Annotated in this window: 117 protein-coding genes (2 of these 117 cut by a window edge); 67 read left to right on the top strand and 50 right to left on the bottom strand. The window is 59.9% G+C overall.

Annotated features, from left to right (window positions below):
* A protein-coding gene (locus tag ACR0DO_RS06785; protein WP_170672041.1) for a peroxidase-related enzyme crosses the window boundary here: on the top strand, nt 1-50 show its end. 559 nt of this gene lie to the left of the window's left edge; only the last 50 of its 609 coding nucleotides appear in the window; its start codon lies beyond the left edge, outside the window; its stop codon occupies nt 48-50.
* Nucleotides 51-54: 4 nt separating this feature from the next.
* Here the strand turns inward: ACR0DO_RS06785 and ACR0DO_RS06780 are convergent, their stop codons facing one another.
* Nucleotides 55-930 carry an alpha/beta fold hydrolase gene (locus ACR0DO_RS06780; protein ID WP_480557326.1) on the bottom strand — a complete coding sequence of 292 codons (876 nt, stop codon included), beginning with the start codon at nt 928-930 and terminating at the stop codon, nt 55-57.
* 123 nt (nt 931-1,053) lie between these two features.
* Between ACR0DO_RS06780 and ppk2 the strand changes: the two genes are divergently transcribed.
* Nucleotides 1,054-1,974 (top strand): polyphosphate kinase 2, encoded by a 921-nt coding sequence (gene ppk2, locus ACR0DO_RS06775; RefSeq protein ID WP_170443159.1) that lies wholly within the window; start codon nt 1,054-1,056, stop codon nt 1,972-1,974.
* A gap of 99 nt (nt 1,975-2,073) precedes the next feature.
* Nucleotides 2,074-3,438: an MATE family efflux transporter gene (locus tag ACR0DO_RS06770; protein ID WP_480557487.1), complete on the top strand. Its 1,365-nt coding sequence runs from the start codon at nt 2,074-2,076 to the stop codon at nt 3,436-3,438.
* Nucleotides 3,439-3,446: 8 nt separating this feature from the next.
* Here ACR0DO_RS06770 and ACR0DO_RS06765 read toward each other — a convergent pair whose 3' ends face one another.
* Entirely contained in the window at nt 3,447-3,848 is a 402-nt protein-coding gene (locus ACR0DO_RS06765; protein ID WP_480557324.1) for a hypothetical protein, read from the bottom strand.
* Nucleotides 3,849-3,861: 13 nt separating this feature from the next.
* Nucleotides 3,862-5,064 carry a pyridoxal phosphate-dependent aminotransferase gene (locus ACR0DO_RS06760; RefSeq protein ID WP_480557322.1) on the bottom strand — a complete coding sequence of 401 codons (1,203 nt, stop codon included), beginning with the start codon at nt 5,062-5,064 and terminating at the stop codon, nt 3,862-3,864.
* A 91-nt stretch (nt 5,065-5,155) separates the two neighbouring features.
* Here ACR0DO_RS06760 and ACR0DO_RS06755 point away from each other — a divergent pair, with 91 nt between their 5' ends.
* The 3 genes from ACR0DO_RS06755 (at nt 5,156) to ACR0DO_RS06745 (ending at nt 6,377) form a co-directional block, all read left to right on the top strand.
* Entirely contained in the window at nt 5,156-5,548 is a 393-nt protein-coding gene (locus ACR0DO_RS06755; RefSeq protein WP_480557320.1) for a helix-turn-helix domain-containing protein, read from the top strand.
* Nucleotides 5,545-5,802, top strand: coding sequence for a succinate dehydrogenase assembly factor 2 (locus ACR0DO_RS06750; protein WP_480557318.1), 258 nt, complete (start codon nt 5,545-5,547; stop codon nt 5,800-5,802). Before ACR0DO_RS06755 ends, ACR0DO_RS06750 begins: the two co-directional genes overlap by 4 nt.
* Nucleotides 5,803-5,879: 77 nt before the next feature.
* The gene (locus ACR0DO_RS06745; protein WP_480557316.1) at nt 5,880-6,377 is read left to right on the top strand and encodes a MarR family winged helix-turn-helix transcriptional regulator; all 498 of its coding nucleotides are present in this window, start codon (nt 5,880-5,882) and stop codon (nt 6,375-6,377) included.
* Here ACR0DO_RS06745 and ACR0DO_RS06740 read toward each other — a convergent pair whose 3' ends face one another.
* Together ACR0DO_RS06740 and ACR0DO_RS06735 are read right to left on the bottom strand one after the other, a co-directional pair.
* Entirely contained in the window at nt 6,378-7,112 is a 735-nt protein-coding gene (locus ACR0DO_RS06740; RefSeq protein ID WP_480557314.1) for a DUF1194 domain-containing protein, read from the bottom strand.
* Nucleotides 7,109-7,537 carry a VOC family protein gene (locus ACR0DO_RS06735; RefSeq protein WP_170443172.1) on the bottom strand — a complete coding sequence of 143 codons (429 nt, stop codon included), beginning with the start codon at nt 7,535-7,537 and terminating at the stop codon, nt 7,109-7,111. Before ACR0DO_RS06735 ends, ACR0DO_RS06740 begins: the two co-directional genes overlap by 4 nt.
* A gap of 176 nt (nt 7,538-7,713) precedes the next feature.
* Between ACR0DO_RS06735 and thyX the strand changes: the two genes are divergently transcribed.
* Both thyX and ACR0DO_RS06725 read left to right on the top strand, forming a co-directional pair.
* Nucleotides 7,714-8,625, top strand: a complete 912-nt coding sequence (gene thyX, locus ACR0DO_RS06730; protein ID WP_480557312.1) for an FAD-dependent thymidylate synthase — start codon at nt 7,714-7,716, stop codon at nt 8,623-8,625.
* 95 nt (nt 8,626-8,720) lie between these two features.
* Complete coding sequence (locus ACR0DO_RS06725; RefSeq protein WP_480557310.1) at nt 8,721-8,987, top strand: hypothetical protein; 267 nt, start codon at nt 8,721-8,723, stop codon at nt 8,985-8,987.
* Between the two features lie 81 nt (nt 8,988-9,068).
* Here ACR0DO_RS06725 and ACR0DO_RS06720 read toward each other — a convergent pair whose 3' ends face one another.
* Nucleotides 9,069-9,275: a cold-shock protein gene (locus ACR0DO_RS06720; RefSeq protein ID WP_008758035.1), complete on the bottom strand. Its 207-nt coding sequence runs from the start codon at nt 9,273-9,275 to the stop codon at nt 9,069-9,071.
* A 216-nt stretch (nt 9,276-9,491) separates the two neighbouring features.
* Here ACR0DO_RS06720 and ACR0DO_RS06715 point away from each other — a divergent pair, with 216 nt between their 5' ends.
* Nucleotides 9,492-9,809: an ArsC/Spx/MgsR family protein gene (locus ACR0DO_RS06715; RefSeq protein ID WP_480557308.1), complete on the top strand. Its 318-nt coding sequence runs from the start codon at nt 9,492-9,494 to the stop codon at nt 9,807-9,809.
* A gap of 41 nt (nt 9,810-9,850) precedes the next feature.
* Nucleotides 9,851-10,219 (top strand): hypothetical protein, encoded by a 369-nt coding sequence (locus ACR0DO_RS06710; protein ID WP_480557306.1) that lies wholly within the window; start codon nt 9,851-9,853, stop codon nt 10,217-10,219.
* 1 nt (nt 10,220) lies between these two features.
* Here the strand turns inward: ACR0DO_RS06710 and ACR0DO_RS06705 are convergent, their stop codons facing one another.
* The 5 genes from ACR0DO_RS06705 to thrS all read right to left on the bottom strand — a co-directional run bounded on the left by ACR0DO_RS06705 (nt 10,221) and on the right by thrS (nt 14,901).
* The gene (locus ACR0DO_RS06705; protein WP_480557304.1) at nt 10,221-10,748 is read right to left on the bottom strand and encodes a DoxX family protein; all 528 of its coding nucleotides are present in this window, start codon (nt 10,746-10,748) and stop codon (nt 10,221-10,223) included.
* Nucleotides 10,745-11,506, bottom strand: a complete 762-nt coding sequence (locus tag ACR0DO_RS06700; protein ID WP_480557302.1) for an HvfC/BufC N-terminal domain-containing protein — start codon at nt 11,504-11,506, stop codon at nt 10,745-10,747. Before ACR0DO_RS06700 ends, ACR0DO_RS06705 begins: the two co-directional genes overlap by 4 nt.
* Complete coding sequence (bufB, locus tag ACR0DO_RS06695) at nt 11,503-12,360, bottom strand: MNIO family bufferin maturase (protein WP_480557300.1); 858 nt, start codon at nt 12,358-12,360, stop codon at nt 11,503-11,505. Before bufB ends, ACR0DO_RS06700 begins: the two co-directional genes overlap by 4 nt.
* A 72-nt stretch (nt 12,361-12,432) precedes the next feature.
* Complete coding sequence (locus ACR0DO_RS06690) at nt 12,433-12,720, bottom strand: BufA1 family periplasmic bufferin-type metallophore (RefSeq protein ID WP_170325388.1); 288 nt, start codon at nt 12,718-12,720, stop codon at nt 12,433-12,435.
* A 222-nt stretch (nt 12,721-12,942) separates the two neighbouring features.
* A complete protein-coding gene (gene thrS / locus ACR0DO_RS06685; protein WP_480557298.1) occupies nt 12,943-14,901 on the bottom strand; it encodes a threonine--tRNA ligase in 1,959 nt (652 codons plus the stop codon).
* 212 nt (nt 14,902-15,113) lie between these two features.
* On the opposite strand from thrS, the gene ACR0DO_RS06680 reads away from it, so the two are divergent.
* The 4 genes from ACR0DO_RS06680 (at nt 15,114) to ACR0DO_RS06665 (ending at nt 18,292) form a co-directional block, all read left to right on the top strand.
* Nucleotides 15,114-15,863 carry an alpha/beta hydrolase gene (locus ACR0DO_RS06680; protein ID WP_480557296.1) on the top strand — a complete coding sequence of 250 codons (750 nt, stop codon included), beginning with the start codon at nt 15,114-15,116 and terminating at the stop codon, nt 15,861-15,863.
* Nucleotides 15,863-16,855, top strand: a complete 993-nt coding sequence (locus ACR0DO_RS06675; RefSeq protein WP_480557294.1) for an alpha/beta hydrolase — start codon at nt 15,863-15,865, stop codon at nt 16,853-16,855. Before ACR0DO_RS06680 ends, ACR0DO_RS06675 begins: the two co-directional genes overlap by 1 nt.
* Nucleotides 16,856-16,875: 20 nt before the next feature.
* The gene (locus tag ACR0DO_RS06670) at nt 16,876-17,490 is read left to right on the top strand and encodes a hypothetical protein (protein WP_480557485.1); all 615 of its coding nucleotides are present in this window, start codon (nt 16,876-16,878) and stop codon (nt 17,488-17,490) included.
* An 85-nt stretch (nt 17,491-17,575) separates the two neighbouring features.
* On the top strand, nt 17,576-18,292 hold the full coding sequence (locus ACR0DO_RS06665) for an alpha/beta fold hydrolase (protein ID WP_170672011.1): 717 nt from the start codon (nt 17,576-17,578) through the stop codon (nt 18,290-18,292).
* Here ACR0DO_RS06665 and ACR0DO_RS06660 read toward each other — a convergent pair.
* Together ACR0DO_RS06660 and phaZ are read right to left on the bottom strand one after the other, a co-directional pair.
* The gene (locus ACR0DO_RS06660) at nt 18,283-18,843 is read right to left on the bottom strand and encodes a DUF6151 family protein (RefSeq protein ID WP_480557292.1); all 561 of its coding nucleotides are present in this window, start codon (nt 18,841-18,843) and stop codon (nt 18,283-18,285) included. The genes ACR0DO_RS06665 and ACR0DO_RS06660 overlap by 10 nt on opposite strands.
* A gap of 29 nt (nt 18,844-18,872) precedes the next feature.
* The gene (phaZ, locus tag ACR0DO_RS06655; RefSeq protein WP_480557290.1) at nt 18,873-20,144 is read right to left on the bottom strand and encodes a polyhydroxyalkanoate depolymerase; all 1,272 of its coding nucleotides are present in this window, start codon (nt 20,142-20,144) and stop codon (nt 18,873-18,875) included.
* 113 nt (nt 20,145-20,257) lie between these two features.
* On the opposite strand from phaZ, the gene ACR0DO_RS06650 reads away from it, so the two are divergent.
* The 4 genes from ACR0DO_RS06650 (at nt 20,258) to ACR0DO_RS06635 (ending at nt 24,099) form a co-directional block, all read left to right on the top strand.
* The gene (locus ACR0DO_RS06650) at nt 20,258-22,060 is read left to right on the top strand and encodes a PHA/PHB synthase family protein (RefSeq protein ID WP_480557288.1); all 1,803 of its coding nucleotides are present in this window, start codon (nt 20,258-20,260) and stop codon (nt 22,058-22,060) included.
* 130 nt (nt 22,061-22,190) lie between these two features.
* The gene (locus tag ACR0DO_RS06645; RefSeq protein ID WP_480557286.1) at nt 22,191-22,637 is read left to right on the top strand and encodes a phasin family protein; all 447 of its coding nucleotides are present in this window, start codon (nt 22,191-22,193) and stop codon (nt 22,635-22,637) included.
* Nucleotides 22,638-22,771: 134 nt separating this feature from the next.
* On the top strand, nt 22,772-23,326 hold the full coding sequence (gene phaR / locus ACR0DO_RS06640) for a polyhydroxyalkanoate synthesis repressor PhaR (RefSeq protein WP_170443206.1): 555 nt from the start codon (nt 22,772-22,774) through the stop codon (nt 23,324-23,326).
* A gap of 11 nt (nt 23,327-23,337) precedes the next feature.
* Nucleotides 23,338-24,099 carry a trypsin-like serine peptidase gene (locus ACR0DO_RS06635; protein WP_480557284.1) on the top strand — a complete coding sequence of 254 codons (762 nt, stop codon included), beginning with the start codon at nt 23,338-23,340 and terminating at the stop codon, nt 24,097-24,099.
* A 3-nt stretch (nt 24,100-24,102) separates the two neighbouring features.
* On the opposite strand, the gene ACR0DO_RS06630 is transcribed toward ACR0DO_RS06635, so the two are convergent.
* The 7 genes from ACR0DO_RS06630 to ACR0DO_RS06600 all read right to left on the bottom strand — a co-directional run bounded on the left by ACR0DO_RS06630 (nt 24,103) and on the right by ACR0DO_RS06600 (nt 32,953).
* A complete protein-coding gene (locus ACR0DO_RS06630) occupies nt 24,103-25,317 on the bottom strand; it encodes a DegT/DnrJ/EryC1/StrS family aminotransferase (RefSeq protein WP_480557282.1) in 1,215 nt (404 codons plus the stop codon).
* 113 nt (nt 25,318-25,430) lie between these two features.
* Nucleotides 25,431-26,735: an NAD(P)/FAD-dependent oxidoreductase gene (locus ACR0DO_RS06625; RefSeq protein WP_480557280.1), complete on the bottom strand. Its 1,305-nt coding sequence runs from the start codon at nt 26,733-26,735 to the stop codon at nt 25,431-25,433.
* Between the two features lie 8 nt (nt 26,736-26,743).
* Nucleotides 26,744-28,102, bottom strand: coding sequence for a glutamine synthetase family protein (locus ACR0DO_RS06620; RefSeq protein ID WP_480557278.1), 1,359 nt, complete (start codon nt 28,100-28,102; stop codon nt 26,744-26,746).
* Entirely contained in the window at nt 28,102-28,782 is a 681-nt protein-coding gene (locus ACR0DO_RS06615; RefSeq protein WP_480557276.1) for a type 1 glutamine amidotransferase, read from the bottom strand. The genes ACR0DO_RS06620 and ACR0DO_RS06615 overlap by 1 nt, the downstream gene beginning before the upstream one ends.
* A 58-nt stretch (nt 28,783-28,840) precedes the next feature.
* On the bottom strand, nt 28,841-30,160 hold the full coding sequence (locus tag ACR0DO_RS06610; RefSeq protein WP_480557274.1) for a glutamine synthetase family protein: 1,320 nt from the start codon (nt 30,158-30,160) through the stop codon (nt 28,841-28,843).
* 138 nt (nt 30,161-30,298) lie between these two features.
* A complete protein-coding gene (locus ACR0DO_RS06605; RefSeq protein ID WP_480557272.1) occupies nt 30,299-32,485 on the bottom strand; it encodes a xanthine dehydrogenase family protein molybdopterin-binding subunit in 2,187 nt (728 codons plus the stop codon).
* 3 nt (nt 32,486-32,488) lie between these two features.
* Entirely contained in the window at nt 32,489-32,953 is a 465-nt protein-coding gene (locus ACR0DO_RS06600; protein WP_480557270.1) for a (2Fe-2S)-binding protein, read from the bottom strand.
* A 140-nt stretch (nt 32,954-33,093) separates the two neighbouring features.
* Between ACR0DO_RS06600 and ACR0DO_RS06595 the strand changes: the two genes are divergently transcribed.
* The 9 genes from ACR0DO_RS06595 to ACR0DO_RS06555 all read left to right on the top strand — a co-directional run bounded on the left by ACR0DO_RS06595 (nt 33,094) and on the right by ACR0DO_RS06555 (nt 40,476).
* Nucleotides 33,094-33,708, top strand: coding sequence for a TetR/AcrR family transcriptional regulator (locus ACR0DO_RS06595; protein ID WP_480557268.1), 615 nt, complete (start codon nt 33,094-33,096; stop codon nt 33,706-33,708).
* 71 nt (nt 33,709-33,779) lie between these two features.
* Complete coding sequence (locus ACR0DO_RS06590; RefSeq protein ID WP_480557266.1) at nt 33,780-34,676, top strand: helix-turn-helix domain-containing protein; 897 nt, start codon at nt 33,780-33,782, stop codon at nt 34,674-34,676.
* An 88-nt stretch (nt 34,677-34,764) separates the two neighbouring features.
* Complete coding sequence (locus tag ACR0DO_RS06585; protein WP_480557264.1) at nt 34,765-35,745, top strand: alpha/beta hydrolase; 981 nt, start codon at nt 34,765-34,767, stop codon at nt 35,743-35,745.
* Nucleotides 35,746-35,818: 73 nt separating this feature from the next.
* A complete protein-coding gene (locus tag ACR0DO_RS06580) occupies nt 35,819-36,325 on the top strand; it encodes a nuclear transport factor 2 family protein (protein ID WP_480442781.1) in 507 nt (168 codons plus the stop codon).
* Between the two features lie 80 nt (nt 36,326-36,405).
* Nucleotides 36,406-36,843: a nuclear transport factor 2 family protein gene (locus ACR0DO_RS06575; RefSeq protein ID WP_480557262.1), complete on the top strand. Its 438-nt coding sequence runs from the start codon at nt 36,406-36,408 to the stop codon at nt 36,841-36,843.
* Between the two features lie 241 nt (nt 36,844-37,084).
* Nucleotides 37,085-38,080 (top strand): tRNA dihydrouridine(20/20a) synthase DusA, encoded by a 996-nt coding sequence (dusA, locus tag ACR0DO_RS06570; protein WP_480557260.1) that lies wholly within the window; start codon nt 37,085-37,087, stop codon nt 38,078-38,080.
* Nucleotides 38,081-38,107: 27 nt separating this feature from the next.
* Nucleotides 38,108-38,932, top strand: a complete 825-nt coding sequence (locus ACR0DO_RS06565) for a sulfite exporter TauE/SafE family protein (protein ID WP_480557258.1) — start codon at nt 38,108-38,110, stop codon at nt 38,930-38,932.
* On the top strand, nt 38,929-39,711 hold the full coding sequence (locus tag ACR0DO_RS06560; protein ID WP_480557256.1) for a hypothetical protein: 783 nt from the start codon (nt 38,929-38,931) through the stop codon (nt 39,709-39,711). The genes ACR0DO_RS06565 and ACR0DO_RS06560 overlap by 4 nt, the downstream gene beginning before the upstream one ends.
* A gap of 36 nt (nt 39,712-39,747) precedes the next feature.
* The gene (locus ACR0DO_RS06555; protein WP_170443236.1) at nt 39,748-40,476 is read left to right on the top strand and encodes a SpoIIAA family protein; all 729 of its coding nucleotides are present in this window, start codon (nt 39,748-39,750) and stop codon (nt 40,474-40,476) included.
* 241 nt (nt 40,477-40,717) lie between these two features.
* Here the strand turns inward: ACR0DO_RS06555 and ACR0DO_RS06550 are convergent, their stop codons facing one another.
* From ACR0DO_RS06550 to ccmI, 3 genes are read right to left on the bottom strand one after another with little or no spacing between them, the layout of a single operon-like run.
* The gene (locus tag ACR0DO_RS06550) at nt 40,718-40,951 is read right to left on the bottom strand and encodes a DUF1289 domain-containing protein (RefSeq protein ID WP_480557254.1); all 234 of its coding nucleotides are present in this window, start codon (nt 40,949-40,951) and stop codon (nt 40,718-40,720) included.
* Nucleotides 40,952-40,967: 16 nt separating this feature from the next.
* Entirely contained in the window at nt 40,968-41,432 is a 465-nt protein-coding gene (gene ruvX, locus ACR0DO_RS06545) for a Holliday junction resolvase RuvX (protein ID WP_480557252.1), read from the bottom strand.
* Nucleotides 41,429-42,655 carry a c-type cytochrome biogenesis protein CcmI gene (gene ccmI / locus ACR0DO_RS06540; protein ID WP_480557250.1) on the bottom strand — a complete coding sequence of 409 codons (1,227 nt, stop codon included), beginning with the start codon at nt 42,653-42,655 and terminating at the stop codon, nt 41,429-41,431. Before ccmI ends, ruvX begins: the two co-directional genes overlap by 4 nt.
* Before the next feature lie 195 nt (nt 42,656-42,850).
* On the opposite strand from ccmI, the gene ACR0DO_RS06535 reads away from it, so the two are divergent.
* From ACR0DO_RS06535 to ACR0DO_RS06520, 4 genes are all read left to right on the top strand, one after another.
* Entirely contained in the window at nt 42,851-44,095 is a 1,245-nt protein-coding gene (locus ACR0DO_RS06535) for a sarcosine oxidase subunit beta family protein (RefSeq protein WP_480557248.1), read from the top strand.
* Nucleotides 44,096-44,172: 77 nt separating this feature from the next.
* Nucleotides 44,173-44,502, top strand: a complete 330-nt coding sequence (locus ACR0DO_RS06530; protein WP_170671979.1) for a sarcosine oxidase subunit delta — start codon at nt 44,173-44,175, stop codon at nt 44,500-44,502.
* Between the two features lie 67 nt (nt 44,503-44,569).
* Nucleotides 44,570-47,599, top strand: coding sequence for a sarcosine oxidase subunit alpha family protein (locus ACR0DO_RS06525; protein ID WP_480557246.1), 3,030 nt, complete (start codon nt 44,570-44,572; stop codon nt 47,597-47,599).
* Nucleotides 47,592-48,158, top strand: a complete 567-nt coding sequence (locus ACR0DO_RS06520; protein WP_480557244.1) for a sarcosine oxidase subunit gamma — start codon at nt 47,592-47,594, stop codon at nt 48,156-48,158. Before ACR0DO_RS06525 ends, ACR0DO_RS06520 begins: the two co-directional genes overlap by 8 nt.
* 47 nt (nt 48,159-48,205) lie before the next feature.
* On the opposite strand, the gene ACR0DO_RS06515 is transcribed toward ACR0DO_RS06520, so the two are convergent.
* Complete coding sequence (locus tag ACR0DO_RS06515) at nt 48,206-48,520, bottom strand: hypothetical protein (protein ID WP_480557242.1); 315 nt, start codon at nt 48,518-48,520, stop codon at nt 48,206-48,208.
* A 184-nt stretch (nt 48,521-48,704) separates the two neighbouring features.
* Nucleotides 48,705-49,463: an FkbM family methyltransferase gene (locus ACR0DO_RS06510; protein ID WP_480557240.1), complete on the bottom strand. Its 759-nt coding sequence runs from the start codon at nt 49,461-49,463 to the stop codon at nt 48,705-48,707.
* A 102-nt stretch (nt 49,464-49,565) separates the two neighbouring features.
* On the opposite strand from ACR0DO_RS06510, the gene ACR0DO_RS06505 reads away from it, so the two are divergent.
* Complete coding sequence (locus ACR0DO_RS06505; RefSeq protein WP_170399967.1) at nt 49,566-50,165, top strand: superoxide dismutase; 600 nt, start codon at nt 49,566-49,568, stop codon at nt 50,163-50,165.
* Nucleotides 50,166-50,493: 328 nt separating this feature from the next.
* The gene (locus ACR0DO_RS06500; protein WP_170443256.1) at nt 50,494-50,943 is read left to right on the top strand and encodes a host attachment family protein; all 450 of its coding nucleotides are present in this window, start codon (nt 50,494-50,496) and stop codon (nt 50,941-50,943) included.
* Between the two features lie 44 nt (nt 50,944-50,987).
* Here ACR0DO_RS06500 and ACR0DO_RS06495 read toward each other — a convergent pair whose 3' ends face one another.
* Nucleotides 50,988-51,539 carry an LOG family protein gene (locus ACR0DO_RS06495; RefSeq protein ID WP_480557238.1) on the bottom strand — a complete coding sequence of 184 codons (552 nt, stop codon included), beginning with the start codon at nt 51,537-51,539 and terminating at the stop codon, nt 50,988-50,990.
* A 126-nt stretch (nt 51,540-51,665) separates the two neighbouring features.
* Between ACR0DO_RS06495 and ACR0DO_RS06490 the strand changes: the two genes are divergently transcribed.
* The 3 genes from ACR0DO_RS06490 to ACR0DO_RS06480 all read left to right on the top strand — a co-directional run bounded on the left by ACR0DO_RS06490 (nt 51,666) and on the right by ACR0DO_RS06480 (nt 55,272).
* The gene (locus ACR0DO_RS06490) at nt 51,666-52,928 is read left to right on the top strand and encodes a LysM peptidoglycan-binding domain-containing protein (RefSeq protein ID WP_480557236.1); all 1,263 of its coding nucleotides are present in this window, start codon (nt 51,666-51,668) and stop codon (nt 52,926-52,928) included.
* Between the two features lie 79 nt (nt 52,929-53,007).
* A complete protein-coding gene (locus ACR0DO_RS06485; RefSeq protein ID WP_480557483.1) occupies nt 53,008-54,813 on the top strand; it encodes an ABCB family ABC transporter ATP-binding protein/permease in 1,806 nt (601 codons plus the stop codon).
* Between the two features lie 54 nt (nt 54,814-54,867).
* Complete coding sequence (locus ACR0DO_RS06480) at nt 54,868-55,272, top strand: DUF2147 domain-containing protein (protein ID WP_480557234.1); 405 nt, start codon at nt 54,868-54,870, stop codon at nt 55,270-55,272.
* Nucleotides 55,273-55,320: 48 nt separating this feature from the next.
* Here ACR0DO_RS06480 and ACR0DO_RS06475 read toward each other — a convergent pair whose 3' ends face one another.
* Complete coding sequence (locus tag ACR0DO_RS06475; protein ID WP_480557233.1) at nt 55,321-59,103, bottom strand: efflux RND transporter permease subunit; 3,783 nt, start codon at nt 59,101-59,103, stop codon at nt 55,321-55,323.
* The gene (locus tag ACR0DO_RS06470) at nt 59,100-60,332 is read right to left on the bottom strand and encodes an efflux RND transporter periplasmic adaptor subunit (protein WP_480557232.1); all 1,233 of its coding nucleotides are present in this window, start codon (nt 60,330-60,332) and stop codon (nt 59,100-59,102) included. The genes ACR0DO_RS06475 and ACR0DO_RS06470 overlap by 4 nt, the downstream gene beginning before the upstream one ends.
* Nucleotides 60,333-60,557: 225 nt before the next feature.
* Between ACR0DO_RS06470 and ACR0DO_RS06465 the strand changes: the two genes are divergently transcribed.
* The 5 genes from ACR0DO_RS06465 (at nt 60,558) to ACR0DO_RS06445 (ending at nt 65,958) form a co-directional block, all read left to right on the top strand.
* Entirely contained in the window at nt 60,558-61,229 is a 672-nt protein-coding gene (locus tag ACR0DO_RS06465; protein ID WP_480557231.1) for a hypothetical protein, read from the top strand.
* A gap of 39 nt (nt 61,230-61,268) precedes the next feature.
* A complete protein-coding gene (locus ACR0DO_RS06460) occupies nt 61,269-62,591 on the top strand; it encodes a PQQ-like beta-propeller repeat protein (RefSeq protein ID WP_170443272.1) in 1,323 nt (440 codons plus the stop codon).
* 48 nt (nt 62,592-62,639) lie between these two features.
* Entirely contained in the window at nt 62,640-64,103 is a 1,464-nt protein-coding gene (gene der, locus ACR0DO_RS06455; RefSeq protein ID WP_480557230.1) for a ribosome biogenesis GTPase Der, read from the top strand.
* A gap of 164 nt (nt 64,104-64,267) precedes the next feature.
* On the top strand, nt 64,268-65,254 hold the full coding sequence (locus tag ACR0DO_RS06450) for a fatty acid desaturase (RefSeq protein WP_170443275.1): 987 nt from the start codon (nt 64,268-64,270) through the stop codon (nt 65,252-65,254).
* A gap of 92 nt (nt 65,255-65,346) precedes the next feature.
* On the top strand, nt 65,347-65,958 hold the full coding sequence (locus ACR0DO_RS06445) for a helix-hairpin-helix domain-containing protein (RefSeq protein WP_480557229.1): 612 nt from the start codon (nt 65,347-65,349) through the stop codon (nt 65,956-65,958).
* Between the two features lie 55 nt (nt 65,959-66,013).
* Here the strand turns inward: ACR0DO_RS06445 and serS are convergent, their stop codons facing one another.
* Both serS and ACR0DO_RS06435 read right to left on the bottom strand, forming a co-directional pair.
* Nucleotides 66,014-67,306, bottom strand: a complete 1,293-nt coding sequence (gene serS / locus ACR0DO_RS06440; protein ID WP_480557228.1) for a serine--tRNA ligase — start codon at nt 67,304-67,306, stop codon at nt 66,014-66,016.
* A gap of 72 nt (nt 67,307-67,378) precedes the next feature.
* Nucleotides 67,379-69,043 carry a mechanosensitive ion channel family protein gene (locus tag ACR0DO_RS06435; protein WP_480557227.1) on the bottom strand — a complete coding sequence of 555 codons (1,665 nt, stop codon included), beginning with the start codon at nt 69,041-69,043 and terminating at the stop codon, nt 67,379-67,381.
* A 202-nt stretch (nt 69,044-69,245) separates the two neighbouring features.
* On the opposite strand from ACR0DO_RS06435, the gene yajC reads away from it, so the two are divergent.
* From yajC to ACR0DO_RS06385, 10 genes are all read left to right on the top strand, one after another.
* Nucleotides 69,246-69,533 (top strand): preprotein translocase subunit YajC, encoded by a 288-nt coding sequence (gene yajC / locus ACR0DO_RS06430; RefSeq protein ID WP_480557226.1) that lies wholly within the window; start codon nt 69,246-69,248, stop codon nt 69,531-69,533.
* A gap of 33 nt (nt 69,534-69,566) precedes the next feature.
* Nucleotides 69,567-71,228, top strand: a complete 1,662-nt coding sequence (gene secD, locus ACR0DO_RS06425) for a protein translocase subunit SecD (protein ID WP_170671957.1) — start codon at nt 69,567-69,569, stop codon at nt 71,226-71,228.
* Between the two features lies 1 nt (nt 71,229).
* On the top strand, nt 71,230-72,198 hold the full coding sequence (gene secF / locus ACR0DO_RS06420; protein WP_170443285.1) for a protein translocase subunit SecF: 969 nt from the start codon (nt 71,230-71,232) through the stop codon (nt 72,196-72,198).
* The gene (locus ACR0DO_RS06415) at nt 72,179-72,937 is read left to right on the top strand and encodes a TSUP family transporter (protein ID WP_480557225.1); all 759 of its coding nucleotides are present in this window, start codon (nt 72,179-72,181) and stop codon (nt 72,935-72,937) included. The genes secF and ACR0DO_RS06415 overlap by 20 nt, the downstream gene beginning before the upstream one ends.
* 9 nt (nt 72,938-72,946) lie before the next feature.
* A complete protein-coding gene (locus ACR0DO_RS06410; protein ID WP_480557224.1) occupies nt 72,947-73,300 on the top strand; it encodes an Mth938-like domain-containing protein in 354 nt (117 codons plus the stop codon).
* Nucleotides 73,301-73,366: 66 nt separating this feature from the next.
* Entirely contained in the window at nt 73,367-73,981 is a 615-nt protein-coding gene (ccmA, locus tag ACR0DO_RS06405) for a heme ABC exporter ATP-binding protein CcmA (protein WP_480557223.1), read from the top strand.
* Entirely contained in the window at nt 73,978-74,634 is a 657-nt protein-coding gene (ccmB, locus tag ACR0DO_RS06400; protein ID WP_480557222.1) for a heme exporter protein CcmB, read from the top strand. Before ccmA ends, ccmB begins: the two co-directional genes overlap by 4 nt.
* 61 nt (nt 74,635-74,695) lie before the next feature.
* Nucleotides 74,696-75,469: a heme ABC transporter permease gene (locus ACR0DO_RS06395; RefSeq protein WP_170443295.1), complete on the top strand. Its 774-nt coding sequence runs from the start codon at nt 74,696-74,698 to the stop codon at nt 75,467-75,469.
* Nucleotides 75,466-75,624 carry a heme exporter protein CcmD gene (gene ccmD / locus ACR0DO_RS06390; protein ID WP_170443297.1) on the top strand — a complete coding sequence of 53 codons (159 nt, stop codon included), beginning with the start codon at nt 75,466-75,468 and terminating at the stop codon, nt 75,622-75,624. The genes ACR0DO_RS06395 and ccmD overlap by 4 nt, the downstream gene beginning before the upstream one ends.
* A complete protein-coding gene (locus ACR0DO_RS06385) occupies nt 75,617-76,153 on the top strand; it encodes a DsbE family thiol:disulfide interchange protein (protein WP_480557221.1) in 537 nt (178 codons plus the stop codon). Before ccmD ends, ACR0DO_RS06385 begins: the two co-directional genes overlap by 8 nt.
* Before the next feature lie 116 nt (nt 76,154-76,269).
* Here ACR0DO_RS06385 and acnA read toward each other — a convergent pair whose 3' ends face one another.
* A complete protein-coding gene (gene acnA, locus ACR0DO_RS06380) occupies nt 76,270-78,960 on the bottom strand; it encodes an aconitate hydratase AcnA (RefSeq protein ID WP_480557220.1) in 2,691 nt (896 codons plus the stop codon).
* Nucleotides 78,961-79,198: 238 nt separating this feature from the next.
* On the opposite strand from acnA, the gene ACR0DO_RS06375 reads away from it, so the two are divergent.
* Nucleotides 79,199-79,900, top strand: a complete 702-nt coding sequence (locus tag ACR0DO_RS06375) for a DUF1223 domain-containing protein (RefSeq protein ID WP_480557219.1) — start codon at nt 79,199-79,201, stop codon at nt 79,898-79,900.
* On the opposite strand, the gene ACR0DO_RS06370 is transcribed toward ACR0DO_RS06375, so the two are convergent.
* From ACR0DO_RS06370 to purB, 5 genes are all read right to left on the bottom strand, one after another.
* The gene (locus tag ACR0DO_RS06370) at nt 79,901-80,824 is read right to left on the bottom strand and encodes a lysophospholipid acyltransferase family protein (RefSeq protein ID WP_480557218.1); all 924 of its coding nucleotides are present in this window, start codon (nt 80,822-80,824) and stop codon (nt 79,901-79,903) included.
* A gap of 91 nt (nt 80,825-80,915) precedes the next feature.
* Nucleotides 80,916-82,004, bottom strand: coding sequence for a flagellar motor switch protein FliG (locus ACR0DO_RS06365; RefSeq protein WP_480557217.1), 1,089 nt, complete (start codon nt 82,002-82,004; stop codon nt 80,916-80,918).
* 68 nt (nt 82,005-82,072) lie between these two features.
* A complete protein-coding gene (locus ACR0DO_RS06360) occupies nt 82,073-82,618 on the bottom strand; it encodes a tetratricopeptide repeat protein (protein ID WP_480557216.1) in 546 nt (181 codons plus the stop codon).
* Between the two features lie 104 nt (nt 82,619-82,722).
* Complete coding sequence (locus tag ACR0DO_RS06355) at nt 82,723-82,875, bottom strand: chitin-binding domain-containing protein (protein ID WP_421598259.1); 153 nt, start codon at nt 82,873-82,875, stop codon at nt 82,723-82,725.
* A 123-nt stretch (nt 82,876-82,998) separates the two neighbouring features.
* The gene (gene purB / locus ACR0DO_RS06350) at nt 82,999-84,303 is read right to left on the bottom strand and encodes an adenylosuccinate lyase (protein ID WP_170443310.1); all 1,305 of its coding nucleotides are present in this window, start codon (nt 84,301-84,303) and stop codon (nt 82,999-83,001) included.
* Between the two features lie 317 nt (nt 84,304-84,620).
* Here purB and ACR0DO_RS06345 point away from each other — a divergent pair, with 317 nt between their 5' ends.
* Entirely contained in the window at nt 84,621-85,181 is a 561-nt protein-coding gene (locus ACR0DO_RS06345) for a hypothetical protein (protein ID WP_480557215.1), read from the top strand.
* Nucleotides 85,182-85,193: 12 nt separating this feature from the next.
* On the top strand, nt 85,194-85,523 hold the full coding sequence (locus tag ACR0DO_RS06340; protein WP_170443315.1) for a hypothetical protein: 330 nt from the start codon (nt 85,194-85,196) through the stop codon (nt 85,521-85,523).
* Nucleotides 85,524-85,533: 10 nt separating this feature from the next.
* Here ACR0DO_RS06340 and ACR0DO_RS06335 read toward each other — a convergent pair whose 3' ends face one another.
* Nucleotides 85,534-86,748, bottom strand: a complete 1,215-nt coding sequence (locus ACR0DO_RS06335; protein WP_480557214.1) for a bifunctional alpha/beta hydrolase/OsmC family protein — start codon at nt 86,746-86,748, stop codon at nt 85,534-85,536.
* Nucleotides 86,749-86,982: 234 nt separating this feature from the next.
* On the opposite strand from ACR0DO_RS06335, the gene ACR0DO_RS06330 reads away from it, so the two are divergent.
* Nucleotides 86,983-87,171: a hypothetical protein gene (locus tag ACR0DO_RS06330; protein ID WP_480557213.1), complete on the top strand. Its 189-nt coding sequence runs from the start codon at nt 86,983-86,985 to the stop codon at nt 87,169-87,171.
* A gap of 4 nt (nt 87,172-87,175) precedes the next feature.
* Here the strand turns inward: ACR0DO_RS06330 and dddP are convergent, their stop codons facing one another.
* Complete coding sequence (dddP, locus tag ACR0DO_RS06325; RefSeq protein ID WP_480557212.1) at nt 87,176-88,519, bottom strand: dimethylsulfonioproprionate lyase DddP; 1,344 nt, start codon at nt 88,517-88,519, stop codon at nt 87,176-87,178.
* A 121-nt stretch (nt 88,520-88,640) separates the two neighbouring features.
* On the opposite strand from dddP, the gene ACR0DO_RS06320 reads away from it, so the two are divergent.
* Nucleotides 88,641-89,381 (top strand): heme-dependent oxidative N-demethylase family protein, encoded by a 741-nt coding sequence (locus ACR0DO_RS06320; RefSeq protein ID WP_480557211.1) that lies wholly within the window; start codon nt 88,641-88,643, stop codon nt 89,379-89,381.
* A gap of 36 nt (nt 89,382-89,417) precedes the next feature.
* Here the strand turns inward: ACR0DO_RS06320 and ACR0DO_RS06315 are convergent, their stop codons facing one another.
* The 5 genes from ACR0DO_RS06315 to ACR0DO_RS06295 form a co-directional block, all read right to left on the bottom strand.
* Complete coding sequence (locus ACR0DO_RS06315; protein ID WP_480557210.1) at nt 89,418-90,332, bottom strand: hypothetical protein; 915 nt, start codon at nt 90,330-90,332, stop codon at nt 89,418-89,420.
* A gap of 199 nt (nt 90,333-90,531) precedes the next feature.
* Nucleotides 90,532-91,320: a lytic murein transglycosylase gene (locus ACR0DO_RS06310; RefSeq protein ID WP_480557209.1), complete on the bottom strand. Its 789-nt coding sequence runs from the start codon at nt 91,318-91,320 to the stop codon at nt 90,532-90,534.
* Between the two features lie 66 nt (nt 91,321-91,386).
* Nucleotides 91,387-92,031: an MSMEG_1061 family FMN-dependent PPOX-type flavoprotein gene (locus ACR0DO_RS06305; RefSeq protein WP_480557208.1), complete on the bottom strand. Its 645-nt coding sequence runs from the start codon at nt 92,029-92,031 to the stop codon at nt 91,387-91,389.
* A gap of 102 nt (nt 92,032-92,133) precedes the next feature.
* Nucleotides 92,134-93,540, bottom strand: a complete 1,407-nt coding sequence (glnA, locus tag ACR0DO_RS06300; protein WP_170443331.1) for a type I glutamate--ammonia ligase — start codon at nt 93,538-93,540, stop codon at nt 92,134-92,136.
* A gap of 30 nt (nt 93,541-93,570) precedes the next feature.
* Nucleotides 93,571-93,909, bottom strand: a complete 339-nt coding sequence (locus ACR0DO_RS06295) for a P-II family nitrogen regulator (RefSeq protein ID WP_170443334.1) — start codon at nt 93,907-93,909, stop codon at nt 93,571-93,573.
* Nucleotides 93,910-94,078: 169 nt separating this feature from the next.
* Between ACR0DO_RS06295 and ACR0DO_RS06290 the strand changes: the two genes are divergently transcribed.
* From ACR0DO_RS06290 to tig, 3 genes are all read left to right on the top strand, one after another.
* Nucleotides 94,079-95,767: an NAD(P)H-hydrate dehydratase gene (locus ACR0DO_RS06290; RefSeq protein WP_480557207.1), complete on the top strand. Its 1,689-nt coding sequence runs from the start codon at nt 94,079-94,081 to the stop codon at nt 95,765-95,767.
* A gap of 304 nt (nt 95,768-96,071) precedes the next feature.
* A complete protein-coding gene (locus ACR0DO_RS06285; RefSeq protein WP_480557206.1) occupies nt 96,072-97,196 on the top strand; it encodes a porin in 1,125 nt (374 codons plus the stop codon).
* 184 nt (nt 97,197-97,380) lie between these two features.
* Nucleotides 97,381-98,712, top strand: coding sequence for a trigger factor (gene tig / locus ACR0DO_RS06280; protein WP_480557481.1), 1,332 nt, complete (start codon nt 97,381-97,383; stop codon nt 98,710-98,712).
* 99 nt (nt 98,713-98,811) lie between these two features.
* Here tig and ACR0DO_RS06275 read toward each other — a convergent pair whose 3' ends face one another.
* From ACR0DO_RS06275 to rpsF, 6 genes are all read right to left on the bottom strand, one after another.
* Complete coding sequence (locus tag ACR0DO_RS06275) at nt 98,812-99,666, bottom strand: acyl-homoserine-lactone synthase (protein WP_480557205.1); 855 nt, start codon at nt 99,664-99,666, stop codon at nt 98,812-98,814.
* Between the two features lie 107 nt (nt 99,667-99,773).
* Nucleotides 99,774-100,475: a LuxR family transcriptional regulator gene (locus ACR0DO_RS06270; RefSeq protein ID WP_170443343.1), complete on the bottom strand. Its 702-nt coding sequence runs from the start codon at nt 100,473-100,475 to the stop codon at nt 99,774-99,776.
* A 235-nt stretch (nt 100,476-100,710) separates the two neighbouring features.
* Nucleotides 100,711-101,190: a lytic transglycosylase domain-containing protein gene (locus ACR0DO_RS06265; protein ID WP_170443345.1), complete on the bottom strand. Its 480-nt coding sequence runs from the start codon at nt 101,188-101,190 to the stop codon at nt 100,711-100,713.
* A 152-nt stretch (nt 101,191-101,342) separates the two neighbouring features.
* On the bottom strand, nt 101,343-101,963 hold the full coding sequence (gene rplI, locus ACR0DO_RS06260; protein ID WP_170443347.1) for a 50S ribosomal protein L9: 621 nt from the start codon (nt 101,961-101,963) through the stop codon (nt 101,343-101,345).
* Between the two features lie 12 nt (nt 101,964-101,975).
* Entirely contained in the window at nt 101,976-102,203 is a 228-nt protein-coding gene (gene rpsR, locus ACR0DO_RS06255; protein ID WP_005608650.1) for a 30S ribosomal protein S18, read from the bottom strand.
* A gap of 27 nt (nt 102,204-102,230) precedes the next feature.
* Nucleotides 102,231-102,584: a 30S ribosomal protein S6 gene (rpsF, locus tag ACR0DO_RS06250; RefSeq protein WP_170354526.1), complete on the bottom strand. Its 354-nt coding sequence runs from the start codon at nt 102,582-102,584 to the stop codon at nt 102,231-102,233.
* A 283-nt stretch (nt 102,585-102,867) separates the two neighbouring features.
* Here rpsF and ACR0DO_RS06245 point away from each other — a divergent pair, with 283 nt between their 5' ends.
* Nucleotides 102,868-103,386, top strand: a complete 519-nt coding sequence (locus ACR0DO_RS06245) for a hypothetical protein (RefSeq protein ID WP_480557204.1) — start codon at nt 102,868-102,870, stop codon at nt 103,384-103,386.
* Nucleotides 103,387-103,512: 126 nt separating this feature from the next.
* A complete protein-coding gene (locus tag ACR0DO_RS06240; RefSeq protein ID WP_170325292.1) occupies nt 103,513-104,085 on the top strand; it encodes a YceI family protein in 573 nt (190 codons plus the stop codon).
* Nucleotides 104,086-104,141: 56 nt separating this feature from the next.
* Here ACR0DO_RS06240 and ACR0DO_RS06235 read toward each other — a convergent pair whose 3' ends face one another.
* Entirely contained in the window at nt 104,142-105,368 is a 1,227-nt protein-coding gene (locus ACR0DO_RS06235) for a cytochrome b/b6 domain-containing protein (protein ID WP_480557203.1), read from the bottom strand.
* Between the two features lie 171 nt (nt 105,369-105,539).
* Between ACR0DO_RS06235 and fabD the strand changes: the two genes are divergently transcribed.
* The 6 genes from fabD to fabF form a co-directional block, all read left to right on the top strand.
* Complete coding sequence (fabD, locus tag ACR0DO_RS06230) at nt 105,540-106,478, top strand: ACP S-malonyltransferase (protein WP_480557202.1); 939 nt, start codon at nt 105,540-105,542, stop codon at nt 106,476-106,478.
* Nucleotides 106,479-106,519: 41 nt separating this feature from the next.
* A complete protein-coding gene (gene fabG, locus ACR0DO_RS06225; RefSeq protein ID WP_480557201.1) occupies nt 106,520-107,257 on the top strand; it encodes a 3-oxoacyl-[acyl-carrier-protein] reductase in 738 nt (245 codons plus the stop codon).
* Nucleotides 107,258-107,468: 211 nt separating this feature from the next.
* A complete protein-coding gene (locus tag ACR0DO_RS06220; RefSeq protein WP_008756330.1) occupies nt 107,469-107,702 on the top strand; it encodes an acyl carrier protein in 234 nt (77 codons plus the stop codon).
* A 142-nt stretch (nt 107,703-107,844) separates the two neighbouring features.
* Nucleotides 107,845-108,384, top strand: a complete 540-nt coding sequence (locus ACR0DO_RS06215; RefSeq protein WP_170443356.1) for a GNAT family N-acetyltransferase — start codon at nt 107,845-107,847, stop codon at nt 108,382-108,384.
* Nucleotides 108,385-108,504: 120 nt separating this feature from the next.
* Nucleotides 108,505-109,248 (top strand): 1-(5-phosphoribosyl)-5-[(5-phosphoribosylamino)methylideneamino] imidazole-4-carboxamide isomerase, encoded by a 744-nt coding sequence (locus ACR0DO_RS06210; RefSeq protein ID WP_170443358.1) that lies wholly within the window; start codon nt 108,505-108,507, stop codon nt 109,246-109,248.
* Nucleotides 109,249-109,452: 204 nt separating this feature from the next.
* On the top strand, nt 109,453-109,520 hold the start of the coding sequence (gene fabF, locus ACR0DO_RS06205; protein WP_480557200.1) for a beta-ketoacyl-ACP synthase II. It continues 1,198 nt past the right edge of the window; only the first 68 of its 1,266 coding nucleotides appear in the window; it begins with the start codon at nt 109,453-109,455; its stop codon lies off the right edge, out of view.

Genomic DNA, 109,520 nt, shown 5'->3' with positions numbered 1-109,520 from the left:
GCCTGTCGCCCAACAACTCGGACGACCCCGAGGATTGGGGACATACCTGAACGGTCAGTCTGCGATCCAATCCAGAATGGCCTGCGCGACCGCTTCCGGTTTCTGGTGATGCAGCCAGTGGTCAGTGCCGGGGATCACGACGCGGGTCAGGTCGGGTGCGAACTCTTCCAGCCCCGCAGTGGCCTCGGGCAGCAGGGCTTTGTCATCCGGCCCCCACAACAGCAGGTGCGGACAGCGGACCATCAGACGATCCACAGGTAATTCCGGCAGATCGGTTCGCTGCTCTCCGGGCTCGGCGACGACCAGAGGCGAGGCGCGGTACCAGTTCAACATCGCCTCAAGCCGGCCGGGGCGGGCCCATTCGGTGCGATAGTCCTGCATACGCCGTTCTGACAGCCAGTCGACGCCCATGCCGAACCGAAAGAACTGTTCGAGCTTAGCAAAATTGTCTGCTGAAAACTGCGCGAACGCATGCGGAGCGCGAAGGGCGTTGATGTATTGTGACGCCTCGGACTGCGCGCCGCCAGAGGCCATGGCGCGTTGAAACGGCACCGGGTGAACGCCGTTCGCGATGATCAGGCGGTTGACCAGATCGGGGCGGAACATGGCCAACCCATACGCCACCGACGCACCCCAGTCGTGACCAAGAACGCAGATCGGACCTCCAACCTGTTCGATCAGCGCCGCCATGTCCGACACCAACTGAGACAACTTGTAATTCCCCGCACCCTCTGGGCACCAGCTTTGCCCATAGCCACGCTGGTCCGGCGCGATGCATTGAAAATGATCTGCCAGATGCGAGGCCAATTCGCTCCAGGCTCCGCCATATTCAGGAAAACCGTGCAGCATCAGAAAGGGCGGCAGGTCAGGATTGCCCCAGCGCCGCAGAAAGAAAGACTGGCCGTTCAGGTCGATGATGTCCGTTTTCATTGTGACCTTCCTTCTGATCCTCGAAATGATGGGTTTTTCAGGCATCAATTTGACACCAATCAAAGCGAAAAATTGCGTCTTCTGCTAGCCGTGTCCGCGGATAGTGAGAAAAGGAAAAACTGAATGGACGCTGTGGCAAAAATTGAAGAAAAACAATCCCCCGTAAAACCCTCTCCGACGCAAAATCTCGAACCCGCTCAGCCCAGCCCCGAGAAAATCCGGCAGGCGTTTGAAAGCGGCAGATACCCCTATGGCCGCAAGATGGCGCGCAAAACCTATGAGGCGCAAAAGGCCGAGTTGCAGGCCGAATTGCTGAAGGTTCAATTGTGGGCGCAGGAAACCGGTCAGCGTTTTGTACTGCTGTTCGAAGGCCGTGACGCGGCGGGCAAGGGTGGCACGATCAAACGGTTCATGGAGCACCTGAACCCCCGTCAGGCGCGCGTCGTGGCGCTGAACAAACCGACCTGGGAGGAAAAGGGTCAGTGGTATTACCAGCGCTATGTTCAGGAGCTTCCGACGGTTGGCGAAATGGTATTTTACGACCGGTCCTGGTACAACCGCGCGGGCGTTGAGCGGGTCATGGGCTTCTGTTCGCCCAATGAATACCTCGAATTCATGCGTCAGACACCGGATCTTGAGCGGATGCTGGTTCGGTCGGGCATACAGCTTTACAAATACTGGTTCTCGGTAACGCAGTCTGAACAGCAGCGCCGGTTCAAAAGCCGTGAGACCGACCCGCTGAAACAGTGGAAACTGTCGCCGATCGACAAGGCCAGCCTCAACAAATGGGACGATTATACCGAGGCCAAGGAGGCGATGTTCTTCTACACCGACACCGCCGATGCGCCCTGGACCATCGTCAAGTCGAATGACAAGAAACGCGCCCGTCTGAACTGTATGCGCCACTTCTTGTCGACGCTGGATTACCCGGACAAGGATCACGGTATCGTGGGGCAACCCGATCCTCTGATCGTGGGGCAGGCGCATCACGTGATCCACAGATCCGAGCATATTCTGGGCAATACCCTGCACCCGGAAACGTAATGACGGGCTAAGCCACCTGGCCGCGCTCGGATAGTCTCAACCTGAAATTTCCTTTATCACCTCTTGTCCCGGCCTCTGGCCGGGCATAAGGCTGATGGGATGAACAAGGTGATGACATATCGCGGCCATTTTCAGGCCATCGCTGTGCTGGGCCTGCCGCTGATCGGCGGGCATCTGGCACAGTTTGCGATTGGCCTGACTGACACGATCATGCTGGGCTGGTACGGGGTTGAGGCGCTGGCCGCCGTGACGCTGGCCAGCAGCTATTATTTCGTGCTGTTTCTGTTCGGGGCCGGGTTTGGCTGGGCGGTGATGCCCATGGTGGCCACGGCCGCCGCCGAAGAGGATGAGACCAGCATTCGCCGCTCGACCCGGATGGGGCTGTGGTTGTCGCTGATCTATGCGACGTTGATGATGCCGCTGTTGTGGTGGTCCCAACCCATCCTGATCGCCTTGAAGCAAGACCCGCAAGTTGCTGAAACCGCGTCAGAATACCTGCGTGTCGCAGGGTGGGGGCTGTTCCCGGCGCTGTTGGTGATGGTGTTGAAATCCTATCTGGCCGCGTTGGAGCGAACGCAGATCGTTTTGTGGATCACCGTCACCGCCGCAGTGGTGAATGCGGTGACGAACTATGCCTTGATCTTCGGCAACTGGGGGGCGCCCGAGTTGGGGGTTATGGGCGCGGCCATCGCCTCGGTGGTGACGCAGATCGTATCGCTGGTCTTTGTCGTCATATACGCGGTGCGGGCGCTGCCGGAACACAGCCTGTTCCAACGCTTTTGGCGCCCGGATTGGGAGTTCTTTTTCAGCGTCCTGCGCCTTGGCGTGCCCATCGGATTGACCACGCTGGCCGAGGTCAGCTTGTTTGCCATGTCGGCCATCATGATGGGTTGGCTGGGGCAGGTGCCGCTGGCGGCGCACGGGATCGCGCTGAACCTAGCCTCGGCCACGTTCATGGTGCATCTGGGCCTGTCAAATGCAGCGACGATCCGGGCGGGGAATGCTTTGGGGCGCAAAGACCGCGCGCATCTTGAAAAGGGTGCTATCGCAGTGACAGGCATGTCGCTGGTCATGTCGGTGCTGACGGTTATCCTGTTCCTGACATACGCCGAGCCGCTGATTTCACTGTTCATGGAAGCCGACGATCCGCAACGCCCGCAGATTCTGGCCATCGGTACCGGGCTGCTGGCCATGGCTGCGCTGTTCCAGTTGGTGGACGGTGCGCAGGTGATTGCACTGGGCCTGCTGCGCGGGTTGCAGGACGCCAAGGTACCGATGGTTATGGCCGGGCTCAGCTATTGGGTCGTGGGGATACCGGCCTCGTACTACTTTGGCTTCGTGCAGGGCATGGACGGGATCGGCATCTGGCTGGGCCTCGTGCTGGGCCTTGCCTGCGCCGCCGTTCTGCTGATGGCGCGGTTCTGGATGCGTTCGATCCGTGCCGTTGGGGTTCCAGCCGAATAACTGCTCGGTCACCCTTTGTTGAGCCGGTCCGCCTTTTTGCGCACCAGAACGGTGCGCAGATCGTGCATCGCCAGCAGCAATCGGTCGGTGACATCCTCTAGCTGCTCATCCGACGCCTTGGACTGCGCCCATTGCGTCGTCAGGTTCATGTAATCGACCGCGCGATGAATGTCGTCGATATCGCGTTGCGCCAGCAGGGCTTTGCGGTCTTCCATCCAGCGCGCGATTTCGGCCTGATCAGCCTCGGTCAGAATACGTTGGCCCTGTGGCTTGACTTCGCCGTTGCGGATGTTGATGACCGCAATCTGGTTCATCTCGATCCGCTGCTGGCGGTTTTCAGTGTCGATCCTGAAAACGGCCGCGCCGTTCTCGCGGATACGGAAATAGTATTCAGGCAGCTCTGCGGTCATCGGGGCCTCCGGCTCAGGTCAGGGACGCGCAAAAGCGCTGGATGCGGGTGCAGGCCTTGGTCAGGGCCTCGTCCGAGGTCGCGTAACTGACCCGGAAGTTCGGAGACAGGCCAAAGGCCGCGCCGAAGACGACCGCTACGTCTGCCTCTTCCAGCAGGGCTGTGGCAAAGGCCTCATCCGAGTCGATCATTGTGCCCGCCGGGGTGGTCTTGCCGATCAGCCCTGCGATCGAGGGGTAGACGTAGAACGCGCCTTCGGGCGTGGGGCAGGTGATGCCATCAATCTCGTTCAGCATGCTCACCACCAGATCGCGGCGGCGTTTGAAGGTCTCGTTATTCGGGGCCAGAAACGCTTGTGTGCCGTTCAGCGCCTCAACCGCGGCCCATTGGCTGACCGAGCACGGGTTCGAGGTCGACTGCGATTGGATCTTGCGCATCGCGGCGATGATCTTGACCGGACCGGCCGCGTATCCGATGCGCCAGCCGGTCATGGCATAGGCCTTGGAAACACCATTGCAGGTCAGCGTGCGGTCATAGAGGCCGGGTTCGACCTCGGCGGGGGTGCAGAACTCAAACCCGTCATAGGCCAGGTGTTCATACATGTCGTCGGACATGATCCAGACATGCGGGTGACGCATCAGCACATCCGTCAGCGCCAGCAACTCGTCGCGGCTATAGCCCGCGCCGGTCGGGTTCGACGGAGAGTTGAAGATGAACCATTTCGTCTGGGGAGTGATCGCGGCCTCAAGCTGATCTGCGGTCAGCTTGAAGTTGTTCTCCAGAGTTGTCTCGACAACAACTGGCGTGCCGCCTGCCAGCAGTACCATGTCCGGGTAGCTGACCCAGTAGGGCGCAGGGATGATCACCTCATCACCGTCGTTCATCGTCGCCATCAACGCGTTATAAAGCGTCTGCTTGCCACCAGTCCCCACCGAGATCTGCGCGGGTGTGTAATCCAGCCCGTGATCGCGTTTCATCTTGGCGCAGGCGGCTTGCTTCAACTCGGGGATGCCGTCAGGCGCGGTGTATTTGGTCTTACCCGCAGCGATGGCCGCAACGGCGGCGTCCTTGATGTTTTGCGGGGTATCGAAGTCGGGTTCACCCGCGCTCAAGCCGATCACGTCGCGACCGGCGGCTTTCAGCTCAGCCGCTTTTGCTGTCATCGCAATGGTCGGAGAGGGTTTTACGCGTGACAGTGTCGCAGACAGGAAACTCATGGTCGACCTCGGTTTGTATGTTCAACCTGACTGTCATAGGGTGCGCCCGAATGACGTTCAAGCTGTATGAATTTTGAATTAGGAGACCCCGATGAGCGACGAAACTGACTGGTATGGAGCAGATGCAGCGACTTTCGGGGACAGGCTGGCGGGCGCGCGCGAGGCGGCAGGGATGACACAGTCCCAGCTGGCCCGGCGTCTGGGAGTCAAAAAGGCGACAATTGCGGCTTGGGAAAATGATCTGTCCGAGCCGCGCGCCAACCGGTTGTCGATGATGGCGGGTATGATCAACGTCTCGATCATGTGGCTGCTGACGGGCGAAGGCGAAGGTATGGAAGCCCCTGCCGAAGAAGGCAAGGGCGATCTGGAACTTGCGGACGCAGTTGCGGAACTGCGCGCCATCCGGGGTGAGATGCGCGCAAGCGCCGAACGGGCCGCGCGTCTTGAAAAGCGGTTGCGGTTGATGTTGGAGCAAACCCAGTGACGGAAACAAGAGAGGTTCGCATCAAGCGTATGCAGATGCGGTCAATGCGGCGTGGGATCAAAGAGATGGACCTGATCCTGTCGGCCTATGCCGCGCGAAATCTGGAAAAGATGGATACGGCCGGTCTGGATCTGTACGACGCCATGCTGCGGGAAAATGATCAGGACCTCTATCAGTGGGTCACTGGTCAGGTTCAGCCGCCCGGAGTTTTCGCCGACCTCATAGCGGATATCGCGCAAACTTTTCAAAAATAAAGAAAATCCGGCTTAACCGATTTTTCGGGATTTCGATTCATGCTGCCTGAAACAGCGCGACTGAATCGGAGGATCGGATGAGTATGGAAATGCAGGTCTCCGCGCCGGAAACCAAGGGGTTTATGACCAGCTATCTTGAGGCGCTCGCTTTGGTCGAGCGGCTGCACCGTCTGCTGCTGGACGTCATCAAGGATGAGTTCGAGCGTGTCGGGGTGTTGGAGATCAACGCCGTTCAAGCCCTGCTGTTGTTCAACATCGGCGATCATGAGGTGACCGCGGGCGAATTGAAAAGCCGCGGTTACTATCAGGGCAGCAATGTCAGCTACAACCTCAAAAAGTTGGTGGAAATGGGCTATATGCATCACCAGCGATGCGAGATCGACAGACGCTCGGTCCGGGTGCGGTTGACCCCGCGCGGGCGGGAAATCCGCGATATCGTCTCCACGCTGTTCTCGCGCCACGCCGAAGGATTGCAGACCCGCGGCGTGCTGGGGCTGGAAGGGATCGACGATATCACCACCTCTCTGCGCCGGGTCGAGCGGTATTGGACGGACCAGATCCGGTATATCTACTGATCAGGGATGTTTGGGGGACTTGCGCGGGGCTTGTCCCCGCGTCCCTTCCTGCAGCGCGCCGATTTGCAACCCCGTCAGTTCCCGCTCCAGCTTGCGCCGCATCGCGCGTTCGAAATCCTCGAACCCTTGTGCGATTTCCAGAAAGGCTCCGGGCCCGTGCAGCACGTTGTTTTCGAAAAAGGGGATCAGGTAAAGTTCGCCCTCGAAATCGGCGGCATTGATGACCAGCCCGTTGACCACAGTGTTCTGAAAGGGAAAGTGCCGATAGGCCGAATCCGGGCCGTAGCCGTCATTGTTTGACCCGTCCCCCGACAGATCGATGGTCTGGAACAGACAAGGTGGGGCCTGCTGCATCAGGGTCGCCCCGAAGGCCAGCGCATACCCCATCGCCGTAGCCGAGCTGCTGTCGGACCGAACCGATTGCTGCACGGTGGCTGCCGCCGCCAGCAGGTCGGCCTGCGTGTTGATCATCTTCCAGTTCAGAATGACGCGCTGCGTGGATCGACCGCTCCATTCATACACGGCCAACGCCACCGGCATGGGCGAGGAAAAGAAGGCCTCGGTCACCTCGGGCGCAACCAGGGCGGCGGCGAGCCCCTGCCGCTGCAGGGCGTCTTCGTCTGCATCCACCGAGGTTGAGATATCCATGGCCAAAGCCAGGGCCAGACGGCAGGTTTCGGCCCGAAGCGGGCTGGCCAAGGCGGCCAGCCCCAGTGCTGTCAACCAGCGGATCACCAGTGGCCGGTGCTGTCCATGCTGGCCCAGGGCTCAGCAGGTTCCAGCGCGTCGCCATTCTGCAGCAGCTCGACCGAGATATTGTCGGGGGACCGCACAAACGCCATGCGGCCATCGCGCGGCGGGCGGTTGATCACGATGCCATTGTCTTGCAGGTGCTGGCAGACCTCGTAGATGTTATCGACACCGTAGGCCAGGTGCCCGAAATGGCGGCTGTCGCTGGGCAGAGTGTCGTCGCCGTCCCAGTTATGGGTCAGCTCGATCGGCCGATCCTCTTGCCCCGGGGGTGCCATGAAGATCAGTGAGAACCGTCCGGATTCGCTGTCGTAGCGGCGTGTTTCCTTCAGTCCCAGCAGCTCATAAAACGCAATCGACTTCTCCAGATCCTTCACGCGGACCATGGTGTGAAGATATCTCAGCCCCATGTGTGGCTTCCTTTCTGTTCAGGTGATGCGCAGCAGCTTAGCGCGCAGGTTATGCAAGTCGAGGGGCAGCACGGACACATTTTGAAAATTGCGGAAATGAGCGCACATATCGCGGTTCCGGTCCGGGAATTGCCGAGATATAGTGGTGCACGACTCATTGCTGGAAAGGAAATTTCATGCCGCTGTCCTCTGACCAACTGGCCGAGATCGAAGCGCAACGGGCGCAATCGCATCAAACACGCCGCGTTGTGGCTGCGGGTATGGAAGAGCATCTGTATACTGCGCATCAGGTGCTGGACCACGGCTTTGTGCGCGTGATCGACTATATGGGCGATGACGCGGCGATCTGCCAGGCGGCGCGGGTGTCCTATGGCAAAGGTACCAAGTCGGTGCAGAACGATGAGGGGCTGATCCGCTATCTGATGCGCCACTGGCACTCGACCCCGTTCGAGATGTGCGAAATCAAGCTGCACGTCAAACTGCCCGTCTTTGTAGCCCGGCAATGGATTCGCCACCGCACGGCAAATGTGAACGAATACTCCGCCCGCTATTCGATCCTGGACCGGGAATTCTATATCCCCGCGCCCGACCACGTCGCCGCGCAGTCCGAGGTGAACAATCAGGGCCGCGGCGACGCGCTGCAAGGGGAAGAGGCCGCGCGCGTTCTTGAAATGCTCAAGGCCGACAGCGCGCGATGCTACGACAACTATGAGGCGATGATCAGCCAGGATGGCCAGCAGGGGCTGGCGCGTGAACTGGCGCGAATGAACCTGCCCGCGAATATCTATACGCAATGGTACTGGAAGGTCGATCTGCACAACCTGTTCCACTTCCTGCGCCTGCGCGCCGACCCGCATGCTCAATACGAAATCCGGGTCTATGCCGACACCATGTGCAAGATCGTCGCCGATTGGGTGCCCTTTGCCTACAAAGCTTTCGAGGATTATCGCCTGGGTGCGGTCAACCTCTCGGCGCAGATGGTCGACAGCCTGCGTCGGATGCTGGCGGGTGAGACGGTCACGCAAGAGAACTCGGGCATGACCGCGCGGGAATGGCGCGAGTTCGAGGCCGTCATCCGCGAGGGCTGATCGCGCATAGCGCTTGTCTATACAGTGCGTCATGAAGTTGTTACATTCAGCTCATGACGCTTTCTGCAATAATCCGAACCACTTTCTTGTGCATTGTGCTGGCACCAGCCGCGCAGGCCAAATCTCCGATCGCCGAGGTGATTTGCGAGCCGACAGACCGGATGCACGAAAAGCTTGAACGTCAGTTCGGCGCGGAACGTGCGGCGACCGGTATTCGCGGGCCAGAGCAACTGATGGAGGTCTGGACCAGCAAGTCCGGTGACTGGACCATGGTGGTCACCTATGCGACCGGGATGTCCTGCATCGTTGCGATGGGCGAAAACTGGTACACTCATGCCAAGGTTGACCCGGCACGAGGGTAAGGTTCGCTAACCTTTGAAAGTCGGCCAACGGCCGGTAATTGGCCGTTGGCCTGTTTTGATAACCCGCAGAATGCGGTTGTTTTACAGTGGCTTCAAATCAGCTGCCATTTGGCGGCCGTCACGTCCGTCTTGCAGCTCGTACGAGACTTTCTGATTGTCAGCGAGCCCGGTCAGACCGGACCGTTCAACGGCCGAGATATGAACAAATACGTCCTTGCCGCCTTCATCGGGGGCAATAAACCCGTAGCCTTTCGTGGTATTAAACCATTTCACGGTGCCAGTTGGCATTTCCCGTGTCTCCTTCTACTTTCACGTTGTCCCACAAAATTGGTGGGGGTAGTGGTTGACGCCACCGCAACACATCACTGTATCGCCCACACGATACAGCCCGGATTGCGTGTTTCGTCTTTTTCAACATTGCACGGTGAAGTAAAAAATCAAGAATTACCGAAACAATCAGGCAAAATCGCCAAAAATTGAACCAGATACAGGAGACCCCCGCAGATGCGCCTTTTTGGCCTGAAGACCTGTGATACTTGCCGCAAGGCCTTGAAATCACTTCCAGATGCAGAATTTGTCGACGTCCGGGCCGATGGCGTGCCGGATTCCGTGCTTGCGCGGGCTTTTGACACCTTCGGCGAGGCTTTGCTCAACACCCGTTCCACAACCTGGCGTGGATTGGACGATGCGGAACGTGCGCGGCCGCCGTTGAACTTGATCGCCGAGAATCCAACCCTGATGAAGCGCCCTCTGATCGAGCATAACGGCACGCTGTATCTGGGCTGGCGCGCGGAAACGAAAGAGGGGCTTGGCGTTGCGTGACCGGGTAACTATGTGAATTGACGCAAGTTAGAGGGTTTTGAATGCGCAACGCAGCTATGATTCTGGGCGTCATCGCCGGTCTGATCGGGATGATCGTGGGCTTTGTCGGCTATGGCTATGTCGAACTGATCGACACCTATGGTGAGATTGACGGCTTGGCCGAGCAAGTGGACAACGCGCAGGTCATACAAATGGCCTCGATCATCGCGCCTCTGCTGGCCATTGCCGGTGGTGCGATGGCCCATGCACGGGCCTTGGTCGGAGGCGCGTTGCTGCTGATCTCAGCCGCGGGAATGTACTACGCCTTTGGCTTCAACGTGTTCACCATGTTCCCGGTGGCGTTTGCGGCCGTGGCGGGCCTGCTTGGGCTGGCCGCGGGTAAACCGGACGAGCCCAAAGCACATTTCTAGATCACTTGATGCGCAGGATACGGTCCAGCGACAGCGGTCCTGCACCGTTGATCACGATCACCAACAGCAGGAAAGTCCACAACGTCCGGTCGTCCAGCAGACTCACGGCGTTGGTAAAGTAGCTGCCCAGTTCAGTGCCATGCCCGTTGACGTCCACGATGGTTTGAACCCAGACAAATGCGACCATGCCCAAAGCGGCAAACCGCGACAGCAGGCCGATCACGATCAGCGCGGGCAGCAAAAACTCGGCCCAGGTACCCGCAACGGCAATCGCCCAGTGAATGACACTCAGTTGCGAGCTGTCATAGCTGACCGCTTCCATCGCTTTGGGGAAGATCTGGACGTAGGCGCCGTCTGACGGGGAAAGAAAGCCAAAGAACCCGCTGCCCAATTTGGTTTTCGCCGAGTTCCAGTAGTACACCAGCAACGTGGCTGCAAAGACCAGCCGGGCCAGAGTTGGCGTCAACCAACCGGCGGTCAATTCCAACCGTCCCAGGGTGTTGTTGTGCAATGAGATCAGAGCAGTCATGTCTCCAGCCTTTCGATAGTCACAGAGGTTATTGCGCCGCCTTCCAAAAGCAGCGCCAGAGTGGCCCCAAGGTCAAAATCGGGGAAATTGGTCGCGGTTTCTTCAAACGCGTCACCAATGGTTTGTCCGGCCTGAAGGCCTGCAATCCAATGCGCGCCGCCAGTGGACAGCAGATGCGGGATCGGGTCATAGTCGGGCCGGGTAACCAGAACGGCCTCGGGGCCGGGCGCGGGTTTCGGCGCGTCCTCTTCGGTGTTGAAGCGCCAGATCGAGTAGATCGGCCAGTCCGAACCCAGAACCTGCATTGAGGGGGCAAACCCCAGCCGGGCCCGCATGATATCTTCTGGCGGCAGGGCCAGCGCATCCGCCGGGGCGGGTGTGCTGTCGGCCGCGTGGTACGAACGGCGCAGCGACAGCTCCAGCCGCGCGACGTCGGGCAGGTAGCCCAGATGGGCAAGTTGCTCCATTCCAGTCAGGAAATCCGGAAACGCCTCGCCATAGAACATCATCAGGGGCGAAGCGGGGGGATGTTTGCGCAGGAAAATCCCCGACAGGCCATCCATGTTCTGCGGTCCCAAAAGCTTGGTGATAACCGGAAAGGCCTGATGCATCGCCTCGGTCAGGGACACGGCCACGTTGTTGCGGTACACGCTGAACCGGCGTCCTGCGGGTTGCGCGGCGGCATCCAGCAACCCCTTGGGGATAGCTGCCGCTGGGTCCAGCAACGCCGCATGGAAGGTTGTTTGCGAGACGCTCATGCCGGAATGCGGTCCAGGGCCGCCTGTGCGCGCTCTGCCTCGGCCCGCAGAATGGGCCAGTCGGGGACGTCCGTGTCCCACTCGATCAGCACCGGTTTCGGGCCCGAGCGTTCAAGAACATAATCCAGCAAAGCCCAGACCGGATCGACCACTTCGCGCCCGTGGCTGTCGATCAGCAGCGGGTGACCGTGATCATCTTCATCCTCATCATGGCCGCCAAGGTGAACCTCACCCACCTTGTCCAGCGGATAGGCGTCGATATAGCCCTGCGGTGAGAAATCCAGATTGGTGGCCGAGACAAAGACGTTGTTCACGTCCAGCAGTAGGCCGCAGCCAGTACGACGCGCAATCTCGCGCAGAAAGTCCGGCTCGGACCATGTGCTTTCCTCGAATGCCAGATAGCTGGAGGGGTTTTCCAGCAGCATCTGCCGTCCGACGGTGTCCTGTACCTGATCGATATGATCACAGACGCGCACCAAGGTCGCATCTGTATAGGGCAGGGGCAGCAGGTCGTTCAGGAAATGGCTGTCATGGGTAGACCAGGCCAGATGTTCCGAGAAACTGGCGGGGTTCAGCCAGCCGACCAGATGTTTCAGACGGGCCAGATGATCCGCATCCAGCGGGCCTTCGCCGCCGATCGACAGGCCGACACCGTGGACGGAAATCGGGAATTGCTCGGACAGGTGGCGCAGCTGTGCAATGGGACGGCCACCGTCGCCCATGTAGTTTTCGGCGTGAATCTCAAGCCATGCGACGGGGTTGGCGTGGTCCAGAATCTGCGCAAAGTGCTGGGGTTTGTAGCCGACGCCCGGCGCGGCCGGCAGATTGTTCGGTCTGGTCGTATGGTCCAACATGTGCGAGCTCTCCGATCACGAAAAAGAGGCGGGCGATATGGCCCGCCCCTCCGGTTTTTTGAAAGCCTGGGCTTATGCCGGCAGGTCGCGGTCCAGCGGTTCCAGCGAGCCCTTGCGGTTGTCCGGCAATTCGATATCGGCGCAGGTGCCCGCGTCGACCAGGGTCCATGCGTTGCCCTGATAGTCCACGGTCGAGGTGCCCGCGCAGGTGGTGCCGGGGCCGGCGGCACAGTCATTCTGACCGGCCAGCGATACGCCATAGCATTTCTCTTTGGCTTGTGCGGTGGCAGTAGTTGCGGCGCCCGAAACGGCGGCTGCGACTGCGCTTGCGATAACCAGGGTTTTTGCGGTGTTCGACATCTCGGTAATCCCTTTTGATGACTGCGTATGTCTGCTTGTGACAATGACAAAGGTAGTGCTTGCAGGGCTGCAGTTGAATTCACGAGCCCGTGTCTCACAACCCCGTCAGGACATGACATGCCCCCTTGAAGGTTAACAAATTGTTTTTGAAATGAAAAATGGTAATTGTTTCAATCCGGCCCCAATATCGGGGCCGGATTGTCGGCAATATGGTGCCGAATGTTACAGCAGGTCGGGCGGGGTGGCCGCCCGCGACAACTCATTTGTTACAACGTCAAGCGGTTGAACCTGCGTCTGTTTTTCGCCCAGACGCCGGACGCTGACGGTGCGCTCCTCAACTTCGCGGTGGCCGACGGCCAGAATGACGGGCACTTTACCGACTGAGTGTTCGCGGACCTTGTAGTTGATCTTCTCGTTGCGGATATCCGCCTCGGCGCGGACACCAGCGGCCTTGAGAGTTTCGACCACTTCCATGACATAGTCATCCGCCTCGGACGTGATCGAGGCGACAACGACCTGACGCGGGGCCAGCCAGAACGGCAGCTTGCCCGCGTGTTCTTCGATCAGGATCCCGATGAAGCGTTCGAACGAACCCAGCGTTGCGCGGTGCAGCATGACGGGACGGTGTTTGCCGCCGTCGGCGCCGATATAGGTGGCGTCCAGACGTTCAGGCAGAACGAAGTCCACCTGGAAGGTGCCGCACTGCCAGTCGCGACCGATGGCGTCTGTCAGGACGAACTCCAGCTTTGGACCGTAGAAGGCGCCTTCGCCCGGGTTCAGTTCCGGCTCGATCCCGGCTGCTCGGGTTGCAGAGAGCAGGGCGGATTCGGCCTTGTCCCAGACCTCATCCGAACCAGCCCGCGTTTCGGGGCGATCCGAGAATTTTACCGCAAATTTTTCGAACCCCAGATCCTTGTAGATCACGCTGAGGAAGCGGATGAATTCAGCGGTTTCGGCCTCGATCTGTTCTTCAGTAGAAAAGATGTGAGCGTCGTCCTGCGTAAAGCCGCGCACGCGCATGATGCCGTGCAATGCGCCCGAGGGTTCGTACCGGTTGCACGACCCGAATTCGGCCATGCGCAACGGCAGATCGCGATAGGATTTTAGGCCCTGTTTGAAGATTTCAACATGGCAGGGGCAGTTCATCGGCTTGAGTGCGTTAACGGCTTTCTCGCGGGCATGTTCTTCGTCCACTTCGACGATGAACATGTTTTCCTGATACTTGTCCCAGTGGCCGGACCGTTCCCACAGCTTGCGGTCAACGACCTGCGGTGTGTTCACCTCGACATACCCGCCCTTGCGCTGCTGTCGGCGCATGTAGTCCTGCAGCAGGGTGTAGATGGTCCAGCCGTTGGGATGCCAGAAGATTTGGCCCGGAGCCTCTTCCTGCATGTGGAACAGGTCCATCTCGCGGCCTAGCTTGCGGTGGTCGCGTTTGGCGGCCTCTTCCAGCATATGCAGGTAAGCTTTCAGCTTTTCCTTTCCGGTAAAGGCCACGCCATAGATGCGCTGCAGCATCGCGCGGTCGCTGTCGCCACGCCAATAGGCGCCCGCGATGGACATCAGTTTGAACGCGTCGCCGGGCAGTTGGCCGGTGTGCTGCAGGTGCGGGCCACGGCACAGATCCTGCCAGTGGCCGTGCCAGTACATGCGCAGTGGCTCATCGCCCGGAATGGCTTCGATCAACTCAACCTTGTAGGGCTCGTTATTGGCCTTGTAGAACTCGATCGCGCGGTCACGGTCCCAGACCTCGGTGGTGACGGGGTCGCGCTTGTTGATGATCTCTTTCATCTTTTTCTCGATGAGGCCGAGATCTTCGGGCGTGAATGGTTCCTCGCGATCAAAGTCGTAATACCAGCCGTTTTCGATGACGGGGCCGATGGTGACCTTGGTGGCGGGCCAGATTTCCTGAACTGCGCGTGCCATTACATGGGCCAGATCGTGGCGGATCAGCTCATTGGCCTGCTCTTCATCCTTCATGGTGTGGATGGCGATGTCGGCATCGGCCTCGATGGGCCATTGCAGGTCCCAGTGCTTGCCGTTTACCGTGGCCGAGATTGCCTTTTTCACAAGCGAGGTTGAGATATCGGCAGCCACCTGCGCGGGCGTTACGCCTGCGTCATAAGAACGTGCATTGCCATCGGGAAAAGTGAGAGAGACGGATTTTGAATCCAGGGCCATATCGGCTCTCCTCGTCGGTTTGGCGCCCACTGAACGCCCGGTTGCGGGTTATATGTGTCGCGCTGCTTTGGCAGGTGGTGGTGCGCGTGTCAAGGGTCGGAGCGAGGGGCGCTGCCCCTCGCGCTCCCCGGAGTATTTCGGAAAAGATGAAGGTCGCGGAATTGCACTTGGGGGTGCGGCGTGCATGATGCTGGAAAAGGAAAGAGGATTTCATGGCAGCGACGGACTTTCTGGAAACACCGCAGGGGCGGCGGTTGGCCTATCACAAGAGCCAAGGCACTGGCCCAACCATTGTTTTCCTGGGTGGCCTCAAATCGGATATGGAGGGCACCAAGGCGGTGCATCTTGAGGCCTGGGCGCAGGCGCGGGGGCAGGCGTTTTTGCGGTTCGATTATTCCGGCCATGGCGAAAGCTCGGGGGCGTTCAAAGAAGGCTGCATCGGCGACTGGCATCAGGACACGGTGGCCGCCGTTTCAGAACTGACCGAGGGACCGTTGATTGTCGTCGGGTCGTCGATGGGCGGGTGGCAGGCGCTGTTGCTGGCTAAGGCGATGCCCGAGCGGATTGCGGGGATGGTCACCATCGCGGCTGCGCCGGATTTTACCGAAGACGGCTATTGGGCCTCGTTTAGCGATGAACAAAAGGCGGCACTGGACACCGTCGGTCATGTCGAATTGCCCTCGGATTACATGGAGCCCTACATCATCTCCAAGCGAATGATCGAAGATGGGCGGCAACAGTTGGTATTGCGCGATGCGCTGGACCTGCCTTTTCCGGTCCGGTGCCTGCAGGGCACGGCAGATACGGCGGTGACCACCGAAACGGCTGTGCGGTTGCTGGATCATGCCAGCGGGGATGATATGCGCTTGTTGCTGGTCAAGGATGCTGATCACCGTTTCTCGGACGGTCCCTGTCTGGGACTGATCGAAAATGCGGTGCTCGAGGTTATGGAGCGATCCTGATGCAGCGCTTTGGATGGGTCCTTGGTCGCCTGCTGTTGGCGCTGATTGTCCTTGGCGGGCTGATCTATTGGCTCGGGCCGCGTGAAGAGGTCGATCTGCATCCGCGCTTTGATCCCCGCAAACTCAGCGAGGGGGTTCAGGTCTATTTCGAAAGCACGGAATCCGTCTTTGACGACATCGTTCCTGGGGTTGAGAAACGGGTTATCTGGCAGGACGGGTTCTACGAGCAGCGCACGCCGGTTTCGGTTCTTTATGTGCACGGCTTTTCGGCATCGTCCGAAGAAATTCGCCCTGTGCCCGATAGGGTGGCCGATGCGCTGGGGGCCAATCTGGTCTACACCCGGTTGCAGGGTCACGGGCGGGACGGCAGCGCGATGGGCGAGGCAACCGCGACTGGCTGGATGCAGGACATGGCCGAGGGATTGGCTGCGGCGCGGGCGGTCGGCGACAAGGTTGTGGTCATGTCGACCTCGACCGGTGGCACGCTGGCTGCCGCCGCCGCATTGGATGCGGAACTCAGCAAGGACGTGGCGGCGATGGTCTTTGTCTCACCCAATTTCGGAGTGAACACGCCCGGCGCGTGGCTGCCCGGCCTGCCCTGGGCGCGCGAATGGTTGCCGTTGGTAATGGGCGAGAAGCGGGACGTCTCGGGCCCGGACCCCGAACAGAACACCTATTGGACGTCGGTCTATCCGTGGGAGGCGGTCGTGCCGATGACTGTGCTGGTTGAAACCGTCTATGCGCTGGACTTCTCAGACGCACAGGTGCCGGCGCTGTTCTGGTTCTCGGATGACGATCAGGTGGTGCGGCCCGACCGGACGCATAAGGTGGCCGAAAGCTGGGGTGGTCCCTCAACCGTCAATCTAGTGACGATGGGGCCGGGGGATGATCCCGCGTCGCACGTGATCGCCGGGCGGTTGATGTCGCCGGGTCAAACAGATGCCGTAGTGACCGGCATTCTGGGCTGGCTCAATGGGATAGGGGTCGAGTAGCGATGCGTAAGCCGGGCAGCATGTGGAGCCTTGAAACGCTTGGCCGCGTGCGTTTGTCCCGGCATTTCTTTATGCGGGATTTCCTGTATTCCGAGATCGGGAATTTCCATGAAAAACAGAACCTTCCGGACAATCCTGATCTGGCTATCGAAACCGGCCGCGCGTTTTGCCAGATCCTGCTGGACCCGCTTGAGGAAACCTTTGGGCGCGTCGCGGTTCGGTCCGGTTATCGCTCGCCTTCGCTGAACCGGTTCGGGAATGAAAACCGTCTGAACTGTGCCCGGAACGATAACCCTCTGGAATGCCACATCTGGGACAGGGGAGAGGGTGATGCGCGGATTGCGGGCGCCTCGATCGTCATTCCGTGGTTTGCCGATCAGTTCGAGGCAGGACGGGACTGGCGCGATCTGGCGTGGTGGATGCACGACCATCTGGCCTATTCCGAGATCTGGTTCTTTCCCAAACTCTGCGCCTTCAACCTTGTCTGGAGGCCTGAACCGCTCCGTCGCATAGACAGTTATATTGTGCCGCGCGGCTGTCTGCTGCGTCCTGGGGCCGAGCCGTACGAGGATTTGTCGGCGCGACGCCGGAGATACGCGGATTTCCCGACCTTCCGGGGCATCAAATATCCCTGAAGTTTAACTTGCCCGAAGCAGTAAAACGTCTCATCCTGTAATCAATGAGTACAGGCCGAAAAGGTCGAATTTTACGAGGCCCCGCGTGATCGAGCCGCTGGTTTTATTGCCCGAAATGATGTGCGACGCACGGATTTTTGAACCCCAGATCAACTGTCTGTCGCGTCAGCGCGCCGTGATGGTTGCGCCGGTTTCAGTGGGGGAGCGGATCGAAGAAATCGCCTCGGCCCTGTTGGACCAGTTGCCGCATCGCTTTGCGCTGGGCGGGCTGGGGATGGGCGGTGTGGTGGCGCTGGAGCTTATCCGCCGCGCGCCGGACCGGGTGTCACGCCTGTGCCTGATGGCGGCGGATGCGCAGGCCGATACGCCGCAGCTGGCGGTTGCGCGTGAGGAGCTTTTGGTCGGCGCAAAGGCGGGGCGGCTTGAGGACGTGATGCGGCGGATCATCGGGTCCGACACGCTGGCCCCCGGACCAAAACGCATTCCCATTCTGAACGGCCTGATTGAAATGGCGCTGGATTTGGGGCCTGCGGTGTTCGAGCGTCAGATACGCGCCCTGCAACGGCGCCCGGATCAACAGGGCGAGCTGCGGCGCATCCGGGTGCCGACGCTGGTTCTGTGCGGTGCGCATGATACGTTGATACCGCAGCGAAAACACGCGTTCATGGCGGATATGATCCCCGGCGCGGAACTGAAAGTTGTCGATGGGGCAGGGCATCTGCCGACGCTGGAAGCACCCCGATTTGTGAATGACGCGTTGGCTGAATGGCTTACCGCGCCAGCAAGGGCGGCCTATGTGTAGAACTCCATGCGCTCGGCCTTGCTGAGGATCGTTGGCGGCACCACGGGTTCACCGCTGTCGGTGTTGAAGAACGGCGTGTTTCGCCAGCTACCCGAAACCCAGGATTTCGTCAGGCGCGTCAGCAGCCCCACCGCTGCATAGCGCAGTTTTTCGTGTGACTGCTTGCCATCCGGCTGTGGGACGAAACCACGGGTGGTGACCGGACCAAGCCTGTCGGGATCAGCGATGCGTTTGACGATGAAACCGGCGAAAGGGAACTTGGCCGTCCGCGATGTCGTCGCAATCGGGGCGTTGCAGCAATCCGCGTACCATCGCAACATCCCTTTGGGGCTGAGCTGCATCAGCGCAAGATGCTCTGCGCCGCTGTCGATGCGGATGTCTTCCGGGCTCATTTGCAACACGTCGACAGGGCCGGGGGCAGGATCCGGCTGTCCGAAATACAGCTGAGCCGCGCGGCAGTCATGGCAATAGCAGGCGACATGGGTGCCGCTTTGAACGCCGGCAGCGGTGATATGCCCGGTCAGGGTGCCGCAAGTGCAGGAGAAGGGCATTCCCTCTGCCGCCCTCCTGCGCATGGTGGTCAGGCCACCTTGTTGCTGTTGGCGGCGCGGCGTGTGGATTTGCGCGAATTGGTGTTCATGAAGTCGATCACCAGCGGCCGGATATTGTCGCGCCAGCTGCGCCCGGCAAAGATGCCATAGTGACCTGCACCGGGCTCAACATGGCTGGCCTTTTTCGACTCCGGCAGGCCGGTGCACAGATCGAGCGCCGCGATGCACTGGCCGGGGGCCGAAATGTCATCATTGGCGCCTTCGACCGTCTTGACCGCAACATCGGTAATCTTGCCGATATCGACCTTGTGACCGGCGACCACGAATTCATTCTTCGCTATCTCACGGTTTTTGAAGATACGTTCGACCGTGGACAGATAGAACTCGGCAGTCATATCCATGACGGCCAGATATTCGTCGTAGAACCGGTTATGGGCATCGTGATCCGACGCTTCATCGCGCATCACACGCTGAATCTGGTCCGAGAACGCCTTGGAGTGGCGGTCCGCATTCATCGACATGAACGATGCCAGCTGCAGCAGGCCGGGATAGACCATGCGGCCAACACCCTTGTACTTGAAGCCGACGCGCTGGATCATGGTTTCTTCCAGCTGGCCCATGGTGACACGGCGGCCAAAGTCGGTCACGTCGGTCGGGGTGGCATCGGGATCGACCGGGCCACCGATCAGGGTCAGGGTGCTGGGCTGCGCCTTGGGCTCGACCTCGGCCAGATAGGCGGTCGCGGCCAGCGTTAGCGGAACGGGTTGGCAGACGGCCACAACATGAGTGTCCGGGCCAAGTTCTTTCATAAAATCGACAAGGTAGAGGGTGTAGTCCTCAACATCGAACTTGCCTTCGGACACGGGGATGTCGCGCGCGTTATGCCAGTCAGTGATGTAAACTTCGCAATTGACCAGCAGGCTTTTCACGGTCGACCGCAGCAGCGTCGCGTAGTGCCCCGACATCGGCGCAACCAGCAGAACCTTGCGGGGCTGTTCCTCGCGGCCGTTCACCCGGAAATGGACCAGATCGCCAAAGGGGCGTTCGACAACGGTGGTCACATCGACCAGATGGTCCTTGCCGTCCTCGCAGGTAAAGGTGCGGATACCCCAATCAGGTTTGACGATCATTCGCTGGAATGTTCGTTCGGTCACCTCACCCCAAGCTGCCATCATGCTGAAAGCGGGGTTGGGAACCATCGAGAAGACGGGGTAAGATGCAATGGCGCTGGCAGTTGCGCCCATCCACTGGTTGGTGTTGCGCATCGTTTCCATCAAGTCGTAAGTCATCATGTAGCGCATGAAAAAGGGGCCTCCTGCGTGTCAGCCTGGGTGTTCGGACCATTCGCCGCTTTGCCCCCTGAGACCTACGACGTTATTCTGCATAGCAGCGAGATTAAGCGGGAATTGTTAAAATGACAACAAGTGACGGCCAGATGCCTGAAGTGACCGAAGAAAACATTGAACGCCTTAAGGAAAATATGGAAAAGGTCGAGCAATTGTCGAAGCGCTTGATCGAAGTGATGGCTGTGAAAAAGCCGCATACCGCTGCATTGGACGGCCCGAATCAGGAGCTTTTTGCAAAGGCAGCAACGGCATATTGGGCCGACGCATGGCAAAATCCCGCAAAGTTGCTGGAGCGGCAAATAGAATTCTGGGGAAAATCGGTTCTGAACTTTGCCGAAGCGCAGCAGGCGCTGACCAGGGGCGAGGTCGATGACGAAGAAGCCAGACCCGGTGACAAACGATTTTCCAACCCTCTTTGGGAAACCAACCCCTATTTCCGCCTGATCCGCCAGCAATACCAGACCAATTCCGAAGCTATCGCCCAGGCCGTTGCCTCGGTCGAGGATCTGGATGCAAAGGACAAACAGCGTCTGGGTTATTTCTCGCAGCAGATCATCGACATGATGGCCCCCACGAATTTTCTGGCGACCAACCCGGACGCGCTGCAAAAGGCTGTCGAAACCGAAGGCCAGTCGCTGATCAAGGGGCTTGAGAACCTCGTTTCGGACCTTGAGGCCAACGATGGCGAACTGGTGGTGAAGCTGGCCGACGAAAGCGCGTTTGAAGTGGGCGGCAACCTGGCGACGACGTCCGGTGACGTGGTTTTTCGCAACCGCATGATGGAACTGATCCAGTACAAGCCAGCGACAGAAACGGTCCATGAAACACCGATTGTCCTGTTCCCGCCCTGGATCAACAAATTCTACATTCTCGACCTCAAGGCACAAAACAGCCTGATCAAGTGGGTGACCGAGCAAGGCTATACCCTGTTCGTCGTCAGCTGGGTCAACCCGGATGAAAGCTATGCGGACACCGGGATGGAGGATTACATTCAGGACGGTTTCCTGACTGCAATTGAAGAGGCCAAGAAGATATGCAAGGTCAAGCAGGTGAACGCGATCGGATATTGTATCGCGGGCACCACGCTGAGCCTGACTTTGGCGCTGCTGAAACAGCGCGGCGATAAATCGGTCAAGTCGGCAACACTGTTCACTGCACTAACGGATTTCTCTGAACAGGGCGAGTTCACACCTTTCCTGCAGAACGACTTCATCGACGGGATCGAGGAAGAGGTGAACAAAGAGGGCGTGCTGCGGTCATGGATCATGGCGCGCACCATGTCCTTCCTGCGTTCGCGCGATCTGGTCTACGGCCCGGCGATCCGCAGCTATATGCTGGGTGAAGTGCCGCCCGCCTTTGATCTGTTGTTCTGGAATGGCGACGGGGCCAACCTGCCAGCCAAGATGACGGTCGAGTATCTGCGTGGCCTGTGCCAGCGCAACGAATTCGCCACTGACGGGTTTGAGCTGTTCGGTCACAAGCTGAAACTCAGCGACGTGGACGTGCCGCTGATGGCAATCACCTGCGAGACGGACCATATCGCGGCGTGGAAAGACTGCTATCGCGGCGTTCAGAAGATGGGGTCGCGGAACAAGACTTTTGTGGTCTCCGAGTCCGGCCATATCGCGGGCATCATCAATCCACCCAGCAAGAAGAAATACGGTCACTACACCAACCCGGATATGAAGGCGGATGCCGACACCTGGTTGAAAGAGGCTGAATTCCACGAGGGTTCGTGGTGGCCCCTGTGGGAGGCATGGCTGAAGAAACGTTCGGGCAAACAGGTCCCGGCCCGCGATACCGGTGATTCGGATCATCCTCGTTTGGCCCCGGCACCTGGCACATATGTGGTGGCCAACCCAAACGGCTGATTTCATTTTGAAACTTAAAAATTCTGCGCCGCAGCAAGAAAAAACTTGAAATGCTGCGGCGCAGCATTCATATTGTCCTCAAGCTGATGAAAACCGGGGTGGGCCCGGTTCGGCAAAAAGGATTAAGACAATGGCAAAGACCCAAGACTTTACCGCGACCATGAAAGAAATGATGGGCGCGTTCCCCGTTGACACCACCGCTCTGGAAGGTGCCTTCAAATCGACCGCTTCGCTGAACGAAAAGCTGTCGGGCGTTGCTCTGGAAGCTGCCGAAAAATCGGCTGAAATCTCCAACAAATGGACCAAGGACACCCTGTCCAAGCTGACCGAGATGTCGAAAGCAAAGGCCGAGCCGGCTGACTACGCAAAAGCGGCAACCGATTTCGCAAGCGCTTCGGCCGAAGTTGCAGCTGAAAACATGGCTGCTTTCGCTGAAATCGCGAAAAAACTGCAGACCGAAACCGTCGAGCTGCTGATGGCTGCAGGCAAAGAAGCTGCTGAAGACGCAACCGCTGCCGTCAAGAAAGCAACCAACGACGTGACAGCTGCTGCCAAGAAAGCCGCAACTGCAAAATAAGTAAGGCCGCGAGGCGCACCCGTTCCTCCCATCTGGTGCAATCGCGTCGGGCAGGTCTTTTGACCTGCCCTTTCTTTTTGTGCTGCGCTCGCATAATCTCTGCTGCAACGCATCATCCTTGGGGAGGGCAAACGGTGTCGGAACAAGAAAAACCACTGTTGATCAAACGCTATGCAAGCCGCCGGCTGTATAACACCGAGACCAGCGACTATGTCACGCTGGAAGATATCGCGGCCTTCATCCGCGACGGGCGTGAGGTGCAGATCATCGATCTGAAAACCGGAGACGACCTGACCCGGCAATACCTGCTGCAGATCATTGCCGAACATGAAAGTCGGGGCGAAAACGTGCTTCCGGTGAATGTGCTGAACGATCTGGTGCGCAGCTACATGATCCCGGGTGGTGGGATGATGCCGCAATTCCTGCAAAGCTCGTTCGAGATGCTGCGCGAAAGCCAAAGCAAGATGATGGAAAACATGAACGCCATGAACCCGATGTCGCAGATGCCTGGGTTCGAAGCGATGCAGGCGCAGCAACAGGCGTTTCTGAAGGCGATGACGGGTGGTCTGTCGGGCAACTGGTCCGGGCCGGACAAAGATGACGAAGGCAAGCCGGAATCCAAAGAAGACTTGGATGACATCAAGAAGCAGCTTGCCGAGTTGCAGAAGAAACTCTCCAAGCTGAACTGACCGCGTCAAGGATGCGTTGGCTGTTCCTGAGTATCGCATTGCTTTGGATGCAGCCCGCGCTGTCGCAGGGCGTTTATTCGGAAAACTGGTCTCCGGTCTGCAGGCTGGGGACCCAGTCCGGGGCCGGGTGTGACGCTGTTCGCAACCGCGAGATTTTGGATGCGAGTCAGACCCCGTGGCGCGCCATCGGGCGGATCAACTTTGCCAGCCGCGATCAGAGGTCCCATTGCACTGGTGTTCTGGTGGCAGAAAGGTTGGTGCTGACCGCTGCGCATTGCCTCTATAACGCGCCTCGGCAACGGTGGATCCCGCCTTCCAGCATCCGGTTTGCCGCCGGGTATCAGCGTGGATCAACTGTCGCAGTGTCTGACATAGCGGGGTATCGGGTGCATCCCGATCAGGGCAAAGACGGCGTGTTTGACGATCGTGCAGGCCTGGATTGGGCGGTTCTGGAACTGAGCGAGCCGATCGGTCAGCAGGTCGGGTATCTGCCGCTTGCGGACACCAATGCTGTTTCGGCTTTTGTCGCTGGATATCCCGGGGTGCGGCCACATATTCTCAGCCGAACTGAAACCTGTCCCCCGCGTCGGTATCAGGGCGGGATTCTGTTGGCGGTTTGCCCTGTGATGATGGGGGATTCTGGTGCGCCGCTCTTGGTTGAAACGTCTTCCGGTCCGCAGGTTGCCGCGATCCTGTCTCGGGTCGCCGCAACCCCCGAGGGGGTCACGGCGCTGTTTCTATCGACCGAGTTGTTCGACCTCGGCCCGCAATAGACTTCAGGTGCCGTAGACCGGAACCGGGCCGGTCACTTCGCCGACCGAGGCCAGCAGGATGTCGGCGATGATATCCAGTTCTTCGCGTGTCAGGCGCACCGGCAGGCGGACGTCACAGGCCTTCATCAGCATGTCGCGGGTCTGCGGCAACTCGAATTTCTCGGGCAGGAATTGCCAGTTCCAGAAGGCGCGGGCGTTGTCCTCGCTCAGGCCAAAGACCTGAACCTTGACACCGCGCGATTCAGAGGCGGCGGCAAAGGCGCGGATCTCGGCCTCATCCATTCCGACCAGGTTGAACTGGATCGAATCCGGCGCACGGCGCTCGGGTGCCAGCGGGGCAGGGACGTCGATGTAATCCGAGGTATTCAGGCGCTCGGCCACATAGTTGTGGTTCGCCAGCCCGTCACGCACGCGGCGTGCCAGTTCCGGGATCTGCGGGCGGATTACGGCGGCGCTCAGGTTGTTCATGCGCAGGTTATAAAGCGGCAGTTGGTTCTGCCAGCGGGCAAAGGCCTGTTCCAGCTCGGGCGAGTTGTCGCCGTGCGGGCCTTTGTGTTTTTTCCAGTTGTGCTCATAGGCGCCCGACATGATCACGGCGCGGGCCACCAGATCGGCGTCGTCAGTGATCAGGATGCCACCTTCGCCCGCGTTGATCATCTTGTAGGACTGAAACGAGAAGCAGCCGACCTTGCCGATGGTGCCGATGTTCTGGCCGTGCCAGGTGGTGCCCAGCGAGTGCGCCGCGTCCTCGATCACCGGTATGTCACGCTCGTTGCACAGGGCCATGATCGCGTCCATGTCAGACGTATGCCCGCGCATGTGGCTGATGATCACCGCCTGCACGTCATCCAGCTTGGCGGCGAAATCCTCCATGTCGATACGATAGTTCTCACCCACTTCGCACAGCACCGGAACGCAATCCGCGTGCACGATCGAGGACGGCACCGCGGCGAAAGTAAAGCCGGGGATCAGAACCCGCGCGTCCCGCGGCAGGCCCAACGCTTTCAGCGACAGGAACAACGCGGCCGAGCAGGACGACACCGCCAGTGCGTATTTCGTGCCCAGCAATGCGGCGAATTCGCTTTCAAGCAGCGCCACCGGAGCATCCTGCGGCGCGGTATAGCGGAACAGGTCGCCTGATTGCATCAGGGCGTCGATGGCTTCGCGGGCGGCTGCGGGGATGGGTTCAGCGTCATGAACGTTTGGAGGAAGCGTCATATTTGATTTTCCCAAATTCTATCTTTGGGAAAGATAAAGCTAATTATTGGCCAATTAAACCCCTCAATCGCCTTGTGGGCGAAATTTCACCAATCTGTCGCAATTTCTTAAGGTCAGACCCCGAGGCGATCCCGCAGGGCAAACCACGTCATCGCCAGCACCAGCAGCGGGCTGCGCAGCGCGGGGCCGCCGGGAAAGGGAAGGGCGGGAACGCGGGCCATGGTGTCGAACCCCTCGGCCTGCCCCTGAATGGCCTGTGCCATCAGCTGCCCGGCATGGGTCGCGGTGCCGACCCCGTGGCCGGAATAGCCCGAGGCCGACAGGATGTTCGACGCAACCCGTGCCAGATAGGGCATCCGCCGCATGGTAATGGCCAAAGTGCCGCCCCAAGCGTAGTCGATCTTCACGTCGCGCAGATGTGGGAAAATTTCGGTCATCGGTTTGCGGACCTTGGCGGCGATGTCGGCGGGGAAGCGGTAGCCATAGCTTTCGCCACCGCCAAACAGCAGCCGGTTGTCGGCGCTGAGGCGGAAGTAATTCACCACGAATTTGGTATCGGCGACGGCCACGTCTTGGGTCAGGACGCGAGCGGCGTCTGCGCCCAGAGGCTCGGTCGCCGCAACGAAGTTATTGATCGGCATGACGCGTGAGGCGACTTTGCCGTTCAGGTCCCCCAGATATCCGTTGCAGGCCAGAATGACGTGGTCGGCGGTCACATTGCCTTGTGCAGTGCGCACGGCGACAGGGGTGCTGTCCTCAACGCCTGTGACCTCGGTGCTTTCATGGATGCGCACACCAGCCCTCACCGCGGCGTCCGCCAAACCCAGTGCGAAGTTCAGCGGGTGCAGATGCGCAGCGCCCATATCCAGATAACCGCCGCGATAGGCGGGCGACGGGCACAGCGCGTGGCCTGCGCTTTCGTCCAGCAACTCCATCTGGTCATAGCCGTATCGGTCAGACAGATGCGCCGCGTGGTCATGCAGTTCGTCCTGTTCCGCATTGCTCAGGCCCAGAACCGCCACGCCGGGTTTCAGGTCGCAATCGATCTGGTGCTTGGCAATCAGCGACTTGACCAGATCCTTGGCATCCTCGGCCAGATTCCAGAGCTTCGCCGCGTCGTCATTCCCGACCAGTCGCTCAAGGTCTTCCTGATCCATACGTTGCGCGCTGCCTAGCTGACCGCCATTGCGGCCCGACGCGCCGAACCCCACCCGGTGCGCCTCAAGCAGAACCACGTCGAATCCGGCCTCGGCCAGATGTAGGGCGGCAGAGAGGCCGGTATAGCCTCCGCCCACCACGCAAACATCTGCTTTTACATCCCCCGTAAGCGCGGGATACCGGTCGACCGGATTGGCCGTCGCAGCGTACCAACTGGCCGGATACTCGGCCTTGCGGTCATTGGAATAAAGCAGGTTCATCGCGCGCCTCAGACGTTCATCAGCAAGTGCTCACGCTCCCACGGAGAGATGACCTGCAGAAACTCCTCGTACTCGGCGCGTTTGACGATGCCATAGACGCGGGCGAATTCGGGGCCGAGAACGTCATGCAGGGCGGTGGCCTCGTCGAACAGGTCCAGCGCGTTGCCCATGACCTGCGGGATATCACCGTCGCCCTCATAGGCGTCGCCATAGAACTGACGGCGGGGGCGCTCCTGCTGGGTCAGACCCAGATAGCCGCAGGCCAGCGACAGCGCGATGCCCAGGTAAGGGTTGCAGTCCATTCCCGCGATGCGGTTTTCGACCCGGCGCGCCTCGGGGCCTGACAGGGGCACGCGGATGCCGGTGGTACGGTTATCGCGCGCCCATTCCAGATTGATCGGGGCGGCGTGGTCTTTCACATAGCGGCGGTACGAGTTCACATAGGGCGCCATCACCGCCAGACCGGCGGGCAGGTGGTTCTGCAGCCCGGCGATGAAGTGATAGAACGCGTCCGTCTCACCGCCTTGCGGGCCCGAGAAGATGTTCTGCCCCGTCTCGATATCGATGATCGAGTGGTGGATGTGCATGGCTGAGCCCGGCTCATCCTCGATCGGTTTCGCCATGAAGGTGGCAAAGCAGTTGTGACGCAGGGCGGCCTCGCGGATCAGGCGTTTGAAATAGAACACCTCATCGGCCAGCTTGACCGGGTTGCCGTGGCGCAGGTTGATCTCCAACTGACCCGCGCCGCCTTCCTGGGTGATGCCGTCGATCTCGAAGCCCTGGTGCTCGGCGAAGTCATAGATGTCGTCGATCACCGGGCCGAACTCGTCCACCGCGGTCATCGAATAGGCCTGACGCGCGGCTGCCGGACGACCCGAACGGCCCATCATCGGTTTGATCCCCTGCGCCGGGTCTACGTTCGGGGCAACCAGAAAGAACTCCATTTCAGGTGCGACAACCGGCTTCCAGCCCTTGTCGTGGTACAGTTGCACGACGCGTTTCAGCACGTTGCGGGGGCTGAACGGAATCGGGTTGTTGTCCCGGTCATAGGCGTCATGGATCACCTGCAGCGTCCAGTCCCCCGTCCAGGGTGCAGCCGACGCGGTGGTGAAATCGGGCTTTAGGATCATGTCGCGTTCGATGAACCCGTCCTCGCCCGCGGCCTCGCCCCAGTCACCCGTGATAGTCTGGTAAAAGATGCTGTCGGGCAGGTGGAAATAGGTCTGTTTGGCAAATTTTGACGCAGGCACCGCCTTGCCTCGGGCAATGCCGGGCAGGTCCGAGATGATGCACTCGACCTCATCCAGTCGCTGGCCTTCGATATAGGTCCGGGCTGCCTGTGGCAGCTGATCTTTCCAGTCGGCCATCAGGCCCTCTCTTTCTTCAGAAAATCGGCCATGTGCTGCGCGATCTTCGGATTGTCATCTTTGGTGGGCAGGCGGTTGGCCGCTGCCTTCATCAGGTCATCAGGCACCACGCCCTTGCCGCGGGTTTCCATCAGGCCATTGATAAAGCCGTCGCCGTATTCCGGGTGGGCTTGAACGGTCCAGATTGTATCGCCATAGGCGATCATGGCGTTGCGGCAGAAGTCATTCGAGCCAGTCACCTTGGCGCCTTGGGGCAATTCGACAACCTGATCCTGATGCCAGGCATTCAGGGTCACCGTCTGCCCGTCATAGTCATAATCCGTCCGCCCGACGGCCCAGCCGCCCGAGAACTTTTCGACTTTGCCACCAAGTGCCTGCGCAATGACCTGGTGGCCGAAACAGACGCCGATGAGAGGCTGGCCGTTTTTCCCGATCTCGCGAATAAGGTCTTCCAGCGGAGGAATCCACGCGTGGTCCTCATACGCCCCGTGGCGCGAGCCGGTGATGATCCAGCCATCGGCCTGATCCGCGCTGTCGGGGAACTGATTGTCGACCACAGCATAGCTTTCGAACTCAAAGCCGTTGCCTTCCAGAAGCGTGCGAAACATCGCGTCATAGGCGCCGAACTGGTTGTGCAATTCGTCGGGCGGGTGGCCGGTCACAAGGATGCCGATTTTCATAGGTCACCAAATTTGATCAAATTTATTCTAACCCACCGAATCCGGTCGGGCAAGGGGGTCAAACCGCTTCGAGATAGCTGAGCCAGTGCTCATCCGGCGGACGTTCACCAAAGCGCCGGATTTCCTGCCGCTTAGTCATGGCGAAAAAGCGGATCAGGTCGGCAGGAAAGATACGTGCGACCAGCGGGTCGGTTTCAAAGGTGTCAATCGCCGAGGTCCAGTCGCTTGCCAGTTGCGGCAGGCCGTCGATTTCGTAAGCGTTGCCCGAGATCGGGGCGGGCGGTTCGGTCTCGTCCTCGATCCCGTTCATCGCGGCGCCCAGCACGGCGGCCAGCATCAGATAGGGGTTGATGTCGCCGCCCGCGACGCGATGCTCGATCCGTCGCGCGGCGGGCGCACCTCCGGGGATGCGGATCGCAGCGGTGCGGTTTTCATAGGCCCAGCTTGCGCCGGTCGGGGCGTGTGCGCCGGGCACAAGCCGCGTGTAGGAATTGCCGTGCGGAGCAAAGATCAGGGTGCAGCCCGGCATTGCCGTCAGACATCCGGCGACTGCGTGGCGCAGCAGTTCGGTGCCTTCGGGCCCGCCATTGTCGAACACGTTCCGGCCCTGATCGTCCACGACCGAGAAATGCACATGCATCCCATTGCCCGCATCGCCTGCGTAAGGCTTGGACATGAACGTGGCCGTGAACCCGTGCTTGCGGGCAAGGCCGCGCGTCAAGGTCTTGAAAAACCACGTATCATCGGCGCAGCGCAGGGCGTCCTGATGGTTCAGGTTGATCTCGAACTGGCCGATACCGCTTTCGGATATCGCCGTCTGTGCGGGAATGCCCATCGCGGCACACCCGTCATAAAGCTCGGTGAAGAAGGCGTCGAACGCGTCCATTTCGGCCATGGACAGAACGGATTCATCGGCCAGCCTCCGCCCGGTCACCGGGTTGATCGGAGGCTGCGGTTGCGTGCCCGAGGCGTCGAGCAGGGTGAATTCCAGCTCGGTTGCCGCGATCACGGACCAGCCGCGCTGGGCGTAGCGCTGCAACACCGCGGCCAGAGCATGCCGCGGGTCTCCGGCAAAAGGTGCGCCCGCGTCATCATACAGGCACATCGGAACCAGCGCCGTGTCCGCCGCCAGCCACGGCATCGGCACCGGCCCGCGATCCGTCGGCAGCAGCATCCCATCCGCATCGCCGGATTCAAAGACAAGGGGACTGCCGTCGATATCCGCGCCCCACAGGTCCACGTTCAGCGCAGAGAACGGCATCCGCACCGTGCCTTTGCTCAGCTTGTCGGCATAAGAGGGCGGCACACGCTTGCCCCGCATCTGACCGTTCAGGTCACAGGCGGCGACGCGAAAACTGTGCAGGGCGCTCAGGTCCATCGGGGTCTCCATCACTCGGGATGTCCGAGATGTAATCGAGACTGCGCGACTTGTCACGAAATTTGATCAAATTAATTGGCTGCAGGATGCAGGCGAAGGGCTCCGCGCCAGAGGGGGATGGCGCGGAGCGAGAGGACGTCAGACGAAATTGACGCCGTTATCTGCCATCGGCAGCGAACTGACCTTGACGCCCGAAAGCGCCCGGATCGCATTGGCAAGGGCCGGGGCCGAGGGCGGCGTGCCGGGTTCGCCGACACCGGTCGGCGCTTCGGCGGACGGTACGATATGGACGTCGATTGCCGCGATATCACCGATGCGCAGAGGCTCGTAATCGGGGAAGTTGAACTGGTCGACGGCCCCTCCGGTCAGCGTGATCTGATTGCGCATGACGTGGCCGATACCGTAGCCGATACCGCCTTCCATCTGCGCCCGCACCACGTCGGGGTTCACAGCAATTCCGCAATCCACGGCGCAGGTAACCTTTTCGATCTTGATGCCACTTTCCGGATCGCCCGAGACCTCGACAACTTGCGCAGCATAGGACCCAAAGGACTTGTGCACGGCAATGCCCTGCGCCCGGCCTGCCGGTGCGTTGCCCCATCCCGCCTTTTCAGCGACCAGTTTCAGCACGCCAGCTTTGCGTTGCTGGTCGGCGTCACTTGAGTCGGCCAAATGCGCCAGACGGAACTCAACCGGGTCACGGCCTGCGGCCTCGGCGACCAGATCCATCATGGTCTCCATCGTATAGCCAGTGTGGGTGTGACCCACCGAGCGCCACCACAGAACCGTTGTGGCCTTGGGCGTGTCGGTCAGGCCCACGGCCATTCCCGGGATTTTGTACGGGCTGTCGGCAATCCCTTCGACCGAGCTGTGATCGATCCCGTCATGCACAAGGACCGCTTCGAACGGTGTGCCTTTGATGACCGACTGCCCGGCAACCTGATGGTGCCATCCGACGATGTTGCCATCGGCGTCCAGACCAACGCGGACCTTGTGGCCGAAGGCGGGGCGATAGTACCCGCTGCGGATGTCATCCTCGCGCGTCCAGACCAGCTTGACCGGGCGGGACCGGTCGGTGACCGCAAAAGCCAGCGCGGCCTCGACCTGATAATCCGCGTCGGGGGTCGCACGACGACCGAACGAGCCACCGGCCAGCATGGTTTTGATGTGGATTTTCTCGGGCGGCAGTTGGAAAATCTGCTGATAGGCCATATGCGGGCCGGTCGGCATTTGTGCGCCGTCATGCAGGATGATATCACCTTCGGCGGTCTGTTCGATGGTGCAGTTCAGCGGCTCCATCGGCGCATGGGCCAGCAGCGGGAAGTAGATGGTCTTTTCGACAACCTTGTCCGCCCCGTCGATGGCCGCCGACACCGCGGCCGCATCCGCCTTGTTCACGTTATACGCGGGCTCGGCGTCAAGCGCGGCCATGATCTCGGCCTTGATCTGGTCCGAGTCGCGGGTTTCCGCAGCGGACATGTCCCATTCGACTTCAAGCGCGTCACGTGCCTGGATCGCAGCCCAGGTGTTTTCGGCATAGACCGCGACGCCCGCCTGATTGGGCAGAACGGCGGCGTTGATATAGCCTTTGACCTCTTTCGACGCGCTGTCGTCAAAGCTCTTGGCGACGCCTCCTTTTGATTCCGGGCGCTTGATCATGGCGACCATCTGGTTCGGCAGGTGAACGTCCATGGCGTACATTGCCTGACCGTTGCCTTTGATCGCCGAATCCTTGCGGCGCACGGCTTCATTGCCGATCAGGCGGAATTCGGTCGGGTCCTTCAGGCGCGGCTCGGCCGGGGCCTCCAGTTGAGACGCAGCGGCCACGAAGTCAGCAATCGGGGCCGATTTGTCACCGGCCTTGACGATGCCTTCCTCGATGGTGATGCCGGATGCATCCACGCCCCAGCTTTGGGCGGCGGCGTTGATCAGCATCTCGCGTGCAGCGGCCCCGGCCTGACGGTATTGCAGCCACGAGTTTGCCATCGCGGTTGACCCGCCGGTGCCCTGGAAGGGGCCAAACAGCAGGTTGTTGTAGACGTTCGGATCTGAGGGCGCGAATTCGTATTCGATCTGATCCATGGTCAGGCCGATTTCCTCGGCGATCAGCGTCGGCAGACCGGTTGCGGGGCCCTGACCCTTTTCGAAATGCTTGACGATGGCGGTGACGGTGCCATCAGCGTCAATCTTCACGAACGGGTTGAACTGAGCGGTCTCGGTCGATCCGGCAGCCAACACGCCATCGGGGCGCGCGCCAACCAACAGGACGGCACCGGCAGCAGCGGCACCTTTCAGAAACCCACGGCGGGAGGTGTTGATGGTCATGGATCAAACCTCCAGAATCTCAGAAGCGCGCTGGATACCGGCGCGGATGCGTTGATAGGTGGCACAGCGACAGGCGTTGCCGGACATGTAATCGTCGATTTCTTCGACGCTGGGTTTCGGGTTTTCGGACAGCAACCCAACGGCCGACATCACCTGACCCGACTGGCAGTAGCCGCACTGGACCACGTCCAGCTCGATCCAGGCCTGTTGGACGGCTGCGCCGATCTTGTCGCCACCCACCGCTTCGATCGTGGTGACCTCGGCATCTTCGACGTCTTCGATAAAGGTCTGGCACGAGCGCACGGGCTCACCGTTCAGGTGCACGGTGCAGGCGCCGCAGGATGCGACGCCGCAGCCGAATTTGGTTCCGGTCAACTTAAGTTCATCCCGGATTACCCACAGCAGGGGGGTGCCGGGTTCGGCGTCGACCGAGTGGGTCTTGCCGTTCAGGTTCAAGGTCAGGGCCATGAGGGGACTCTCCATGTTGGGCTGGTTACCTGAGTCGGTAAACTGGCGGGTTTACTGTATGTGACACCTCTGTCCGTGTAAACCCGTGGGTTTACCTGGTGTTTGACCTTGCTCTGTCAATGGGTCTATAGCTTTGAAACATGAGCGATTGCTGCGCACCGAATGCGTCCAAACAGGCCCAGATCATCGAAGCCGCCGTAGCCGAATTCCAGGAAAAGGGATTCGCCGCGGCCAGCATGGACCGTATTTCCGCCCGCGCCGAAGTGTCCAAACGCACGCTGTACAAGTACTTCGAAAGCAAGGAAAACCTGTTTCGTTCGATTGTGATCGAGCTGTCCAACCGGTTCGCTGCCGTGCGCGATATCAGGTACAAACCGGGCCGCGATATCCGCGAGCAACTGACCGAGCTTGCCTGGGCCGAAGGGCGGATTCTGATGATGCCCGAGGTTATCGCCATGGCGCGGATGGTGATCAGCGAAACTTTGCGCAACCCCGAGATGGCAGCTGCGGCGCAGGGCAAGCTGGACAAGACGTCGATCTTTGTCACCATGCTGAAAGATGCCGCAGATGACGGGCAATTGCAGATCGAAGACCCCGAGCGAGCCGGGCAGGAATTCATCGGCCTGATCAAGGCCAAGGCGTTCTGGCCGATGATGTTCACCGGTGGTGTGCTGAGCAAAGAGGACATGACCGCAACAATCGACAGCAGCGTCGACCTGATCCTCAGCCGCTATGGCACACGGGCGTCAGACTAGGCGCCGGATCGTCAGTTCGGGCCTTTCATGTTGCGATATCGATCCGTTTCCAGACCAGAGGACGCGTAGCCTTGCCGCGGTTGTATGACGAGATCTACCCGTCCGCCCCACTCCTGAGCAGCGAAGACGCCGCGCATATGTCGGCGGCGGCACTGATGTCGGTTCGCTATTTTCAGGCTGATCCCGGCAGTATGCCCGAGGATGTGTTTGATGAGCACCACATACTGCTGAACCTTAATCCCACGCCGCATCGGGTGCAGAATATGCGCAACGGAGAGCTGCGGGATTTCACCTTCAACCTGCATGACATCATCGTCACGCCGGCGGGCACGCGGTCGGGCTGGCGCTGGTTCGCGAAATCGAATGTCATCGTGATCACCATCGACCCGCAAAAGGTCGAGAAGTTCGCGCAATCCGAGCTTGGGCTGCTGCTGGAACCGAAGCAGTTCGAGGACCTGCCGCAATTCTCGGACCCCGATCTTTGTGCGGCAGGCGTCATTCTGCGCGATGCGCTTGAGAACGATGATATGTCCTCGGCCGTGATGTTCGAGGCGATGAGCCGTGTCTTTCTCGTCAAGCTGCTACAGAAATACGGCCGCCGCCGACCCGAGGACGTGGCACTGAGCGCGCGGTTTACGTCGGCCCACTACAACAGGGTTCTGGCCCATATCCGCGCGCATCTGGATCAGACGATCACTGTTGACGATCTGGCGGCCGAGGCGGCGATGAGCAAATCTCACTTTAACCGGGTGTTCAAAGAGACGCTGGGCACCACCCCCATGCAATACGTCATGGCCTACCGGATCGAGCAGGCGATCCGGATGCTGTCCGAGCCGGACCAGAGCTTCGCCGAGATCTCTGCCGCCTGCGGGTTCGCTGATCAGGCGCATTTCTCGCGAAGTTTCAAGAAGATCACGGGGCAGACCCCGAAACAGTTTCGCGGCCAACGCGTTTCAGACAAGAAATAGCGCGATCCTTCAAAACTCAGGCTGTATGTTTCAATCAAAACCCCAGGGGCGCGCGTAAGTTCTGGTCATCAGGTGAGGTTCTCACCACATGAGATCAGGAGATACGGCAATGACGAAAACTGCCCTTGGAACCGCCGCACTGCTAATGGCCTCAACCGCTGCTATGGCGCAGGTTGAAACCCGCATCGTGACGTTCGAAAACGAAGGTGCGACGCTGTCGGGCACACTCTACCTGCCCGAAGGGTATGACGGCCAGAAACTGCCCGTCGTCGTTGTGACCGGCGCCTGGACCTCCGTGCAGGAACAGATGCCCCGCGTCTATGCCGAGGAAATGGTCGGGCGCGGCTTTGCGGCCTTCACCTTCGACTTCCGCGGCTGGGGCAAATCCGGTGACTTGCCGCATCATGTGCGTTTCGTCGAAAGCCCCGAGGCCAAAACTTCGGACATCCGCGCCGCGTTTGAATTCGTCGCCACGCTGCCGGAAGTTAACGCGGCGCATATCAACGCTTTGGGCATCTGCGCCTCGGCCGGGTACATGGTCGACGCGGTGGCCGGCAATGATCTGGTGCAGCGGATCGGTCTGGTCGCCCCATGGCTGCAGAACGCCGAGATCGTCAAGGCCGTATATGGCGGGGCCGAAGGTGTGTCAGGTCTGATCGAGGTCAGCCGCGCCGCCGAGGCCGCCGGTGGCCAGATCATCCCGGCAGCCGGTCCCGAAGGGGCCGAAGGCGTACTGATGCCGATCGGCGGTTATTACTATGAGCCCGAACGCGGGGCGATCCCGGAATATGACAATCAGTGGAACAATGCGGGCTGGGAAGGCTGGCTGACATACTATCCGGCGGACAACCCCAGCCGTCTGACGCAGCCTCTGGCGGTTGTGCATTCCGAAGCCGCCGCCATCCCGCAGGGTATGCGTACCTTTCTGGAAGGGTTCGCAGGCGACGCGACGCTGAAGATGCTCGAGGACGTCACGCAGTTCGATTTCTATGACAACCCCGAGGACGTAACCCGCGCCGCCGATACCGTTGCCGCGCATTTCGCAGCCGGTTCCGCACAGGGCGACTAAGCCGAATAGAGCCCATCGCGGCGCCCAAGCGCGGCGCGATGGCCTTACCCCGAGGACTTTGTAGGAGATGAGCATGAAACTCTTGCCGATTTTGGCCGCCGCAACCACCGTCGCAGCTTTGCCGTCCTTTGCGGATGATACCGCCCGGATCAATGCTGCGATCACCAGCATCGCAGCGGGTGCGGACCGTCATGACTGGGATCGCGTGCGGGGTGCATTCGCAGATGAGGTCACGCTGGATTACACCAGTCTGTGGGGTGGAGAACCAGCCACCGAAGCGGCGGACGACGTGATCGCGCAATGGTCCGGCTTCCTTCCGGGGTTCGAGGTGACGCATCACATGGTCACTAACGAAACGATCACTTCGATTGACGGCGATCGCGCCACCGCACAAGCGGATTTCACCGCGACGCACAGGATTGGGCAGGATTTCTGGGTCCTTGGTGGGCGGTACGACTATAGATTGATCCGCGATGCCGAGGGCTGGAAGGTCTCAGGTCTGACAATGACGGCCTTATGGGAAACCGGTTCCCGTGATCTGGTTGCCGTGGCCGCCCAGCGGGCAGGGAGCGGGAACTGATCAACGGCCCCGCAATGCAAAAGGCCGGGCAATGGTCCCCTTGATCAATGTCCCAAGCCCCAAAGACGGAGAAGAATGAAGTGATTTCGATATCCGAACGCAACAAAGCCACCGTGCGCGCCTTTTTCACGGCATTGGAAGCCGAGGATGCGGCAGCTGTTGCTGCCCTGTTCGCCGCAGGGGGCGTGCACATCAACCCTTATCATTGCGGGGTTTTCCCAACCGGCGCCGAAGGTCGCGACGCGATTGAGGCCTATTGGGCACCGACCTTTCCGAACTTTGATGGTATGACCTTCCTGATCCACGAGCTCTGCGCGATGGAGGGCGGGCAGGGGGTGTTCGCTCGCTACACAGGCCGGATCAAGCTGAAGGATGGTGCGGGTTGGTACAACAACGAATACTACTCGACCTTCACGTTCAACAAATCCGGTGAGATCACGGAATACGTCGAAATCTTCAATCCGGTTGTTGCCGCACGCGGCTTTGGTCTGATGGGCCAGTTGATCGCGCAGGGCTGATCGTTTTTCGTCTCGGGTTCTCGGCTACTCCTTGCCGCGCCGCGTTTTGCCTATTGATGAAGGTCGAAAAGCGTAGGCGGCGCCGCGCAATTGGCAATCGACCGGCGACGGGTTGCAACCCGCTGTCCGTTCCCTACGGATGTGCTACACCCTAGCGCACTCGAATCAAATGCCCTTGGACAGACGCGAGCAGCCGGGAAGGGCCTGTTGCACCGCCCCGGCTGAAAACGGAGCTGACGCTGTGAAAGACACCACACAAAAAGCAGCGCGTTTTAGCGTGGCGCCCATGATGGACTGGACCGATCGGCACTGCCGCTATGTGCACAGGCTGCTGAGTGGGCAGGTGTTGCTCTATACCGAAATGGTAACGGCTCCGGCGTTGGTGCGCGGTGGGGCGATGCATCTGTTGGACTACAGCCCGCAAGAGCACCCGGTCGCGCTGCAGCTTGGCGGCTCTGATCCGGAAGAACTGGCGCAGGCGGCGCGGTTCGGGGCGGATGCGGGGTACGACGAGATCAACCTGAACTGCGGCTGCCCCTCGGACCGGGTGCAATCCGGCACGTTCGGGGCGGTGTTGATGAAAGATCCGGGCCGGGTGGCGGAATGTGTTTCCGCAATGCGCGAAGCGGTGGATGTTGAGGTTACCGTGAAATGCCGCATCGGCGTGGATGAACAGGACCCCAAAGAGGTGCTGCCCGCTTTTCTGGAACAGATTAGTGCCGTGGGGTGCCAACGGGTGACGATCCACGCGCGCAAGGCCTGGCTGCAGGGGCTCAGCCCGAAAGAGAACCGGGATATTCCGCCGCTGGACTATGATCTGGTGCACCGGATGAAGGCGGCGTTTCCCGAACTGCATGTCTCGATCAATGGGGGTATTGCGTCGCTGGATGAGGCACGAAAGCATCTCGATGCGGGGCTGGACGGTGTCATGATCGGACGAGCCGCCTATCACCAGCCGACCGATATTCTGGCCGACGCTGACCCGGTGATTTTTGGAACCGGGCACGCGACCGACCCGATTGAAGTTGTTCAAAAAATGGTGCCCTATGTCGAACGTCACCTTGCCGAAGGGGGACGCTTGCACCAGATCACCCGTCATATGCTGGGCCTGTTTGCCGGGCGTCCCGGCGCGCGGGCGTGGCGGCGGGCCCTGTCGGAAGGCGCGGTGCACGAGGGCGCAGGCCCCGAGGTGATGCTGCAGGCGCTGGAGCGCGTAGCGCCTCTCGCCGAGGCTTGAACGAACGAAGATCGGTAAGGGGGAACAATGCCCGAGACGATGTTGCTGGCCCAGATGCTGGGCCTTTTGCTTGTGATCGGGGCGCTGGCCGGTGTGCTGGCCGGATTGCTGGGCGTGGGCGGTGGTATCGTGCTGGTGCCCGCGTTTTTCTATGCGTTCCAGACGCTTGGCTATGGTGGCCCGCAGTTGATGCAGCTGTGTCTGGCGACCTCTCTGGCGACGATCATCGTGACTTCGATCAGATCCGTGCTGGCGCATAACAAGAAGGGCGCAGTGGATTGGGATATCCTGCGCGGCTGGGGGCCGGGGATTGCGTTGGGGGCAATTGTCGGAGTGCTGGTCGCCTCGGCGCTGCGGACCGAGGCATTGCAGGCGCTGTTCGGCCTGCTGGGAATGGTCATCGGCGCCTATCTTGGGCTGGGTAAATCCGAATGGCGGCTGGGCGATGCCATGCCCAAGGGTATCCGTCGCGCGGTGCTGTCGCCCTCGGTTGGGTTTCTGTCGGTGCTGATGGGGATCGGAGGCGGCAGTTTCGGGGTGCCGCTGATGAGCCTGTTCAACACGCCCATTCATCGCGCCGTTGCCACCGCAGCCGGGTTCGGCGTGATCATCGCGGTGCCTTCGGTCTTGGGCTTTCTGTTTCTGGGTATTGCACCGGAACACCGCCCGCCGCTGACCATCGGGGCGGTCAATCTGGTGGCCTTCGCAATTGTCGTCGCCATGACGATGATCACCGCGCCCTGGGGGGTAAAGCTGGCCCATGCCATGGACCCCAAGCCGCTCAAGCGCGTCTTTGCGGTGTTCCTGACGCTGGTCGCCCTGAACATGCTGCGCAAGGCGCTGGGACTATGAGCGATTTTCACGATAAGGGTTGGATAAGGTTTCCCTATGATCCGGTGCTGGCCGGTTGGGTTAGGCATGCTGTACCTGCGGCTCGGGCGTCGGTCACCGACCCGGCCCATGCCGAATGGCTGGATTGCGAAGGCACGTGGTTCATAGGTGTCGACGCCTTGGACAACGACCCGCAGGGCCGGGTCGGACAGTCAGGCGCGCTGTCCGGGCAGGCCATGGACTTTATCACCCGGCAGTACGGACAGCTGCCGCTGCACAAGGGGCAGGTCTCGGTCATCTACCCCGGCTATCCGCGTCCACGGCGGGGCGAAGGCGACAGTGCCGCGCGATATCGTCTGAAACGCGACGCCGCACATGTGGATGGGTTGCGGCCGATGGGGCCGGATCGACGGCGGCGGGTGGATGAGCCTCATGCCTGGATACTGGGTATCCCCCTGACCGACGCCAGCGCGGATGCTGCGCCAATGGTGTTATGGGAGGGCAGCCACAAGATTCTGCACGCCGCGTTCGAACGCGCGCTGGGCGGGTATCCCCGCGACGCCCTGCATCAGGTGGACATAACGGATATCTATCAGGCCGCCCGTCGTGAGGTGTTTGAAACCTGCCCGCGCCTGGAACTGCCTGCCAAACCGGGCGAGGCCTATCTGCTGCACCGTCACTGCCTGCACGGCGTCGCCCCGTGGGGCGAGGGGGCCTCGACCGGGCCGGATGGACGTATGATTGCCTATTTCCGCCCCGAATGCGTCGGGGGAGTAGCCGAATGGATCGAAACCGCCTAACGTCCTGCCATTGTTAAGGTTTGGAGGTTTTACCCGATGATTACGGTCCACAGGAATTCTCACGGCGCGCTGCTCGAAGTTGAGCTGTCCGGTGAGGTGACCAGCAGCGATTACAGCGACACGCTGGTCCCCGCGATTGAGGCTGCACTGGCCGAACATGACACGGTGCGCCTGCTTGCGGTGGTTCAGCCAGAGTTCAAAGGCTACGATCTGGGCGCGGCCTGGGCGGACACCAAGTTGGGCCTCAGCCATTGGCGCGGGTTCGACCGGATTGCCGTGGCGGCGGATCAGGGCTGGGTGCAGACCGGTATCCGGTTGGCCTCTCCGATCCTGCCATGCCCGGTGCAGGTTTTCGAACTGTCCGAACTTGAGGCCGCGCGCCGTTGGATGCGTGAATCTCTGGGCGCCATCCATGTGATCGATCTGGGTGGCCCCTGTGTTCAGGTCAGCCTGCTGGGCAAGCTGGACCCCGAAGAATATGCGCGGGCCGAGGTGGAGCTGGACAACCTGCTGGTGGGCAAAAGCGGGTTTCGGTTGCTGGTTGATCTGCGCGAATTTGATGGCTGGCAGGGGCTTACGGCGCTGGCGTCGCATTTCCAGCTGGTGCGCAAACACGTCGGGCTGCTGAACCGCGCGGCCATCGTGGGGGACAAAACCTGGCAGCACATCGCGCAGAAAGCGGCCAGCCATATTCTGGGAACCCGCACTCAGTTCTTTCCCTCGGAAGAGATCGAAAACGCAAAATCCTGGCTGGCCGCCGGGTAGGGCGTTAATAGGCGGCTTAAGCTGACGTCAGGGTAGGCCGGGTTATTCTTGATTGATCGATCAAGAAAAGGTTAAGAAGGGCGTGTTCTTCCGCTGTACCACTTCGGAGGAACGCAAATTCTGAAGCGCGCCGCTGTGGACTGCCACTCACTCACCACACGTGTTCGAACTTGACCCCCTCGAAGTTCACACCAGCCTGCAGCGGCGCAGGTTCAGTTCAAACTGATTTTCGGGAAATGGGTTACGTGTTGTTCGTCCGCGCGGAACGACCGCCGCGGCGCTTGGCCAGACGGGGTTTGCGCGAGGGCAGATCGTCCATGATTTCTGCACGCTCGGTGCTGTCCATTTTGGACCAGCGCGAAATCTCGTCGATTGTGCGAAAACAGCCGGTGCAGATCCGCTCGGTCGGATGCACGACACAGATCTGGACGCACGGGCTTTCGACCTCGTTCCTTTTCCAAACCATGTTTGTCATCGGCCCACTCCGTCCGTTACAGAAAGCGCAGCCTGTCCAGCGCTCCTTGTAGAATATAGCCTGCGGCGACGTGATCGATAACCTCTCCGCGACGTTTTCGTGTCGTATCCGCCTCTAAAAGCGCCTTTTCGGCCGCAACGGTGCTGAGTCGTTCATCCCAAAAGCCGATCGAAACCTCGGTCAGGCGGGACAGGTTGCGGGCAAAGGCGCGGGTCGATTGGCAGCGGGGGCCTTCGGTTCCGTCCATGTTTTTCGGCAGGCCGAGGATGACGCCGCCGATCTCGCGGTCGGCGATGATTTCAAGCAGGCGGGCAGAATCCAGCGTGAATTTTTTGCGCCGTACGGTTTCCAGAGGGCTGGCCACGCCGCGCATCCGGTCCGAGACCGCCACGCCAATGGTTTTTTCCCCCAGATCCAGCCCCATCAGCGCGGTCATCGGCGTCAGCGCGGTTGCGAAATCCTCGAACGCGTCGTGGATCATTGTGCGATCCCGGCCTGCATCGCGGCGGCGTCGATCAGTTCAATAGCCTCGGCGTTACCTGCAAAGACTTCCATCGCCTCGTTTTTGATATCGATGGCGCGTTGACCCTCGCCCAAAACGCCAAGGGCTGCGATCAGGCGAGCCCATTCCTCGGGCGAGCCACCTTCGCTGGCAAGGCGTTCAGACAGTTGGTCGACCATGCCCCTGATCATCTCTTGCCGCTCTTCCGGAGTCAGCGCGGCGGCGGCGTCGACGTCATCCTGACTGGGTCCGGCGGCGGCGGGGGCGGGGATGTCCGGCGCGTTGAAAACGCCCGCACGGAAGGCCAGCTCGTCCAGTTGCGCGCGGATAGCACCCGCCCACGGCGCACCGGCCGGGGCATCGCGCAGGGCATCGACCCAGATTCGGTATCCAACGTCGGGGCGTCCGATCTGAACCATCATCTGCCCCAGGTAATACTGCGCCGGACCATGGCGCGGGTCACGCTGAAGCGCCTGCTTCAAGGCCTCTTCTGCCTCGGGTGAGACATAGCCGCCTGCGGACAGGATCATCATCTCGGCCAGATGAGAATAGGCATCGGCAGGTGCCGCATCGCCTGACAGTTCTATGACGCGCTGCTGCGCTGTGTAGGCGGCCTTGAAATTGCCCGCGTTTGCCTCGTGCTGCGCCAGCAGGATGTGGCCTTGCAGGTCGTCCGGGCGTGCTGCAACAGTGTCGCGCAACTGTGCCAAAAGATTGGCGTAACTCTCATCCAATTGCGGTGCCTCGGCGGGCTGCGCCGCGTCTTCAGCTTCGGCCTGGCTGGGGCGCTCGGCACGCAGGGCTTCGGCCTGCTCCTTGCGCAGCGACAGGGGTTGATCCGGAAGCCCGGCGGCCCCCATCTGACGGTACAATTGAGCCCCGCCGCCAACCACGATCGCGGCGATAACGACAAAAGCGGCAATAGTGGCCCACATCGGTGCCCCGGCCTGCTTGGTTCCGGCCTGCATCTGCGCGTCGGCGGCCAGAATGCGACGTGAGATCTCTGTGCGGACCCGCTCAGCGTCGGCCTCGCCGATCACACCGCGCGCCAGATCCTTGTCGACGCCGGCCAACTGCTCGCGATAGACGCGCAGGTCATAGGCTGCGGCAGGCTCGCGCGTTTTGCGACCACGCAACAGCGAAAGGCCCAGGATCAGCGCCGTCAGCAGCGCGGTTAGGATTGTGACGACCAGGAACGACATGGTATCTCCGATATGGCTGCCCTGACTTAGACCTCTCGGCAGGGCGAAAAAAGGGGCAAATGGCCGCGCGAGGACGTCTTGTCGCAATAATCGGGCGGATGTCGCAATAGTTCTATATTGTGGCGTTGCGTGGCAGGGCTAAACTGTCCGCACGCGGCATACCTGCGCCAATCACCGAACCGGATGGATTCGCTCATGAAACACTACTCAGCCTTTGCTGTGGCGCGGGAGGCCCTGCGCTATCACACCGGGTGGGAGCGCGCGTGGCGCTCGCCCGAACCCAAGAAACGCTATGACGTCATCATCATTGGCGCTGGCGGACATGGTCTGGCGACCGCCTATTACCTTGGCAAGAACTACGGCATCCAAAACGTCGCTGTCATCGAAAAAGGCTGGCTGGGCGGCGGTAACACCGGTCGGAACACGACCATCATCCGGTCGAACTACCTGCAGGACCCGTCGGCGGCACTGTATGAAAAAGCACGCAGCCTTTATGAGGATCTGAGCCAGGACCTGAACTACAACATCATGTTCAGCCCGCGTGGTGTGATCATGCTGGCGCAGACTCAGCACGAAATCCGCGGCTATCAGCGCACGGCGCACGCCAACGCTTTGCAGGGCGTGAAAACCGAGTGGATCGGCCCTGAGCGCGTAAAACAGCTGGTGCCGATCATCAATCTGGATGGCCCGCGCTATCCGGTTCTGGGCGGTCTCTGGCAGGAACGCGGTGGCACCGCCCGCCACGACGCCGTGGCCTGGGGCTATGCGCGTGCATGTTCGGCCATGGGGATGGACGTCATCCAGCAGTGCGAAGTCAAAGGCATCCGGTCGGAAAACGGTCGCGTCGTCGGCGTCGACACGACCAAGGGCGCCATCGATTGTGACAAGCTGGGCATCGTCGTCGCAGGCCATTCCGGTCAACTGGCCGAGATGGCGGGTTTCCGTCTGCCGCTTGAGGCCGTGGCCCTGCAGGCGCTGGTTTCCGAGCCGATCAAACCCTGCATGGACGTGGTTGTCATGGCCAACACCGTGCACGGTTACATGTCTCAGTCCGACAAGGGCGAGATGGTGATCGGCGGTGGTACGGACGCCTACAACAACTTCACCCAGCGCGGCTCGTTCCACCATATCGAGGAAACGGTGCGTGCTCTGGTCGAGACTTTCCCGATGATCTCGCGCCTGAAGATGCTGCGCCAGTGGGGCGGTATCGTGGACATGACCGGCGACCGCTCGCCCATCCTGTCGACGACGCCCCTGGGCAACTGCTTCATCAACTGCGGATGGGGCACCGGTGGCTTCAAGGCGATCCCGGGGTCCGGCTGGGGCATGGCACAGCTGATGGCCACCGGCCATTCACCGCTGACCGAGGCCTTCACGATGGACCGGTTCAAACAGGGCCGTTTCATTGACGAAAGCGTTGCCGCCGGGGTGGCGCACTAAGGGCTCTGCCCGAAGTCGCCCGCTAACAGAATTCTGGTCGGCCACCGCGCCGACCGACCGCCAAAAAGGATGACCATATGCTGATCCTGAATTGCCCCTATTGCGGCGTCGACGCCGAAGAAACCGAACTGGCCGCTGGTGGCGAAGCGCATCTGAAGCGTTTCGGTCCGGGCTCGTCGGATGACGATTTCCACGACTATCTGTTCATGCGTGAAAACCCCAAAGGTGTTCACTTTGAACGCTGGCGCCATGTGAATGGCTGCGGCAAGTGGTTCCACGCCGCCCGCTGCACGAACACGCTGGAAGTGTTCGGCACGTACTCGGCCCAGACCACCGAGCCGCCGCAAGAGATCAAGGACGCCATCACCGCCAAACGTCCGGGATGGACATGGAGAGAGTTCTCCTGATGCTTCATCTTTTCAAAAATACTCCCGCCGGAGGCTCTGATGCCTCCACCTGCGAAAGGTCCGCAAAATGAGCACCCGTCTCGCAAAACAGGGCCGGCTGATTAACCGGTCGAAACAGGTCACCTTTACCTTCAACGGCACCTCGATGCAGGGGTACGAAGGCGACACGCTTGCCTCGGCCCTGTTGGCCAACGATCAGATGATGGTGGGCCGGTCGTTCAAGTATCACCGTCCGCGCGGCGTTGTCGCCAGCGGCGCCGAAGAGCCGAACGCTCTGGTCGGTTTGGGGCAGGGCAACCGGTTCGAGCCGAACCAGCGCACCACCACGACCGAGCTGTTCAACGGCCTGACCGCGATCTCGCAGAACCACTGGCCGAACCTCGAGTTCGACATCGGCGCCGTGAACACCGCCTTTGCGCGCTTCCTGCCGGCCGGTTTCTATTACAAGACGTTCATCCATCCGAAACCGTTCTGGAAACACGTCTACGAGCCGTTCATCCGTCAGTCCGCAGGTCTGGGCAAAGCGCCCGACAAGGACAGCCGCGACGCGGACACCTATGAACACTTCTATGCCTTCACTGATGTGCTGGTGATCGGCGGCGGTGTTGCTGGCCTGCAGGCCGCGAAAGTTGCGGCGCAATCCGGTGCCAAGGTCATGCTGATCGAGCAGACCGCGCATTGGGGAGGCCGCGCGCCGGTTGATGGCGGCACCGTTGATGGCGAGCCTGTAGATAAGTTCGTGGAACAATTGGTTTCCGAACTCGAAACAATGGACAACGTCACCCTGCGCAACCGCTGCATGGGGGCAGGCGTCTATGACCACGGTTACGTGCTGGGGTATGAGCGTCTGACCGACCACACTCCGGGCGTGCAAGGACCACGTCACCGACTGTGGCGCATCCGCGCCAAGCAGGTCGTGACCGCAACCGGTGCAATCGAACGTCCGCTGTCTTTCGCAGGCAACGACGTGCCCGGCGTGATGCTGGCCGCAGCCATGCGCGATTACGTGGTGAACTGGGGCGTGACCCCGGGTGAGCGTGTGATCGTCGCCACCAACAACGACGACGCCTATCGCACCGCGATCACTCTGAAACAGGCTGGCGTGGACGTTCTGCGTATCGTTGATGCACGAGCCGCGGCTGGCCCTCTGGCCGAAGAGGCACGTCAGCTTGGCATTCAGGTCGATCCGGGCAAAGCGATCGCCAAGGTCAAGGGCGGCAAGCGCGTCAAGAAGGTCGCGTTGTGTAACCAGGAAGGCATCGGTGGCGCTCGCGAAGAAGTTGAATGCGATGCAGTTGCCATGTCGGGCGGCTGGTCTCCGGTCGTTCACATGTGGTCGCATTGCGGCGGCAAGCTGATCTGGGATGAGGCGAACGCCCATTTCCGTCCCGATCCCGAGCGTCCGCCGCTGGGCGCGAATGGCGAAGGCTTTGTGGTTGCCGCCGGGTCCGCCAATGGTCCGCTGGCGCTGGGCGATGTGCTGGCCGATGCGCAGACCGCAGGTGAAGCCGCGGCTGCCGGCGCGGGTTTCACCCCCAAGACCGCTGACGCTCCGAAAGGGGAAAGCACCGCTGAGGCAGCGATGGAGCCGGTCTGGCTGATGCCGTCCAATGCCGAAATCAGCCTGCGCATGAAGTCCTGGCTGGACTTCCAGAACGACGTCAAAGTTTCCGACGTCCAACTGGCGGCACGCGAAGGCTATGAAAGTGTCGAGCACACCAAGCGTTACACCACGCTGGGTATGGCGACCGATCAGGGTAAGTTGAGCAACATCAATGGCCTGGCGATCCTTGCTGATGCGTTGGATGCAGAAATCCCCAAGGTGGGCACCACCACCTTCCGTCCGCCCTATACGCCCATCTCGCTGGCGTCGATCGGTGGCGAAGCGCGCGGTGAGGTGTTCCAGCCGATCCGTCAGACCCCGATGCACAACTGGCACGACAAGAACGGCGCCGATTGGGAGCCGGTCGGCCACTGGCGCCGGACCTATGCCTATGTCCGTCCCGGTGAATCCGTGCATGATGCCGTGAACCGCGAAGTGAAGAACACCCGCGAAAACCTCGGCCTGCTGGATGCTTCGACACTTGGTAAGCTGATCGTCAAAGGCCCGGATGCCGGCAAGTTTCTGGACATGCTGTATACCAACATGATGTCCACGCTGAAGGTCGGCAAGTGCCGCTATGGCCTGATGTGCTCAGAAAACGGCTTCCTGATCGACGACGGCGTGGTCGCCCGGATCGACGAGGACACCTGGCTGTGCCACACAACCACCGGCGGAGCCGAGCGTATCCACGCCCATATGGAAGAATGGCTGCAGACCGAGTGGTGGGACTGGAAAGTCTATGTCGCCAATGTGACCGAGCAATACGCGCAGGTCGCCGTGGTCGGCCCCAACGCCCGCAAGGTGCTGGAGAAGCTGAACGCACAAGCGGGCGGCGGCATGGATCTGTCGAAAGAGGCGCTGCCCTTCATGGAATGGCGCGACGGCAAGATCGGCGAATTCGACGCACGGGCCTACCGCATCTCGTTCTCGGGTGAACTGTCCTATGAGATCGCGGTTCCCGCGTCGCAGGGTCAGGCGTTCTGGGATGCGCTGATCGCGGCAGGACAGGAGTTCGGTGTCATGCCTTACGGCACCGAATGTCTGCACATCCTGCGGGCCGAGAAGGGCTTTATCATGATCGGCGACGAGACCGACGGCACCGTGATCCCGCAGGATCTGGGGCTGCACTGGGCGCTGTCGAAAAAGAAAGAGGACTACCTCGGCAAACGCGCCCACACGCGCACCCATATGGCCGATCCGGAACGCTGGAAACTGGTGGGTCTCGAGACTGTGGATGGTTCCGTCATTCCCGACGGCGCTTACGCGGTGGGCGAGGGCGTCAACGCCAACGGTCAGCGCAACATGATCGGGCGGGTGACCTCGACCTACTATTCGGCCAACTTGGACAAAGGTATCGCCATGGGCCTGATCAAGCACGGTCCCGACCGCATGGGCGAGATCGTCGAGTTCCCGGGCACCGACGGTAAAATCTTCAAAGCCAAGATCGTGGACCCGATCTTCTTCGACAAAGACGGGGAGAAGCAGAATGTCTGAACCCATCAGCGCACTGAACCACGCCAGCTATGAAGGCATCGCCAAGGTCGAGGAATGCGGCCTGCAGGGTATGATCACCCTGCGCGGCGACCTGTCCGACAAGGTGCTGGCCAAGGCCGTCAAGGACGCAACCGGGCAGAAAGTGCCGGGTCAGCGCGAAGCGCTGGTCAACGGTGATACCGGCGTCTGCTGGATGTCCACCGATGAGCTTCTGGTGCTTGTGCCTTACGCCGAGGTCGAGGCCAAGCTGGCCGCAATGACCAACGCGCTTAGCGGCACACACGCGCTTCCCGTCAACGTCTCGGACGCGCGCGCCGTGTTCCGCATCTCAGGCGCAAGCGCGCGTGAGGTGATGGGCAAGGTGTCGCCGGTTGACCTGTCGGCCGAGGCGTTCCAGCCCGGCCAAATCCGCCGCTCACGTCTGGCGCAGGTGGCGGGTGCGTTCTGGATGGATGATGCCGAAACCTTCCGCGTGGTCTGTTTCCGCTCGGCTGCGGACTACGCGTTCAAACTGCTGACGGTTGCGGCGCAGCCGGGCAGCGAGGTTGGAGTTTACTAACCTTTATTCTGATAAAAAAACCCGTCCAAGACGGGTTTTTTTACGTTTTATTTTTTCGTCACTTTGCTGGACCCTTGCCCGCTCGGCTTGTTGATGAAGTTGGCGTTTACTCCATTGCCTCGCAATTTCACGGTGTTGTTTGTCAGATCAACTCGTGCCGTATAATTGACGCGGACCTGTTGGCCGCTGAATTCCTTGAATTCGACACGCCAGTCCAACCGATACCGTTTCTTTCTGTCAACCTTGAGCTTTGCCTTTTGAAAGTCGTTGTGATTGCTTGCTGTTTCGGCAACTCCTCGGTCCGGATCCACGGCAAACACATACCGTGGAGCGACCCAACCGCTTCCATCGCGATCCTTCATTGCACAATCATTAGGTAATTGTTTCTGCAAATGCAGACTGTGCACCCATAGCCAGAAAAAGAGCAAAAATAGTATGTTTTATGGTTCCTATCTACTACAATTGTATTTTGATCATTCAACAGATCGCTTTGCTGCTTGCAATGGGCAAGTTCGAGCAATAGCCGAAAAAGGAAACGCTATAATTTCAAATTAGCAACAGAGTTTGGTACTTCATTAATCCATTCGGGCTTAGAAGGCCGGTTGCCTCTATCGGCTGCATCCTTTCATCCAGAATATTTGAATAGAACCCAAGCTGCCCGATGAGTTTTTCTGTCTTCTGAAGCCGATCATCTTCAGTCAACAAGGGTGAATGCAAGGAAAGAAGCAAGGCCGGTCGATGTTTTTGCAAATAGGGCAAAAGTGTTGGCAACACAAAAAACTCCGCCCCCTCGATATCCATCTTGACCAGCGATACGCCAGACAGATCATTCGCGGCCTCGAACTGATCCCATGCAACTGTCAACGCATCCGATCCATGCGCGCCGTCATGCAGTAGGGAACTGGTGGAATCGCCCGGTTCTCCGCGGACCGAGGCCATGCGGGCCACGCCGAACTGATCCGACAGCGCCACGCCAAAGGCCGAGACGTTGTGGATGTCGTTCAGGTCCAGATTCCACGCCAGGTGCCGGAACGCGGTGGGGTCGGGCTCGAAGCACCAGACATGCCGGGCCTTGCGGGCACCGTACAGGACCGTGGGGCCGATCCAGGCGCCGATATCTAGGTAATCGCTGTCCGGTGACAGGTATTTGTCCAGCACGGCGAAGGTTTCCGGCTCCCATGCGCCGGCAGAGGCCTTGCGCCAGAATTTCGAATGATAGGGGTCCAGCCGAAATGGCTCTCCGTTCAGGTTTCCCACATAGTATCCGCGGGCGCGGTAGAACATCTTGCGCGCCTGTGTCAGCATCGCGGGCCTCCGGGTTTTGTTATCTCGGCCCTTGACCTGCGGCGCTTGCCAAAGCATGTAACCTTTGGAAACCGCAACATTCATTTTCAACAGGGGGCCGAGATGGCTTTTGAACTTCCTGATCTTCCTTATGCACATGACGCGCTGGCAGCCAAGGGTATGTCCGCGGAAACGCTGGAATATCACCACGACCTGCACCACAAGGCCTATGTCGACAACGGCAACAAGCTGATTGCCGGCACCGAGTGGGACGGCAAGTCGCTGGAAGAGATCATCGTTGGCACCTACGACGCAAATGCTGTCGCGCAGAACGGCATCTTCAACAACATCAGCCAGCTGTGGAACCACAACCAGTTCTGGGAAATGATGGGCCCCGGCGGTAACGCCATGCCCGGCGAACTGGAAAAGGCTCTGGTCGAAAGCTTCGGCTCGGTTGACGAGTTCAAATCGCAGTTCAGCGCGGCCGGTGCCGGTCAGTTCGGCTCGGGCTGGGCGTGGCTGGTCAAGAATGCCGACGGTTCGCTGGCGGTGACCAAGACCGAGAACGGCGTGAACCCGCTGTGCTTCAACCAGACCGCGCTGCTGGGTTGCGACGTGTGGGAGCACTCGTACTACATCGATTTCCGCAACAAGCGCCCGGCGTACCTGTCGAACTTCCTCGACAATCTGGTGAACTGGGAAAACGTTGCATCGCGGATGTAATCAATGACCCGATGAGGGGTCATCTAGGGCCTGCTGGCGGTGACGCTGGCAGGCCTTTTTGCTGCCGGACGCACGTGCATTTGATCGCAATTCGAAATCTCTGAGCAGGTGCTGGCATGACAGGAGAAAACCCGCCGATGAAGAAAGTTTCATCCTGAGACGGGATTGCACCCAGCCCCGCAGTGCTTACCTTAGGTGAGGCGGAGGGAGAGACCGCCAATCAACTGAAACACAATCAGGCAACGCACCGGATCGCTCTGGTCGCGTCACGGTAAACCTTTGCCTGATGGATGAGGATGGCCGTAACAGCCATTACAAGGAGAGCACGATGGTCGCACTTGAGCAGGGAACCTGGGTTGTCATTGCGGATGGGGAAAAGGCGTTGTTTGTGGAAAACATCACCGATGCCGAAGATCCCAATCTGGTTGTTGTCTCGGTTGAAGAGCAGGACGCTTTCACTGGCCCGACCGATCGGGCAGGGCGGCGGTTCGATGGTGGGCCAAACCAGAAATCGGCGGTTGAAGAGCCGAACTGGAAAACCCATGCGAAATCCCTGTTTGTTCAGGATGTTGCCAATCTGTTGAACCGCAAGGGGCTGAAGGGCGCGTTCAACCGTCTGGTTCTGGTCGCCAGCCCGCATGTTCTGGGCCTTCTGCGCCGCCGCCTGCACAGCGAGGTGCTGGCCAAGGTTGTAGCCGAGGTCGACAAGACCCTGACCAACCACCCCATTCACAAAGTTGAAAAGCTGCTGACCAGCCGCCTGAGCCCGGCCACTTAAGCGATTTCACCAGAACGGGTGGTCAAGAACCGCCCGTTCCCCCATCAGGTCAGGACGCCGCGCAGGGTGGACATTGCGTCTGCCGGGCTGTCGACCCAGGTGATGAAATCCGCCAGCGATCCGTCGGCGAACCCCTGACCGATGACCTGCTGCAACAGATCGTGCAGCGTATCCCAGTAGCCGTCTACATTCATCACCAGAATGGGCTTTTCATGCAGGCCCAGTTGGCGCCACGTCAGGGCTTCGAACAGCTCGTCCAGCGATCCCGGACCGCCGGGCAGGACCACCACCGCATCCGCATTCATGATCATCACCTTTTTCCGTTCGTGCATCGTCTCGGTGATCACAAACCGGGTCAGGTCGGTTTTGCCGACCTCACGTTGCAGCAGGTGAACCGGGATCACGCCGAACGTATCGCCTCCGGCGGATTGGGCGGCGCGCGCGACCTCACCCATCAGGCCCACATCCCCGGCGCCGTAGACCAGACGCCAGCCTTCCTGCGCCAGCAGGGTGCCAAAGGTTTTCGCGGCGTCCGAATAGGCGGAATTGGTGCCGTTGCGTGACCCGCAATACACACAAACAGATTTCTGAGTCATCGTGAACGCTCTCCGGGGTTGTGCCTGAGGTTTTGACCCCTGATAGCGGGATTGATAGATTGGCTCAACCGTCAGGCAGAATGTGTTATTGTCAAAGCACTTGCGCTGCGGAGTGAAAGGAAAAACATGAACGCCGAGTCGGGAGAGACAAGCTCTGGCAATGTCGTCTGGGGGGTGATCGCCGGTATCGTGGTTGCGGTCGGAGCGGGCGGGTTGCTGCTGTCCGGTATGCGCGGTGACGCGCCCGAAGAACCCGCGCCGCAGGTCGAGGTTGCGGTTCAAAGCACCGAGGACAGCACTCCCGATGAACCAGTCGAACAAGCGCCCGACGCCGACGCGCCCAGCGGCGAAGAAGACAGTACGGCAGAGGTCACGCCCTCGCTGGATCAGATATATGTCGCGCCGGACGGCAATGCGGTCCTGTCGGGTTCGGCCGCGCCGGGTGCCGAGATAAACGTGCTGCTGAACGGAGAGTCGGTCCACAGTTTCACGGTCGATCCCAGTGGTCAGTTTGCGGAATTCGTGTCGATCCCGTTTTCCGACACCGCGCGCGGCCTGACGCTGGAAACGCAGGGCGATCTGCCGGTGCGTTCGGATGACTATGTTATCGCGGCCCTGCCAGAGCCGGAACCGGTGGACGAACCCGCAGCGCCTGCCGAACCGACTGAAACCGCAAATGCTGAGCCGGAGAGTGCGGAAATCGAAGATGCTGCGGCAACCGAAACAGCAGTCGCGCCCGCGCCGGAACCAGCAACCGAAACAGCCGCCGCGCCCGCGCCAGATGCTGAGCCCGAACAGACGGCGCAAGCCGACGGTGAAGATGCGCAGCCCCAGGGGGTTGCCATCCTGCGGTCCGGTGAGGATGGCGTCGAACTGGTGCAGGCGCCCAGAGCGCAACCGCAGGCGCCGGATCAGGTTGCTCTGGACACGATCGGCTATTCCAATACCGGCGATGTCGAGCTGACGGGCCGGGTGCCGGACGGATCGGTTGTACGCCTTTATCTGGACAACCGGCTGGTGGATGATCTGACCCCCGCCGAAGACGGCAAATGGCGCAGTGAGTTGGATGGGGTCGAACCCGGCGTCTATACCCTGCGCGTGGATGAGGTCGGCGCGGATGGCACGGTGGTCAGCCGCCTGGAAACCCCGTTCAAGCGCGAACCGCAAGAGGTTCTGCGCGCGGCCGAGGCGACTGACGAGCCGGAACTTGATTCCGACACGCCTGCGATCCGGTCCGTGACCGTGCAGAAAGGCGACACGCTCTGGGCCATTTCACGCGAACGGTTCGGCGACGGTGTTCTGTATGTCAGGCTGTTCGAAGCCAACCGGGATGCGATCCGTGACCCTGACCTGATTTATCCCGGTCAGATCTTCACCATCCCTGAATAAACCTTTTGCCTCTGGCCCTTTTCGGGGCAGGGGCTATCTCTGACCGCAGATCAGGTACGTGATGAGACGAACAGCCCCGATGCATTCCGATGACATGCCCAAAACAGACGAGCGCCGCTCCGGCTGGCGCACGATCCGCAAGGTCGCGCCCTACCTCTGGCCCGAGGATGAGCCCTGGGTCAAACGTCGGGTTGTTCTGGCGCTTGGGATGTTGGTGCTGGCCAAGTTGATCGCGGTCTACACTCCAATCCTGTATAAGGGCGCGGTTGACGCTCTGGCCGATGAGGGCGTGCCGCCGCTGGCCTTGGGGGCCGTGGGGCTGACCGTGGCCTATGGCGTGGCGCGGATGATGACCGTTGGTTTTCAGCAGCTACGCGATGCGGCCTTTGCACCGGTGGGGCAGCGCGCCTTGCGGGCCTTGGCGCTTGAGACCTTTCAGCACATTCACCAGCTTTCGATGCGCTACCATGTAACGCGCCGCACCGGGGGGCTTAGCCGGATCATAGAACGCGGCGTCAAAGGTGTGGAGTTCCTACTGCGCTTCCTGCTGTTTTCGATCGGGCCGCTGATCCTGGAACTGCTGCTGGTTGCGATCATCCTGATGTGGCTGTTCGATGTCTGGTATCTGGTCGTCGTGGCGGTGACCATCGGCTTCTATATCTGGTTCACTTTCGCCGTCACTGAATGGCGCGTGAAGCTGCGGCGTGAGATGAACGATCAGGACACCGAGGCCAACCAACGGGCCATCGACAGCTTGCTGAACTTTGAAACCGTCAAATATTTCAACGCCGAACAGCGTGAAGCTGCGCGCTATGACGTTTCGATGAAGGCCTATGCTGGGGCGGCGCTGAAAACGGCATACTCGCTGGCCTTTCTGAATTTCGGCCAGTCTTTCCTGATCACCTGCGGGCTGATCGGGGTGATGGTTCTGGCTGCTATCGGGGTGCAGAATGGTTCGCTGACCGTGGGTGATTTCGTCATGGTCAACGCCTACATGATCCAGATCACCGTGCCGCTGAACTTTCTGGGCACGGTGTACCGGGAAATCCGCCAGTCGCTGGTGGATATGGGGCAGATGTTCGACCTGCTGGAACAACCCGCCGAGGTCACTGATAAACCCGACGCGTCCGACCTTGTGGTCAATGGCGGAGAGGTCACGCTGGACAAAGTCCATTTCGGCTATGACGTGGACCGGGAAATCCTCAAGGGCGTGTCGCTGACGGTGCCGGCAGGGCAGACTGTGGCCATAGTTGGGGCAACGGGTTCGGGCAAGTCCACCATCGGGCGGCTGCTGTTCCGGTTCTATGACGTGACCGGTGGGGCGTTGAAGATCGACGGGCAGGACGTACGTGACGTGACGCAGAACAGCCTGCATTCCGCGATTGGCGTGGTGCCTCAGGACACGGTGCTGTTCAACGACACCATCCGCTATAACATCGCCTATGGTCGTGACGGCGCAAGCCAGGAAGAGGTCGAAGCCGCTGCGAAAGCCGCCCAGATTCACGACTTCATCGTCACGCTGCCCGAAGGGTATGACACCAAGGTCGGCGAACGTGGGCTGAAGCTGTCGGGCGGTGAAAAGCAGCGGGTCGGCATCGCCCGAACGCTGCTCAAGAACCCGCCGATCCTGTTGCTGGACGAGGCGACCTCGGCGCTGGATACCGATACCGAACAGGACATCAAGGACGCGCTGGCGCGGGCCGGGGAAGGGCGCACCGTGCTGACCATTGCGCACCGTCTCAGCACCATCGCCGAGGCTGATCGCATCGTCGTGCTGGAACAGGGCGAAATCCTTGAGCAGGGCACCCATGATGAACTGCTGCAACGCGAAGGCCGCTATGCGCAGTTGTGGAGCCGCCAGCAATCGGATGCACAGGCCGCCTGACATACGCTGCGCGGGGATGTGCTATGATAGCCGGGTATAGGAGGAGGTGGTGTGATGCGAAAACTCGTTCGGCTTGCAGCTATTGCAGCCGCGCTCGCCCTGTTGACGCCAGCCTTTGCGGCCGCTGACCCCATCGTCGGCGTCTGGAAAACCGAGCCGGACCGGAAGAAGCTGATCTCTCATATCAAGATATCGGCCTGCGGAGACAAGTTCTGCGGCCAGATCCAGTCGGCCTATGACACATCCGGCAAAGAGGTGCAGACCCCGAATATCGGCAAAAAGCTGTTCTGGGATGTAGCCAGTGAAGGGGGCGGCAAATACGGCGGCGGGGATTTCTGGATACCCATGGTCAATGTGGATGTCGCGCCGCAGATGACGCTGAGCGGAGATACCCTGAGCGTACGCGGCTGTGATCACGCGATTTGTGGGCACCAGACCTGGACCCGTTTGTCCAAGTGACTGACCACGCAAATTGAAAAAAGGCGAGCTTTCCGGCTCGCCTTTTTCCTATTCCGCAGCTTTCAGCGGTGATGTGGGCCGGGGACCCGGGTCTTGTCCGGGGTCTTTGCCTTGGTCCGCCGGGGGTGTCTCGTCGTCCCAGACAACCTCGGTTGCCTGCGCCTGACGGGCGGCCTTGCCGATGGCCATGTCCTGCGCAATCTGGCTTGACCGTCCTCTTGTCGCGCGGGCCAGAACTCTGCCCAGCCACACCAGATAGGTTGTCACCCACACCCGTAGCGCCAGCAGCGAAGGCGTAACGATCAGCGTCAGGACCGTGGCGATACCCAAGCCAAACACCACTGCCGTGGCCAGCTGTTTCCACCACAGCGCCGTCGGGCTGTTGATCGAATAGCCGCCATTGATGAAGTCCAGCGACAGGCCGAACATCATCGGCGTCAGACCGGCCATCGTGGTCAGGGTGGTCAGCAGAACCGGACGGATACGCGCCTCGGCGGTGCGGACGATCGCCTCGATCCGGGGCATGTAGCGGCTGTATTCCTGATAGGTGTCGATCAGAACGATGTTGTTGTTCACCACGATCCCCGCCAGCGCCACGATGCCGGTACCGGTCATGATGATCGAGAACGGTTGCTGCATTACAATCATCCCGATCAGAACCCCGGTGGTCGACAGCACGACCGCCAGCAGCACCAGCACCGAGTTATAAAGCGAGTTGAACTGCGCCAGCAGGATCACGAACATCAGCCCCAGCGCGCCCAGGAAGGCGCTTTGCAGGAAGGCACCGGATTCTTCCTGATCCTCCTGATCGCCGGTCCATTCCCAGCTGATCGCGGTCGAGAACGGGTCGGTGTTCAGCCATTCGGTCAGCACCGCAATCCGCTCATTCGGATTGACCAGAGCAAATCTGGCCTCGCCGTCTTCGATTGCGGCGCGCAGGTCGTCGATGCTGTTGGCTCCGGTCAGTTGGAACAGCTCGTATACTGTGCCGTCCGGTTTGGTGACGGTTGCTCCGCTGGGTTCGGCACCTTCTTCGACCGTGCGCACAATGGCCAGACGTTGCTCGGATCCGTCAGGACCATCGATAACCACTTTGGATAGCCCCGGTTCGACATCCGCCTTCACGTCGTAATACCGCTGCTGGTCGATCCGGTTGATCTCGGCCAGTTTGGCCACCGGCTGGCGGGTGACGAAGTTGGACAGCGGCACCAGCCCGTCGGGCGTGCGCACCTTGAGCGTGTCGAGCGTTGACAGTACCCGGTCTTCCTCGGGCAGGCGGACGCGGATTTCGACCTCTTCATCGGTGCTGTCGGGGCGCATCTCACCCAGCAGAATACCGCGTGTGACCAGTTGGACCATCGCGCCGACGGTGGCGACGTCGGCTCCGAACCGGCCAGCCTTGGCGACGTCCACGTCGATCTGCCAGTCGATGCCGGGCAGGGGCATGGTGTCTTCGACCTTGATCAGGCCGGGTGTTTCGTCGAACACGGCACGCGCCGATTGGGCGGCTGTGGTCAGTTCCTCCCATCCATCCCCCTTGATACGCAGATGCACAGGCTTGGCTGCTGCCGGGCCTTGTTCCAGCGGCAGGATTTCGACGATGAAACCGGGCAGTTTGGCGAGTTCCACGTTCAACTCGTCCAGAACGAAATCACCGTCATATTCCGGAGCGATGATTTCGCGGTCGAACAGCCCGAACAGGGCGGGTTCGGTCTGCTTGGGCCGGTCCTCCCACGGAGTGATTTCGAACTGCACACGGCCCACGGTATCGGCCGGCGCCTGCGCGCCACCGTTGTTCTGGTTCAGACCGCCTTCGCCGGCAAAGGCGAACACATTGGTCACGGCCGGGTGAGCGCTGATCACCTCTTCGGCGGCCAGCACCATCGCGTCTTTTTCCTGCAGCGACAGGTTGCCCCGCGCGCGGACATAGGCGGTGGCCTGTTCCGGTTCGGTTTCAACGAAGAACTCGACACCGCGGTTGTTGTTCATGAAATAGGTCATCACCCCCATGACGCTGAGCGCCACGACAGCAATTGAAATCACTGGCATGATCGGGTTGCCGACCAGGAACTTGACCACGTATCCGAACGTGGTGTGCTCGCGCGCGGTATGGACGCGTTCTTCGTGATGGCGTTCGATCTTGGCGGCGCTCAGGGTCACCGAACCGGCAAAGCCGCCTGCGATGAACAGCAGCGCACCCGCCACCACTCCGCCGGGCAACAGGTAATCCGGGTTCAGCATCTGCATCGCGCCCAGAAAGATCATATAGAGCGACGGAGGAACCAAGATCGCGCGCACCCACCATGGAGCAACACTTCGCAGCCAGTTTGAGGTGCGGTCGAAGGTCCGGCTGAGGCGGCCCGAGACGCCACCCACGACGGGGAGGTAGATCAGAGCAACGATCAGCGACGAGGACAGCACGAAGATCAGCGTGATCGGCAGCATCTTCATGAACTCGCCGGGCACACCCGGCCAGAACAGCATCGGCAGGAAGGCGCACAGCGTTGTCGCGGTAGATGACACGATGGGCCAGAACATCCGCTGTGCTGCCTCGACATAGGCGTGCATTGGCCCGATGCCTTCTTTGATGCGTTTGTCGGCGTATTCCACCACCACGATGGCCCCGTCGACCAGCATCCCCACGGCCAGGATCAGCCCGAACATCACCATGTTCGAGATGCTGACGCCCATGATGGCCAGAAATGCAAAGCTCAGCAGGAACGAGGTCGGGATCGCAAAGCCCACCAGCAGCGCCGCGCGCGTCCCTAGCGAGGCCAGAACCACGATCATCACCAGCGCGATGGCGGTCAGGACCGAGCCCTCAAGTTGGCGCACCATCGAGTCGACGATGCGGCTCTGGTCATTCGAGGTTCCGACATCGACGGCGGCACGCAGCTCGGCGGGCCATTTTTCCTGCGCAACGGCAAGAGTTTCTTTCACCTGCGCCACGGTGTCGATCAGGTTGAAGCCCTTGCGTTTGACCACCTGCAACGCCACGGTGGATTCGCCGTCGAACCGGGCGGTGCCTTCGCGGTCTTCAAAAGTATAGTTGATCTGCGCCAGCTCACCCATGGTCACGACACGGTCGCCATTGACCTTGACGGGCAGGCTGTAGACATCCTCGGCGGTTTTGAACGACGACGGGATCTTGACCGAGAATGTGCCTTGCGCGGTGTCGACCTCACCTGCGGCGATCAGTTGGTTGTTGTTTTGTACGACGCTGATCAACTCATCCGCCGATACGTCGTAGGCCTCAAGCCGCAGCGGGTCGATGATGACCTCAAGCAATTCGTCGCGATTGCCCGCTATCCCGGCCTCAAGCACCGAATCCAGCGCTTCCAGATCGTCCTGCAGGTCTTTTGCAATGCGCGCCATCGTGCGTTCGGGCACGGCACCGGTCAGGTTGACGATAACGATGGGGAATTCGGAGAAATTGATTTCGAACAACGAATACTGCTCGGCCCCGTCCGGGAAATCGGCCTGAGCGCTGTTCATCGCATCACGCACATCCGCCATGATCGCGGTCTTGTCCCAGCCGAAATCGAATTCGAGCGCGATACCTGCGTATCCCTCGGCGGCAGTGGCAGTCATCTCCTTCAGGCCGTCCAGATCCGCCAGCTCGGTTTCCATTGGCTTGATCAGCAGGTTTTCCGAATCCTCGGCAGAGATGCCGGGAAACTGAACCGAGACGAACAGGGCCGGGATTTCGATATCCGGCTCGCCTTCCTTGGGCAGGCTGACATAGGCAAACCCGCCGACAATCAGCGAGATCGCGATGAAGGCCAGAACCATGCGGGCCCTGTCGGCGGCCCATCCTACCAATCCGGTCATTGTTCAGCTTCCCGATAGGTGGGCTTGACGGTGACGCCCTGTGTCACGAATTCCTGCCCCACAACGATGACATCCGCAGTTTCCGGCAGCCCGTCGACCCAGACGCCCTCGGCCGTGTCGCGCAGCAAACGGATCGGCATGAAGCCGACCAAGTTCTCGGCGCCTACGGTGCGGACGCCAACCTGACCTTCGTTATTCAGTGTCAGGGCAGACTGTGGCAGCAGATGCGCCTTGGCCCCTTCGGCCGAAATGCGGATATCGGCGGTCTGACCATCGCGGATGGTCAGGTTCGGATTCGGGACGGTGATCTCAACCTCGAAGGTACGGGTCGTTTCATCGGCAGACCGGCTCAGGAATGTGACACGGCCTGCGACCTGAAGACCGGTCACCAGCCGCGCCGACGCTTCCGAGCCGACAAGGATTTTGTTCACATCGACCTCGGGCACGAAACCGACCAGCTTGATCGGGTCCAGCTGAATGACGGTGGCACACAGCGAGCCGGGTTGCATCAGGCTGCCCAATTCCGCGGTGTCACTTTCCAGCAGCCCTTTGAACGGGGCTTCGATGGTCTGACGGTCGATCTCGCGCTGGGCTGCCTTGACTTCGGCGATGGCGGCTTCGATGCCTGCACGGGTGGCTTCCAGACCGGCCTCGGCGGTTTTTACACCGGCCTCGGCCGAGCGCATCGCGGCCTCGCTGGAAATCCGGCGGGTTTCCGATCCGAATCCGGTTTCCGAAAGTTTCTGCGCGGCCGTCAGGTTGATCTGCGCCTCGGCGACCAGCGCGTGCGCCTCTTCCAGACGGGCCTCGGCCTCGGGGATGCGGCTTTCGGCCTCAAGCCGGGCGGCTTCGGCCTCGGCCAGACTGGCGGGGCGGGTGCCGGGGTCCAGCTCGCACAACAGGTCACCTGCCTCGACAAAAGTGCCCTTGCGCTTGGGTTCCGAAATCACGGTCGAGGTCGTTTCGGCCAGAACTTCGACCTGACGGTTGGCCTTGGTCTGCCCGCGCACCAGCACGGCACTGTCGATTTCCCGAGCGGCGGACCGCAGAACAACAACGCCAATGGTGTTCTGGCCTGACGTTACGTCGCCTGCGGATTCCGTGTTGGATGCCGCATCGGCCTCAGAGTCGCCACGACCGGCAAAAGCAAACAGCGCGTCCCGTTCGAAAACCAGAAAGAACAGTGCTGCAATCACCAAAATCGCATTCACGAATGAAATCAAACGCATACAGAGACTCTCCCAGAATTCGTCGCCGATTGTCCTTCGACGTGTATGCCTGAAAATGGGGTCAGGCACGTATCATTTCTACACTAAACTGAATAGTTCGGTTCACTTTTTTGCGCAAGGGTGGCGCGTTGCGGTGAAAATGCGCGAATTCCGGCCCTTGGCTTGGCAAAGGCGCCGGGGTATGACATGGCGCCATATGAACAGGTTAAAGCCCAGGGAGCAGGGATGAGCGACACCGACAGTTTTATTGATGAGGTGACCGAAGAGGTCCGCCGCGACCGCCTGTTCCTGCTGCTGCGCCGTTGGGGCTGGATTGGCGTTCTGGCCGTCATCCTGATCGTGGGCGGTGCCGCCTTCAACGAGATTCGCAAGGCCCGGACCACTGGCGCTGCGGAAAAGCTGGGGGATCAGATTCTGAGCGCGCTGACACAGAATGACTCGGCCGAACGTGCCGCCAGCCTGGCCAGCATCGACGCGGCCACGCCCGGTGGTGATGCGGTTTTGAACCTGCTGCTGTCCTCGTCGCAGATTGAGGCCGGATCGCGCGAAGACGCCGTGAACAGCCTGAACGCCGTTGCTGTTCAGGGCGATCTGCCCGAGATTTACCGCGCCATCGCCGCCTTCAAGGCGCTGCTGCTGCAAGGCGACACCCTGCCGGTTGCTGACCTCCGCCAGCAGTTCGAAGCCCTTGCAGCACCGGGTGCCCCTCTGCGGTTGCTGGCCGAGGAACAGCTGGCTCTGATCGACATTTCCGAGGGCAACACCGATGCGGCGATTGAACGGCTGCAGGCGATGCGTCAGGACGCAGAGGTCGGCGTTGACCTTCAGCAGCGTGCTGCGCAATTGATTGTCGCGCTTGGCGGCGAACCAGAACCGTTGGTCGCCCAGCAGGGCTGATCCAGCGGCGGAAAATATGACAGGCGAGTTCGGAGTACTATGGTGACAAGTCTTTTCTCCCGCGTTGGATTGACGGTTGCGGCGCTATCGCTGACGGTGCTTGCTGCCTGTGAGGAACAAGAGCTCATCCTGCCTGGCGAGCGCGAAGATATTCGCCCGGCCTCGGATACCGAAAAGGTCGAAACCCGCGGCGCGAAGCCGATCAGCCTGCCGGCGCAAAAGGCGAATGCCAACTGGTCGCAAAGCGCCGGAACGCCGACCTACCGCACCACCAATGCGGCCCTGCGCGCCACGCCACAGCGCATCTGGTCGACTTCGATCGGTGATGGGGATTCGCGCAAGCTGCGCATCACTGCCGAACCGGTCGTCGCTGGCGGCCTGATCTATACGCTGGATTCCCGCGCGACCGTTTCTGCGGTGACCCCGCAGGGGCAGGTGGCGTGGAACACGAACCTGATCCCCGCAACCGACGGGGATTCGGATGCGACGGGTGGCGGGCTGGCCTATGCCAATGGCGTGCTCTACGTGTCATCCGGATTCGGGCGGCTGACGGCGCTGGATGCGAAATCCGGCGCGATCAAATGGCAGAAGCGCCTGAACGCCACCGGCAGCGGCGCGCCTCTGGTCAATGACGGCTTGCTGTATCTGGTTGCGGGTGACGAAACCGGATGGGCGGTGAATACCAAGGATGGTCGCATCGCGTGGCAGGTTCAGGGTACGCCGAGCGTCGGCAACGTGCTTGGTGCCCCGGCTCCGGTCATAGCGTCCGAGTTTGCGGTGTTTGCCTTTGGCTCGGGTGATGTGGCCGCAACGTTCCGCAAGGGCGGCATCCGGCGTTGGAATGCTTCGGTCGCGGGTGGGCGCCGGGGGCGTGCCGCAGCGCAGATCGTTGACGTGACTGGCGGACCCATGGTCGCTGGCGACAAGATCTATATCGGCAACCACTCCGGTCGGACCGTGGCATTTGACACGAATTCGGGAGAGCGGGTCTGGACTGCGGACGAAGGCGCGGTTGACACGGTTTGGCCAGCCGGCAACAGCCTGTTCCTGATCAGCGACCGCAGCCAGTTGGTCCGGCTGAACATCGCGGACGGCTCGATCGTCTGGGCGCAAGACCTGCCGGGTTTCGTGAAGGACAAACCGAAACGCCGTGGCCCGATCGTTGCCCATTATGGTCCGATCATGGCGGGCGGTCGCATCGTGGTCGCCTCGAATGACGGTTATCTGCGGTTCTTCAATCCGGTGGACGGGACGTTGGTCAACAGGGTCGAAGTACCCGGTGGCGCCACTACGGCCCCCGTTGTGGCGGGGCAAACGCTGTACGTCGTGTCGACCAAAGGTGATCTACACGCTTTCCGTTGACGACAAGATGCGTTAAAGGGCGCGTCTGAGTCTTGAAAGTTGAGTATCATGTCGCTGACCCTCGCCATCGTGGGGCGCCCGAATGTGGGCAAATCCACCCTGTTCAACCGCCTTGTGGGCAAACGTCTGGCTTTGGTCGACGACCAGCCCGGCGTGACGCGTGACCTGCGCGAGGGCGAAGGGCGTCTGGGCGATCTGCGTTTTACGGTGATCGATACGGCGGGTCTTGAGGACGCAACCGATGACAGCCTTCAGGGCCGTATGCGCCGCCTGACCGAACGCGCTGTGGACATGGCCGATGTCTGCCTGTTCATGATTGACGCGCGGGTGGGCCTGACCCCGACCGACGAGATGTTCGCCGAGATTTTGCGCAAACGATCGAAACACGTGATTTTGGCCGCGAATAAAGCTGAAGGCAACGCAGCGGATGCCGGAGTACTTGAGGCATACAACCTTGGCCTTGGTGAACCCGTCCGCCTGTCAGGCGAGCACGGCGAGGGGATGACCGACCTCTATGCGCAATTGATGCCTCTGGCGGATGCGGCGGCAGAGAAAGCCGAGGAAAACGCACCGGAAACCGATATCGAACTGGATGAGGATGGCGAGGGCGAAACGCCTTTGATAACCGCAGCCAAGCCGTTGCAGGTGGCGGTCGTTGGGCGCCCGAATGCAGGAAAGTCCACTTTGATCAACAAGATCATCGGTGAAGATCGTCTGCTGACCGGCCCCGAGGCCGGAATTACCCGCGATGCCATCAGCCTGCGGATCGACTGGGCGGATCCGGATGGCGAAAGCACCCCGATGCGGATTTTCGACACCGCCGGGATGCGCAAGAAGGCCAAGGTGCAAGAGAAGCTGGAAAAGCTCTCGGTCTCTGACGGTTTGCGTGCAGTGAAGTTCGCCGAGGTTGTCGTGGTTCTGCTGGACGCCGCCATTCCGTTCGAACAGCAAGACCTGCGCATTGCCGATCTGGCGGAACGCGAAGGCCGCGCCGTGGTCGTGGCCGTCAACAAATGGGACATCGAAGAAGACAAGCAGGAAAAGCTGCGCGATCTGAAAGAGTCCTTTGAACGTTTGCTGCCACAACTGCGTGGCGCACCTCTGATCACTGTGTCGGCCAAGACCGGCCGTGGGCTGGAACGCCTGCGCGCCGCAATCCTGCGCGCCCATGACGTCTGGAACCGTCGCGTCCCCACCGCGGCGCTGAACCGCTGGCTGACCGCGATGCTGGAACAGCACCCGCCACCAGCCCCGCAAGGCCGCCGGATCAAGCTGCGCTATATGACCCAGGCCAAGACCCGTCCCCCCGGGTTCGTGGTCATGTGCTCGCATCCCGACAAGATGCCGGACAGCTATACGCGCTATCTGGTCAACGGCCTGCGCGAGGATTTCGACATGCCGGGTACCCCGATCCGCCTGACGTTGCGCGGGCAGGGCGACAAGAACCCCTACAAGGGGCGGCGCAAGAAAAACGCGGGCGCGCTGGCCAAACATCTCAAAGGTCGCGCGTAACTGCGCCAATTTTCAGCATTTTTGGCTGAGGGGCGTGACAGCCCGCCTGCCGCAGGCTAACATTCGCCTGCGCGCATGTGTTTCTGTGCGCGCTGCTTGAATAACAGAAAGATGCAAATAGTTTCGTTGTGATATTAACTTGGCCACTCGTGGGGACAGGCTGAATGAATTTGCGGGAATATACACGACAATATGCAGTGCAGGACAATCGGCTGGCCGCACTGAGCTATTTTGGAACATTCGCGGTTTATTTCACGTCGCTGGCACTGGCCATCATGTATGTCGACCGTTGGTACATCATGATCCCCGCCGGGATCGTCTTCGCCTTTTCCGCCGTGCGGCTTTATGTGTTGCAGCATGATTGCGGCCACCATTCCCTGTTTGAAACGCGTGAACAGAATGAATGGGCCGGACATGGGCTTTCGCCTTTCACCTTTGCTCCGTTCGAGGTGATGAAGCAGAACCACAACCTGCACCATGCGGGCATCGGCAATCTGGAACACCGTGAAACCGGTGAGATCCACACCATGACGCTGCGCGAATGGAATGCGGCGGACTGGAAAACCCGCATGTTCTATCGGCTTTACCGCAACCCGTTCGTCCTGGTCCCGGTTGGTGCGCTGTTCACCTATTTCATCCGCTATCGCTGGCCCAAGAACACGGTGCGGTTCGGGATCACGGGCGTGGTGCTGCACAACCTGTCCATCGTGGTGTTTCTGGGCCTGCTTTATCTGATTGCGGGCACGACGGGCATTCTGGTCTGGCTGGTGTTTTCGCTGTTGGGCGGAATGCTGGGGGTGTTCCTTGTCTACCTGCAGCACAATTTCGAGGACACCTATTGGGACCGTCGCCCGGACCTTGACCCGCAACTGGCGGCGCTGCAGGGATCGTCCGCGTTGGATTTCGGCTGGTGGTTCGACAATGCGGTCGCATGCATTACCTTGCACGACATCCATCACTTCAACGCGCGCATTCCGTCTTACCGGTTGCGGGCGTGTCACTATAACCTGCCGCCCGAATACACGCCGCGCCGGATCAAATTCCCCGAAGCGGTGGCGGCGCTGAACCTCAAACTCTGGGACGAGGATGCCAAGCGCCTCGTGCCATTTCCGAAAAAGGACACGACCGGTACGCTGGCACACAGCAGTTGACGCCTTGAGACGGCTTTGACCGTCCATCGGCCTGCTGTTGTGTATAGGCAGCGTGCATATGGTTGTGCACAGGCAGAAAGAAAGGATTCGTAATGACCGCAGTGACCGACGTTAAGGGTGTAGGTGAGGCGCTGGGACAAGCGCTGGTCGCCAAGGGCTTCAAAACCGCCGAAGCCATCGCAAAAGCAAAACCCGAAGATCTGGTCAAAGTGTCCGGAATTGGTGCTGCCCGTGCGCCGGTTCTGATCGCTGCAGCGAAACAGGCCATTGCAGCCAAGCCGGCTGCGAAACCTACGACCAGAAAGCCCGCTGCTGCCAGAACCTCAACACGAAGTGCCACGGCCCGCAAACCTGCCGCGCGCAGACCCGCAGCCCGCAAAACGGTCGCCGCCGCAGCAGCCGAAAAGCGCGCCGAGGAAGCCGCGCGCAAGGCGGCCGAGGAAAAAGCCGCAGCCGAGGCCGCCGAAGCAAAAGCCCGCAAGAAGGCCAAGGCAAAGGCCAAGGCCGAAAAGGCCGCTAAAAAGCTGCAAGAAATGGAAGCCGTGTTCTCGAAGGCCAAGGACAAGGTGAAGGCCAAGTCGAAAAAGGGCAAAAAGTCCAAGAAGGACGACAAGAAAAAAGATCAGAAGAAAAAAGACGACAAAAAGAAAGACAAGAGCAAAAGCAAAGACAAGAAGAAGGATAAGAAAAAGGCGAAGAAGTAAGCCCTCTCCGCCTTTTGGATTGTCGAACCGGTGCCGTTTGTGGCGCCGGTTTTTTTTAGGCGAGCGTGCCGTCCAGTTGCAGCGTCAGCTTGCCGCCCAGATAGGGGGCGAGAACCTCGGGCAGAGTGACGGTGCCGTCGGCGTTCTGGCCGTTTTCCAGCACAGCAATCAGGCAGCGCCCCACCGCCAGGCCCGAACCGTTCAGCGTGTGAACATATTCCGGTTTGCCACCGCCTTCGGGACGGAAGCGCGCGTTCATGCGGCGGGCCTGAAAGTCACCACATGTCGAGACCGAGCTGATCTCGCGATAGGTGTCCTGACCGGGCAGCCAGGCCTCGATGTCGTAAGTACGACGCGCGCCAAAGCCCATGTCGCCGGTGCACAGGATCACGGTGCGATAGGGCACGCCCAGCTTTTCCAGAATACCCTCGGCACAGCGCAGCATACGCTTTTGTTCGTCATCCGATTTGTCCGGATGGGTGACCGAGACCATTTCAACCTTTTCGAACTGGTGCTGGCGCAGCATCCCGCGCGTGTCCTTACCGGCGCTGCCAGCCTCGGAGCGGAAGCAAAGCGAATGCGCGGTGTAGCGGCGGGGCAAGTAGCTTTCCTCGATCATCGTGTCGTTGACGATATTGGTCAGCGAAACCTCGGAGGTCGGGATCAGCCACCAGCCCTCGCGGGTCTGATAGCTGTCTTCACCGAATTTCGGCAACTGGCCGGTGCCCTGCATCATCTCGGACAGAACCAGAACCGGGCCGTTCACCTCGGTCAGCTCATTCTCGTTGATATGCGTATCCAGCATGAACTGCGCCAGCGCGCGGTGGATGCGTGCGACACCACCGGACAGCAGCACAAAACGCGAGCCGGAGAGTTTGGCGGCGGTTTCAAAATCCATACCGTTCTGAACGGCTTCGATCTCGAAATGCTCATTGGGTGCAAAGTCCAGTTCGCGCGGCGTGCCCCAGCGGTTGATCTCGACATTGTCGTTCTCATCTGCGCCTGCGGGGACATCCTCGGCAGGCAGGTTGGCTACACGGATCAGCTGGTCGGTCAGCAGGGCGTCCAGATCCTTGGCTTCGGTCTGCATCCGGGCGACCTCGGCCTTTTTCTCGGCCACCAGTGCGCGCAGGCGTTCGAACTCGGCCTCATCGCCGCGCCCTTTGGCAGCGCCGACCTCTTTGCTGGCCTTGTTCTGTTCGGCCTGCGCGGTTTCTGCGGCCAGAATCTTGGCGCGGCGGCTTTCGTCCAGCCTCAGCAGGTCTGACGACACCGGCGCGTCCCCACGGCGCGCAAGGGCGGCGTCGAAGGCGGCTGGGTTTTCGCGAATGGCGCGGATGTCGTGCATGGTTCAGATCCTTAAATGCGTGAATCACTGAAACCGCTTATGCACCATCTGAAAGGCAGGGTGTAGCACCGGTTACGACTTATCCGCGCCCTCGTGCGATTCATGCGCCAGATGGCCATCCCATTCCTCTGCCGGGATTTTCGGCTCGGGCGGATCGGCCATGTAAGAGGGTGTCATGATCTGCACATTGTTCTCATTGAACACGGCCACGATGTTGCGGTGCAGGTCCGAGCGGATTTTCGGGATGCTGCTGCCCCGCGTGGTATAGCCGTTGATCTGATAGTTGATCGCGTAATCGGCCAGCGCTGTCCACAGAACGAAGGGTTCCGGCTTGGCCTTGATCCCCTTGGTGCGGCGGGCGGCCTCGATCAGCATCGCTTCGACCTTTTCGGGCGGTTCTTCATACCCAATGCCGACCGTCGTGTGCAGCAGCAGACCGCTGCCGTCGGTTTTCTTCGAGAAATTCACCACGTCGGAATTCATCAGCTGTGCGTTCGGGATCGAGATCAACTCGTTCTTGATCGACTTCAGATGTGTCTCCATCAACTTGATCTGCACCACGTCGCCAACGTGTTCCCCGATCTGGATACGGTCTCCGATCGAGGTCGAGCGGCGGTAAATCACGAACAGCCCCGCCAGCATGTTCGACACGACCGAGTTCGCGCCCAGCGACAGCATCGCACCCACCAGAATGGTCAGCCCCTGAAACGCGGCCGAATCCGACCCCGGAATGTAAGGCACCGCAAAGACCAGCGCGATCAGGATCACGACAACGCGGGCGATGTTGAAGGTGGGGTTGATCCAGTGTTTTTCAAAATCACCCAGATCGAACGAGCCCGCCTCGACCGCGTCAAAGAACACCCGCATCCCCTTGATGATATACAGCGTCACCCAGGTGATCAGGGCCAGCATGATCAAATTGGGGATATAGCTGATGATCCCCTTGAAAATCACCAGGACCGGTTCGGTCAGGTAGGTCAGCAGCAGTTGCGCGAAATAGCGGGTCTCGGCAAAGGCCAGCAGGACGAAGGACAGATAGTAGTAAAAGCCCAGAAAGAAGATCACCAGCAGGATGAAATTCAGGCCGTACCGGACCAGTGCGGCAATCGCCTCGGCCTGCACGCTTTTGGCTGTGGCGGTTTCCACGTCCTTAAGGTGGCGTTTGACGAATTTCAGCGTGCGCCGCCTGATCCGGCGGTGCAGCCACAGGATCGCCACGATGAACACGACAAATCCAACCGTCCAGGCCGCAGCTTCGATGGCACCGGACACGCGCGCCTGTTCGGTTCGGTTGGCGCGGTAGGCAATGATGGCCTCTTTGATGGCGTCGCCGTGCAGGAAGGTGAGAACGTCCAGCTCCATCTGGTCCAGTTCGGCGTCGGCCACTGTGACGATCGAAATGATGCTGCCGTCGGCCCGGATACGCGTTCCCAGATCGGTTTCTTCAAAAGTGATGTCGACGCTCGGAGTCTCGGATGCTTCGGCAACCTCGATGATGCTGTTTTGCACGCGCTCTGCCCGCTCCGAGGCCGGCAGGGCGCTGGAGCCGCGCAAAAAGAACAGGGTGTCGCCATCGACGATAACTGGGGCCTTGAAAACCTCGGTGTCGCTTATCTCGGGGTCTGGTGGTTCAGCCGGTGCGTCCTGTGCCGCGATGGGTGTGGACAAAAGGACGATGACAACAGTCGCAAGCAACAGATGCAGCAACAACTGGAAGGGTTTGAAGTTTCTTGTCATTCGGCCTCCTTACCCTTGACTATATCCATGTCGACCGGCGTTCCTAGGACATATCTGCAACGCTTGAGAACATCCTTTGCACCGGCTGTGCCGAACCGAAACATTCCGGTGCCGCCTTTGCTTGCAAACGGCGGGTTCAAGGCATAGGTTCTCGCCAAATTTGCGGAGCCCTTCCGCATCTCCAAACCAAAAGGAATATCCCATGGAAGGTGGCGCAATCGCCCAGTTTCTCCCGCTGATCCTGATCTTTGCGATCATGTATTTCCTGCTGATCCGTCCGCAGCAGAAGAAGATGAAGGAACATCAGGCCATGGTCGAGGCCGTGCGCCGGGGCGATCAGGTGGTCACCCAGGGTGGTCTGATCGGCAAGGTGTCGAAGGTCAAGGAAGGCGAGAACGAGATCGAAGTCGAGCTGGCCGATAACGTCAAGGTTCGCGTGGTCAAGTCGACCATCGCTCAGGTTCTGAACAAGACCGAGCCGGCGAAGTAACTTCGCGCGACAATCCCTTGAAAAGGCAGGGTAATGCTGCAAATTGATACCTGGAAGCGGGTTCTGATCTGGCTGGTCTGTGTGACCGGCCTGCTCATGGCCCTGCCGAATGCGTTCTATACGCGCGTCGAGCAATCCAACGATGCCAAGGCCGCGATCGAGCTTGGCATCGACACCCCCGAAATGCAGGCGCAGGCGGCGCAGTGGCCAAACTGGCTGCCGTCGTCGCTGGTCAATCTTGGCCTCGACCTGCGCGGCGGGGCGCATCTGCTGGCCGAAGTGAAGGTCGAAGATGTCTACGAATCCCGGATGGAGGCGATGTGGCCGGAAATCCGCGACGCCCTGCGGGATGAGCGCGCGACGGTGGGCACGATCCGAAAACAGGAATCGGCCCCGGATGAGATTCGCGTTCGCATCAGCCAGCCCGAGGGCATGCCCCGCGCGCTGGAAGTCGTGCGTGGTCTGGCCCGTCAGGTACAGACGCTCACCGGCGTTGGTGCTACCGATATCGAAGCCCGTGCCGAGGGTGACACCATCGTCGTGCAACTGTCTGAGGCTGAGAAGCTGGCCTCGGACGACCGCACCGTACGTCAGGCGCTGGAAATCATCCGTCGCCGGATTGACGAGGTCGGTACCCGTGAACCCACAATTCAGCGTCAGGGCGCGGATCGTATTCTGATCCAGGTGCCGGGCATCGGCAGCGCCGGTGAGCTGAAGGATATCATCGGCACCACCGCGCAGCTGACTTTCAACCCGGTTGTGGGGCGCGGCACCGATCCGGATGCCGTTCCGGGCATCGGGCAAGAAGTGGTTCCATCGATTGACGAAAGTGGCGTGTACTACATCATCGAATCCGCACCGGTCGTAACTGGTGAGGAACTGGTGGATGCGCAGCCTTCCTTCGACCAAAACGGCCGCCCGGCGGTCAGCTTCCGGTTCAACACGTCCGGCGCACGTAAGTTTGGCGACTACACCCGCGACAACATCGGTGCACCCTTCGCCATCGTGCTGGATGACGAGGTGATCTCGGCCCCGGTGATCCAAAGCCACATCCCAGGTGGGTCAGGCATCATCACCGGTAACTTCACTGTCGAGGAAAGCACCAATCTGGCCGTGTTGCTGCGCGCCGGTGCGCTGCCTGCCGGGTTGGAGTTCCTGGAAGAACGCACCATCGGCCCCGAGTTGGGTCAGGACAGTATCGACGCGGGTAAAACCGCGACCATCGTGGCCTTTGTTGCGGTGCTCAGCTTCATGGCGCTCAGCTATGGTCTGTTCGGCGTGTTTGCCAATATCGCGCTGATCATCAACGTGGGGCTGATCTTTGGCCTGCTGTCGCTGATCGGGGCCACGCTGACCCTGCCGGGTATTGCGGGCATCGTTCTGACGGTGGGTATGGCGGTGGACGCCAACGTGCTGATCTTTGAACGTATCCGCGAGGAACTGAAATCCGCCAGAGGCCCGGCGCGTGCGATCGAGCTGGGTTATGAAAAGGCGCTGTCGGCCATTGTCGACGCTAACGTGACGACGTTCATCACCGCCGTGATCCTGTTTGCCATGGGCAGCGGCCCGGTGCGCGGTTTCGCGATTACGCTGGGTCTGGGTATTCTGACCTCGGCCTTCACTGCGATCTTCGTCACGCGCCTGTTTGTCGTGATGTGGTTCGAACGCCGCCGTCCGAAAACGATCGAGGTTTGACATGAGACTGAAACTCGTACCCCAGAACACCTCATTCGATTTCTTCAGCCGCTGGAAGGTTTGGCTGGGCATCTCGGCCCTGATGATGGTTGTGGCGTTTACGTCCTTCATGCTGCAGGGGCTGAACTTTGGCATCGACTTCCGCGGCGGGACCACGATCCGGACCCAATCCACGCAAGAGATCGACATCGGCGCCTATCGTGACGCCATCGCGCCGTTGGAGTTGGGCGATGTGACGATCACCGAGATTTTCGATCCAACCTTCGGCGCGGACGAAAACGTCGCCATGATCCGCATTCAGGCGCAGGCTGATGCCGAGGCGGTCTCGGCCGCCACGGTCAGCGCGGTAGAAGAGGCGCTAAAGGTTGCCGCGCCGGATATCGAATTTGTCTCGGTCGAATCCGTTGGACCCAAAGTGTCGGGCGAGTTGATCCAGACCGCTGTGATCGCGGTGATGCTCGCCATCGGGGCGGTGCTGGTCTACATCTGGCTGCGCTTCGAATGGCAGTTTGCGCTGGGGGCTGTTGCCGCGCTGGTGCATGACGTGATCCTGACGATCGGCATCTTCTCAGAGCTGCAAATCCGGTTCGATCTGGCCATCATCGCGGCGCTTCTGACCATCGTGGGATATTCACTGAACGATACCGTGGTCGTGTTCGACCGGGTGCGCGAGAACCTGCGGAAGTACAAGAAGAAGGACCTGAAAGAAGTTCTGAACATCTCGATCAACGAAACGCTCAGCCGGACGGTGATGACCTCGGTTACCACGCTGTTGGCGCTGATCTCGCTTTACGTGCTGGGCGGCGACGTGATCCGCGGCTTTGTCTTCGCGATGATCTGGGGTGTGATCGTGGGGACCTATTCGTCGGTCTTCGTGGCCTCGACCATCCTGCTGTGGCTGGGGGTCAAACGCGATTGGTCCAAACCGTCGAATACGGCGGGCAATCAGTTTGCCAACATCGACGCCTGAGATATTCGGCCAGTCCCCAACGGGGCTGGCCGTTATCATTTTTGCGGCCTTTCTTAGCGGCATTGTGCGCGGGTTTTCCGGGTTCGGAACTGCGCTGATCTTTCTTCCCATTGCTACGCCGTTCCTTGGCCCGTTCGGAGCCCTGATCGGCCTGACCATCATGGATATATTCGGGCCGCTGCCGAACCTGCGCCGGGCCTGGCGTGTCGTGGACCGGGGTGATCTGGTGCGACTGGCGGCCGGATGCGCGCTGTTGTTGCCGGTGGGGTTGTGGGTGCTGACGCGGGTTGAACCCGAAGTGTTCCGCTATGCGGTCAGCTTTCTGGCGCTCTTCATGCTGGCCGTGTTGATTCTCGGGCTGCGGTATCACGGGCGGGTAGGTCGCGCGATGGTCACTGGCATCGGTGGCGCTGCCGGGTTTCTGGGCGGCGTGGCGGGCTTGCCCGGTCCGGCGGTGATCCTTTTCTACATGTCGCGGCCCTTACCGGTTGAGGTGATCCGCGCGACGATCCTGCTGTTCCTGTTCGTGTTCGATTTCCTCATCCTTGGGTACCTGACCGGCATGGGACGGGTCACGTGGCCCGCTGTGGCCTTGGGGCTGATGCTGTCGGTGCCGAACCTTCTGGGCAATTGGCTGGGAGGCTGGCTGTTTCGACCCGAATACGAACGGCTTTACCGCGCCGCTGCCTATTTGGCGATTGCGGTTGCGGCCTTGTCGGGCCTGCCGCTTTGGGGCTAGAAGGTGCCCATGCGCCTGAATGAGATATCCTATAACAACGCAGTTCCGATCGATGGCTACGGCCCCGGCTTCTTTCGCATTGGCGGGCAGGTTTACCACGGGGCTGTTTTGACAGGTCCCGCCGGCACCGCAGACTGGGGCGGGTACGCCGATGACGCATCGCTGTTGGCGTTGTCCGAGGCGGTGGACGTTCTGTTCATTGGCACCGGAGAGGCGCTGACGCATATCCCATCCGACCTGCGTACGGCGCTTGAAGATGCGGGAGTTGGGGTGGAGATCATGAACTCCCCTGCGGCGTGCCGCACTTACAATGTGCTGTTGTCCGAAGGCCGCCGTGTTGCGTTGGCGCTATTGCCGGTCTGACCCAGTCGCAGAGCCTGCGGCAAATCTTGCCTTTTGCCTCTGTCAGCAATCGGATAAGCGGAACCCATGACACTGACTGTGACCGATCTGGCCATCGCCCGTGGCGGCGTTCCCGTCCTAGAAGGGCTGAGCTTTGCGCTGCCACCCGGCAAGGCGCTGATCCTGCGCGGGCCGAACGGGATCGGCAAGACGACGCTGCTGCGCACGCTGGCGGGGTTACAGCCGCCGCTGACCGGACAGATCGAAGGGGCCGAGGATCAGATCGCCTATGCCTCGCATTCCGATGGCCTGAAGCCGACGTTGACCGTCGTCGAAAACCTGACTTTCTGGGCCTCGGTCTTTGGCACGAATGGTATCCAGCCTGCGCTGGACGCCTTTGCACTGAACGAGTTGTCGGACCGTCATGCGGGCAACCTGTCTGCGGGGCAGAAACGGCGGCTGGGTCTGGCGCGGATGCTGGTGACCGGGCGGCCGATCTGGATGCTGGACGAACCCACCGTATCGCTGGACCGTAATGCAGTGCAGATGTTCGCCGACGCTGTGCGTGCGCATCTGGGGCAGGGCGGGTCTGCGCTTATCGCCACCCATATCGACCTCGGCCTGGATGGCGAGGTTCTGGATGTCGGCCCCAATAAGGCAAAACCCAAACCCATCGACGATTTCGACGGAGGTTTCCTGTGATCGCTCTTTTGCTGCGTGACCTGAAATTGGCCCTCCGCGCGGGCGGGGGCTTTGGCCTTGGTTTGGCATTCTTTCTGATCGTGACCGTTCTGGTGCCGTTTTCGGTGGGGCCGCAATCTTCGCTGCTGTCCACGATTGCTCCAGGCGTTTTGTGGCTGGGCGCGCTGCTGGCCTGCCTGCTGTCGCTGGACCGCCTGCTGGCGCTGGATTGGGAGGATGGCTCGCTGGACCTGCTGGCCACCGCGCCGCTGCCGCTGGAATCGGTGGTCTCGATCAAGGCGCTGGCGCACTGGCTGACGACGGGTCTGCCGCTGGTTCTGGCTGCGCCGTTTCTGGGCGTGCTGCTGAACCTGCCGGTGCCGGGGTTCTTCTGGCTGGTGGTTTCGCTGCTGATCGGCACCCCGGCCATGAGCGTCATCGGTACTTTCGGCGCAGCCCTGACCGTAGGCCTGAAACGCGGCGGCTTGCTGCTGTCGCTGCTGGTCCTGCCGCTGTATGTCCCGACCCTGATCTTTGGCGCCGAGGTCGCGCGCCGTGGTGCCACGGGGATGGAGACACAAACGCCCCTGCTGATGCTGGCGGGGATCACGGCGGCCACGATTGCCCTGCTGCCGTTTGCCAGCGCAGCGGTTCTGCGCATCAACCTTCGGTGACGCGTTCAAACTTTGACCAATGTCAATTGAGAACGCACCCGACTCGGACTAGATAAGGCCCATGTCTATCGCAGCCAAAGCCAACGCCCTCTGGGAATACGCCAACCCGCGCAAGTTCCTTGCCACCAGCGAACGGGTGATGCCGTTTTTCTGGGTGACCTCGCTTGCGTGCATCGTTGTCGGACTGGTCTGGGGGTTCTTCTTCACGCCGGACGATTACAAGCAGGGTTCGACCGTCAAGATCATCTATCTGCATGTGCCAGCGGCGCTGATGGCGATCAATTGCTGGCTGATGATGCTGGCGACCTCGCTGGTCTGGCTGGTCCGGCGGCACCATGTCAGCGCGCTGGCTGCCCGTGCGGCGGCACCCATTGGCATCGTCATGACGCTGATCGCCTTGGCGACCGGGGCGATTTGGGGGCAGCCGATGTGGGGTACCTGGTGGGCCTGGGATCCGCGCCTGACCTCGTTCCTGATCCTGTTTTTGTTCTACCTGGGCTACGTCGCCCTGTGGGAGGCAATCGAAGACCCCGATACGGCGGCTGATCTGACCTCGGTCCTGTGCCTTGTGGGCTCGGTCTTTGCGCTGCTCAGCCGCTATGCGGTGAACTTCTGGAACCAGGGCCTGCATCAGGGCGCATCGGTGATGCGTGCGGCGGCCGTAACCGGGGCGGATACCGAAGAGAAGGTCAGCAACATCTACTTCTATCCGCTGCTGCTGTGCATCATCGGGTTTGTGCTGCTATTCATCGCGCTGGTTCTGTATCGCACCGGAACGGAAATCCGGGCGCGGCGGATCAAGGCGCTGCAGGCACGGGAAAGGGTAAACGGATGATCCCTGATCTTGGAAAATATGCCGATACGGTGCTGTGGTCCTATGCGGCCTCGATTGCGCTGCTGGTGGTGCTGGTCGTGTTCAGCATCGCGCGCGGGCGCAAGGTCCGGGCCGAGATGGAAAAGGTCGAACAAAGGATGACGCGCAATGGCTAAGATCTCGCCCCTGATGCTGGCGCCGCCGCTGATCTTTGGCGCGTTTGCCGTCGCGGCCTTGGTGCAGTTGCAGGATGGTTCGGACGACACGCTGCCGTCGGCCCGTCAGGGCCAGCCCGCACCGCCGGTCGTTCTGACCGAGTTTCCGGGCAAGACGATGTTCGACGATGCGACCCTGCGCGATGGCGAGGTCAAGCTGGTCAACTACTGGGCCAGTTGGTGTGCACCCTGCCGCGCTGAACATCCGAATCTCGAGGCTCTGGCAGAGGAAGGCATCCCCGTCTACGGCATCAACTACAAGGATCCCTTGGGCAAAGCCGAGACGTTTCTGACCGATCTGGGCGACCCGTACACGGCCATCGGACGGGATGAACAGGGACGCATGGCGCTGGACTGGGGTCTGTATGGTGTGCCCGAAACCTATGTGATCGATGGCGAGGGCACGATCATCCTCCGGTTTGCCGGGCCGATCACCGAACGCGTGATCGAAAGCACCATCCGGCCTGCGCTGGAGAAAGCAGGCCAGTAGATTTAACCGTTGCCAGGCGGAGCGTGCCTGCGGCACGCGCTTGATTTCTGGTTGGCCCTAAGGATTGATGTGAGCAGTTCAAAAGCCCCGGCACGTTGGCCGGGGCTTTGTTGCTTTTAACCAGCTTTTGCCAGGTTTCTCAGCACGTATTGCAGCACGCCGCCGTTTTCGATGTATTCGATCTCGGGCGCGGTATCGATGCGACACTTGAGGAGGATGGTTCTCTCGGCACCGTCGGCATAGGTGATGGTACAGGGCACCTCTTGCAGCGGCTCAACCGAGTCCAGCCCGTGGATCGAGACGGTCTCATCACCGTTCAGCCCCAGTGTCTTGCGGTTGTCGTTGCCGGTGAATTCGAACGGGATCACGCCCATGCCAACCAGGTTCGAACGGTGGATGCGCTCAAAACTCTCGGCGATCACGGCTTTGACACCCAGCAACGCGGTACCCTTGGCCGCCCAGTCACGGGAGGAACCCGCACCGTACTGTTCGCCCCCGAACACCACCAGCGGCGTGCCTTGCGCCTGATAGGCCATCGACGCGTCGTATATCGAGGTCTGCTCGCCATCCGGCCCCTTGGTATAGCCGCCTTCGACGCCGTCCAGCATTTCGTTCTTGATGCGGATATTGGCGAAGGTGCCGCGCATCATGACCTCGTGATTGCCCCGGCGCGAGCCGTACGAGTTGAAGTCGCGCGGCTGCACCTGACGGTCCATCAGGTATTTGCCTGCAGGCGTGGTGGTCGCGAAGGACCCGGCGGGCGAGATGTGGTCGGTGGTGACCATGTCGCCAAGAATGGCCAGAACCTTGGCGCCTTCGATATTCGTGATCGTGCCCGGCTGCGGCCCCATGCCCTGAAAATAGGGCGGGTTCTGGATATAGGTCGAGTTCGGGGGCCAGTCATAGGTCTCGGCGTCGGTGGTCTCGACCGCTTGCCATTTCTCGTCGCCCTTGAATACGTCGGCATATTTCGACTGGAAGGCGTCGCGGGTAACGGTCTGTTGCACAAGATCGGCGATTTCGCTTTGGGTCGGCCAGATGTCCTTCATGAAGACGTCGTTGCCATCCTTGTCCTGCCCGATCGGTTCCGAGGTCAGGTCGATATCCATGGTGCCCGCCAGCGCGTAGACGACCACCAGCGGCGGTGAGGCCAGGTAGTTGGCGCGCACGTCGGGCGAAATCCGCCCCTCGAAGTTGCGGTTGCCGGACAGAACCGAGGTCGCGACCAGATCGCCCTCGGCAATGGCTTCGCTGATCTCCTTCTGGAGCGGGCCCGAGTTGCCAATGCAGGTGGTGCAGCCATAACCCACAAGGTTGAACCCGATGGCATCCAGATGCTGTTGCAGGCCCGCAGCCTCAAGGTATTCCGACACGACCTGCGAACCGGGCGCCAGCGAGGTCTTGACCCAGGGCTGGCGGTTCAGCCCCAGCTCATGCGCCTTTTTCGCCACCAGACCGGCACCGATCATTACGTAGGGGTTCGAAGTATTGGTGCAGGAGGTGATTGAGGCGATCACGACCTTGCCCGACTCCATCGCGTAGTTTTCGCCTTTGACCAAGATCTCCTTGCCCATCGGGCGTTTGAAAGTCTTCTCCATCTCGTTCAGGAAAGCCGCCTTGGCATCGGTCAGCGCCACGTAATCCTGTGGGCGTTTCGGGCCCGAGATCGCGGGAACGATGGTGCCCATGTCCAGCGTCAGGGTGTCGGTGTAGATCGGCGCGTAATTCTCGTCGCGCCAGAAACCGTTCTCTTTGGCATAGGCTTCGACCAGTGCCAGACGGTCCTCGTCGCGTCCGGTATTGCGCATATACCGCAGGGTCTCGCTGTCGATGGGGAAGAAGCCACAGGTCGCGCCGTATTCCGGCGCCATGTTGGCGATGGTCGCGCGGTCGGCCAGCGGCAGGCGGTCCAGACCTTCGCCGTAGAATTCGACAAACTTGCCGACCACGCCCTTTTCGCGCAGCATCTCAACAACTTTCAGCACAAGGTCCGTGCCGGTGGTGCCTTCGACCATCGCACCGGTCAGTTCAAATCCCACAACCTCGGGGATCAGCATCGAGATCGGCTGACCCAGCATCGCGGCCTCGGCCTCGATCCCGCCGACACCCCATCCCAGAACGGCCATGCCGTTGACCATGGTGGTGTGGCTGTCGGTGCCGACCAGCGTGTCGGGATAAGCGACCTCTTCGCCGGTCTGGTCGGTGTCGGTCCAGACGGTCTGGGCTAGGTATTCCAGGTTCACCTGATGGCAGATGCCGGTGCCGGGGGGGACAACGCGGAAGTTATTAAACGCCGACTGACCCCACTTCAGGAACTGGTAGCGTTCCATGTTGCGCTCATATTCACGGTCCACGTTCATCTGGAAGGCGCGCGGGTTGCCGAATTCATCGATCATGACCGAGTGGTCGATGACCAGATCCACCGGGTTTAGCGGGTTGATCTTTTGCGCGTCGCCACCCAGCCCCTTGATCCCGTCCCGCATTGCGGCCAGATCGACCACGGCAGGAACGCCGGTAAAGTCCTGCATCAATACGCGGGCGGGACGATAAGCAATCTCGCGCGGGTTCTTGCCGCCATTGGCCCCCCATTCACCAAAGGCCCTGATGTCATCGACCGAGACGGAAAAGCCGTCATCCTCGAACCGCAGCATGTTTTCCAACACCACTTTCAACGCGGCAGGGAGTTTCGAAAAATCGCCCAGACCGGCCTCTTGCGCGGCGGGAATCGAATAATAGGAAATGGACTTGCCATTCACGTTCAGGCTGCGGCGTGTCTTGGCGGTATCCTGTCCGACTTTAATGGGCATGTGTTGGCTCCCTCTTAAATGACTTGGGTAACGGGGTTTGCTAACAGCAATCTTTATCACGTTTCGTCGGGGTTCAAGGACCAAGACGCGCAAATACGGTCTAGTCTGGCCGCAGGGCACGTCGTCGGGCGCGCGTCGGTTTCAAGAAACCTTGATTGGAGGGTGAGGTCCAAAGGGTTTAAACCATTCAGGTATCTTATCGGTCACAGACAGAAAAGTTATCAGCCCGAGGTCACACATGCTCAGAACCGCCGTCATTGCCACTGCGCTTTCTCTCGCTCTTGCCGCGCCGGCAGCGGCTGAAAACGATCCCGTCGTGGTCGAGCTGTTTACCTCGCAGGGCTGTTCGTCCTGTCCGCCGGCTGACCGGCTGATGCATGATCTGGCCAAACGCGATGATGTGATCGGCCTGGCCCTGCATGTGGATTATTGGGATTACATCGGATGGGAAGACGAATACGCCAATCCGGACCATACCCAACGGCAGCGCGCCTATGCACGTCAGGGCGGGCGATCAATGATCTACACGCCACAGATGGTGGTTAACGGTCAGCAGGACGTGGTCGGCGCGCAATCGCGCGAATTGGAGCGCCTGATCAACGCGCATCTGACAGCCGCGCCCGAGGCCGAAGTTGCGGCCAAACGGTCGGGCAATGAGGTAACCGTCGAAGTCACCCCGGTCGAGTTGCCCGAAGGTCAGGCCTATGACGTGCGGGTGGTGCAGTATTCACCGATGCGCCACGCCTCGATCCGGCGGGGAGAGTTGGCCGGGCACGAGTTGGATTACGCGAATGTCGTGGACTCGTGGCAGGTGGCCGGGCAGTGGGACGGGGTCGCGCCGCAACGGTTTTCCGTCACGCTGACCTCAGACCTGCCAGCGGTTGTTCTGGTGCAGAGGGCCGGGCACGGCCCGATCGTTGCCGCCGCCAGGATCAGGTGATCAGGGCATGTCCTCGGGCTGTACACCTAGCCCGTTCCAGGCTTTCCAGCGCCGGTGAATCCAGAACCACTGGCCCATATGCTGCCGGACCACGGCCTCAAGATCATCATTGGTGAACTGGGTCATGATCTTGGGGTCGGTATGCGGAACCGGATCGTGCAGCACGATCTCAAAATCAATGCCGTTTGGCTGGCGGATGGCGTAGCAGGGGATCAACTCGGCCTTGTATTTCATTGCCAGTTCGGCGTTCAGAACTGACGTGACCGCCGGTTTGCCGAAGAAAGTCAGCTCTTCCCCGCCGTGGGCGTGAAGGTCCGAGACGATAGCGATGATGCCGCCCTTCTTGAGCGAGCGCACCATCTCAACCATGCCACGGCGCCCCTGTTCGAACATGGGTGCACCGGTTTTGTAGAACGCTTCCACGTAGGCGTCGTTGAAATACGGATTTGCCATTCGACGATACAGGCAGCCGATTGGCTGTTCACTGCGGGCCTGAAGGGCAATCCGAGCGGCCAGATAGTGGCCGAAATGCGCCGTGATCATCATCACCGGGCGCCCTTCGGCCACGGCCGTGTCAAAGGCGGCAATGCCGGGGCCGGAAATCTTGGCCGTGCTTTGACGTTCGGTGAACCCTTCGGGCGAGAAATGCTCCATGATCGCGCGGCCCGCGTTGTCGGGGACGGCCCGACAGATGCGCTTCACCTCGGCATCCGGCAGATCAGGGCAGGTCAGTTTCAGGTTCCGGCGCACCCGCTCGGTAAACCCGACCAGAGGGGCAAGACCCCGCACGATGGCCCCCATCGTTGCAATGCGCCGCTCATACGGCAGCAGTCGCATCGCGCTGATCACACCTTTCATCAACAGACCGGTGACATAGTATTTTCTAAGCGCCCCGCGGCTTAGTTCCGACTTTTCGACGGGCATATTCTGGTCTCACCGGCTGTTGCGATTTGCCGGCCAGACATACAAGGCACATTCCCCGACCACAAGCGTTCCAGTGGATTAGGCCAAGCGCCTAGCCTTCACTTTCTTCTTCAATCAGCGTTATCGTCCCTTCATCCACAAGGGTGCGGATGGCGCCCACAATCTGAGACATCGCCTCTTCGGCGTCGGATTGTTTGACCTTGCCGCGTTCCGACATCTCTTCGCGCAGGTTGTCTGCCATTCGCGTGGACATGTTGGACAACATGAATTCGGCTGCCGTTTTGTCGTCATCCGCCACGGCACCCGCCAGTGCTGTGACCAGATCGGCCTGATCCACACCGCGCAGAATCGCAGGCACGTCGCGGGGCAAAATTCGGGCCGGGATATGCGCAAAGATAAAGATCGAGCGGCGCACGACGCTGGCGAAATCCGAATCCTCTTCGTCCAGCGCGGTCAGCAGCCCGTCGCGGGTGGACGCTGCCGATTGGTTCAGGATTGCACCAACCCGTGCTCCGGGACCATCGGCAAAAGCCTGAGACGGGCGCTGATCCAGTTGTGCCGCCAGCGACCAGCCGATCCGCTCAACCGCTTCGGGGGTGACATTTGCGGTCTTGGAAATCGCATAGGTGATCCTCCGGGCAATAGGGCCGGGCAGGTGACCCAGTAGCTGCGCCGCCTTCGCGGTCTCTAACTTGGACAGCATCACGGCGGCAATCTCGGTGCTTTCCGCCTGAGCCATCGCTGCGAGATCCTCGGTGGGGATTTCGCGCAGGCGCTGCCACGGATCACCGATCTGGCGCACTCCGGCGACCTTGCGAAGCCGCGCCGCTGTGGCTGACCCAATCTTGCCATCCACTGCGTCCAAAGCCCCCGCCAGACCATGCGGGAAGGACAGGCCGACGCCGTCCAGAGCCTCGGCAAATTCCTGCGCCACTGCATCCAGCGTGATGCGGTCGACAAGACCCATCTGCCCCAATTGATGAGTCAATTTTTCCTGCAAATCATCGGGAAGCTCTTCCAGCGGGATATCGGCGCCTTCGTTCAGCAAAAGTCGGACGACAACAGCGGCCTTCTGCCGATTGCTGAGGGCGCGGGGAACGACGCGGGGCGCGTCGTTCTTTTGATCAGCCACCGGAGCCGCCCCCGGTGCCACCTGTACCAAACTGTTCGTGTCCTGCATCTGCCTGCGGTGCCAAAGTTCTGTTCCACAGGCAGATTACGGAGAGTCGGGTAAAGAAAGACTGAAGCTCAGTAGTTAAAGGTCAGCCCGGTGCGGATCGCTTCGCGCAGGGACGCCTCGGCCCAGGTGCCTTCACCGCCACGCGCCTTGATCTCGCGCCATTGTTCGATGGCCTGATCGGTTTTCCCTTCGGTCACGAAACCCTGACCCATATAGCTGCGGGCCAGGATGTTGTCGGGATTGGCTTCGATGGCGTCGGTGTAGAAGAGGTTCGCCAGCTCAAGCTCGCCCAGCTTGCGGTAGGTAAAGCCCCAATAAGTCAGTACGCGATCATCGTCCTGATCCATGATGCGCAGGATGTTTTGCGCATTCTCGAACTGTCCGTCATAGGCCAGCTCGCGGACGGCGTCGTACAGCTCATCTTGTGTAAAATTGGTCTTGTTCGGTTTGACACAGCGCCCCGCATCCTTGTCATAGACACGGCCGAACAGGCATTTCCTTGTCGTGTTGGTGGGCTTCGGTGGGGTGGTGGCACCACCACCGCCGGCCGCATATAGGGCCGGTGCGAAGGCAAAGGCCTGAAGGGCAATAGCTGAAACTAATACGAGGCGCATTTTCCTACTCCGTTCTCTGGGCTGCTCTGATCAAGCATAGCGTGATCTGATAAAAAGCTAACAATCGGCTGCTCGCTTTTATTCACAGGTAGGAAAGAAGTTTTTCAACTATTGGCGCTTTTCGCGCAGGTTTGGCTTTCAGCGTCCCAATATGTACCCGGTGCGCAGGACTGGGTTTGTTTGGAATGGCCGCTGCAGGCCACAGCCACGGATGCGGAACACGCAAGGGCCAATGCGCAGAGAAGAGTGCGGATCATGCTGTTTCTCCTGTTCGGAAATACGCGCTCACCATAGCCGATTTTGCCCGTTTTGGCAAAAGAACAGGACCCGGATCGCGTTGCGCAACCCGGGCCCTTTTGAACCGTTTGATCGGTCTGGATTTATTCGCCAAAGACGCGGGCGAAGATCGTGTCGACATGCTTGGTGTGATAGCCGAGGTCGAATTTTTCCTCGATCTCTTCGGGGCTCAGCGCGGCGGTGACGTCGGCATCTGCCAGCAGTTCCTCTTTGAAATCGGTGCGGTGTTCCCAAACCTTCAGCGCGTTGCGCTGAACCATGGCATAGGCATCTTCGCGGCTGACACCGGCTTGGGTCAGCGCCAGCAGAACACGCTGGCTCATCACCAGACCGGGGAACTTGTTCATGTTCTCAAGCATGTTTTCGGGGAAGATCAGCATCTTGTCGATCACGCCAGTCAGACGGGCCAGCGCAAAATCCAGCGTGATCGTGGCATCCGGCCCGATCATCCGTTCGACCGAGGAATGTGAGATGTCACGTTCATGCCACAGCGCCACGTTTTCCATCGCCGGGATCACCGCTGCGCGCACCATACGTGCCAGACCGGTCAGGTTCTCGGTCAGCACCGGGTTTTTCTTGTGCGGCATGGCCGAGGAGCCTTTTTGACCCATCGAGAAGAACTCCGCCCCTTCCAGCACCTCGGTTCGCTGCATGTGGCGGATTTCGATGGCGACGTTTTCGATGCTGCTGGCGATGACGCCCAGAGTGGCAAAGAACGCGGCGTGGCGGTCGCGGGGGATGACCTGCGTGCTGATCGGCTCGGGCACCAGACCCAGCTTGTCGCAGACATGTTCTTCGACCGCCGGATCGATATTGGCAAAGGTGCCGACCGCGCCGCTGATCGCGCCGGTGGCGATCTCGGCACGGGCATCGCGCATACGGGACAGGTTGCGGTCCATCTCGGCGTAGAAGCGGGCAAAGGTCAGGCCCATGGTGGTCGGCTCGGCGTGGATGCCGTGGCTGCGGCCGATGCGGACGGTGTCCTTGTGTTCAATCGCGCGGCGCTTGAGGGCAGCCAGCAGACCTTCGAGATCGGCGATCAGCAGGTCGGCGGCACGGGTGAGCTGCACGTTGAAACAGGTATCCAGCACGTCCGAGCTGGTCATGCCCTGATGGACGAAACGCGCTTCTTCGCTGCCGACATGTTCGGCCAGGTGAGTCAGGAAGGCGATGACGTCGTGTTTGGTGACGGCCTCGATCTCATCAATACGCGCCACGTCGAATTCCACGTCCTTGGCTTTCCATACGGCCTCGGCATTTTCGCGCGGGATCACGCCCAGATCGGCCATGGCGTCGCAGGCATGGGCCTCGATCTCATACCAGATGCGGAACTTGGACTCGGGTGACCAGATGGCGACCATGTCGGGGCGGGAATAACGTGGGATCATTGGCAGCTGCACCTTATCGTGATTTGGCAGGAGGCGATGCCGCGGGGTTTAAACCCGAGCCGCCAAAGGAACAAGATGCGAGTGTGCAGATGAGACGGTTTGCCCTGATTTTGACCCTCTGACCCGACGTTTTGGCCGTCAAAGAGGTCTGCTATCTGACCGGAGATGTGATTCAGGTGCTTTGATCGGATCAGCGGCGCAAGAAAATCCGCATATTTCCCGGGACACCGTGGGTTTCCCAACGTTTTTGAGAGGCTGGACAAATCCCGCCCGTAGCGGGCAATCTGAGGCCACAGAAATCATCAGGTTATTGAGATATGCGTATTTTATCTGGCTCGACCCTGGCTGCCTGCGCCGCGCTGTGGCTTGGGGCGGTGGCTCCGGCTTCGGCGGACACTCCGGTTACCTATACCGATGCGGGACGCGCGCTGTTCAGCTTTGCCGTACCCGACTTCTGGGCTGTGCGCACTGGCGGCCCGCGCGAGATTGAGGACACCGAATTGGGCGATCCACGTGCTGTTGCGCGCGTCATGGGGCTTCGGCCCGTGACCGATGACAATGTCTGGATGGGGTTTGTCTCACCGGCGGGGGTCGCCTCGATCGAGGGCGGTCTGCGGTATTTGGAGGATATCGACAAGTTTCTGGCCCAGGACCCGACGGTTACCAGGACCTCCGACACCCGGATCGGCGGGTTGCCGGCGCGTGTGATCCGGGGCACCGGCACCCGCGACGGGCGTGGTATCAACTTCACCGCCACCGTGATCGACCTGCCAAGAGACCGCGTGGCCGTGATTGTCGCGATCCTGCGCGACGGTGCTGATCCGGCCTATGTCGACGTTCTGAACGACGTTTTCGCGTCGTTCCGGGCCCTGCAGTAAGGAGAGGCGCCGATGACCACCAAATCGATCAAACGTCTGTTTCTTGCGCTGGGCCTTGGGGCTGCGAGTTTTTCCCTGTCGGCCTGTGATGGTGTCACGGTCGGTGTCGGGTATGGCTATGACCCGTTTTATGACTCGATGCTGTGGAACGACTATTACCACGATGTCGATGTGGATATTGATGTCGACAGACCGGTGCGGCCGAACCCGCCGAACGGAAGGCCTCCGGTACGACCGACACCGCCGATCGCCAAACCTCCGGCGCGGCCAAGCCCGCCTGTGGCGCGTCCGCCCGTGGCCAGACCGCCGATTCACCGCCCTGCCGGGCGCCCGCGCCGATAGCGTGTCGGGGTCAGGCCAGCAATTCCGTCGTGATCTGGGCTGACCCTTCCAGCGTTCTGTGAACGGGGCATTTGTCGGCGATTTCCAACAGCCGGGCGCGCTGTTCCGGATCCAGCGGGCCTTCCAGACGGATCTTGCGGCGGAATTGGTCGATTTTGCCGTCGCTGGCCAACCCGGCATCCTGCCCGTGCACCTTGTTGTGGCAGACATCGACGGTGATGCCGGTCAACGGCCACCGTTTGCGCCGCGCATACATGCGGATCGTCATCGACGTACACGCCCCCAGACCCGAGGAAACGAACCCGTAAGGCGACATGCCTCTGTCGGTGCCACCATACGAGGCAGGCTCATCCGCCACCGCGTGATGCCGGGGACCGGACTGGATGTCCTGAAGGAACCCCGAGGGATCAACCTCGGTCACGCGCACCACGCCCTCGGGCGCTCCGGGGGGCGGTGCGGGCGGGCTAAGAGGGATATAGCGCGACACCCATGCCGCAATCACGTCGGCTGCGTATTCCGCGTCCGAGGCGCGGGTGATCAGGTGATCGGCATCGTCCAGCGTGACAAAGCTTTTTGGGTGTTTGGCGGCCAGAAAAATGGTGCTGGCATTGTCGATGCTGACGGTTTCATCACGCGGCGCGTGCAGGATCAGCAGGGCCGCTTTCAGATCGGCAATCGCCGGGGTCAGTGCGGATTCCGATATGTCATCGACAAAGGCCTTTCCAATGCGGAAGGGACGGCCCCCCAGCATCACCTCGGCCGATCCGTCCTGACCGATCTGGGGCAGGGCGCCCTCGAAATGGTGGGAGACATGGCCGGGGTCGGCGGGTGCGCCCAGCGTGACCACGGCCTTGACGCTGGGAATACCGGCCCTGGCGCGCAAGACGGCAGCCCCACCAAGGGAATGCCCAATCAGCAGGGCGGGGGCCATATTACGCCCGGCCAGATAATGTGCAGCGGCGATCAGGTCCTCGACATTCGAGGTAAAGGTGGTGTTGGCGAATTCTCCGCCCGAATGGCCGAGCCCGGTGAAATCAAAGCGTAAAACGGCGATGCCCATGCCAGCCAGTCGAGCGGCGATTCGGCGGGCGGCGGGGATGTCCTTGGAGCAGGTAAAACAATGCGCAAACAATGCTGTCGCCAGCACTGGCCCATCCGGCAGATCCAGGCGTGCAGCCAACTGGTTGCCGTCGTGACCGGCAAAAGTAATGCGTTCGGTGGGCATGGCTATTCCTTACGTGTCGGGATGGAGCCAATAGTGTGTACTTCGGGCTGGTGCCTCAACCCCATTGTAAGACGCGTCACGGGAAGGTGAGGAAAGTGAGCGCTTTGGGGTCAGGCAGGCCGATTTTCCGACGTTCAATTTTTGTGATGTAATAAATGATAAATATTCGTTTTATTAATTTAAGGGATGCCCCCATCTTGCAGTTATCACACAGAGCAAGCCAAGGAGGCTCACATGTCTTTCACCGCATCCGCCCCGCGCGGCGTTGTTTTCCGCCCCGATCTTCTGATCGTTATCGCCCTGACCGGAGTTTTGGGCTTCACGCTGGGTCAGACCTGGCCGACGGCATCGGCCACACCTGAAATCACCATCCCGTCCGAGGACTGGCACGGCAACGTTCGGCGCTCCACCTGGCCTGATTGAGGCCTTAAATCTGGCCCATCAACTGCGGATCGAACGGATAGGTGGTCAGGTTCTCATACCCGTTCTCGGTGATCAGAACCTGATCTTCGAGCTTGATCGAGAAGTCGCCGCCAACCTCACCGACGGCGGCTTCGACACACAGGACCATGCCGGGTTCTAGCGGATAGTCGTATGACCCCGCCACCGCCTTGTCCGGATAGGCGACCAACGGCCATTCATCGCACAGACCCACGCCGTGCATCAGGCAGCCGTATTTCTGCGCCTGAAACTTGTCGTCCAGCTTATGTGCGTTGGCGGTCAGGTCGGGAATCATCACGCCGGGCTTCAGCATTTCCATGTTGGTCATGATGTGCTCATGTGCGTGCTGCATGGCATAGACCATGTCAGTGCGGGGGGTCTCATCCCCGATCCACCATGTGCGCGAGATGTCGATGCAGATGCCATAGGACCCAATCAGGTCGGTATCGAAGGCGATGATCTCATTCTTTTGGGTGATCCGAGGCCCGCATTCCTGAAACCACGGATTGGTGCGCTGCCCCGACGCCAGCAGACGGGTTTCGATCCATTCACCACCTCGCCGAATATTCTCAGCGTGCAGAACGGCCCAGATATCATCCTCGGATGTCTTGCCGTCGCCCACATTGGCGCGGGCGAATTTTTCCATCTCGGCCACGGCGGTTTCGCAGGCGTGGCTGGCGCAGCGCATGGCCAGAATCTCATCCGGACCCTTGATGGCGCGGGTCTTTTCAGTGACCTCTTCGCCTTCCATGATCTCGAACCCCTGCGCCTCCAATGCGCGCAGACCGTGCAGCATGATCTTGTCGACAGCCAGACGTTTGTTGCCGCCGCCGTGTTCGTCGATCAGCAACCGCACCTCGTTCGAGAACACATCGGCCGCCACATCCACCTTGTCGCCGCGGTCGAAATAGAACAGGTCCGCGCCCGAGCGCTGTTCACGCACCAACGGGTTGAATTTCGACAGGAACGGGGAGTTCTTGTAGTCCCAGATAACCATGTACCCGTCTGCGCACAGCAGCACCGCACGGAACGGATTATGGGTGTTCCACAGCTGCATGTTGGTGCTGTCGGTGGCGTAACGGATGTTGAGCGGATCAAACATCAGCAGCCCGCCATAGCCCCGTTCAACGATGGCCTTGGTCAGGCGTTTCCACCGGAATTCTCGCATTCGCGCCAGATCGGGTAGGGCTAGGCCGGCGGATTCCCATTCCGCAAAAGCCAGCTGCGTCGGACCGATCTCGATCCGGTCAAGATCGTTTGGGGTGCCATCGCCCAGTGTTGCGCCCCTGCTTGGGTCGATCTTGCGGCTGTCGCGATAGTGCTGGTTCATGATGGGCCTCCCTGCCTGCCTTTAGCGTGACGACTCATTTTCCAAGCGTCTTGAAAGTTTGCGACGGCGCAGCCGTCGCTTTTGGGCCGACAAACCGATCAACCGGTGGTAGGTCGATGGCATGACGATCCTACAGACCTCAATCCCTTATGACCCACTGACCCCGCGCCCTTTGCCGGGAATCCAACCGGCAAGCATGGATGACTGGCTGCATTGCGATGATGCGTTTTCTGGGCAGATGCAGCGGCGCGAGGTGCTATTGCGGGAACAGCGACCGGACGTTCTGGCGCTGGATTCCGCAGCCGAACCTGCTGCGCAAGAGCTTTTGGAACTGGTCCTGCATCAGGTCTATACGGATGGCGCCAATCAGGTCACCCGCCCGGACGGGCAGGTTGTTGAAATCGATCGCACACGCCCTTTGGACACGTTGTGCCATCTGGTGCAGGAGGATTTCTGCATTCTGCAAAAACACGGGGATCAACACGTCCTGACCGGCGCCATTCTGTGTTTTCCCGCCAGTTGGTGCCTGTCGGAAAAGTTAATGCGGCCGCTGATCGACATCCACATCCCGGTATCCGGTTATGACGAAAATATCGCCCGCCGCGTGCAGCGCCTGTTCGACGGGATACAGCCGGGGCGGCCGCTCTGGCGGTTCAATGCGTTATGGTATGAGGACGCCGAACTGCACCAGCCCCGCAGCGCCAATGACCGGCGCGAGGTTCGCGACCCGGGAGCCGCGCGGTTCCTGCGCAGCGAACGACAGACATTGTTGCGCCTGCCGGAAACGCGGGCGGTGGTGTTTTCGATCCATACCTATGTGCTAGAGGCGCAGCGCCTGCACAAAATGGAAAACCCCGCCTGACGGCGGGGCCTCCTAGGAGGGTATTGAAGTTTAGTGCTACATGCCCAACGCGTTAGCGACACCGGCGAAAGCTCCGCTTGTGCTGAGAGCAGAGATTGCGACGGTGTAGGCAAGAACCTGAGTGTTAAGGCGAAAATCTTCGCCCCTGATCAGGTTCACGGCGGCCACAGAGACCGCGATGGGTACTGACACGCTGGCCACGGCGCCGGTCAAACCCCAACTGGTCAGTCGCAGGATATCACTGGGCTTGTCGTGGTCGAGGGGGCGCGTGTCTTCGTCCCCATCAGTAGGCTGCTCGTTGGTTTCTGTCCGAAAAGCGATGCTGAGCAATTGCTCGTCAGACAACTGGATCGGCCGGGCTGCTTGTGTCAGCGCCTTTTTTTGTGGCTCGCCCAGGTTTTCTTCGTCAGGAATGTTCAGCCCCGCAAACGGGCCTGTCACTGCCTCGAAAATCTGTTTTCTGTTTCGTGGTTTTGAGGGCGTCAAAGTGTCGAACGCGCTCATGAACTGTTCAACGGTCAGGATCGTATTGGGCGACAGCCATTCGACACGCTGTGTCGCGCAGATATCGACCATACGGTACAGAATGACCACCAGCATGAGCTCAGAGATTTCGCTGTCATCCAACAACGGGGACACCGGCGAAAGCGTGATTGTCAGCCGGTTCTTCGGCAGAGTAGCAACCGGTCTGCTAGCTGTCTTCAGCCCTGCAGCACGGTCAAGACGTCCGAACCGATCCTCTGCGCCAACCACCTGAGTGTCCAGAGTCAGGCGAACCAGATACTGGCTGGATACGATGCTGGCCTCGGTCTCGCTCAGCATGTTTTTGCGTTCGACCAGGTGACCATAGTCCCCCAAGGTCGTTGCAACGATGGCGCTGAAACGCTCAATCGCGCCCTCGGTTTCTCCGTTGAACTGAAGACCGCCGTGATAGCTGTGCTTCGAAGTCACCACGCATTCCTTTGTCGTATCCTGTCCTGAGAAACAGGTTAACAACGGATATGGGGCAGATTTTGGCGAAAATGGAAAAAAATGAAAAATCAGCAGGATTGATTACTCATTGGAAACCTAGGCATTTTAAGGGCCATTTAACGTCTGTGGCAATAATGTGGCCGGATTGCGGTGGATTGGCGCGGAAAACTGGCGCGTATCAGCCGTCGATTCGGGCCGCCATTATCGCGATGGATTGCTGATAGACCGAGGCCGCGTTCCATTGCTGGATCACCGTGTAATTGGGTTGCCCCGGTTGATAGCCGCGCCCCGGTTGCCACCCTTTCTGACGTAGAAAATTCGCGGTTGAGGCCAGTGCGTCAGTGATATTGTAGAAATCCACTTGGCCGTCGCCGGTGGCATCGACCCCATAGACCAGCGCATTGCCGGGCAGGAATTGAGTGTGCCCCAATTCGCCATGCTTTGCCCCTTTGGTGGCGGTCGTAATGCTGCCTTGATCGACCAGTTTCAGCGCCCCTATGGCATGGGGTATAAAGAACTCGGATCGGCGACAATCATAGGCCAGTGTCGTGATTGCGGAAACAACCTGACTGTCGCCCATAAAGTTGCCGAACCCGGTTTCCATCCCGTGGATTGCGATCAGCACGCCGCTGGGGACGCCGTATTGCCGTTCCAGAGCGGCGTAGAATTCTGGATTGCGCGCCTTGCGCTTGCGCCCTTGAGCCACGATCGTATCGGCGCCGCGGACCCGCATGAATTTGTCCAGCGAGTATTTAAAGCTTTTCTGATTGCGATCTGCGGCAATGGTGCGCGTGGCGTATTGAGTTTGCGCCAGCGCTTGCAGCCCTTTCTTTTTTACGCCGGCGCGCTTGGCCTGTTTCGCGAAATCCCGTTTCCAGGTCTCGAAACCGCTGCTTGTATTGCCGCAGGGGGCAGCAGTTGCGAGCGTTGGCAGTGTGAGGGCGAAAATCAAAGCAAATCGTAACATCAGTAAAATCCGGTCAAATAAAGGCTGATAGCAAGGGTAAGCTGCAATTCCTAATCCTCAAAGGAGTTAATAAAGATCCAATTCTCCGGTGTCTTTCAGAGTTTCAAACCACTCTTCGGGCGTTTTGTCGATTTTGGCGTGTTTGACCATCATCGCGTTCATATTCGGAAGGTTCGACGAGTCCGGCCATTTTTCGGGCTGCCACAGGTTCGATCGGATGACGCATTTGGGGCAATGGGCAAACACGGTTTCAACATGGATCAGCAGGGCCAGCTTGGGCGCATGGTCTGCCACCGCCATTCCTTTCAGCAGTTCGGGATCGGCGCAGATCCGGGCGGTTCCGCGAATGCGCAGCGTTTCCATTTTGCCGGGGACAAAGAAGATCAGGCTGACGCGCGGGTCCAGCAGCACGTTGTGGAACGTGTCCACGCGTTTGTTGCCGGGCCGGTCCGGAATTGCCATCAGCGTATCCGAAATGACCTGAACGAAACCGGCCGGGTCTCCGCGTGGTGAGATATCCAGATGCCCGTCCGGATTGGCCGAGGCGATCAGGCAGAACGGCGAGGCTGCGATAAAGTCGCGGCACATCTGGTCCAGCGCGGATATTTCCTTGGCAATGATCTGTGGCAGGGGCGCGCCGGTAATACGCTCCAGTTCTTCCACCGAAGTCACGAAGTCGGAGTATTGCAAGAAGGGATCATCAGTTGGCATTGAATCTCTCCTGACCATGGTGGTGCCAAGTGTGAAAGATCGTGCCAAACGAAACAAGGGCGCCCGATTGGACGCCCTTGCAGATGTAAACCCAAAACCGGATCAGCAGCTGTAGTACATGCCGTATTCAACCGGGTGCGGGGTGTGCTCGTAGGTTTCGACCTCTTCCATCTTCAGTGCGATGTAGCCGTCGATCTGGTCTTTGGTGAACACGTCGCCCTGCAGCAGGAAGTCGTGATCGGATGCCAGAGCTTCCAGCGCTTCGCGCAGGCTGCCGCAGACGGTCGGGATGTCGGCCAGTTCTTCGGCAGGCAGATCGTACAGGTTCTTGTCCATGGCTTCGCCCGGATCGATCTTGTTCTTGATGCCGTCCAGACCGGCCATCAGCAGAGCTGCGAACGCCAGATAGGGGTTTGCGGCCGGATCGGGGAAGCGGGCCTCGACGCGCTTGGCTTTGGGGCTTTCGGTCCACGGAATACGGACACAACCCGAACGGTTACGTGCCGAGTAGGCGCGCAGAACCGGGGCTTCGAAGCCGGGGATCAGACGCTTGTAGCTGTTGGTCGCCGGGTTGGTGAAGGCGTTCAGCGTTTTGGCGTGCTTCAGGATACCACCGATGAAGTACAGCGCTTCGTCCGACAAGTCAGCGTATTTGTCGCCCGCGAACAGCGGCTTGCCGTCTTTCCAGATCGACATGTTCACGTGCATGCCAGTGCCGTTGTCACCTGCGATGGGCTTCGGCATGAAAGTTGCCGATTTGCCGTAGGCATGCGCGACGTTGTGGATGATATACTTGTACTTCTGCAGCTCATCAGCCTGTTTGGTCAGGCTGTCGAAGATCAGACCCAGCTCGTGCTGACACGAAGCAACCTCGTGGTGGTGCTTGTCGACCTTCATGCCCAGACGCTTCATGGTCGACAGCATTTCCGAACGCAGGTCCTGCGCTTCGTCGATCGGGTTGACCGGGAAGTAACCGCCTTTGACGCCCGGACGATGGCCCATGTTGCCCATCTCGTACTCGGTGTCGGTGTTCCACGATGCGTCGGTTGCATCAACTTCGTAGGATACCTTGTTGATGCTGTTCGAGAAACGGACGTCGTCGAACAGGAAGAACTCAGCTTCGGGGCCCATGTAGGCAACGTCGCCGATACCCGATGCTTTCAGGTAGGCTTCGGCTTTTTGGGCGGTGCCGCGCGGGTCACGCTCATAGGCTTCACCGGTGTCGGGCTCGACCACCGAGCAGTGCACGCAGATGGTTTTTTCCGCGTAGAACGGATCGACATAAGCGCTGTCGGTGTCGACCATCAGCTTCATGTCGGATGCTTCGATCGACTTCCAGCCCGCGATGGACGAACCGTCGAACATGAAGCCTTCTTCCAGGAAGTCCTCGTCAACCTGATCAGCCATCAGTGTGACGTGCTGGAGCTTGCCGCGCGGGTCGGTGAAACGAACATCGACGTATTCGGCGCCTTCGTCCTTGATCAGCTGAAGAACTGCGTCCTTGCTCATATTCTCTATTCCTCTACTTGGAGTGTTCGATTACAGCGCTTCCGAGCCGGTTTCACCGGTCCGAATGCGAATGGCTTGCTCGATGGGCGAGACAAAAATCTTGCCGTCGCCGATCTTGTCGGTCTTGGCGGCCGAAACGATGGCCTCGATGGCGGCATCGACCTGATCGTCGTCCAGTACGACCTCGACCTTCACCTTGGGCAGAAAGTCGACGACATATTCCGCACCGCGATACAGTTCGGTGTGGCCTTTCTGGCGGCCAAAACCCTTGACCTCGATCACGCTGAGACCCTGGACACCCACGTCCTGCAGCGCCTCTTTCACTTCGTCCAGTTTGAACGGCTTGATGATCGCTTCGATCTTCTTCATCCCGGGCTCCCTATAACACTTGTCAGAAAGGCACTGATCACGTCTAAGATCACTCGGCAATCTGATTGCTAAAATGGCGGCGCGCGCGTGCCGAGAAAATAGGCGGCAGGTGAAATTTTGATCGACTTGCACAAAAAGTAATCAGAATTGAATCGCTGAGGGATTTGAGATGACGGAATTGCTGACAGCTGCGCAAATGCGGGCCATCGAATTGGCCGCGATTGAGTCCGGTGAGGTGACTGGGCTGGAGCTGATGGAGCGGGCCGGGCGCGGCGTTGTCGAGGCGATTTTTGAAGAGTGGCCGGAACTGGCAAAATCGCCTGGCCGGGCTGTGGTTCTGTGCGGGCCGGGGAACAATGGCGGCGATGGTTTTGTTGTTGCTCGACTGCTCAAAAGTCGGGGTTGGGAGGTTGAGGTCTTTCTATTCGGAGACCCAATGAAACTGCCTCCGGACGCGCGTAAGAATTATGGGCGGTGGAGTGCGCTCGGACCGACCAAAAAATTGACCGCCGAAGCTGTGGGGCAGGGCGACCGTCCAGACGTTCTGGTTGACGCAATGTTTGGCACAGGTCTGTCCCGCGCCATCCCACTGGATTTGGCAAAAGCCTACCATTCGGTCGAGGCGCGTAATGTGGGCGAAAGGCATCCGTGGCTTGTTCCATTTCACCGTGTCGCAGTTGATTGCCCATCCGGGTTCGACACAGACAGCGGCAAGGTTCTTTTCCCTGAGATGCCGAAATTCAAGGGTGACGAAGAACAGGACTTGGAAACCCGTTGGAACTGGTGGGAAAAGGACGCGTCAAAACGGTTGTTTCGAGTTGATCTTACAGTTGTCTTTCACAGAAAGAAAATTGGTCACGCTCTGTCTGATACCAGCCCGTCGGTTCGCGTCGTTGATATCGGGTTGGGGGCCGAGGACAGACATCACGGACATCTCCAACTTCCAAGGCCAAAGGACTGTGTTATCGGTTTGGAGTTCGATCGACCAAAGGGAAGGTCTGGGCGCATTTGGCCTGGGTTCGACCTCGACAAAAGGTCAAATTTGGGTCCACACAAATACTCGTACGGCCACGCGGTAATCCTTTCAGGTGGCGCGGGCAAAACCGGGGCGGCGCGATTGGCGGCGCGGGGGGCTTTGCGTATTGGGGCCGGGTTGGTGACCCTGGCGGTGCCTCCGGCCGCTCAGATGGAGGTCGCGGCGCAGGTGACGGCCATCATGTTGCAGCGGGTTGAAGGCACGGATGGTCTGACCGATGTGCTGGAGGATGAGCGGCTGAATGCTCTGTGCCTTGGCCCCGGATTGGGTCTTGAACGCGCACGGGAATTGGTGCCGGTTGCTCTGAGTGCTAAGCGCGCGACGGTTCTGGATGCCGACGCGCTGACGGCGTTTGCAGATGATCCGGCAGTGTTGTTCTCACAACTCCACGAAAACTGTGTGCTGACGCCGCATGGAGGAGAATTTGCACGGCTATTCCCGGATATTGCAGAGAAGCTGGCGGTAACACCTACCGCAGGCCCGGCCTATTCCAAAGTGGATGCAACGCGCGAAGCCGCCGAGCGGGCAGGCTGTGTGATCCTGTTCAAGGGGCCAGATACAGTAATCGCAGCCCCGGATGGGAGGTGTTCCATCAATGCGGCCTTTTACGAGCGCGCGGCTCCGTGGTTGGCGACCGCAGGCTCGGGCGATGTTCTGGCCGGGTTCATCACCGGACTGCTGGCCCGAGGGCTCAGCCCGATGCAGGCGGCGGAAACGGCGGCGTGGCTGCACGTGGAGTGCGCGCGCACGTTTGGCCCAGGGCTTATCGCTGAAGACTTGCCCGAGCAGTTGCCCAAAGTTTTCAAACAACTTGATATATGATTTTGCAGGCGGTTTTTGGCCGATCCATCAGGTCTTCGGCGGCATTTGGCCGACCGATCTGCTGTGGTGTCAAAGCGAGTGTTTGCCAGACGCGCAGCCGGGCGTCAGAATTCCTTTGGAGTGGGCCTCCATCTGCCGTCTTTATGCAGATAAAATGTTGATTGTAATGGGAATTAATTCTGGCTTTCGTGCTCTTAGTGGTAAGTATGCAATACTTTGAAAGTATTGGGGGCAGCTACTGGAGCATCGGCGTCATGCGCGCGATTGATGAACATCGAAAGCCGGAAATTTCAAGGTGAATGAAATGACGCAGAAACTAAAACTGTCCTCAATGGCTGCTGTGCTGGCGGCGACAACGGCAATTCCGGCCGCAGCCGATTTGAAATACGAAAACAACAGTGGCGGCTATGTGGAGCTATACGGTCAGTTCGACCCGGTGATCGTATCCGTCGATGATGGTGAGGAAACCGAGACTCGTTTGCTGGACAATGATCTGTCCAACAGCCGCGTTGGTCTGCGCCTGATGCAGCCCTACGGCAGCAACGAGTTCATGTTCCGGTTTGAATCCGGGCTGGGCCTGCCAAGTACGGGAACGGCCAACCAGGATGGGACAAATACCAATGGCTGGACGCGCAGCGATATCCGCCACGTCGATTTCTCGTTGAAAGGTGGCTACGGTAAATTCTCGGCCGGTCAGGGCAGCATGGCCTCGGACGGGGCTGCCGAGACTGACCTGTCCTATGTCGGAACGGCCTTGTATTCGTTCACCAACGATGAAAACGGCGCCTTCTTCTATCGCGGAACTGACGGTGTCCTGAGCGATATCACCGTGGGCGACTCGTCCAGCAACTTTGACGGTGGGCGTCGCGGGCGCATCCGCTACGACACCCCGGATTTCAACGGGTTCTCGGGCGCCATTGCCTATGGTCAGAACATCCTGTCCAGCAGCGATGACGACGACTATTACGATATCGCGATTTCTTACGGCAACACCTTCGCCAACGGCGTCGAGTTCGCTGCGAGCGTGGCCTATGCGGTGCGTGATTTCGACGACAGCTCGGGTGAGCGGAAAGACACGATCGGGTCCGCTTCGGTTTTGTTGCCGAGCGGCTTCAGCTTTACGGCCGCCTTGGGCACGCGAGACGACACGGCGACCGGGGCTAGCGATCCGGATTATTGGTACACCAAGCTGGCCTATGAAGGGGACTGGGTGTCGTGGGGCAAAACCGGCGTCGGTATCGATTACTTTGACGGCTCGGATTTCGAAAACGAGGGATCCAGCACCAAGTCCTGGGGTATTGCAGTCGTTCAGCGGATCGACAGCATCAATACCGATGCCTACCTGAAATACCGCAACCACGATTTCGACGACACCGTCGATTTTGACAAAAACGAAGCGTGGGTTCTGGGCGCGCTCTGGAAGTTCTGATCCAGGTGGTCTGAGGGACAGGCGCTCCGGTTCGTTCCGGGGCGCTTTTTTTTGTTCAAATCGGCGGCAAAACAAGACCGATCCGGGCTTTGCCCCTTGCACGCGGGCGGCTGGGCAAATAGAAGGCGTCAAATTTGCCCGGCGCGCCGTTTTGCGCGCCCCGAATCCTATGGGGACTACCATAATGCAGGTTACCGAGACGCTGAACGAAGGTCTGAAACGCGGCTACAACATCGTCGTGTCCGCGGCTGAGCTGGACGACAAGGTGAACGAAAAACTGGTCGAAGCGCAGCCTGAGATTGAGATGAAGGGCTTCCGTAAAGGCAAGGTGCCGATGGCGCTGCTGAAAAAGCAGTTTGGCCAGCGCCTGCTGGGTGAAGCGATGCAGGAAAGCATCGACGGCGCCATGAACCAGCACTTCGAAGACAGCGGTGACCGTCCTGCGCTGCAGCCGCAGGTGAAGATGACCAATGAAGATTGGAAAGAGGGCGACGACGTCCACGTCGAGATGTCCTATGAGGCGCTGCCGGCAATCCCGGAAGTTGACCTGAAATTGGTCGAGCTGGAAAAGCTGGTTGTCAAAGCAGACGACGCAGCTGTCGAAGAAGCGCTGAACAACCTGGCCGAAACCGCTCAGGATTTCAAAGCGCGCCGCAAAGGTTCCAAAGCCAAGGATGGCGATCAGGTCGTGATCGACTTCGTCGGTAAAGTGGACGGCGAAGAGTTCGAAGGCGGTTCCGCCGAAGACTACCCGCTGGTTCTGGGCTCGAACAGCTTCATCCCCGGCTTTGAAGAGCAGCTGGTCGGCGTGAAGGCCGAGGAAGAAAAAGACGTCAACGTCAAGTTCCCCGAAGAATACGGTGCCGAGCATCTGGCCGGTAAAGACGCTGTCTTCACCTGCACCGTGAAAGAGGTGAAAGAGCCCGTTGCCGCCGAAATCAACGACGAACTGGCCACCAAATTCGGTGCCGAAGACCTGGCCGCGCTGAAAGGCCAGATCGCCGAGCGTCTGGAAGCCGAATATGCCGGCGCGTCGCGCGCGGTGATGAAGCGCGCCCTGCTGGACATTCTGGACGAGAAAGTCTCGTTCGACCTGCCGCCGTCGCTGGTTGAAGCTGAGGCCAAGCAGATTGCTCACCAGCTGTGGCACGAAGAAAACCCGGAAGTGGAAGGTCACGACCACGGTGAGATCGAGCCCACCGACGAGCACAACAAGCTGGCCGAGCGCCGCGTGCGTCTGGGCCTGCTGCTGGCCGAGCTGGGCCAGAAGGCCGAGGTTGAGGTCACCGATGCCGAGATGACCCAGGCGATCATGAACCAGGCGCGTCAGTACCCGGGTCAAGAGCGCCAGTTCTTCGAGTTCGTGCAGCAGAACGCTCAGATGCAGCAGCAACTGCGCGCGCCGATCTTCGAAGACAAGGTCATCGACTACATCGTCGAGCTGGCTCAGGTTGCCGACAAAGAAGTCAGCAAAGACGACCTGCAAAAAGCCGTTGAGGCACTGGAAGAGGAGTAATCCTCTTCCGCCCATCAACAACATGGGCATAAAAAAAGCGGAGCCGCCTGTAAATCAGACGGCTCCGGTGGGTGGCTTTTGTACTATGAGGTGAGGGGGTCAGGCCTCATGAGCAAAAGCACGGGGGGTACTTAACAGAGCGGTCTTCTGCTCTGGTGTGAAATGGTCCGAAAGCGCTTCGATCAGTTTCAGGATATCGTTGACTTCGTCTTGCGTTGTTGCCGAATGCATTTGTTCGACAAAGTACTTTTCAAGCTCAGTCAGCGGTTGGTGGTCGCGGTTCGCAACGCTCGGGTCGGCCGGTTTCTTGCTGTTGAACAGAGCCAGAGCCTGATCTTCTGTTAGAAACACGCTCTCTTGGATGTCGGCAAATTCCCGGAGGCTGGCGATGCGCTCATCGGTGCAGTCCACCAGCGCCGCCAAGGCCGAAACCTTGCCCATCGGCACGGTTTTCCCGACATAGTCGTAAGGCGCACAGGCCGAGCGTTTGAGGACCCGATCCATCACCGGATCAATGACTGTGACAATGTCCTGGACGCCTGCAGCTTTGGCATATTCCAGCGAACCAATCATCAGTTCACAAGTGGCGTAGGACAACGAGTTCTGGCCTTTGCCGCGGGTCAAACGTTGGGTGTCGACGCAGAAGCGGGTGGATTCCCACAGCGTCGCACTTCGAATTGGCGGTTCTCCGTCCAGAATGGCCGAGAAAACATCGGCCAGCATATGAGGGCCGGTGGTCTGAAGAGCACGCACGGCTGCGACGACATTCCCCTCGTCGTCGAACCCGATTACGTATGTCGGATCGAGGTGGTCAAATTCATCGATCTCTTTGCCATCTTCAATTTTGACATCCCATCCGAGACGGTCGCCAAATACGCGCGCTCTCAACTCGAACATTTCGTCAAGAACTTCGCCGAACAGATGTCTGTTCAGCCCATCTACTACGATGATCATTTCTTCCCCCTTCGAGTGGTTGTTCGGTAAACCAAACGTTACAGTTTCGAGGGGGAATATCTATTGGGGGTTTCCCGTATTTTGTTCAGATTGTGGGGTTATTGTGTTTAACCCGTGCCGATAAGCCCGACTGCGATGGCACGCCCCACGGCCTGAGGTGTGGTCAGCGCGCACAGCTTTTCCCGGCTTGAACGCAGGTGAACCTCGACCGTACGGTGAGAGATAGAGAGAATGTCGCCTATGTCCTGCTGCGATTTCCCTGCTGCAACCCATTGCAGAATCTCTGCTTCACGGGTGGACAGATTGGGGTGGTACAGCGCACCGGTGAACGCGTCCGAGGTCATCACATTGTCATGAATGTGTACCGCCATGGCTTGAAGGTCACTGATGGTGTGGGCGGAGAGTTTGCGCCATTCTTCCTGGGGGCAGTTACGCGTTACGCTTAGAAACCCTACATCGCCGTACGGTCCGCGGACGGGAATGGTAACCCCTTGACTGGACAAGCCAAAATCATGCGCATCCCGGAAAACGCGTTGGAAGTTGGGGCTGCGTTCCAAGCGACTCCAATCAACCGGAGCAATACTGCGTTTGGCCATATGCAGGGTCGGGTCAATCATTACCAGATCGTGTTTCTGGTAATGTTCCTTCCAATCGTCATTATAGGTAACGTGGCCCGCAACTTTCCCCTCTGACGGGTTCATTCCGGCATAGGCTGCATGGTCCATTTCAAACTTTTCGCACACCTGTTGCAGAAACTCGGTAAACCGAGATTCTGAACCTGACAGTGTACTCAGATCGATTATTTCCATTTTGCGCCTGCGAACCACAACTAGATTTGAGACCCGATGGTGTCTTCGGGCCAGAACCTTACCCAGGGTGTAACTGTCTTACCTTGAGTAAATTAGGACAGCACATTTTCCGGAATATGACAAGACAAGGGGAAACTGTCCGATCATTTCGGATAGGTATTGTTGGGAAATAAGCATTTTGGACACTATTTCATCGGTTGTACGCAAAATATCCTATGCGAAAGGATTCAAAATCCTACGGTGAAGGTTGAAGCCCGGTTTCGACCAGCATACCCCGCGCCTTGGCTTCCGGATAATACCCTTTGGCATACAGAAAAATCGCCCGTTGCTGGTCACCGTCCGAAAGCAGCCACGCACCGCGCAGGTACTTGCCCGCAAATTCCAGGTTGGTATCCGCATCCAGCAGGCCCTGAGCATTCCCGGAATAGCCCATCGAGCGCGCCGTGGCGGGCAGGATCTGCAGCAGGCCGTAATAGGGGCGGTTCACGGCCCAGGGGCGATGCGTGCTTTCGCGGATTGCCAGCTTGTGCACCAGTTCGCGCGGGACCTCGTAGTGGTCCGCCCAATGGTTGATCGATGCGCGCAGCTCGGGCGTTTCGTTGGGGTACAGCGGTGGATCGAATGCATCCTGTGTCGGCGTGTCTGGCCCGCCGCAGGCGGCAAAGGGGGCTGTCAGCAGGATGGCGAGGACGCTGCGGCGCAAGAAAGATGTCATCTGAGTACTCCGAAATTCAGCCGCGATGATAGGAAACACGAAGCCGCGTGCAAGCATAGGTCTTAATTCTGGCTGAATTTTGCCCGTTTGGCTTGTGCAAGAAAAAAGGCCGCACAAATTGTGCGGCCTTTTCAAATCTCACCTCAGCCGGATCAGGCTTTGGCTTCGTCTTCTTCAGCCGGAGCTTCTTCGGCAACCAGCTCTTCGTCGTCGGAAGCGGCGGAACCGATATCGTCGAACAGTTCGGCGATCTCGAATTCAGCAGCGGCTTCTTCTTCTGCGGCCAGTTCCTGGATCGATTTGCCCGATGCCTGCAGTTCGGCTTCTTCTTCCGAACGGGCAACGTTCATCTTGATCTCAACTTCGACCTCGGGGTGCAGTTTGACTGCCAGCGAGTGCAGACCCAGTTCCTTGATCGGAGCGATCAGGGCGATCTGTTTCTTGTCGACGGTGAAACCAGCCTCGGTCGCGGCGTCTGCGGCGTCACGCGGGGTGACCGAACCGTACAGAGCGCCGGCATCCGATGCCGAGCGAATCACGATGAACTGCTGACCGTCCAGCTTTTCAGCCAGTGCTTCAGCTTCTTTCTTGGTTTCCAGGTTGCGTGCCTCAAGCTGTGCTTTCTGGGCTTCGAACGACGCGATGTTGGCGTCCGATGCGCTCAGGGCTTTGCCTTGGGGCAGCAGGAAGTTGCGGGCGTAGCCGGGCTTGACGTCAACGACGTCGCCCATCTGACCCAGTTTCGCAACGCGTTCCAGCAGGATAACTTGCATGTCAGTCTCTCCTTACTTCACGGCGTAGGGCAGCAGGGCGAGGAAGCGGGCGCGCTTGATAGCACGGGCCAGTTCACGCTGCTTTTTCGCCGAAACGGCGGTGATGCGCGAAGGTACGATCTTGCCGCGCTCAGAGATGTAGCGCTGCAGCAGACGGGTGTCTTTGTAGTCGATTTTCGGCGCGTTCTCACCCGAGAACGGGCAGACCTTGCGGCGGCGGAAAAATGGTTTTGCGGCCATGGTTTATGTCCTTTCGTCAGGCGTTGATCAGCGGCGCTCGCGGCGGCCTTCGCGCTCATCGCGCTTCTGCATCTGGACCGAGGGGCCCTCGGCATGCTCGTCGACCTTGATGGTCAGAACGCGCATGACGTCTTCATGCAGGCGCATCAGGCGTTCCATTTCCTGAACCGCGCCAGCAGGCGAGTCGGTCTTCAGGAAGGCATAGTGGCCTTTGCGGTTCTTGTTGATCTTGTAGGCCATCGTCTTGACGCCCCAGTACTCGCTTTCGACGACGTTGCCGCCGTTGTCAGCCAGAACGGTGCCGAAATGTTCGACGAGGCTTTCTGCCTGCGCGTTGGACAGGTCCTGACGCGCGATCATTACATGCTCATACAGTGGCATGTGCACTCCTGTTTCTATCAAGGCGCATTTCATAGGCGGGGCCGTTTGGTCCTTCGCGACCCTGCCACGAGAGGCTGCGCGATTCATGTGATTTGCGAAGGATGGCCCCATATACACGTTTCAGCCCGGGGGGCAAGCCCTGCCACAGGTGCCTTGGTGAAGTCGCGCTAATTCCACCGCACTGCCCAATTCCTGACGTTTTTCGGCTCAAAGTTGTTTTCATACCGGGGAACTTCCGGAGAAACCGGACCCAGGACGGCAACCTGAAAACAGGGTGAGAGATATGACCGCGATGAATACGAATACATTCGAAGAGTCCGCAAAATCCGCGAGCTATGAGAAAACCGTACCAGTGCTGATCGGGTTCGAGCCGAACTGGAAGGTCCGAATGGTATTGGCCCGCGTTGCGGGGGCGTTTCTGATCGTGATGGCGTTTTCCATGTGGCTGATGGACGGTTCCGCCATGGGAACCGAGGTCTGGCCGATCAAACTGGCCGCGTCGCTGATGTTCCTGCTGGTCGGGGTCAGCCTGCTGACGATCCAGATCCTCGATGCCCGTCCTGATGCTTATTTCGACCCGATCCGCCGCGAGGTACGGGTATTGCAGAAGAACGAAAACGGACGGCCGCAAACCGTTCTGCGCCGCAGCTATGACACACTGGGCGGTGCGCGCTTTGACGACGAACAGGTCGAGCTGTTCGATGTCGATGGCAGCCTGCTGATGAAGCTGCCGCTACAGTCGGCGGATGTCGGTCGGGCGCTGAAAGGCCAACTGAGCGGAAGTGTAACAATCTTCGCCTAAGTTTTATTCTGTTCACGAAAGAACAGAAACTGTGAGAGAATAATACTTGTGTGCTGCCTTTAGGCAGCACATTTTTGTTATTGAGCAACCCAACAGGTTTGCATTCACAAAATTGCGGAGATTGTCATGAAATCCACCCTTCTTGCTGCTGCACTGGCCGTTTCGGCGACCTCGGCGTTTGCAAGCGCCGAGAAATACACTCTGGACCCCAGCCACAGCCAGGTGGTCTTCACTTACAACCACCTTGGTTTCTCGACCACTACCGGCATGTTCTCGGGCTTTGAGGGCGAGATCATGTTCGATCAGGAAGACCCCGCCGCATCCAGCGTTTCCGTGTCGATGCCTGTGGTCGAGATGTTCACCGGCTGGAAGCCGCGCGAAGATCACTTCATGACCGAGGATTTCTTCGGCGTGGCCGAAGGTGACATGATCACCTTTACCTCGACCGGTATTGAGGTCACCGGTGAAGGCACCGCCAACATTACTGGTGATCTGACCATGAACGGCGTGACCAAGTCGGTCGTTCTGGACGCCAAGCTCAATCAGGTTGCTGATCACCCGATGGCGAACAAGCCTTGGGCAGGTTTCGATGCCACCACCACGCTGGTGCGCAGCGATTTCGAACTGGGTCAGTTTGCACCGTTCGTCAGCGATGAAGTCGAAGTTCGGATTTCGATCGAGGCACAGAAAGCCGAATAACTCGGTTTCGATCCTCTGAAATGAAACCGCCGGGGCGTTGCGCCCCGGCGGTTTTTTTAGCGCTGCCGCTCGGCCGTCAGGTTGACCGAGACCACGACCCCAAAGCCCAGCGACTCTTCGGTCGGTTGCGAGGTGCCAACGTCGAAGTCCAGACGGTTCAACTGAAGTTCTCCGGCCATCGTTGCGGTGTTTTCCTGCAGGTCGAGAGTGAACGGCAGCACGACGTCCACCGATTTGTCGCGGATGGTCACGGGGCCACGCGCCTCGTATCCGGTGTCCGTCTTGTAGATGTCGGCTTTGAATTGGGCGGTCGGAAACTGGGCGCTGTCAAAGAAATCGGCGGCCAGGGCCTGATCCGTGACTGTGCCAAGGCTTAGCGATGTGATGGCAATCGTCACGTCCACTGAACCAGCCAACCCCGGTTCTGCCGGATCTTCAAAGGCGATTGCGGCGGTCCACTCGGCGAAACGGCCGGTCACAGGGCTGCCCAATTGGGTGATGGTGATGGACAGGTCGCCGTCCTGTACCTGCCAGTCCGATTGTACCTCGGTCAGTTCGGCGGTGTCGGTCGTCGCAGCAGAGTGGTCAGAGAAGATGCCGATGGACCAGCCACCGATCAAAACCGCTACCCAGACCGCCAGCGCCGCGGCAGCCGGGATCATCGAATGATGCTGCGCAGGTGGCTGGGGCGCATCCGATTGGCCGGGCAACATGCGGCGCAGGGTGCTGTCCTTGTCGACCACGTGGTGCTTGAGGGCCCCGGCGATGTGCAGGACCAGAGACCCGGCCAGAACCCAGATGAACAGCCAGTGCAGGCCGGACGTGACCTCGGAGACAAAGGGCGACTTGGGTACGAAGGGCAGGTTTTGCCCAAAGGGCCACAGGATCGGCGCGAACCCTTCGGATGCGGCATGATGCAGCCAGCCGGTCAGCGGCACCAGAACCAGCGAAGCATAGAGCATCCAGTGAACGGTTTCGGCGGCGAAGGCTTCGGGTTTGTTCTCGGCGTTCAACAACCCCGGCTTGGTTTGCGTCACCGCCCACAGGATGCGGGCAAGGGCGACAAAGAAAACAGTGACCCCTACGGTCTTGTGCAGCGAGAACAGACGGGTCGCCCGGGCGATATCGTCCTCGGTGGTCGGAATCGAGGGGTCATAGATCGCATGGGCCAGATCATTGGCGATCCATCCCAGCGGCAGCGCCGTGAATATCAGCAGGGCGGTCAGCCAGTGGAACGTCTTGGTCACGCTGCCATAATTGGAAAAGGTGTTGGTCGAGGGCATCTGTTGCTCCGGGGCTGGGGTGGCTGATGTCAACCTAAAGCCATGGGATCAGGACTCAATAGCGTGATGCGCACATCAAAAGTGCCACAGTGCAGAGGTCAGGCAATGCTTGTGCCGCGTCCACACTCGGTTTACACCCCCCGGCAACCTAACGTCATCCAAGAGGTCGCAATGACACGCGCATTCGTTTTTCCGGGGCAGGGCGCCCAAACCATCGGGATGGGCAAGGCTCTGGCCGAGGCTTATCCGGCTGCTCAGGCTGTGTTCGACGAGGTCGACGAGGCGCTGGGTGAAAAGCTGAGCAGCCTGATCTGGGAAGGCGACATCGCAGACCTGACGCTGACGCAGAACGCGCAGCCGGCGCTGATGGCCACCTCGATCGCCGCGATGCGCGCGCTGGAGGCCGAGGGCGTTTCGGTCACCGATGCGGCCTTTGTCGCCGGTCATTCGCTGGGCGAATACTCGGCTTTGGCCGCTGCCGGTGCGTTGTCGGTTGCCGACACCGCCCGTTTGCTGCGCACCCGCGGTCAGGCAATGCAAAGCGCCGTGCCGGTGGGCGAGGGCGCGATGGCCGCCATTCTTGGGCTGGACCTGGACGCGGTCCGCGCCGTTGCCGAAGCGGCCGCGCAGGGTGAGGTCTGTCAGGCCGCGAATGACAACGACCCGACTCAGGTTGTGGTCTCGGGTGCCAAGGCCGCCGTCGAACGCGCGGCTGAGATCGCCAAGGAAAAGGGCGCTAAACGGGCGGTAATGTTGCCTGTAAGTGCTCCATTTCACTGTGCGCTGATGCAACCTGCTGCAGATGTAATGGCAGAGGCTCTGGCTGCTGTTGAAATCAAGGCGCCTGCCGTGCCGCTGGTGGCCAACGTACGCGCCGAAGCGGTCACCGACCCGGACCTGATCCGCCAGTTGCTGGTCGAACAGGTCACCGGTTCGGTCCGTTGGCGCGAAAGCGTGCAGTACATGGCCGCGCAGGGTGTGACCGAGACATGGGAGATCGGCGCAGGCAAGGCTCTGTCGGGCATGATCCGCAAGATCAATCGCGACATTGCGGGCAAGGCCGTCGGCACGCCGGAAGACGTGCAAAAGGTCACCCAGGCCGAATCGTAAGTTGAAAACGTCCCGTTGGGACGCACGAAAAGGGAAACCGAATGTTTGATTTGACAGGTAAGAACGCGCTGATCACAGGCGCTTCGGGTGGTATCGGGGGCGATATCGCGCGCGCGCTGCACGGCGCTGGCGCCACTGTCGGGCTGTCTGGTACACGGGTCGAGCCGCTGCAGGCACTGGCGGATGAGCTGGGCGAGCGCGTCCACGTGCTGCCCTGCAACCTGAGTGATCCTGAAGCCGTTGCAGCGCTGCCGAAGCAGGCGGCGGATGCAATGGGGTCGGTCGATATTCTGGTCAACAACGCGGGTATCACGCGGGACAACCTGTTCATGCGCATGTCGGACGAGGAATGGCAGAGCGTGATCGACGTGAACCTGACCGCCACCGCCAAGCTGTGCAAGGGCGTTCTGCGCGGCATGATGAAGGCGCGCTGGGGCCGGATCATCAATATCTCGTCCATTGTAGGTGCAACCGGAAACCCGGGTCAGGTCAACTATTCCGCGTCCAAGGCGGGTATGGTCGGCATGACCAAGTCTCTCGCCTGCGAGGTCGCAAGCCGCGGAATCACGGCCAACGCGGTGGCGCCAGGCTTCATCACGACGGCGATGACCAACAAGCTGACCGACGATCAGAAATCCGCCCTCCTGACACAGGTTCCGGCCGGTCGTATGGGTGAGCCATCGGAAATTGCTGCGGCAGTTCTGTACCTTGCCAGCCCTGAAGCGGGTTATGTTACAGGAGCGACCTTGCATGTGAATGGCGGCATGGCCATGTTGTGATCGCACGCCGAGGCAGGCGCGAAAGCGTTTGCCTCGGGCGTTGTCTGTGCTATAGGCGGCACATGTATGCAGGGGTCGGCCAAACGGTCGGCCTTCTACTTTCCCGGTAATTCGGGGACCCAACCGCCCGGACCGGGCAAAATCAAAGCCAGCCTGAGCGGGCAAGGGCTGAACCGGGCATTACGCCCTGAAAATGGAATGAGGAATAGACATGAGCGACGTCGCAGATCGCGTTAAAAAGATCGTTGTTGAGCACCTGGGTGTTGAAGAGGACAAAGTAGCCGAGAACGCTTCGTTCATCGACGATCTGGGTGCCGACAGCCTGGACACCGTTGAGCTGGTCATGGCCTTCGAAGAAGAGTTCGGCATCGAGATCCCGGATGACGCAGCTGAAACCATCCAGACCTTTGGCGACGCCGTCAAATTCATCTCCGAAGCGTCCTGATCGCCTCGAAATCTTATAAAAACGGCGCTTCCGGGCAACGGAGGCGCCGTTTTTTTATGTCTGCCCGGATTTCGGGCTTGTCAGAGTAAGGCTACGTTCGCAACGATCCTCCTGAGGCACAAAATATTTATGCGGGCAGGGCATGATACGATCCACCCCGACGATAAACACATCGCGCCTGATGCTTTGCGGCATGAGGCCCGAGGATTTCAACCGGTTCGCCGAGATTTGGCGCAACCCTTGTATCGTGCGCCATATTGGCGGCAAGCCGCGTTCGCGTGGTGAGGCATGGGATTCGTTTCTGCGCAATGCCGGGCATTGGCAGATGGCCGGGTTCGGGCAATGGGCCGTGTTGCAGCAATCGAATCGGCTGATGATCGGGCAGGCCGGTTTTTTCTATGGTAACCGGTCTTTGGGCGATGATTTCGACAGTTTTCCCGAAGCCGGATGGATTCTGGTGCCCGAGGCACAGGGCCAGGGGTTGGGGTTCGAGGCGGCCCAGGCCGCGCATGACTGGTTTGACCGCATCATGCCCGGACCGTTGGTGGCAATGGTGAACTCAGCGAACCACGCCTCGCACAAGCTGGCAGAAAAGCTTGGCTACACGGTGATGCGTGAATGCAAATACAACGACACTCCGGTTGTGTTGCTGCGCCGGAACGGACCGCCCGCGCGCCTTTAGTCTCAACTTGGTTGTGATGCCGCAAAATGTCTCCAGTTTGCCGAAACTGGTGGCATTCGCGATTCTGCGGACGTGTATGGTACAGTGAATTGCAATGCGAATGAGCGGAGGAGCGTGCTCATGAGGATTTACCCCACAATGGAACTGCAGAACGGCCGGTGTGTGACGCTGGAAAAGGGCCGTCTGGACGAAGCCATGATCTGGCACGTGGACCCTGTTGAAACAGCGCGTGGTTGGTCAGCCGCAGGTGCGGAATGGATGCAACTGACGGATTTCGACGCGATCGAAGGGCGGGACACCAACGCCGAGCTGGTCGAAGAGATCATTCGCTCGTCTGAAATGCCGGTGCAACTGGCTGGTGGTATGCGCACCCGCGAGCAGGTCGAGTATTGGATCGACAAGGGGGCTGGACGTATCGTCCTTGGTACATTGGCCGCCTGGGATCCGATCCTGGTCAAGGAACTCGCCAAGCTTTATCCGGATCAGATCGTTCTGGCCGTGGATGTCTGGCAAGGTCAGGTGATGACCGAGGGCTGGCGCAGCCAGAGTGCTTTCACCCCGGAAGCCTATATCGAGGCGTTCGCCGATACCCCGTTTGCCGCCATTCTGGTAACGGATATCGACAGCGATATGGAGGACGTCGAGGCGCAACTGGGCCTGATCTCCGGTCTTGCTGAGAAATCCCGCACGCCGATCATCGCCAGCGGTGTGGTGCGCACGGCGGACGATATCTCGCGCTTGGCTTACATCTCGAATATCTCGGGCGCGATTGTTGGGCGGGCGCTGTTCCGCAAGTCGCTTGATCTGGCGGAGGCGCTGGAAGTGGCCAAAACCGCACATGAACCGGTTGCACAGTTCCAGTAACTGACGGACCATTCGGAAACCGCCTGTTGCCGATCGAGGCAGCGGGCGGTTTTTTTAATTCTGAGCCGTTCTTGTGGTGATGAGCTGAATTTCTTTCCGTTTTGGCAGGATGCTGCCGGAAGGGAATATGCCGTTGCTCTTGCCCCCGGCCCCCGGGCCGGGGTATGAGCGGTTCTCAAACAGGAAGCAGGCAAGAGGCATTTCATGCGCAGAGTCGTTGTAACCGGTCTGGGATTGGTCACTCCGTTGGCCAGCGGGGTCGAGGAAACCTG

The sequence above is a fragment of the Ruegeria sp. AM9 genome, assembly GCF_056540565.1.
The sequence above is the reverse complement of the archived record's forward strand: the minus strand, read 5'-3'. Positions and strand labels throughout refer to the sequence as shown.

What these genes read in the sequence shown, in the direction of transcription:
- ACR0DO_RS06275 (WP_480557205.1), bottom strand. Translation starts at nt 99,666, where the DNA reads ATGATCATCGTAGTAGATGGGCTGAACAGACATCTGTTCGGCGAAGTT.
- ACR0DO_RS06505 (WP_170399967.1), top strand. Translation starts at nt 49,566, where the DNA reads ATGGCTTTTGAACTTCCTGATCTTCCTTATGCACATGACGCGCTGGCA.
- ACR0DO_RS06675 (WP_480557294.1), top strand. Translation starts at nt 15,863, where the DNA reads ATGCAGCGCTTTGGATGGGTCCTTGGTCGCCTGCTGTTGGCGCTGATT.
- ACR0DO_RS06500 (WP_170443256.1), top strand. Translation starts at nt 50,494, where the DNA reads ATGGTCGCACTTGAGCAGGGAACCTGGGTTGTCATTGCGGATGGGGAA.
- ACR0DO_RS06340 (WP_170443315.1), top strand. Translation starts at nt 85,194, where the DNA reads ATGACCACCAAATCGATCAAACGTCTGTTTCTTGCGCTGGGCCTTGGG.
- ACR0DO_RS06705 (WP_480557304.1), bottom strand. Translation starts at nt 10,748, where the DNA reads ATGACTGCTCTGATCTCATTGCACAACAACACCCTGGGACGGTTGGAA.
- ACR0DO_RS06550 (WP_480557254.1), bottom strand. Translation starts at nt 40,951, where the DNA reads ATGACAAACATGGTTTGGAAAAGGAACGAGGTCGAAAGCCCGTGCGTC.
- ccmD (WP_170443297.1), top strand. Translation starts at nt 75,466, where the DNA reads ATGATCCCTGATCTTGGAAAATATGCCGATACGGTGCTGTGGTCCTAT.
- secF (WP_170443285.1), top strand. Translation starts at nt 71,230, where the DNA reads ATGAGACTGAAACTCGTACCCCAGAACACCTCATTCGATTTCTTCAGC.
- ACR0DO_RS06215 (WP_170443356.1), top strand. Translation starts at nt 107,845, where the DNA reads ATGATACGATCCACCCCGACGATAAACACATCGCGCCTGATGCTTTGC.
- bufB (WP_480557300.1), bottom strand. Translation starts at nt 12,360, where the DNA reads ATGTTGGACCATACGACCAGACCGAACAATCTGCCGGCCGCGCCGGGC.
- ACR0DO_RS06245 (WP_480557204.1), top strand. Translation starts at nt 102,868, where the DNA reads ATGACCGCGATGAATACGAATACATTCGAAGAGTCCGCAAAATCCGCG.
- ppk2 (WP_170443159.1), top strand. Translation starts at nt 1,054, where the DNA reads ATGGACGCTGTGGCAAAAATTGAAGAAAAACAATCCCCCGTAAAACCC.
- ACR0DO_RS06485 (WP_480557483.1), top strand. Translation starts at nt 53,008, where the DNA reads ATGCATTCCGATGACATGCCCAAAACAGACGAGCGCCGCTCCGGCTGG.
- ACR0DO_RS06285 (WP_480557206.1), top strand. Translation starts at nt 96,072, where the DNA reads ATGACGCAGAAACTAAAACTGTCCTCAATGGCTGCTGTGCTGGCGGCG.
- ACR0DO_RS06535 (WP_480557248.1), top strand. Translation starts at nt 42,851, where the DNA reads ATGAAACACTACTCAGCCTTTGCTGTGGCGCGGGAGGCCCTGCGCTAT.
- ACR0DO_RS06290 (WP_480557207.1), top strand. Translation starts at nt 94,079, where the DNA reads ATGACGGAATTGCTGACAGCTGCGCAAATGCGGGCCATCGAATTGGCC.
- ACR0DO_RS06270 (WP_170443343.1), bottom strand. Translation starts at nt 100,475, where the DNA reads ATGGAAATAATCGATCTGAGTACACTGTCAGGTTCAGAATCTCGGTTT.
- ACR0DO_RS06620 (WP_480557278.1), bottom strand. Translation starts at nt 28,102, where the DNA reads ATGGCCGACTGGAAAGATCAGCTGCCACAGGCAGCCCGGACCTATATC.
- ACR0DO_RS06525 (WP_480557246.1), top strand. Translation starts at nt 44,570, where the DNA reads ATGAGCACCCGTCTCGCAAAACAGGGCCGGCTGATTAACCGGTCGAAA.
- yajC (WP_480557226.1), top strand. Translation starts at nt 69,246, where the DNA reads ATGGAAGGTGGCGCAATCGCCCAGTTTCTCCCGCTGATCCTGATCTTT.
- ACR0DO_RS06495 (WP_480557238.1), bottom strand. Translation starts at nt 51,539, where the DNA reads ATGACTCAGAAATCTGTTTGTGTGTATTGCGGGTCACGCAACGGCACC.
- ACR0DO_RS06645 (WP_480557286.1), top strand. Translation starts at nt 22,191, where the DNA reads ATGGCAAAGACCCAAGACTTTACCGCGACCATGAAAGAAATGATGGGC.
- ACR0DO_RS06770 (WP_480557487.1), top strand. Translation starts at nt 2,074, where the DNA reads ATGAACAAGGTGATGACATATCGCGGCCATTTTCAGGCCATCGCTGTG.
- ACR0DO_RS06780 (WP_480557326.1), bottom strand. Translation starts at nt 930, where the DNA reads ATGAAAACGGACATCATCGACCTGAACGGCCAGTCTTTCTTTCTGCGG.
- ACR0DO_RS06700 (WP_480557302.1), bottom strand. Translation starts at nt 11,506, where the DNA reads ATGAGCGTCTCGCAAACAACCTTCCATGCGGCGTTGCTGGACCCAGCG.
- ACR0DO_RS06480 (WP_480557234.1), top strand. Translation starts at nt 54,868, where the DNA reads ATGCGAAAACTCGTTCGGCTTGCAGCTATTGCAGCCGCGCTCGCCCTG.
- secD (WP_170671957.1), top strand. Translation starts at nt 69,567, where the DNA reads ATGCTGCAAATTGATACCTGGAAGCGGGTTCTGATCTGGCTGGTCTGT.
- ACR0DO_RS06450 (WP_170443275.1), top strand. Translation starts at nt 64,268, where the DNA reads ATGAATTTGCGGGAATATACACGACAATATGCAGTGCAGGACAATCGG.
- ACR0DO_RS06295 (WP_170443334.1), bottom strand. Translation starts at nt 93,909, where the DNA reads ATGAAGAAGATCGAAGCGATCATCAAGCCGTTCAAACTGGACGAAGTG.
- ACR0DO_RS06395 (WP_170443295.1), top strand. Translation starts at nt 74,696, where the DNA reads ATGTCTATCGCAGCCAAAGCCAACGCCCTCTGGGAATACGCCAACCCG.
- ACR0DO_RS06745 (WP_480557316.1), top strand. Translation starts at nt 5,880, where the DNA reads ATGAGTATGGAAATGCAGGTCTCCGCGCCGGAAACCAAGGGGTTTATG.
- ACR0DO_RS06320 (WP_480557211.1), top strand. Translation starts at nt 88,641, where the DNA reads ATGACGATCCTACAGACCTCAATCCCTTATGACCCACTGACCCCGCGC.
- ACR0DO_RS06735 (WP_170443172.1), bottom strand. Translation starts at nt 7,537, where the DNA reads ATGGGGCTGAGATATCTTCACACCATGGTCCGCGTGAAGGATCTGGAG.
- ACR0DO_RS06600 (WP_480557270.1), bottom strand. Translation starts at nt 32,953, where the DNA reads ATGGCCCTGACCTTGAACCTGAACGGCAAGACCCACTCGGTCGACGCC.
- ACR0DO_RS06765 (WP_480557324.1), bottom strand. Translation starts at nt 3,848, where the DNA reads ATGACCGCAGAGCTGCCTGAATACTATTTCCGTATCCGCGAGAACGGC.
- ACR0DO_RS06565 (WP_480557258.1), top strand. Translation starts at nt 38,108, where the DNA reads ATGCCCGAGACGATGTTGCTGGCCCAGATGCTGGGCCTTTTGCTTGTG.
- ACR0DO_RS06585 (WP_480557264.1), top strand. Translation starts at nt 34,765, where the DNA reads ATGAGATCAGGAGATACGGCAATGACGAAAACTGCCCTTGGAACCGCC.
- ACR0DO_RS06635 (WP_480557284.1), top strand. Translation starts at nt 23,338, where the DNA reads ATGCGTTGGCTGTTCCTGAGTATCGCATTGCTTTGGATGCAGCCCGCG.
- ACR0DO_RS06475 (WP_480557233.1), bottom strand. Translation starts at nt 59,103, where the DNA reads ATGACCGGATTGGTAGGATGGGCCGCCGACAGGGCCCGCATGGTTCTG.
- ACR0DO_RS06265 (WP_170443345.1), bottom strand. Translation starts at nt 101,190, where the DNA reads ATGACATCTTTCTTGCGCCGCAGCGTCCTCGCCATCCTGCTGACAGCC.
- ACR0DO_RS06490 (WP_480557236.1), top strand. Translation starts at nt 51,666, where the DNA reads ATGAACGCCGAGTCGGGAGAGACAAGCTCTGGCAATGTCGTCTGGGGG.
- ACR0DO_RS06365 (WP_480557217.1), bottom strand. Translation starts at nt 82,004, where the DNA reads ATGCAGGACACGAACAGTTTGGTACAGGTGGCACCGGGGGCGGCTCCG.
- ccmA (WP_480557223.1), top strand. Translation starts at nt 73,367, where the DNA reads ATGACACTGACTGTGACCGATCTGGCCATCGCCCGTGGCGGCGTTCCC.
- ACR0DO_RS06385 (WP_480557221.1), top strand. Translation starts at nt 75,617, where the DNA reads ATGGCTAAGATCTCGCCCCTGATGCTGGCGCCGCCGCTGATCTTTGGC.
- ACR0DO_RS06370 (WP_480557218.1), bottom strand. Translation starts at nt 80,824, where the DNA reads ATGCCCGTCGAAAAGTCGGAACTAAGCCGCGGGGCGCTTAGAAAATAC.
- ACR0DO_RS06355 (WP_421598259.1), bottom strand. Translation starts at nt 82,875, where the DNA reads ATGATCCGCACTCTTCTCTGCGCATTGGCCCTTGCGTGTTCCGCATCC.
- ACR0DO_RS06560 (WP_480557256.1), top strand. Translation starts at nt 38,929, where the DNA reads ATGAGCGATTTTCACGATAAGGGTTGGATAAGGTTTCCCTATGATCCG.
- thyX (WP_480557312.1), top strand. Translation starts at nt 7,714, where the DNA reads ATGCCGCTGTCCTCTGACCAACTGGCCGAGATCGAAGCGCAACGGGCG.
- rpsF (WP_170354526.1), bottom strand. Translation starts at nt 102,584, where the DNA reads ATGCCACTGTATGAGCATGTAATGATCGCGCGTCAGGACCTGTCCAAC.
- dddP (WP_480557212.1), bottom strand. Translation starts at nt 88,519, where the DNA reads ATGAACCAGCACTATCGCGACAGCCGCAAGATCGACCCAAGCAGGGGC.
- ACR0DO_RS06680 (WP_480557296.1), top strand. Translation starts at nt 15,114, where the DNA reads ATGGCAGCGACGGACTTTCTGGAAACACCGCAGGGGCGGCGGTTGGCC.
- ACR0DO_RS06330 (WP_480557213.1), top strand. Translation starts at nt 86,983, where the DNA reads ATGTCTTTCACCGCATCCGCCCCGCGCGGCGTTGTTTTCCGCCCCGAT.
- ACR0DO_RS06345 (WP_480557215.1), top strand. Translation starts at nt 84,621, where the DNA reads ATGCGTATTTTATCTGGCTCGACCCTGGCTGCCTGCGCCGCGCTGTGG.
- phaZ (WP_480557290.1), bottom strand. Translation starts at nt 20,144, where the DNA reads ATGCGCTACATGATGACTTACGACTTGATGGAAACGATGCGCAACACC.
- ACR0DO_RS06580 (WP_480442781.1), top strand. Translation starts at nt 35,819, where the DNA reads ATGAAACTCTTGCCGATTTTGGCCGCCGCAACCACCGTCGCAGCTTTG.
- ACR0DO_RS06515 (WP_480557242.1), bottom strand. Translation starts at nt 48,520, where the DNA reads ATGAAGGATCGCGATGGAAGCGGTTGGGTCGCTCCACGGTATGTGTTT.
- ACR0DO_RS06755 (WP_480557320.1), top strand. Translation starts at nt 5,156, where the DNA reads ATGAGCGACGAAACTGACTGGTATGGAGCAGATGCAGCGACTTTCGGG.
- ACR0DO_RS06555 (WP_170443236.1), top strand. Translation starts at nt 39,748, where the DNA reads ATGATTACGGTCCACAGGAATTCTCACGGCGCGCTGCTCGAAGTTGAG.
- ACR0DO_RS06310 (WP_480557209.1), bottom strand. Translation starts at nt 91,320, where the DNA reads ATGTTACGATTTGCTTTGATTTTCGCCCTCACACTGCCAACGCTCGCA.
- ACR0DO_RS06410 (WP_480557224.1), top strand. Translation starts at nt 72,947, where the DNA reads ATGCGCCTGAATGAGATATCCTATAACAACGCAGTTCCGATCGATGGC.
- rplI (WP_170443347.1), bottom strand. Translation starts at nt 101,963, where the DNA reads ATGCAAGTTATCCTGCTGGAACGCGTTGCGAAACTGGGTCAGATGGGC.
- tig (WP_480557481.1), top strand. Translation starts at nt 97,381, where the DNA reads ATGCAGGTTACCGAGACGCTGAACGAAGGTCTGAAACGCGGCTACAAC.
- fabG (WP_480557201.1), top strand. Translation starts at nt 106,520, where the DNA reads ATGTTTGATTTGACAGGTAAGAACGCGCTGATCACAGGCGCTTCGGGT.
- ACR0DO_RS06595 (WP_480557268.1), top strand. Translation starts at nt 33,094, where the DNA reads ATGAGCGATTGCTGCGCACCGAATGCGTCCAAACAGGCCCAGATCATC.
- ACR0DO_RS06360 (WP_480557216.1), bottom strand. Translation starts at nt 82,618, where the DNA reads ATGCGCCTCGTATTAGTTTCAGCTATTGCCCTTCAGGCCTTTGCCTTC.
- ACR0DO_RS06710 (WP_480557306.1), top strand. Translation starts at nt 9,851, where the DNA reads ATGCGCAACGCAGCTATGATTCTGGGCGTCATCGCCGGTCTGATCGGG.
- ccmI (WP_480557250.1), bottom strand. Translation starts at nt 42,655, where the DNA reads ATGTCGTTCCTGGTCGTCACAATCCTAACCGCGCTGCTGACGGCGCTG.
- ACR0DO_RS06650 (WP_480557288.1), top strand. Translation starts at nt 20,258, where the DNA reads ATGACAACAAGTGACGGCCAGATGCCTGAAGTGACCGAAGAAAACATT.
- ACR0DO_RS06510 (WP_480557240.1), bottom strand. Translation starts at nt 49,463, where the DNA reads ATGCTGACACAGGCGCGCAAGATGTTCTACCGCGCCCGCGGATACTAT.
- ACR0DO_RS06375 (WP_480557219.1), top strand. Translation starts at nt 79,199, where the DNA reads ATGCTCAGAACCGCCGTCATTGCCACTGCGCTTTCTCTCGCTCTTGCC.
- thrS (WP_480557298.1), bottom strand. Translation starts at nt 14,901, where the DNA reads ATGGCCCTGGATTCAAAATCCGTCTCTCTCACTTTTCCCGATGGCAAT.
- serS (WP_480557228.1), bottom strand. Translation starts at nt 67,306, where the DNA reads ATGCACGACATCCGCGCCATTCGCGAAAACCCAGCCGCCTTCGACGCC.
- ACR0DO_RS06305 (WP_480557208.1), bottom strand. Translation starts at nt 92,031, where the DNA reads ATGCCAACTGATGATCCCTTCTTGCAATACTCCGACTTCGTGACTTCG.
- ACR0DO_RS06760 (WP_480557322.1), bottom strand. Translation starts at nt 5,064, where the DNA reads ATGAGTTTCCTGTCTGCGACACTGTCACGCGTAAAACCCTCTCCGACC.
- ACR0DO_RS06445 (WP_480557229.1), top strand. Translation starts at nt 65,347, where the DNA reads ATGACCGCAGTGACCGACGTTAAGGGTGTAGGTGAGGCGCTGGGACAA.
- ACR0DO_RS06610 (WP_480557274.1), bottom strand. Translation starts at nt 30,160, where the DNA reads ATGGACCTGAGCGCCCTGCACAGTTTTCGCGTCGCCGCCTGTGACCTG.
- ACR0DO_RS06220 (WP_008756330.1), top strand. Translation starts at nt 107,469, where the DNA reads ATGAGCGACGTCGCAGATCGCGTTAAAAAGATCGTTGTTGAGCACCTG.
- glnA (WP_170443331.1), bottom strand. Translation starts at nt 93,540, where the DNA reads ATGAGCAAGGACGCAGTTCTTCAGCTGATCAAGGACGAAGGCGCCGAA.
- ACR0DO_RS06660 (WP_480557292.1), bottom strand. Translation starts at nt 18,843, where the DNA reads ATGCCCTTCTCCTGCACTTGCGGCACCCTGACCGGGCATATCACCGCT.
- ACR0DO_RS06690 (WP_170325388.1), bottom strand. Translation starts at nt 12,720, where the DNA reads ATGTCGAACACCGCAAAAACCCTGGTTATCGCAAGCGCAGTCGCAGCC.
- ruvX (WP_480557252.1), bottom strand. Translation starts at nt 41,432, where the DNA reads ATGATCCACGACGCGTTCGAGGATTTCGCAACCGCGCTGACGCCGATG.
- ACR0DO_RS06630 (WP_480557282.1), bottom strand. Translation starts at nt 25,317, where the DNA reads ATGACGCTTCCTCCAAACGTTCATGACGCTGAACCCATCCCCGCAGCC.
- ACR0DO_RS06235 (WP_480557203.1), bottom strand. Translation starts at nt 105,368, where the DNA reads ATGCCCTCGACCAACACCTTTTCCAATTATGGCAGCGTGACCAAGACG.
- ACR0DO_RS06715 (WP_480557308.1), top strand. Translation starts at nt 9,492, where the DNA reads ATGCGCCTTTTTGGCCTGAAGACCTGTGATACTTGCCGCAAGGCCTTG.
- fabD (WP_480557202.1), top strand. Translation starts at nt 105,540, where the DNA reads ATGACACGCGCATTCGTTTTTCCGGGGCAGGGCGCCCAAACCATCGGG.
- ACR0DO_RS06520 (WP_480557244.1), top strand. Translation starts at nt 47,592, where the DNA reads ATGTCTGAACCCATCAGCGCACTGAACCACGCCAGCTATGAAGGCATC.
- ACR0DO_RS06460 (WP_170443272.1), top strand. Translation starts at nt 61,269, where the DNA reads ATGGTGACAAGTCTTTTCTCCCGCGTTGGATTGACGGTTGCGGCGCTA.
- ACR0DO_RS06435 (WP_480557227.1), bottom strand. Translation starts at nt 69,043, where the DNA reads ATGACAAGAAACTTCAAACCCTTCCAGTTGTTGCTGCATCTGTTGCTT.
- ACR0DO_RS06720 (WP_008758035.1), bottom strand. Translation starts at nt 9,275, where the DNA reads ATGCCAACTGGCACCGTGAAATGGTTTAATACCACGAAAGGCTACGGG.
- rpsR (WP_005608650.1), bottom strand. Translation starts at nt 102,203, where the DNA reads ATGGCCGCAAAACCATTTTTCCGCCGCCGCAAGGTCTGCCCGTTCTCG.
- ACR0DO_RS06210 (WP_170443358.1), top strand. Translation starts at nt 108,505, where the DNA reads ATGAGGATTTACCCCACAATGGAACTGCAGAACGGCCGGTGTGTGACG.
- ACR0DO_RS06470 (WP_480557232.1), bottom strand. Translation starts at nt 60,332, where the DNA reads ATGCGTTTGATTTCATTCGTGAATGCGATTTTGGTGATTGCAGCACTG.
- ACR0DO_RS06605 (WP_480557272.1), bottom strand. Translation starts at nt 32,485, where the DNA reads ATGACCATCAACACCTCCCGCCGTGGGTTTCTGAAAGGTGCCGCTGCT.
- ACR0DO_RS06240 (WP_170325292.1), top strand. Translation starts at nt 103,513, where the DNA reads ATGAAATCCACCCTTCTTGCTGCTGCACTGGCCGTTTCGGCGACCTCG.
- ACR0DO_RS06335 (WP_480557214.1), bottom strand. Translation starts at nt 86,748, where the DNA reads ATGCCCACCGAACGCATTACTTTTGCCGGTCACGACGGCAACCAGTTG.
- ACR0DO_RS06625 (WP_480557280.1), bottom strand. Translation starts at nt 26,735, where the DNA reads ATGAACCTGCTTTATTCCAATGACCGCAAGGCCGAGTATCCGGCCAGT.
- acnA (WP_480557220.1), bottom strand. Translation starts at nt 78,960, where the DNA reads ATGCCCATTAAAGTCGGACAGGATACCGCCAAGACACGCCGCAGCCTG.
- ACR0DO_RS06465 (WP_480557231.1), top strand. Translation starts at nt 60,558, where the DNA reads ATGAGCGACACCGACAGTTTTATTGATGAGGTGACCGAAGAGGTCCGC.
- ACR0DO_RS06615 (WP_480557276.1), bottom strand. Translation starts at nt 28,782, where the DNA reads ATGAAAATCGGCATCCTTGTGACCGGCCACCCGCCCGACGAATTGCAC.
- purB (WP_170443310.1), bottom strand. Translation starts at nt 84,303, where the DNA reads ATGATCCCACGTTATTCCCGCCCCGACATGGTCGCCATCTGGTCACCC.
- ACR0DO_RS06670 (WP_480557485.1), top strand. Translation starts at nt 16,876, where the DNA reads ATGTGGAGCCTTGAAACGCTTGGCCGCGTGCGTTTGTCCCGGCATTTC.
- ACR0DO_RS06530 (WP_170671979.1), top strand. Translation starts at nt 44,173, where the DNA reads ATGCTGATCCTGAATTGCCCCTATTGCGGCGTCGACGCCGAAGAAACC.
- der (WP_480557230.1), top strand. Translation starts at nt 62,640, where the DNA reads ATGTCGCTGACCCTCGCCATCGTGGGGCGCCCGAATGTGGGCAAATCC.